Annotated in this window: 122 protein-coding genes and 1 riboswitch (2 of these 123 cut by a window edge); of the genes, 68 read left to right on the top strand and 54 right to left on the bottom strand. The window is 64.7% G+C overall.

Going from position 1 to position 108,777, the window contains the following annotated elements; genetic code table 11:
* From hmuQ to AC0L20_RS07490, 3 genes are all read right to left on the bottom strand, one after another.
* Positions 1 to 165, bottom strand: partial view of a heme-degrading protein HmuQ gene (hmuQ, locus tag AC0L20_RS07500; protein ID WP_473288023.1) — the 5' portion only. 159 nt of this gene lie to the left of the window's left edge; 165 of the gene's 324 nt are visible here — the first part of the coding sequence; it begins with the start codon at positions 163 to 165; the stop codon falls past the left edge of the window.
* Between the two features lie 78 nt (positions 166 to 243).
* Positions 244 to 1,461, bottom strand: coding sequence for a DUF1501 domain-containing protein (locus AC0L20_RS07495; protein WP_473288022.1), 1,218 nt, complete (start codon positions 1,459 to 1,461; stop codon positions 244 to 246).
* A 2-nt stretch (positions 1,462 to 1,463) separates the two neighbouring features.
* Positions 1,464 to 3,053 carry a DUF1800 domain-containing protein gene (locus AC0L20_RS07490; protein ID WP_473288021.1) on the bottom strand — a complete coding sequence of 530 codons (1,590 nt, stop codon included), beginning with the start codon at positions 3,051 to 3,053 and terminating at the stop codon, positions 1,464 to 1,466.
* A 114-nt stretch (positions 3,054 to 3,167) separates the two neighbouring features.
* On the opposite strand from AC0L20_RS07490, the gene AC0L20_RS07485 reads away from it, so the two are divergent.
* A complete protein-coding gene (locus tag AC0L20_RS07485; RefSeq protein WP_473288020.1) occupies positions 3,168 to 3,377 on the top strand; it encodes a cysteine-rich CWC family protein in 210 nt (69 codons plus the stop codon).
* Positions 3,378 to 3,442: 65 nt separating this feature from the next.
* Here the strand turns inward: AC0L20_RS07485 and AC0L20_RS07480 are convergent, their stop codons facing one another.
* The 3 genes from AC0L20_RS07480 to AC0L20_RS07470 all read right to left on the bottom strand — a co-directional run bounded on the left by AC0L20_RS07480 (position 3,443) and on the right by AC0L20_RS07470 (position 5,256).
* A complete protein-coding gene (locus AC0L20_RS07480; RefSeq protein ID WP_473288019.1) occupies positions 3,443 to 4,138 on the bottom strand; it encodes a glutathione S-transferase family protein in 696 nt (231 codons plus the stop codon).
* 111 nt (positions 4,139 to 4,249) lie between these two features.
* Positions 4,250 to 4,480 carry a hypothetical protein gene (locus AC0L20_RS07475; protein WP_456767774.1) on the bottom strand — a complete coding sequence of 77 codons (231 nt, stop codon included), beginning with the start codon at positions 4,478 to 4,480 and terminating at the stop codon, positions 4,250 to 4,252.
* The gene (locus tag AC0L20_RS07470; RefSeq protein ID WP_473262614.1) at positions 4,477 to 5,256 is read right to left on the bottom strand and encodes a TSUP family transporter; all 780 of its coding nucleotides are present in this window, start codon (positions 5,254 to 5,256) and stop codon (positions 4,477 to 4,479) included. The genes AC0L20_RS07475 and AC0L20_RS07470 overlap by 4 nt, the downstream gene beginning before the upstream one ends.
* A 312-nt stretch (positions 5,257 to 5,568) precedes the next feature.
* Here AC0L20_RS07470 and AC0L20_RS07465 point away from each other — a divergent pair, with 312 nt between their 5' ends.
* From AC0L20_RS07465 to uvrB, 7 genes are all read left to right on the top strand, one after another.
* Positions 5,569 to 6,486 carry a LysR substrate-binding domain-containing protein gene (locus AC0L20_RS07465; RefSeq protein WP_473288018.1) on the top strand — a complete coding sequence of 306 codons (918 nt, stop codon included), beginning with the start codon at positions 5,569 to 5,571 and terminating at the stop codon, positions 6,484 to 6,486.
* A 124-nt stretch (positions 6,487 to 6,610) separates the two neighbouring features.
* A complete protein-coding gene (locus AC0L20_RS07460) occupies positions 6,611 to 6,838 on the top strand; it encodes a hypothetical protein (RefSeq protein WP_007614796.1) in 228 nt (75 codons plus the stop codon).
* A gap of 56 nt (positions 6,839 to 6,894) precedes the next feature.
* Positions 6,895 to 7,125: a hypothetical protein gene (locus AC0L20_RS07455; RefSeq protein WP_473288017.1), complete on the top strand. Its 231-nt coding sequence runs from the start codon at positions 6,895 to 6,897 to the stop codon at positions 7,123 to 7,125.
* Positions 7,126 to 7,278: 153 nt separating this feature from the next.
* Positions 7,279 to 7,659, top strand: a complete 381-nt coding sequence (locus AC0L20_RS07450; protein WP_456767770.1) for a hypothetical protein — start codon at positions 7,279 to 7,281, stop codon at positions 7,657 to 7,659.
* A gap of 19 nt (positions 7,660 to 7,678) precedes the next feature.
* Complete coding sequence (locus tag AC0L20_RS07445; protein ID WP_473288016.1) at positions 7,679 to 8,098, top strand: hypothetical protein; 420 nt, start codon at positions 7,679 to 7,681, stop codon at positions 8,096 to 8,098.
* Between the two features lie 15 nt (positions 8,099 to 8,113).
* Positions 8,114 to 9,040 (top strand): DNA/RNA non-specific endonuclease, encoded by a 927-nt coding sequence (locus AC0L20_RS07440; protein WP_473288015.1) that lies wholly within the window; start codon positions 8,114 to 8,116, stop codon positions 9,038 to 9,040.
* 86 nt (positions 9,041 to 9,126) lie between these two features.
* Complete coding sequence (gene uvrB / locus AC0L20_RS07435; RefSeq protein ID WP_473288014.1) at positions 9,127 to 12,120, top strand: excinuclease ABC subunit UvrB; 2,994 nt, start codon at positions 9,127 to 9,129, stop codon at positions 12,118 to 12,120.
* 66 nt (positions 12,121 to 12,186) lie between these two features.
* Here uvrB and AC0L20_RS07430 read toward each other — a convergent pair whose 3' ends face one another.
* The 4 genes from AC0L20_RS07430 to AC0L20_RS07415 form a co-directional block, all read right to left on the bottom strand.
* Positions 12,187 to 12,552, bottom strand: a complete 366-nt coding sequence (locus tag AC0L20_RS07430) for a hypothetical protein (RefSeq protein ID WP_473288013.1) — start codon at positions 12,550 to 12,552, stop codon at positions 12,187 to 12,189.
* A 7-nt stretch (positions 12,553 to 12,559) separates the two neighbouring features.
* Positions 12,560 to 12,946, bottom strand: a complete 387-nt coding sequence (locus tag AC0L20_RS07425; RefSeq protein WP_473288012.1) for a hypothetical protein — start codon at positions 12,944 to 12,946, stop codon at positions 12,560 to 12,562.
* Between the two features lie 111 nt (positions 12,947 to 13,057).
* Positions 13,058 to 13,237, bottom strand: a complete 180-nt coding sequence (locus AC0L20_RS07420) for a hypothetical protein (RefSeq protein ID WP_473288011.1) — start codon at positions 13,235 to 13,237, stop codon at positions 13,058 to 13,060.
* 96 nt (positions 13,238 to 13,333) lie between these two features.
* Complete coding sequence (locus tag AC0L20_RS07415) at positions 13,334 to 13,576, bottom strand: hypothetical protein (RefSeq protein WP_027520351.1); 243 nt, start codon at positions 13,574 to 13,576, stop codon at positions 13,334 to 13,336.
* A 288-nt stretch (positions 13,577 to 13,864) separates the two neighbouring features.
* Between AC0L20_RS07415 and AC0L20_RS07410 the strand changes: the two genes are divergently transcribed.
* The 5 genes from AC0L20_RS07410 (at position 13,865) to AC0L20_RS07390 (ending at position 17,211) form a co-directional block, all read left to right on the top strand.
* Complete coding sequence (locus AC0L20_RS07410; protein ID WP_473288010.1) at positions 13,865 to 14,317, top strand: nuclear transport factor 2 family protein; 453 nt, start codon at positions 13,865 to 13,867, stop codon at positions 14,315 to 14,317.
* 218 nt (positions 14,318 to 14,535) lie between these two features.
* The gene (locus tag AC0L20_RS07405) at positions 14,536 to 14,976 is read left to right on the top strand and encodes a nuclear transport factor 2 family protein (RefSeq protein ID WP_247320748.1); all 441 of its coding nucleotides are present in this window, start codon (positions 14,536 to 14,538) and stop codon (positions 14,974 to 14,976) included.
* 213 nt (positions 14,977 to 15,189) lie between these two features.
* On the top strand, positions 15,190 to 16,107 hold the full coding sequence (locus tag AC0L20_RS07400) for a hypothetical protein (RefSeq protein ID WP_473288009.1): 918 nt from the start codon (positions 15,190 to 15,192) through the stop codon (positions 16,105 to 16,107).
* 244 nt (positions 16,108 to 16,351) lie between these two features.
* A complete protein-coding gene (locus tag AC0L20_RS07395) occupies positions 16,352 to 16,774 on the top strand; it encodes a hypothetical protein (protein WP_007614810.1) in 423 nt (140 codons plus the stop codon).
* A 299-nt stretch (positions 16,775 to 17,073) separates the two neighbouring features.
* On the top strand, positions 17,074 to 17,211 hold the full coding sequence (locus AC0L20_RS07390) for a hypothetical protein (RefSeq protein ID WP_007614812.1): 138 nt from the start codon (positions 17,074 to 17,076) through the stop codon (positions 17,209 to 17,211).
* Positions 17,212 to 17,252: 41 nt separating this feature from the next.
* Here the strand turns inward: AC0L20_RS07390 and AC0L20_RS07385 are convergent, their stop codons facing one another.
* From AC0L20_RS07385 to AC0L20_RS07375, 3 genes are all read right to left on the bottom strand, one after another.
* A complete protein-coding gene (locus tag AC0L20_RS07385) occupies positions 17,253 to 17,399 on the bottom strand; it encodes a hypothetical protein (RefSeq protein ID WP_007596790.1) in 147 nt (48 codons plus the stop codon).
* Positions 17,400 to 17,597: 198 nt separating this feature from the next.
* On the bottom strand, positions 17,598 to 18,080 hold the full coding sequence (locus AC0L20_RS07380) for a MaoC family dehydratase (RefSeq protein WP_473288008.1): 483 nt from the start codon (positions 18,078 to 18,080) through the stop codon (positions 17,598 to 17,600).
* A complete protein-coding gene (locus AC0L20_RS07375) occupies positions 18,080 to 18,532 on the bottom strand; it encodes a MaoC family dehydratase (protein WP_473288007.1) in 453 nt (150 codons plus the stop codon). The genes AC0L20_RS07380 and AC0L20_RS07375 overlap by 1 nt, the downstream gene beginning before the upstream one ends.
* Before the next feature lie 178 nt (positions 18,533 to 18,710).
* Here AC0L20_RS07375 and AC0L20_RS07370 point away from each other — a divergent pair, with 178 nt between their 5' ends.
* Positions 18,711 to 19,007 (top strand): DUF4282 domain-containing protein, encoded by a 297-nt coding sequence (locus AC0L20_RS07370; protein WP_007596805.1) that lies wholly within the window; start codon positions 18,711 to 18,713, stop codon positions 19,005 to 19,007.
* 120 nt (positions 19,008 to 19,127) lie between these two features.
* Here the strand turns inward: AC0L20_RS07370 and ychF are convergent, their stop codons facing one another.
* The 4 genes from ychF to AC0L20_RS07350 form a co-directional block, all read right to left on the bottom strand.
* On the bottom strand, positions 19,128 to 20,225 hold the full coding sequence (ychF, locus tag AC0L20_RS07365; RefSeq protein ID WP_473288006.1) for a redox-regulated ATPase YchF: 1,098 nt from the start codon (positions 20,223 to 20,225) through the stop codon (positions 19,128 to 19,130).
* Between the two features lie 5 nt (positions 20,226 to 20,230).
* Entirely contained in the window at positions 20,231 to 20,836 is a 606-nt protein-coding gene (pth, locus tag AC0L20_RS07360) for an aminoacyl-tRNA hydrolase (RefSeq protein WP_456767760.1), read from the bottom strand.
* 58 nt (positions 20,837 to 20,894) lie between these two features.
* Positions 20,895 to 21,614, bottom strand: coding sequence for a 50S ribosomal protein L25/general stress protein Ctc (locus AC0L20_RS07355; protein ID WP_027565369.1), 720 nt, complete (start codon positions 21,612 to 21,614; stop codon positions 20,895 to 20,897).
* A gap of 184 nt (positions 21,615 to 21,798) precedes the next feature.
* A complete protein-coding gene (locus AC0L20_RS07350) occupies positions 21,799 to 22,050 on the bottom strand; it encodes an accessory factor UbiK family protein (RefSeq protein WP_007596812.1) in 252 nt (83 codons plus the stop codon).
* Positions 22,051 to 22,219: 169 nt separating this feature from the next.
* Here AC0L20_RS07350 and AC0L20_RS07345 point away from each other — a divergent pair, with 169 nt between their 5' ends.
* From AC0L20_RS07345 to AC0L20_RS07310, 8 genes are all read left to right on the top strand, one after another.
* Positions 22,220 to 22,951: a dienelactone hydrolase family protein gene (locus AC0L20_RS07345; protein ID WP_027565370.1), complete on the top strand. Its 732-nt coding sequence runs from the start codon at positions 22,220 to 22,222 to the stop codon at positions 22,949 to 22,951.
* Positions 22,952 to 22,965: 14 nt separating this feature from the next.
* On the top strand, positions 22,966 to 23,811 hold the full coding sequence (gene lgt, locus AC0L20_RS07340) for a prolipoprotein diacylglyceryl transferase (RefSeq protein WP_473288005.1): 846 nt from the start codon (positions 22,966 to 22,968) through the stop codon (positions 23,809 to 23,811).
* A 21-nt stretch (positions 23,812 to 23,832) separates the two neighbouring features.
* Positions 23,833 to 24,951, top strand: a complete 1,119-nt coding sequence (locus AC0L20_RS07335; RefSeq protein WP_018453517.1) for a class I SAM-dependent methyltransferase — start codon at positions 23,833 to 23,835, stop codon at positions 24,949 to 24,951.
* Complete coding sequence (gene pgeF, locus AC0L20_RS07330) at positions 24,948 to 25,715, top strand: peptidoglycan editing factor PgeF (protein ID WP_456767757.1); 768 nt, start codon at positions 24,948 to 24,950, stop codon at positions 25,713 to 25,715. The genes AC0L20_RS07335 and pgeF overlap by 4 nt, the downstream gene beginning before the upstream one ends.
* Before the next feature lie 112 nt (positions 25,716 to 25,827).
* Complete coding sequence (locus AC0L20_RS07325; protein WP_473288004.1) at positions 25,828 to 26,454, top strand: hypothetical protein; 627 nt, start codon at positions 25,828 to 25,830, stop codon at positions 26,452 to 26,454.
* Between the two features lie 193 nt (positions 26,455 to 26,647).
* On the top strand, positions 26,648 to 27,601 hold the full coding sequence (locus tag AC0L20_RS07320; RefSeq protein ID WP_007596822.1) for a ribose-phosphate pyrophosphokinase: 954 nt from the start codon (positions 26,648 to 26,650) through the stop codon (positions 27,599 to 27,601).
* 308 nt (positions 27,602 to 27,909) lie between these two features.
* Positions 27,910 to 28,938: a putative zinc-binding metallopeptidase gene (locus tag AC0L20_RS07315; protein WP_473288003.1), complete on the top strand. Its 1,029-nt coding sequence runs from the start codon at positions 27,910 to 27,912 to the stop codon at positions 28,936 to 28,938.
* Complete coding sequence (locus AC0L20_RS07310) at positions 28,935 to 29,969, top strand: D-alanine--D-alanine ligase family protein (protein ID WP_473288002.1); 1,035 nt, start codon at positions 28,935 to 28,937, stop codon at positions 29,967 to 29,969. The genes AC0L20_RS07315 and AC0L20_RS07310 overlap by 4 nt, the downstream gene beginning before the upstream one ends.
* A 76-nt stretch (positions 29,970 to 30,045) precedes the next feature.
* Here AC0L20_RS07310 and AC0L20_RS07305 read toward each other — a convergent pair whose 3' ends face one another.
* A complete protein-coding gene (locus AC0L20_RS07305) occupies positions 30,046 to 30,624 on the bottom strand; it encodes a 6,7-dimethyl-8-ribityllumazine synthase (protein WP_473288001.1) in 579 nt (192 codons plus the stop codon).
* A gap of 76 nt (positions 30,625 to 30,700) precedes the next feature.
* A riboswitch (FMN riboswitch) is annotated at positions 30,701 to 30,872 on the bottom strand.
* Positions 30,873 to 31,259: 387 nt separating this feature from the next.
* On the opposite strand from AC0L20_RS07305, the gene AC0L20_RS07300 reads away from it, so the two are divergent.
* Both AC0L20_RS07300 and proC read left to right on the top strand, forming a co-directional pair.
* Complete coding sequence (locus tag AC0L20_RS07300; RefSeq protein ID WP_473288000.1) at positions 31,260 to 31,760, top strand: type III secretion system chaperone family protein; 501 nt, start codon at positions 31,260 to 31,262, stop codon at positions 31,758 to 31,760.
* Positions 31,761 to 31,950: 190 nt separating this feature from the next.
* Entirely contained in the window at positions 31,951 to 32,778 is an 828-nt protein-coding gene (proC, locus tag AC0L20_RS07295) for a pyrroline-5-carboxylate reductase (protein ID WP_473287999.1), read from the top strand.
* 96 nt (positions 32,779 to 32,874) lie between these two features.
* Here the strand turns inward: proC and AC0L20_RS07290 are convergent, their stop codons facing one another.
* The 5 genes from AC0L20_RS07290 to AC0L20_RS07270 all read right to left on the bottom strand — a co-directional run bounded on the left by AC0L20_RS07290 (position 32,875) and on the right by AC0L20_RS07270 (position 37,083).
* A complete protein-coding gene (locus AC0L20_RS07290; RefSeq protein ID WP_473287998.1) occupies positions 32,875 to 33,279 on the bottom strand; it encodes a thioesterase family protein in 405 nt (134 codons plus the stop codon).
* Between the two features lie 182 nt (positions 33,280 to 33,461).
* Positions 33,462 to 33,665 (bottom strand): tautomerase family protein, encoded by a 204-nt coding sequence (locus AC0L20_RS07285; protein ID WP_008144861.1) that lies wholly within the window; start codon positions 33,663 to 33,665, stop codon positions 33,462 to 33,464.
* Between the two features lie 119 nt (positions 33,666 to 33,784).
* Positions 33,785 to 35,305, bottom strand: a complete 1,521-nt coding sequence (gene hisS / locus AC0L20_RS07280) for a histidine--tRNA ligase (protein ID WP_473287997.1) — start codon at positions 35,303 to 35,305, stop codon at positions 33,785 to 33,787.
* 50 nt (positions 35,306 to 35,355) lie between these two features.
* Positions 35,356 to 35,880 (bottom strand): YegJ family protein, encoded by a 525-nt coding sequence (locus AC0L20_RS07275; protein ID WP_473287996.1) that lies wholly within the window; start codon positions 35,878 to 35,880, stop codon positions 35,356 to 35,358.
* 120 nt (positions 35,881 to 36,000) lie between these two features.
* The gene (locus AC0L20_RS07270; protein WP_247357969.1) at positions 36,001 to 37,083 is read right to left on the bottom strand and encodes a branched-chain amino acid aminotransferase; all 1,083 of its coding nucleotides are present in this window, start codon (positions 37,081 to 37,083) and stop codon (positions 36,001 to 36,003) included.
* 339 nt (positions 37,084 to 37,422) lie between these two features.
* Here AC0L20_RS07270 and AC0L20_RS07265 point away from each other — a divergent pair, with 339 nt between their 5' ends.
* From AC0L20_RS07265 to AC0L20_RS07255, 3 genes are read left to right on the top strand one after another with little or no spacing between them, the layout of a single operon-like run.
* Positions 37,423 to 37,962, top strand: coding sequence for a MarR family winged helix-turn-helix transcriptional regulator (locus AC0L20_RS07265; RefSeq protein ID WP_473287995.1), 540 nt, complete (start codon positions 37,423 to 37,425; stop codon positions 37,960 to 37,962).
* A complete protein-coding gene (locus AC0L20_RS07260; protein ID WP_035993624.1) occupies positions 37,959 to 38,690 on the top strand; it encodes a response regulator in 732 nt (243 codons plus the stop codon). Before AC0L20_RS07265 ends, AC0L20_RS07260 begins: the two co-directional genes overlap by 4 nt.
* A 17-nt stretch (positions 38,691 to 38,707) precedes the next feature.
* A complete protein-coding gene (locus tag AC0L20_RS07255; protein WP_473287994.1) occupies positions 38,708 to 40,096 on the top strand; it encodes an ATP-binding protein in 1,389 nt (462 codons plus the stop codon).
* 170 nt (positions 40,097 to 40,266) lie between these two features.
* On the opposite strand, the gene AC0L20_RS07250 is transcribed toward AC0L20_RS07255, so the two are convergent.
* The gene (locus tag AC0L20_RS07250; protein WP_473287993.1) at positions 40,267 to 40,797 is read right to left on the bottom strand and encodes a DUF3617 domain-containing protein; all 531 of its coding nucleotides are present in this window, start codon (positions 40,795 to 40,797) and stop codon (positions 40,267 to 40,269) included.
* A gap of 42 nt (positions 40,798 to 40,839) precedes the next feature.
* Positions 40,840 to 41,133, bottom strand: coding sequence for a hypothetical protein (locus tag AC0L20_RS07245; RefSeq protein WP_007614858.1), 294 nt, complete (start codon positions 41,131 to 41,133; stop codon positions 40,840 to 40,842).
* A gap of 182 nt (positions 41,134 to 41,315) precedes the next feature.
* On the opposite strand from AC0L20_RS07245, the gene AC0L20_RS07240 reads away from it, so the two are divergent.
* From AC0L20_RS07240 to AC0L20_RS07225, 4 genes are all read left to right on the top strand, one after another.
* Entirely contained in the window at positions 41,316 to 41,780 is a 465-nt protein-coding gene (locus AC0L20_RS07240; RefSeq protein ID WP_473287992.1) for a hypothetical protein, read from the top strand.
* A gap of 114 nt (positions 41,781 to 41,894) precedes the next feature.
* Positions 41,895 to 42,587 carry a ribonuclease T2 family protein gene (locus AC0L20_RS07235; RefSeq protein ID WP_473287991.1) on the top strand — a complete coding sequence of 231 codons (693 nt, stop codon included), beginning with the start codon at positions 41,895 to 41,897 and terminating at the stop codon, positions 42,585 to 42,587.
* Between the two features lie 52 nt (positions 42,588 to 42,639).
* The gene (locus AC0L20_RS07230; RefSeq protein ID WP_473287990.1) at positions 42,640 to 43,500 is read left to right on the top strand and encodes a 23S rRNA (adenine(2030)-N(6))-methyltransferase RlmJ; all 861 of its coding nucleotides are present in this window, start codon (positions 42,640 to 42,642) and stop codon (positions 43,498 to 43,500) included.
* Between the two features lie 249 nt (positions 43,501 to 43,749).
* Positions 43,750 to 43,965, top strand: a complete 216-nt coding sequence (locus tag AC0L20_RS07225) for a cold-shock protein (RefSeq protein WP_007614865.1) — start codon at positions 43,750 to 43,752, stop codon at positions 43,963 to 43,965.
* 86 nt (positions 43,966 to 44,051) lie between these two features.
* On the opposite strand, the gene AC0L20_RS07220 is transcribed toward AC0L20_RS07225, so the two are convergent.
* Complete coding sequence (locus AC0L20_RS07220; protein ID WP_473287989.1) at positions 44,052 to 44,675, bottom strand: outer membrane protein; 624 nt, start codon at positions 44,673 to 44,675, stop codon at positions 44,052 to 44,054.
* Positions 44,676 to 44,925: 250 nt separating this feature from the next.
* Between AC0L20_RS07220 and uvrC the strand changes: the two genes are divergently transcribed.
* From uvrC to AC0L20_RS07175, 9 genes are all read left to right on the top strand, one after another.
* Entirely contained in the window at positions 44,926 to 46,995 is a 2,070-nt protein-coding gene (uvrC, locus tag AC0L20_RS07215; protein WP_473287988.1) for an excinuclease ABC subunit UvrC, read from the top strand.
* A gap of 96 nt (positions 46,996 to 47,091) precedes the next feature.
* The gene (gene pgsA, locus AC0L20_RS07210) at positions 47,092 to 47,709 is read left to right on the top strand and encodes a CDP-diacylglycerol--glycerol-3-phosphate 3-phosphatidyltransferase (protein WP_027565390.1); all 618 of its coding nucleotides are present in this window, start codon (positions 47,092 to 47,094) and stop codon (positions 47,707 to 47,709) included.
* Positions 47,706 to 47,957, top strand: a complete 252-nt coding sequence (gene moaD / locus AC0L20_RS07205; RefSeq protein ID WP_007596861.1) for a molybdopterin converting factor subunit 1 — start codon at positions 47,706 to 47,708, stop codon at positions 47,955 to 47,957. The genes pgsA and moaD overlap by 4 nt, the downstream gene beginning before the upstream one ends.
* 3 nt (positions 47,958 to 47,960) lie before the next feature.
* Complete coding sequence (locus tag AC0L20_RS07200; protein ID WP_473287987.1) at positions 47,961 to 48,437, top strand: molybdenum cofactor biosynthesis protein MoaE; 477 nt, start codon at positions 47,961 to 47,963, stop codon at positions 48,435 to 48,437.
* On the top strand, positions 48,437 to 49,396 hold the full coding sequence (prmB, locus tag AC0L20_RS07195; RefSeq protein ID WP_473287986.1) for a 50S ribosomal protein L3 N(5)-glutamine methyltransferase: 960 nt from the start codon (positions 48,437 to 48,439) through the stop codon (positions 49,394 to 49,396). Before AC0L20_RS07200 ends, prmB begins: the two co-directional genes overlap by 1 nt.
* Before the next feature lie 90 nt (positions 49,397 to 49,486).
* On the top strand, positions 49,487 to 50,098 hold the full coding sequence (locus AC0L20_RS07190; RefSeq protein WP_473287985.1) for a phage holin family protein: 612 nt from the start codon (positions 49,487 to 49,489) through the stop codon (positions 50,096 to 50,098).
* Between the two features lie 2 nt (positions 50,099 to 50,100).
* Entirely contained in the window at positions 50,101 to 51,231 is a 1,131-nt protein-coding gene (locus tag AC0L20_RS07185; protein ID WP_473287984.1) for a YihY/virulence factor BrkB family protein, read from the top strand.
* Positions 51,232 to 51,373: 142 nt separating this feature from the next.
* Positions 51,374 to 52,852, top strand: a complete 1,479-nt coding sequence (locus AC0L20_RS07180; protein ID WP_473287983.1) for an EAL domain-containing protein — start codon at positions 51,374 to 51,376, stop codon at positions 52,850 to 52,852.
* Positions 52,853 to 52,867: 15 nt separating this feature from the next.
* Positions 52,868 to 53,722, top strand: a complete 855-nt coding sequence (locus AC0L20_RS07175) for a TIGR01459 family HAD-type hydrolase (RefSeq protein WP_018453486.1) — start codon at positions 52,868 to 52,870, stop codon at positions 53,720 to 53,722.
* A 121-nt stretch (positions 53,723 to 53,843) separates the two neighbouring features.
* Here AC0L20_RS07175 and AC0L20_RS07170 read toward each other — a convergent pair whose 3' ends face one another.
* Positions 53,844 to 54,239, bottom strand: coding sequence for a response regulator (locus tag AC0L20_RS07170; protein WP_007596883.1), 396 nt, complete (start codon positions 54,237 to 54,239; stop codon positions 53,844 to 53,846).
* A gap of 230 nt (positions 54,240 to 54,469) precedes the next feature.
* Between AC0L20_RS07170 and AC0L20_RS07165 the strand changes: the two genes are divergently transcribed.
* The 7 genes from AC0L20_RS07165 (at position 54,470) to arfB (ending at position 63,616) form a co-directional block, all read left to right on the top strand.
* A complete protein-coding gene (locus AC0L20_RS07165) occupies positions 54,470 to 55,441 on the top strand; it encodes a bifunctional riboflavin kinase/FAD synthetase (RefSeq protein ID WP_473287982.1) in 972 nt (323 codons plus the stop codon).
* Positions 55,442 to 55,643: 202 nt separating this feature from the next.
* Positions 55,644 to 58,652 carry an isoleucine--tRNA ligase gene (gene ileS, locus AC0L20_RS07160; protein WP_473287981.1) on the top strand — a complete coding sequence of 1,003 codons (3,009 nt, stop codon included), beginning with the start codon at positions 55,644 to 55,646 and terminating at the stop codon, positions 58,650 to 58,652.
* Positions 58,653 to 58,807: 155 nt separating this feature from the next.
* Positions 58,808 to 59,302, top strand: coding sequence for a signal peptidase II (lspA, locus tag AC0L20_RS07155; RefSeq protein WP_473287980.1), 495 nt, complete (start codon positions 58,808 to 58,810; stop codon positions 59,300 to 59,302).
* A 97-nt stretch (positions 59,303 to 59,399) separates the two neighbouring features.
* A complete protein-coding gene (locus AC0L20_RS07150) occupies positions 59,400 to 60,128 on the top strand; it encodes a hypothetical protein (RefSeq protein WP_456767733.1) in 729 nt (242 codons plus the stop codon).
* Positions 60,129 to 60,327: 199 nt separating this feature from the next.
* Positions 60,328 to 61,722: a M16 family metallopeptidase gene (locus AC0L20_RS07145; RefSeq protein WP_473287979.1), complete on the top strand. Its 1,395-nt coding sequence runs from the start codon at positions 60,328 to 60,330 to the stop codon at positions 61,720 to 61,722.
* The gene (locus AC0L20_RS07140) at positions 61,719 to 63,086 is read left to right on the top strand and encodes a M16 family metallopeptidase (RefSeq protein ID WP_473287978.1); all 1,368 of its coding nucleotides are present in this window, start codon (positions 61,719 to 61,721) and stop codon (positions 63,084 to 63,086) included. The genes AC0L20_RS07145 and AC0L20_RS07140 overlap by 4 nt, the downstream gene beginning before the upstream one ends.
* Positions 63,087 to 63,199: 113 nt before the next feature.
* Positions 63,200 to 63,616, top strand: coding sequence for an alternative ribosome rescue aminoacyl-tRNA hydrolase ArfB (arfB, locus tag AC0L20_RS07135; RefSeq protein WP_456767730.1), 417 nt, complete (start codon positions 63,200 to 63,202; stop codon positions 63,614 to 63,616).
* A 62-nt stretch (positions 63,617 to 63,678) separates the two neighbouring features.
* On the opposite strand, the gene AC0L20_RS07130 is transcribed toward arfB, so the two are convergent.
* On the bottom strand, positions 63,679 to 63,987 hold the full coding sequence (locus tag AC0L20_RS07130; protein ID WP_473287977.1) for a hypothetical protein: 309 nt from the start codon (positions 63,985 to 63,987) through the stop codon (positions 63,679 to 63,681).
* Between the two features lie 305 nt (positions 63,988 to 64,292).
* On the opposite strand from AC0L20_RS07130, the gene AC0L20_RS07125 reads away from it, so the two are divergent.
* From AC0L20_RS07125 to AC0L20_RS07110, 4 genes are read left to right on the top strand one after another with little or no spacing between them, the layout of a single operon-like run.
* Positions 64,293 to 64,676 carry a c-type cytochrome gene (locus AC0L20_RS07125; protein WP_473288200.1) on the top strand — a complete coding sequence of 128 codons (384 nt, stop codon included), beginning with the start codon at positions 64,293 to 64,295 and terminating at the stop codon, positions 64,674 to 64,676.
* On the top strand, positions 64,677 to 65,072 hold the full coding sequence (locus tag AC0L20_RS07120; protein WP_473287976.1) for a VOC family protein: 396 nt from the start codon (positions 64,677 to 64,679) through the stop codon (positions 65,070 to 65,072).
* A 43-nt stretch (positions 65,073 to 65,115) separates the two neighbouring features.
* Positions 65,116 to 65,664, top strand: coding sequence for a gluconate 2-dehydrogenase subunit 3 family protein (locus AC0L20_RS07115; RefSeq protein WP_473287975.1), 549 nt, complete (start codon positions 65,116 to 65,118; stop codon positions 65,662 to 65,664).
* 29 nt (positions 65,665 to 65,693) lie between these two features.
* Entirely contained in the window at positions 65,694 to 67,262 is a 1,569-nt protein-coding gene (locus AC0L20_RS07110; RefSeq protein ID WP_473287974.1) for a GMC family oxidoreductase, read from the top strand.
* 138 nt (positions 67,263 to 67,400) lie between these two features.
* Here AC0L20_RS07110 and AC0L20_RS07105 read toward each other — a convergent pair whose 3' ends face one another.
* On the bottom strand, positions 67,401 to 67,718 hold the full coding sequence (locus AC0L20_RS07105; RefSeq protein ID WP_027565409.1) for a ribbon-helix-helix domain-containing protein: 318 nt from the start codon (positions 67,716 to 67,718) through the stop codon (positions 67,401 to 67,403).
* Positions 67,719 to 67,981: 263 nt separating this feature from the next.
* Here AC0L20_RS07105 and mutL point away from each other — a divergent pair, with 263 nt between their 5' ends.
* A complete protein-coding gene (gene mutL / locus AC0L20_RS07100; protein ID WP_473287973.1) occupies positions 67,982 to 69,796 on the top strand; it encodes a DNA mismatch repair endonuclease MutL in 1,815 nt (604 codons plus the stop codon).
* Between the two features lie 9 nt (positions 69,797 to 69,805).
* On the opposite strand, the gene rsmD is transcribed toward mutL, so the two are convergent.
* On the bottom strand, positions 69,806 to 70,357 hold the full coding sequence (gene rsmD, locus AC0L20_RS07095; RefSeq protein ID WP_473287972.1) for a 16S rRNA (guanine(966)-N(2))-methyltransferase RsmD: 552 nt from the start codon (positions 70,355 to 70,357) through the stop codon (positions 69,806 to 69,808).
* A gap of 2 nt (positions 70,358 to 70,359) precedes the next feature.
* Entirely contained in the window at positions 70,360 to 72,453 is a 2,094-nt protein-coding gene (locus AC0L20_RS07090) for a pseudouridine synthase (protein WP_473287971.1), read from the bottom strand.
* 119 nt (positions 72,454 to 72,572) lie between these two features.
* Between AC0L20_RS07090 and AC0L20_RS07085 the strand changes: the two genes are divergently transcribed.
* A complete protein-coding gene (locus tag AC0L20_RS07085) occupies positions 72,573 to 73,031 on the top strand; it encodes a nucleoside deaminase (RefSeq protein WP_007596901.1) in 459 nt (152 codons plus the stop codon).
* Here the strand turns inward: AC0L20_RS07085 and AC0L20_RS07080 are convergent.
* Both AC0L20_RS07080 and purD read right to left on the bottom strand, forming a co-directional pair.
* The gene (locus AC0L20_RS07080) at positions 73,028 to 73,933 is read right to left on the bottom strand and encodes an alpha/beta fold hydrolase (RefSeq protein ID WP_473287970.1); all 906 of its coding nucleotides are present in this window, start codon (positions 73,931 to 73,933) and stop codon (positions 73,028 to 73,030) included. The two genes, AC0L20_RS07085 and AC0L20_RS07080, sit on opposite strands and share 4 nt — an antisense overlap.
* A gap of 170 nt (positions 73,934 to 74,103) precedes the next feature.
* Entirely contained in the window at positions 74,104 to 75,387 is a 1,284-nt protein-coding gene (gene purD / locus AC0L20_RS07075) for a phosphoribosylamine--glycine ligase (RefSeq protein WP_473287969.1), read from the bottom strand.
* 351 nt (positions 75,388 to 75,738) lie between these two features.
* Here purD and AC0L20_RS07070 point away from each other — a divergent pair, with 351 nt between their 5' ends.
* On the top strand, positions 75,739 to 76,779 hold the full coding sequence (locus tag AC0L20_RS07070) for a hypothetical protein (RefSeq protein ID WP_473287968.1): 1,041 nt from the start codon (positions 75,739 to 75,741) through the stop codon (positions 76,777 to 76,779).
* 111 nt (positions 76,780 to 76,890) lie between these two features.
* A complete protein-coding gene (locus AC0L20_RS07065) occupies positions 76,891 to 77,427 on the top strand; it encodes an REP-associated tyrosine transposase (protein WP_473287967.1) in 537 nt (178 codons plus the stop codon).
* A 381-nt stretch (positions 77,428 to 77,808) separates the two neighbouring features.
* On the opposite strand, the gene AC0L20_RS07060 is transcribed toward AC0L20_RS07065, so the two are convergent.
* The 5 genes from AC0L20_RS07060 to AC0L20_RS07040 all read right to left on the bottom strand — a co-directional run bounded on the left by AC0L20_RS07060 (position 77,809) and on the right by AC0L20_RS07040 (position 81,083).
* Complete coding sequence (locus AC0L20_RS07060) at positions 77,809 to 78,297, bottom strand: hypothetical protein (RefSeq protein ID WP_473287966.1); 489 nt, start codon at positions 78,295 to 78,297, stop codon at positions 77,809 to 77,811.
* A gap of 210 nt (positions 78,298 to 78,507) precedes the next feature.
* Positions 78,508 to 78,972, bottom strand: a complete 465-nt coding sequence (locus AC0L20_RS07055; protein WP_473287965.1) for an Imm50 family immunity protein — start codon at positions 78,970 to 78,972, stop codon at positions 78,508 to 78,510.
* Between the two features lie 105 nt (positions 78,973 to 79,077).
* Entirely contained in the window at positions 79,078 to 79,377 is a 300-nt protein-coding gene (locus AC0L20_RS07050; RefSeq protein ID WP_085350094.1) for a winged helix-turn-helix domain-containing protein, read from the bottom strand.
* Entirely contained in the window at positions 79,377 to 79,931 is a 555-nt protein-coding gene (locus tag AC0L20_RS07045; RefSeq protein ID WP_473287964.1) for a hypothetical protein, read from the bottom strand. The genes AC0L20_RS07050 and AC0L20_RS07045 overlap by 1 nt, the downstream gene beginning before the upstream one ends.
* A 141-nt stretch (positions 79,932 to 80,072) precedes the next feature.
* Positions 80,073 to 81,083, bottom strand: a complete 1,011-nt coding sequence (locus tag AC0L20_RS07040; RefSeq protein ID WP_473287963.1) for an alpha/beta hydrolase — start codon at positions 81,081 to 81,083, stop codon at positions 80,073 to 80,075.
* A gap of 116 nt (positions 81,084 to 81,199) precedes the next feature.
* Between AC0L20_RS07040 and xseA the strand changes: the two genes are divergently transcribed.
* Positions 81,200 to 82,840, top strand: coding sequence for an exodeoxyribonuclease VII large subunit (xseA, locus tag AC0L20_RS07035; RefSeq protein ID WP_473287962.1), 1,641 nt, complete (start codon positions 81,200 to 81,202; stop codon positions 82,838 to 82,840).
* 284 nt (positions 82,841 to 83,124) lie between these two features.
* Here xseA and AC0L20_RS07030 read toward each other — a convergent pair whose 3' ends face one another.
* Positions 83,125 to 83,313 carry a hypothetical protein gene (locus AC0L20_RS07030; protein WP_473287961.1) on the bottom strand — a complete coding sequence of 63 codons (189 nt, stop codon included), beginning with the start codon at positions 83,311 to 83,313 and terminating at the stop codon, positions 83,125 to 83,127.
* A 169-nt stretch (positions 83,314 to 83,482) separates the two neighbouring features.
* A complete protein-coding gene (locus AC0L20_RS07025) occupies positions 83,483 to 84,307 on the bottom strand; it encodes a dienelactone hydrolase family protein (RefSeq protein ID WP_473287960.1) in 825 nt (274 codons plus the stop codon).
* 174 nt (positions 84,308 to 84,481) lie between these two features.
* On the opposite strand from AC0L20_RS07025, the gene AC0L20_RS07020 reads away from it, so the two are divergent.
* Positions 84,482 to 84,709, top strand: a complete 228-nt coding sequence (locus AC0L20_RS07020; protein ID WP_473287959.1) for a DUF2093 domain-containing protein — start codon at positions 84,482 to 84,484, stop codon at positions 84,707 to 84,709.
* Positions 84,710 to 84,889: 180 nt separating this feature from the next.
* On the opposite strand, the gene lpxK is transcribed toward AC0L20_RS07020, so the two are convergent.
* Genes lpxK through AC0L20_RS06990 form a run of 6 tightly spaced genes read right to left on the bottom strand, consistent with a single transcriptional unit; the run spans position 84,890 to position 90,429 of the window.
* Entirely contained in the window at positions 84,890 to 85,906 is a 1,017-nt protein-coding gene (gene lpxK, locus AC0L20_RS07015; RefSeq protein WP_473287958.1) for a tetraacyldisaccharide 4'-kinase, read from the bottom strand.
* Entirely contained in the window at positions 85,899 to 87,245 is a 1,347-nt protein-coding gene (locus tag AC0L20_RS07010; protein ID WP_473287957.1) for a 3-deoxy-D-manno-octulosonic acid transferase, read from the bottom strand. The genes lpxK and AC0L20_RS07010 overlap by 8 nt, the downstream gene beginning before the upstream one ends.
* Positions 87,208 to 87,921: a lysophospholipid acyltransferase family protein gene (locus tag AC0L20_RS07005; protein WP_473287956.1), complete on the bottom strand. Its 714-nt coding sequence runs from the start codon at positions 87,919 to 87,921 to the stop codon at positions 87,208 to 87,210. The genes AC0L20_RS07010 and AC0L20_RS07005 overlap by 38 nt, the downstream gene beginning before the upstream one ends.
* Entirely contained in the window at positions 87,918 to 88,160 is a 243-nt protein-coding gene (locus AC0L20_RS07000; RefSeq protein WP_007596929.1) for a DUF4170 domain-containing protein, read from the bottom strand. Before AC0L20_RS07000 ends, AC0L20_RS07005 begins: the two co-directional genes overlap by 4 nt.
* A gap of 60 nt (positions 88,161 to 88,220) precedes the next feature.
* Entirely contained in the window at positions 88,221 to 89,039 is an 819-nt protein-coding gene (locus AC0L20_RS06995; protein WP_473287955.1) for an inositol monophosphatase family protein, read from the bottom strand.
* A complete protein-coding gene (locus AC0L20_RS06990) occupies positions 89,026 to 90,429 on the bottom strand; it encodes a TldD/PmbA family protein (RefSeq protein WP_027565429.1) in 1,404 nt (467 codons plus the stop codon). Before AC0L20_RS06990 ends, AC0L20_RS06995 begins: the two co-directional genes overlap by 14 nt.
* 264 nt (positions 90,430 to 90,693) lie before the next feature.
* Between AC0L20_RS06990 and AC0L20_RS06985 the strand changes: the two genes are divergently transcribed.
* Positions 90,694 to 91,212, top strand: a complete 519-nt coding sequence (locus AC0L20_RS06985; RefSeq protein ID WP_473287954.1) for a DUF6101 family protein — start codon at positions 90,694 to 90,696, stop codon at positions 91,210 to 91,212.
* Here the strand turns inward: AC0L20_RS06985 and ubiA are convergent.
* Positions 91,209 to 92,165, bottom strand: a complete 957-nt coding sequence (ubiA, locus tag AC0L20_RS06980) for a 4-hydroxybenzoate octaprenyltransferase (protein WP_473287953.1) — start codon at positions 92,163 to 92,165, stop codon at positions 91,209 to 91,211. The genes AC0L20_RS06985 and ubiA overlap by 4 nt on opposite strands.
* A 141-nt stretch (positions 92,166 to 92,306) precedes the next feature.
* Positions 92,307 to 92,966 (bottom strand): hypothetical protein, encoded by a 660-nt coding sequence (locus tag AC0L20_RS06975; RefSeq protein WP_007596938.1) that lies wholly within the window; start codon positions 92,964 to 92,966, stop codon positions 92,307 to 92,309.
* A gap of 211 nt (positions 92,967 to 93,177) precedes the next feature.
* Between AC0L20_RS06975 and AC0L20_RS06970 the strand changes: the two genes are divergently transcribed.
* On the top strand, positions 93,178 to 93,930 hold the full coding sequence (locus AC0L20_RS06970) for a 16S rRNA (uracil(1498)-N(3))-methyltransferase (RefSeq protein ID WP_473287952.1): 753 nt from the start codon (positions 93,178 to 93,180) through the stop codon (positions 93,928 to 93,930).
* 83 nt (positions 93,931 to 94,013) lie between these two features.
* Here AC0L20_RS06970 and AC0L20_RS06965 read toward each other — a convergent pair whose 3' ends face one another.
* The gene (locus AC0L20_RS06965; RefSeq protein WP_473287951.1) at positions 94,014 to 94,958 is read right to left on the bottom strand and encodes a helix-turn-helix domain-containing protein; all 945 of its coding nucleotides are present in this window, start codon (positions 94,956 to 94,958) and stop codon (positions 94,014 to 94,016) included.
* A 731-nt stretch (positions 94,959 to 95,689) separates the two neighbouring features.
* On the opposite strand from AC0L20_RS06965, the gene AC0L20_RS06960 reads away from it, so the two are divergent.
* The 5 genes from AC0L20_RS06960 to AC0L20_RS06940 all read left to right on the top strand — a co-directional run bounded on the left by AC0L20_RS06960 (position 95,690) and on the right by AC0L20_RS06940 (position 100,796).
* Entirely contained in the window at positions 95,690 to 96,841 is a 1,152-nt protein-coding gene (locus AC0L20_RS06960) for an ATP phosphoribosyltransferase regulatory subunit (RefSeq protein WP_473287950.1), read from the top strand.
* A 3-nt stretch (positions 96,842 to 96,844) separates the two neighbouring features.
* Positions 96,845 to 97,822 (top strand): ATP phosphoribosyltransferase, encoded by a 978-nt coding sequence (gene hisG, locus AC0L20_RS06955; RefSeq protein WP_473287949.1) that lies wholly within the window; start codon positions 96,845 to 96,847, stop codon positions 97,820 to 97,822.
* Positions 97,823 to 97,934: 112 nt separating this feature from the next.
* On the top strand, positions 97,935 to 98,996 hold the full coding sequence (locus AC0L20_RS06950) for a glycosyltransferase family 2 protein (RefSeq protein ID WP_473287948.1): 1,062 nt from the start codon (positions 97,935 to 97,937) through the stop codon (positions 98,994 to 98,996).
* A complete protein-coding gene (locus tag AC0L20_RS06945) occupies positions 98,993 to 99,838 on the top strand; it encodes a ChbG/HpnK family deacetylase (protein ID WP_473287947.1) in 846 nt (281 codons plus the stop codon). Before AC0L20_RS06950 ends, AC0L20_RS06945 begins: the two co-directional genes overlap by 4 nt.
* A 133-nt stretch (positions 99,839 to 99,971) precedes the next feature.
* Positions 99,972 to 100,796, top strand: a complete 825-nt coding sequence (locus AC0L20_RS06940; RefSeq protein WP_473287946.1) for a DUF2076 domain-containing protein — start codon at positions 99,972 to 99,974, stop codon at positions 100,794 to 100,796.
* Positions 100,797 to 100,868: 72 nt separating this feature from the next.
* Here AC0L20_RS06940 and AC0L20_RS06935 read toward each other — a convergent pair whose 3' ends face one another.
* The gene (locus AC0L20_RS06935; RefSeq protein WP_473287945.1) at positions 100,869 to 101,669 is read right to left on the bottom strand and encodes a L,D-transpeptidase; all 801 of its coding nucleotides are present in this window, start codon (positions 101,667 to 101,669) and stop codon (positions 100,869 to 100,871) included.
* Between the two features lie 314 nt (positions 101,670 to 101,983).
* Here AC0L20_RS06935 and AC0L20_RS06930 point away from each other — a divergent pair, with 314 nt between their 5' ends.
* Positions 101,984 to 102,763, top strand: a complete 780-nt coding sequence (locus AC0L20_RS06930) for a protein phosphatase CheZ (protein WP_007596952.1) — start codon at positions 101,984 to 101,986, stop codon at positions 102,761 to 102,763.
* A gap of 170 nt (positions 102,764 to 102,933) precedes the next feature.
* Here AC0L20_RS06930 and AC0L20_RS06925 read toward each other — a convergent pair whose 3' ends face one another.
* Entirely contained in the window at positions 102,934 to 103,455 is a 522-nt protein-coding gene (locus tag AC0L20_RS06925; protein ID WP_007596953.1) for a hypothetical protein, read from the bottom strand.
* A 313-nt stretch (positions 103,456 to 103,768) separates the two neighbouring features.
* On the opposite strand from AC0L20_RS06925, the gene AC0L20_RS06920 reads away from it, so the two are divergent.
* Both AC0L20_RS06920 and groL read left to right on the top strand, forming a co-directional pair.
* On the top strand, positions 103,769 to 104,065 hold the full coding sequence (locus AC0L20_RS06920; RefSeq protein ID WP_007596954.1) for a co-chaperone GroES: 297 nt from the start codon (positions 103,769 to 103,771) through the stop codon (positions 104,063 to 104,065).
* Positions 104,066 to 104,208: 143 nt separating this feature from the next.
* Positions 104,209 to 105,840, top strand: a complete 1,632-nt coding sequence (gene groL / locus AC0L20_RS06915) for a chaperonin GroEL (protein ID WP_027520435.1) — start codon at positions 104,209 to 104,211, stop codon at positions 105,838 to 105,840.
* On the opposite strand, the gene AC0L20_RS06910 is transcribed toward groL, so the two are convergent.
* Complete coding sequence (locus AC0L20_RS06910) at positions 105,837 to 106,016, bottom strand: hypothetical protein (RefSeq protein WP_473287944.1); 180 nt, start codon at positions 106,014 to 106,016, stop codon at positions 105,837 to 105,839. The genes groL and AC0L20_RS06910 overlap by 4 nt on opposite strands.
* A gap of 25 nt (positions 106,017 to 106,041) precedes the next feature.
* Here AC0L20_RS06910 and AC0L20_RS06905 point away from each other — a divergent pair, with 25 nt between their 5' ends.
* On the top strand, positions 106,042 to 107,253 hold the full coding sequence (locus AC0L20_RS06905) for a hypothetical protein (RefSeq protein WP_473287943.1): 1,212 nt from the start codon (positions 106,042 to 106,044) through the stop codon (positions 107,251 to 107,253).
* A 196-nt stretch (positions 107,254 to 107,449) separates the two neighbouring features.
* Here AC0L20_RS06905 and AC0L20_RS06900 read toward each other — a convergent pair whose 3' ends face one another.
* Positions 107,450 to 107,848 (bottom strand): META domain-containing protein, encoded by a 399-nt coding sequence (locus AC0L20_RS06900; protein ID WP_473287942.1) that lies wholly within the window; start codon positions 107,846 to 107,848, stop codon positions 107,450 to 107,452.
* Between the two features lie 138 nt (positions 107,849 to 107,986).
* Positions 107,987 to 108,777, bottom strand: partial view of an L-lactate permease gene (locus AC0L20_RS06895; RefSeq protein ID WP_473287941.1) — the final stretch only. Its footprint extends 874 nt past the window's final position; 791 of the gene's 1,665 nt are visible here — the last part of the coding sequence; its start codon lies beyond the right edge, outside the window; it ends in the stop codon at positions 107,987 to 107,989.

The raw sequence follows: 108,777 nt of genomic DNA, 5'->3' as shown, positions 1-108,777 counted from the left end.
GTGCGAGGCGTACAGCGTGTGGTCCTCAAGCTCGGGGCCGCGCAGCAGATGAAACTCGACGAAGCCCGGCACCTTGTCCAAATGAGTATCGCGCGAAAGCCAGACCTGCTCGAAGGCGGCTTCGGAGCCCTTGGCGACGCGAAAGCGATTCATGGCGATGTACATGGATGATGGTCTCCTGATGTTCGGCTGATCATGTCGTCATTCCGGGACGCGCCGCAAGGCGCCGGCCCGGAATCGCAGTCAGACAACCAGCCCCTTCATCGGACGTGCGCTTGCGCTGTCGGGAAACACCGTCTCGGCCAGCACGCGATCGGACAGGCCGAACTGGCCCTGCAGCACGCCCTTGATCACCGAGCGCAGGTCGGTGGTGGGTTTGAGATCGCGGGCCTCGAAGAGGTTGGCGGGCTTGAGGCCGGGCCAGTCGGCGATGACGCGGCCACCCTTCACCGCGCCGCCGGCGAGCAGCGCGATCGTTCCCGTGCCGTGATCGGTGCCGTCGGTGCCGTTGATGCGCGCGGTGCGGCCGAACTCGGTGGCGACCACGACGGCGGTGTCGCGCCAGCGTTCGCCGAGGCCGCTTTCGAATTCGGCGAGCGCACCGTCGAGCCCGCCAAGCAGGAACGCGAGACGACCGACCGGCCCGCCTTCATTGGCGTGCGTATCCCAGCCATCGAACGCGAGCGCCGCGATGCGGGGGCCGTCGTCGGACGCCATCAGTTTTGCGGCGCCGCGCGCGACCTGCCGCATCTGAGCGACCGCATTGCCCGCCTTCGGCTTCATGTCGTCGCCGCTCGCGGCCTTCTCCAGCTGAAGGCCTTGCGACAGCACGGCCGCCAGCGCGGGATCGCGGTGACGATAGAGCTCGACCAGACGCATCGCGGTGTCGTCATCGGCCTGCGGCAGCGCCACCGGCGCCCAGCCGACGGTCGGCGCGTTGCCGCGCAGCACCAGCGGCGTGGTCGGTCCGACGGCAAGAGCACTCGACACCCGCTCTCCGCGCGGCAGCGCCTCCAGCGCGCGGTTGAGCCAGCCGGACTGCACGCGACCGGGGCCGGCATAGCCGCTTTCGAGCACGTCCTGGCCGTCGAAATGCGAGCGGTCGCGATAGGGCGTCGCCACCGCGTGGATCACCGCGGCGTGCCTGTCGCGATACATGCGTGCGAACTCGGGCATCGCCGGATGCAGCGCAAAGAAATTATCGAGCATGATCGCCGGATGCGCGCCGTCCGCCGCGAGCGCGATCGCCCCGTGCAGGCCGGCATAATCGGGATCGCCGATCGGCGCGACGGTCGAAAGCCCATCAAGCGCGCCGCGCAGGATCACCACGATCAGCCGGGGATCGCGTCCGTCCGCCGCGCGGGCGAATTTCGGCAAATAGGCCCACGCTGCAAAAGAGGCACCGCCGAGCAGGAGGCCGCGGCGCGAGGTGAGGAGCCGGTTCTCGACGCAGTCGATCATCATCATCTCCTCTGCATTTCCGGCGACATCAACAGCAGCGCCAGCGCCTGCTGCCGCGACTCTGCCCGCTCGATGGTGCGCCGCGTTTCGATCGAGGCCGCATCTGCGGCGGCAAATTCCAACAAATCGAGCGGGTCGATGTTGGGCCCAAGCCGCGCGCCCATTTGCGCGGCAATGTCGAGCCGGAGCTTGATGCCTTCGGGCGCAGCCCAGGCGGCGCTGGTATCGGCGAAACCATTCGGTCCCGCCGGCGACCACAGCGGCTGGCCCAGCAGATTGAGGTTGTTGAGATAGGCGCCGGGATCCTCCGGCACGCGCGCGAGCAGCCGGCCGCTCGCGACCAGGAAATCATAGGGGCTCCGCATCTTCGTCAGCGGCGCCTTCCACGCCTCGTCGGAATCGACCAGTGCGGTTGCAAGCGCCTTGAGATCGCCGTCGGACTTGATGAAGACATCGCGCAATCGCGCCACCAGCGCCGGCGGCGGATCGTCGGCGACGAAATGGCGGACCAATTTGGTGGCGATGAAGTTCGCGGTCGAGGGATGGTGCGCGATGTCAGCGAGTGCCGCTTCGCCCTGCGCAAGGCCGCTCGGCTCGTAGCTCTTGCCGAGCAGCATTTGCGGCCCCGGCTGGTGCGCATTGACGTTGAACACGAACGAACCGGGCGCCCCCAGCTGTCCCTGCCGGCCGGCAAAGGTCCAGCCGGTGATGATGCGCGCGAGCGAGGTGACGTCGTCCTGCGTGTAGCCGCCGCCGACGCCGAGCGTATGCAGCTCCATGATCTCGCGCGCGAGATTTTCGTTCAGCCCGCGCTTGCGGTTCTGGCCGGCGCGCGAGTCCGGTCCGAGCGATTGCTGGTTGTCGAGGAAGAACAGCATCGCCGGATGCTGCTCCACCGCTTTCAGCATGTCGGCGAAACGCCCGAGCACATGCGGCCTGATCGCCTCGCGCTCGAACGCGCCGGCCCATATCCGCGCCAACTCGCCCTTGCTGGCGGAGATGCAGAAATGGTTGGACCAGAACACGACCAGACGTTCGGTGAAGCCGCATTCGACCAGGGTCGCGCGCTGCAACCGCGCCAGCGCTTCGGCGCGAAAGGTCTTTTGGATGACGTTGAGCGGCTGCGGGGCGGGTTTTGCGGCAGCCGGCGCGGCCGCGTTGGGCTGCATGCTGTCCGGCTTGGCCATATTGTCCGCCGGCTTATTGTCAGCTGGCTTGTTGTCAGCCTGCTTGGCCTCGGCCATCTGGCCTGCGATCTCGGTTGCCACGGCGTTCAGCGAGAGATTGCGGCGCGGTCCGGGCTTCTGATCGGCCGGCACTTGCGACGGCGCCTCGGTCGGCGCGCCGGCTTTGGCGGCGGCCTCGCGCGCCTGCTTGACCTGATCCTGATAGGCGAACACGGCCTGCCCGAGCTGCGGCGTGGATTGCAGGCCCGGCGCCTCCAGCAGCACAGCGTTGGGACGAGCTAGTTCCGCCTTCACAAAACCGCGAGGATCGGAGGCCGCGTTGATGAGATCGCCGGATGCGCCGCCGCGGGCGCCGAAGCCGAAGCGGTTGAGCGCGACGAGCGCGGCTTGCGAATCGCGGGCCATCGATGTGTCCTTCGCGCGTTGCCAACCGCTTTCCTGAGACGTGCGCGAGGCGTAATATACCGCAGCGGGAGATGAACCCGGCATGAAAATGACAGCACAGCTTTTGCGTAAATCATGACAAATCCGCAAGAACTTCCGGTGCAGGCACCGCGCCGCCTCGCCTGCTCCCGTTGCGGCGCCGAGTTCGGTTGCGACCTCTCGGGCACCTGCTGGTGCGCGGAAGAAACGGCGCGGCTACCGATGCCGGTCAAGGGCGAGGATTGCCTGTGCCGGGCGTGCTTGCGCGAGGCGGCGATGCGTAGCCCGGATGGAGCGCAAGCGTAATCCGGGTTCGTGCCACGCATTGCGACCTTCCCGGATTGCGCTGCGCTCCATCCGGGCTACCAAGCTTAGACCGCGTGCCCCGGCGATTTCCGCGCCATTCCATCAAACGCATCCAGCAGCTTTTCGCGCCAGGTGTAGACCGGGTCGTCCGCCTCGAGCAGCTTGAACGGGCTCGTCACGCGCGCCCACTGAAAACCGCCGAACACGATGTAATCGGCATAGTTCGGTGCAGCGCCGCCGATGAAGGGCTGCTTCTTCAGGGTCTGCCGCATCACCTCGATCGATTTGCGGAAGGCGACCACGCCGGCATCGCGGCTCGACATCACCTCTTCCAGACTCTTGCCGAAACGCGCCTCGCGCGACTGGCGGAAATAGGCGGCGTCGACCTCGGCCAGATTCTTCGGGATGTCGGCGATGATCAGCGGAAAGATGCCGCCGACGATGGCGATGTCACCCCAGGCATTGAGCATGCGCGCCATGGCGCGGCCGCCCTCGCCGCCGAACAGCGACGGACGGTCCGGAAACTTGTCTTCGAGATAGGACGCGATCGTCCAGGAATCGACCACCGGCTGGTCGTGATGCAGCAGCACCGGAACCTTCTCCGAGCCGTGCGGCGCGATCGCGCTCTTCTCGGTGAAGCGCCAGGGCAGCGTCTCCGCCGAAAGGCCCTTGTGCGCCAGCGCCATCCGCGTGCGCCAGCAGAACGGGCTGAACGGTCGCGAGGCGTCGGTGCCGACGAGTTCGAACAGTTTGAGCGACATGAAAGGGGTCTCCCGGTATTCCGTCATTGCGAGCGAAGCGACGCAGGACTGCCGCCGCGGAAACATTCTGGATTGCTTCGCTTGCGCTCGCAATGACGGATGTGGCGGGAGCTAGCGCCCGTTGGTGCGCAGCAGCCTCTCGCCGTCCTTTGTCACCGCGATGATCAGCCCCATTCCGGGGAGCGTCTCGCGCGCGACATAGCCGCGGTCGGCGGCGTCTTCCCAGATGGTGAGACGCGGGCACGAGGTCTTCCAGGTCGCGATCACCTCGGCATAGGCGCGCGGCTCGCGCGCAACCCATTCGACGAAGTCCAGCACCAGCGGGTCGGCAGTCTCGCTCATTGCAAACCTCCCTTGTCGAACGCAGCCAGCACGGGCGTGCGGACCAGCAGCCAGCTGCCATAGGCAATGTAGTAGCAGGCGATGGTGGTGATCAGCTTCATCGACCATGCCACGAATTGCTGGTCGGTCATGGCTTCCAGGATGCGCCGCGCCAGCGTGGTGCCGAGCATCGACGCTGCGATCGCGACGGCCGCGAGCACGGGATCGAGCGTCGCCGCCTGGTCGATCACGCCGCCGAAATAGATCAGCTTGATGAAATGGCTGACGAGCTGGCACATCGCCTTGGTCGCCACCTTCTCGCGCCGGCCGAAATCGCCGCCGAGGAAAAAGGTGTCGAGCAGCGGTCCCGACACGCCGGTCATCAGCATGAGGCCCATGCAGATCGTGCCATAGACGGTGCCTTGCCAGAGTCGATCGGGATCCGGCTTGATGTTGGCGGGCAGCAGCCGCGCCATGAACGGCGTGATGCCGAGCAGCAGCAGCGCGACCGGCTTGTCCGGCACGTAGCGGGTGAGCGACCACGCCGCGAGCGCGACGGCCGCGCCGACCATATAGTTCGCGACCGGCCGCCAGCGGATATGCGCGCGCCAGAGAAACGCGCGCCAGCCGTTGGAGGCCATCTGCGTGATCGCATGCAACACCATCGCAGTCGGCAGCGGCATCAGGGCCAACAGCACGCCGATCAGGATCAGCCCGCCCGCCATGCCGAACAGCCCCGACAGGAACGCGGTGCCAACCATCAGCAATCCAAGGGCAGCGATCATGATGGGCGTCACGTGACGTTCTCCGGTGGTGGCGTGTAAGGGACGCAACGGCGCTTCACTCCCTCGCCCCGCTTGCGGGGAGAGGGTGGGGTGAGGGGTGTCTCCGCAAGGGAGCCAGCAGTGGGACTCGCGGAGCGTCCCCCTCACCCGGAATCCAAGCTACGCTTGGATTCCGGCCTCTCCCCACAAGCGGGGAGAGGCGAAGGGCACCGCCTCCGCTTCGGCAAATCAGCCTAGATTACGCCGATATTTCTGCCCCGCTTGCCCCGCCTACGCAAATTGAGTTATCTTGGCCTGGCATCAGCTTTCCTGAGGGTCGGTCATTTGCGGCGCTTGCTGTTTCTCAACGGCATCAAGGCATTCGAGGCCGCGGCGCGGGCCGGCAGCTTTGCCGCGGCCGGACTCGAGCTGAGCGTGTCGGCGGCGGCGGTCAGCCGCATGGTGCACATCCTGGAGGAACGGCTCGGCCTCGCGCTGTTCGAGCGCAAGGCCAACAAGCTGCTGCTTACGCAGGCGGGCCGCGCCTATCAGAGCGGGCTGACCCCGATCTTCGATGCGCTCGCAAGCCTCACCGCCCAGGTGACGGCGCCCTCGAGCGTCCGCGTGCTCACCATCGGCATCGGCCACACCTTCGCGATGCGCTGGCTGATCCCGCGCCTGTCGGAGTTTCGCAACGAGGAGCCCGACATCGAGGTGCGCTTCACCACCGGCGGCGCGTCGGTGCCGTTCGGCGAGGACTGGAGCTGCGGCATCCAGCTCGGCACCGGCGACTGGCCCGGGCTGGTGGCCGAGCCGCTGTTCGCCGGCGATCTCACACCGGTCTGCGTGCCCCGCCTCGCGTCCTCGCTAAAGCGCCCGGCCGATCTCAGGGGACCGAGCCTGATCCGCGTCGCGCATTCGCCCGAGGACTGGCCGATTTGGCTCAAGGCCGCGAACCTCGCGCGCATCAACGCGCGGGGGCCGGAGTTCCAGTTCTACGGCCAGGCGCTTCAGGCTGCCGCCGACGGGCTCGGCATCGCCATGGGAATCCGGCCCTATATCGACGACGATCTCGCCGCCGGCCGGCTTGTGGCGCCATTCGATCTCTCGGTGCCCAAGGGCATGCGCTGGTACCTGCTCTATCGCAGCTTCCAGACCGAGCAGCGCGACTTTGCCGCGTTCCGCCGCTGGATCATGCGCGCGGCGTCGGAACCTGCCGCCCGTCCCGTCCGGCGGACCGGCCGCACCAGCGCGCGGACCTGACGCTGCGACCGGCCCTTCGGGCAAAAAAGGCCGCCGCTTGTGAACGGCTTCACATTCTGAAAGCCGCAAACGTGGTCCCCTGACCCTCCAACAAGGCGCTCGAACAAAACATTTGGGGACTGCAATGACGACCCTCTACGACGGCTTTGACATCGAATCCTTCGAAGCTGGCAAGGGGCTTTGGCACGCCCGTATCAGGCGTGCCGATTTCAGCCCGGTTGCCATCGACGGCGTGCTGTTTCCGGCCATGGAAGTCGGCTTCGCCTGGCCCGATCCCGATGCCGCGATTGCCCATGCCAAGCATCACATCGATCGCTTCCGCCGGCGGGCCGACGACAGCGACGACGAATAGGCGAGCGGGACTGCAGGCGACCAAGGAACGGCGCAGGGTCAAAGGGGAAACCGGTCATGTCAGTCATCGAATTCGAAGACACGTCGCGGCCGAAGATTTACACCCGCAACGTGCTGTCCAGCTGCCCGGAATGCGACGGCGATCTCGCCGTGCTCCGCGTGATCGGCGGCCGTGCCGGATGCGAGTATTGGGCCATGCGCTGCACCGATTGCGGCGGCATCCATCTCGACATCCTCGAGCCGCATCACGCAGCCGGGGACGATGAGGGGCCGTCGCCGGCGGCGTGAGCGCGGGTTCGTAAGGCTAGCGGCCGCAGTTCCTGACGCGGACGAATGCTGACGGAGTGAAGTGGCTCGATCTCCCGAGACGACGCTCGCTTGGACATCTCGGAGCTCCACCCCCGCCCTTGTGCACTACCTTTGATTGCATCCGGCCATACGATGTGGCAGAATGTTGACGGGAGCGCGGGGCTGATGACAGCAATTGGCAAGTTTCTGGCCTTTGGCCTGATCGCCTGGTTCGGCGCGATGCTGTTGCTCGTACTCATTCGTGTGCTGCGTGACGAAGTGGCGTCAAGCGGCCTGCTCGTCAGCGACATCTCCAAAGACGATAGCGTCAATCCCGAACGGGTGGTCGCAGCCGCCATCGTTCCCGCGGTGCTGGCCATCTATACGATTCACGCACTCAACACGGGGATCGTCACGATGCCAACCGGAGCATTGTCGATGCCGGATTTGTCGGAGGAGCTCGTGACGCTGCTGACCGGCGGGAACGGCCTCTATCTGGCCGGAAAAATCGCACGAAGGAGTGAACGAAGCTAGCTTTTCAGGAGGTTATTTCATGACCGCGCAATGGATTTCATGGTGGGGCTTTGTCGTTATTTCGATCATTCTGCTCGGGTTCGCCGCGCTTGTACTCTGGAAGTTGTTTAGCGACTCCGGAGCTCTCGCGGGATTGCTGTCCGAGCCGCAAACGCCCAATGACACCTCGCCGCCGAAGGCGAGCCTCTCCCGCTTCCAGTTCCTAATCTTCACATTCGTTATCGCTGGACTCTATCTGCTGCTGTCGATCGAGGCCGGAACGCTGATCGAAATTCCCGGCAATGTGCTGGCGCTGCTCGGCATCAGCGGCGGCACCTATGTCATATCGAAGACCGTGAGCTCGTCGGAGCGCAAGCAGGAGCAAACCGCGGAGGCCGCCGCAAGCAAACCGGCACGGGGCCGCAAGCCCACGACCACGCCGCCCGGCGCGAGTGGTTGAGTCCGGAGGCGAGCCATGTCGAAATTCTCGCGTCTGTGCTGGCTCATCTGCCTCGGACTGACCCTGTGTCAGCCGGTCCGGGCCGATGTTTGTGAAACAGCTCCGGCAAAGCCGGTGAACGATCCCGACAGTTGTCGTGCGCTCTGGGAAAAGATCGGCCTGCCGACCGGTGGCGACGATCTCGACGCCACCACCGTCTGTCACACCCGATACGTGCTCCTGCACAACAACGAGGCCAAGACGCCGTTCTGGGTGATCGAGGCGCTGAACAAGAAGCAGGTCAGCGGCACGTTCAAGCGTCCGGAGAGCAAGAAATTCAAGTCGGAGGAAGGCGTCTGCGATTCGGCGCAGGCCAAGGACGCAGACTATACCGGCAGCAAACTCGATCGCGGGCATCAAGCCGCCTCCGCCGACTTCAGCTTCAACGCCGACTGGATGGACGAGAGCTTCATTTTGTCGAATGCCGTTCCACAGCAGGGCCTCGGATTCAATCGGGGCATCTGGAAGGAGTTTGAACAGCTGGTACGCACCCTCACGAAGGATCGCGGCGAGCTCTACGTCATTACCGGGCCGGTCTATGCGGACGACGAGGACAGTCTTCCGGAGGTGACGAAGAGGAACAATGCCTGCAAGGTCGAGATCAAGTTCGAGGCGCCAAAAAAAACGGCCATCTGCGGCTCGAAGAAGAAGTGCGACGTCGGAGTCGCGGTTCCCATTGCGCTGTTCAAGATCCTCTATGATCCCGGCAGCAAGCGCGCGAACGCCTACGTTCTGCCAAATATCGATCATCGGAAGCTCGAGGATAAGGACGCGCTCGAATACCTCAAGGGCTTTCGAACCACGGTGAAGGTGGTCGAGCGCCTCACCGGATTCCAGTTTCTGCCGGATATTCCGGGGCGGCGGGCGCAGGTCGAGGAGTGCGTCGCGACAATGCTTCATTGAGGACCCACCGCTTCCGCCTTGCTGACATCTGTTGCCAAGCGGAGAGACCTCTTTCCTGAGGGCCGGACTCGTCCCATATTCGGGGCATGGCGAAGAAATCTGCATCCTCCGAAAAATCCGGAAAATCCCCCAAGACCAAGGCTCCGAACGCCAAGGCACCAAATTCCAAGGCGCCAAACTCCAAGGCGTCACGCCCGGACGTGCAGCCGATCGGGCCGGCGCTGGCCGAGCTGCTCAATCCCGCGATCAATCGCGGCGACGCCGGGCTCGGATCGGGCACCGGCCTGCAGCCGCCGCCGGATAATTCGCGCGACCGCCGCTCCGGAGGCGAGGCCGCGGCGCATCGCGCGCGCGCTTCGACGCCGAAGGAGTTTCCGCAGGACAATACGAGGCCGATGCCGCTGCGGCCCAATCCGCAGCCGCCCGGTGCCCGCGACGCGGGCTTCGACGAGGCGCCGCAGGCCAATTACGGAACCGCGGCCACGATCCCGACGCTCGATCCGGAACTGGCCCGTCAGCTCGGCCTTCCCACGGAAGAGGACGACGCCGAAGCCCTGGCGCGCCCGCCGCGCAGCAAGATGGAGGCGCTCGGCGTCAAGGCGACCGCCGACGCGCTGGAATCGCTGATCCGCGAGGGCCGGCCGGAGTTCCGCAAGGACGACGGCTCCACCAGGGTGTGGACCCCGCATCGGCCGCCGCGTCCGGAAAAGTCCGAAGGCGGCGTGCGCTTCGAGATCAAATCGCATTACGAGCCGCGCGGCGACCAGCCGACCGCGATCGCTGAGCTGGTCGAGGGCATCAACCGCAACGACCGCTCGCAGGTGCTGCTCGGCGTCACCGGCTCCGGCAAGACCTACACCATGGCCAAGGTGATCGAGGCGACGCAGCGCCCCGCCATCATCCTGGCGCCGAACAAGACGCTCGCCGCCCAGCTCTATGGCGAGTTCAAGAGCTTCTTCCCCGACAACGCGGTCGAGTATTTCGTCAGCTATTACGATTACTACCAGCCGGAAGCGTATGTCCCTCGCACCGACACCTACATAGAAAAGGACTCCTCGATCAACGAGCAGATCGACCGCATGCGCCACTCGGCGACGCGCGCGCTGCTCGAACGCGACGACGTCATCATCGTCGCCTCGGTGTCCTGCATCTACGGTATCGGCTCGGTCGAAACCTACACCGCGATGACCTTTGCCCTGAAGAAGGGCGAGCGCATCGACCAGCGCCAGCTGATCGCCGACCTCGTCGCGCTGCAATACAAGCGCACCCAGGCCGACTTTACCCGCGGCACTTTTCGCGTGCGCGGCGATGTCATCGACATCTTCCCGGCGCACTATGAAGACCGCGCCTGGCGCGTGAACCTGTTCGGCGACACCGTCGAGACCATCGAGGAGTTCGACCCGCTCACCGGCCACAAGCAGGACGAGCTCGAATTCATCAAGATCTACGCCAACTCGCACTATGTGACGCCGCGCCCGACGCTGGTGCAGGCGATCAAGTCGATCAAATCCGAATTGAAGATGCGGCTCGACCAGCTCCACGACCAGGGCCGCCTGCTGGAGGCGCAGCGGCTGGAGCAGCGCACCACCTTCGACCTCGAGATGATGGAGGCGACCGGAAGCTGCGCCGGCATCGAAAACTATTCGCGCTATCTCACCGGGCGCCTGCCCGGCGAGCCGCCGCCGACGCTGTTCGAATACGTGCCCGACAACGCGCTGGTGTTCGCCGACGAGAGCCACGTCACCGTTCCCCAGATCGGCGGCATGTTCCGCGGCGACTTCCGCCGCAAGGCGACGCTGGCCGAATATGGCTTCCGCCTGCCCTCCTGCATGGACAACCGCCCGCTGCGCTTCGAGGAATGGGACATGATGCGGCCGCAGACGGTCGCGGTCTCGGCCACGCCCAGCGCCTGGGAGATCAACGAGAGCGGCGGCGTGTTCGTCGAGCAGGTGATCCGGCCGACCGGGCTTATTGATCCTCCCGTCAACATCCGCCCGGCCCGCACCCAGGTCGACGATCTCGTCGGCGAGGTTCGCGCCACCGCCCAGGCCGGCTACCGCTCGCTGATCACGGTGCTGACCAAGCGCATGGCGGAGGATCTCACCGAATATCTGCACGAGCAGGGCATTCGCGTGCGCTACATGCACAGCGATATCGACACCATCGAACGCATCGAAATCATCCGCGATCTGCGCCTCGGCGCCTTCGACGCGCTGGTCGGCATCAATTTGCTGCGCGAAGGCCTCGACATTCCCGAATGCGCGCTGGTCGCGATCCTCGACGCCGACAAGGAAGGCTTCTTGCGCAGCGAGACCTCGCTGATCCAGACCATCGGCCGCGCCGCGCGCAACGTCGACGGCAAGGTGATCCTCTATGCCGACCAGATGACGGGCTCGATGGAGCGCGCCATCGCCGAGACCGACCGCCGTCGCGAGAAGCAGGTCGAGTACAACACGGCGCATGGCATCACGCCGGAGAGCATCAAGAAGTCGATCGGCGACATCATGAACAGCGTCTACGAGCGCGATCATGTGCTGGTCGAGATCGGCGGCCACGACATGACCGACGACGTCATCTCGATCGGCCACAATTTTGAGGCCGTGCTCGGCGATCTCGAAACGAGAATGCGCGAGGCCGCCGCCGATCTGAATTTCGAGGAAGCCGCGCGCTTGCGCGACGAGGTCAAGCGCCTGCGCGCCACCGAGCTCGCGGTGGTCGACGATCCCACCGTCAAGCAGCGCACGGTGCAGGGCAAGGCCGGCGCCTATGCGGGCGCGAAGAAATACGGCGATGCCGCCAATTTGCCGGTCAGCGCGATGAAGAAGAAGACCGTGAGCTCCGCGCTGAAGGCGAGCGGCGGCGGCAGCGGCTCGAAGGTGCACAAGCCGCATCTCGACGAGATGCACGGCCCGGAATCCCTGCCCTATCGCGGGGACCGCGCACTGCCGACAAAACCGTTCGGCGGTGAAAGCCGGATCATCCAGCCGACGGACTCAAGGCAGTCGGGGCCGGAGTTTGGGCCATCGCCGCGGTCGAGCGGAGGAGCGCCGGGGCATAGAGGTGGGTGGAAGAAGAGGTAGGGGCGCGGAGCGCCGCGCCGCTCATGGTTATTGATGGCGGCGTCCGAAAGTGATGAGAGCGCGAGCTCACCCCACGCTTGCCGCCAGCAACGACAGCAGCAGCACTGAGGCCACCAGCTGCATCGATGTCGCGGGCTTGGCGCGCCAGCGGGCGATCTTGTCGGAGAAGGACAGGCTGGCGTCGAAGAACAGCGGTTCGTAGGCGTTCTTTGCAAATCTCGGGAATGTCGATCCTGCCCAGATGGAGAGAAAGCTGTAGAAGATCGTCGCCATGGTGATGGTGAGCATGGGATTGCCGCCGTGATGGTTGGCCAGGAGCTTCACCATCAGCGACGCCGCGGCGAAGATCGGAAATCCCTGCAGGATCGCGGTGAGCGCAAAGCCTTCGAGCCAGTTGAGCGGGCCGGATTTCGACGCGGTGATGAAGGGCATGATGCGATCACCCCACGCTCGCCGTCACCACGGCCATCACCGACAGCAGCAGCACGATGGTCATCAGTTGCAGCGAGGCGACCGGCTGGGTGCGCCATGCAGTGATCTTGTCGGCGAGCGACAGATGGGCCTCGAAGAATTTTGGTTCGTAGACGGTCTTGAAGAAGGTCGGGAAGCTCGGCCCGAAGCTCACCGCAAGCAGCGCATGGGCGAGTGAGGCGATGGCGACGAAGATGGCGACGCCGGGATCGCCGACCAGGTCGTGATTGCCGACCAGCTTGAGCAGGAAGGCGGCGGCGGCGAAGGTCGGGAAGCTCTGCAGCGTCGCGGTCAGCGCGAGGCCTTCGAGCGCGTTGTGCAGGCTGGACTCTCTGACTCTGGCGATGGCGGCCATGGCACGTCTCCCTGATGACATGGGCAGGACGATAGCCACAGGGGAAGGCGCGCGATGTGAGCTGGCTCACGCCCGGCCGACAGCCCGGGACGTGAGGCAGCCGGGACCGGCTCAAAGCTGGCGAAAGAAAACGAGATAGATGGCGAGGCCGATCGTCGAGAATGACAGCAAGACGCCGACCCAATTGTACTTGACGCCCGCAGAACGGGAAGCCTTGCCCACGAAAGCGACGACGAGATACAGGAACAGGATTGCGAGGACTGAACCCCACAAGAACTTCCCGACATCCATCGTTCCCTCGCCTGATTCAACCCCAGCGTTCGCGAATGGATTTTACCATCGAAGCATGCCGGATAGAAGACGGCGGGAGCACAGTTTTCCGTGACGTTACAGCTTGCCCTGCCCGTTCACCTGGCTCTGCTGTTGCCGCTGTCTCTCCTGCTCTTGCTGCTCCTTGGCATGGTGGCGGCCGTAGAGGCAGCCGGCGGCAGCGCCGAGGACGCCGTGATGGCCAGCATAGTGGCCGGCGACACCGCCGACGACGGCGCCCTTGATGCAGCCCTTGGCGTTGGCGGCGGAGGTCGCGCCACAGATGAGAAGGACGGCGGCGATGGCGGCGAGGGATTTCATGGATCGATGTCTCCGAATGCGGTGTCGCGACCTCAACGGGCACGGGCCCGTCCCGGTTCCGCGTCCGCTGCCGCGCTCGCGCGCTCGCTTTCCGAGTCCATGCAGCCGAACGCCATGTGAATTCGTGCAGGCGCCCGGTCACTCAACCCTCAATTGCAGCCATGAACCTGGCATTGTGCTTGCGCGTCATATGATCTGCAATATCCCCTGTGGTTTTGCGGATTGCCGGTATCCGAGGCCGCGCGTTAGCTTTGCGCAAGCTCCACACGGCCAATGAGGACGGGCGGAATGACGGTCGAGAAGCTCAATCGCCAGCGCGTGCTGCATCTGCTCGACGCGATCTCGCGCAGCGATCTCGAGGCGGCGCTGTCGTGCTGCACCGACGACGTCGACTTCCTCACCCACGCGCCGATCGACGTGCTGCCCCACATGGGCCCCTGCCACGGCAAGAAGGAGCTCGGCGAATTCTGGCGCACCGTGCAGGAGCGATACGCCGAGATCCGCTACGAGGTGCCGCAGATCGTCGCCGAGGGCGACACGGTCGCGGCCTATCTGCGCGTGTTCTTCCGGAAGCGCAGCAACGACCGCATCATTCAGGTCGACATGGCCATTTTCTACACTTTCCGCCAGGGCCAGGTGGCGCAGATCCGCGAGATCATCGATTCCTACGATTTGGTGCAGCAGGTGCTGGAACGTGAGATCGGCCCGCTGATCGTGGGCGAGCGGGCGGACGGGGGCTAGCTCTCTCCAAATCGGCCCGGACCGGGAAAATACGGGGTTCTATTGTAAATCTCACACGCCGGGATCAATTGTGCATTGCGAAAACGTGAATTGCGTTTTGGCCGAATTGGCGTATTTTGTTCGTATACAAATGAGTTGAGCGACCCCGCGGCACCTATCCTGTGCGCTTGGGGTTGTTTTTCGTTTTTTTTCGCAAGCCAGCTTCAGGACTGCCCAAGATGACAGAGCACAGCCTCTGGCGTTTCTCGCGTGCGTTGCACCGCGCGATCAACGACCGGCATTTCGAGGACATCGAGGCCTTGATCGACGAGGACGTCGAGTGGGCGCTGTACGGCCCGATCGACATGTTTCCGTTCCTCGGCGCGCGCCAGGGCAAGGACGCCGTGCTCGATGTCATCCGCCAGCTCGCCGACAATTTCCAGGTCCGCCGCTTCGACCGCGAGAGCATCATGCTCGGCGTCGATTCCGCCGCTTCGATGCTGCGCTATTCGCTGACCGCGCTGGATTCCAACAAGCCGATCAGCTTGCGGGTGGCGCAGTTCGCCCAGTTCAAGGCGGGCAAGCTCACCAGCATGCGCGTGCTGATCGATACGTTCGATCTGGTCGAGCAGGCACTCGGCCGCGCCATTCATCTGCCGAAGATGACCGGCGTGGGCTGAACGGAATACCAACGGGCCCCGCAGTTCGGGACCGACGGCTGATGCTCCCCGCGACGCGTCCTGGCCTCCAGCCCCGCCGGATGCAATCGTGGAGCAGCTCGTCATCGGGCGCGCGCCTTTCGCGCGGCCCGTTGGTTCGCGTCTGTGGAACCGCCACAATTTCGCAACGATGGTTCCGCATCCTCGGCGGGAACTGGGCTGACGGGCAGGACGATGGAATTCGCGACAGGGTTTGGCTGGACCAGGCTGCCGATGCTGGCGGCCGCTTTCATCTTGGGATCGGTGCTGACGGTGTCTGCGCAGATCATTCCGCCCTTCTCCCCCGGCCCGGCCGCAGCCCCCGACGACGAGGCCGAGACGGCGGAAGCCCCCGACGTCAACGACCCTGACGTGCTGAGCGGCATCGACGTCGACAAGCTCGACTGGGGCCAGCTCGCGATCGACGCCGGCACGCTCAACGACATCATCGCCGCCAAGAAGCGCGCGCAGGCCGCCGCCAAGGACGGGCTGAACTGGGCGACGAACTCCAACGCCAACGGCTCCTCGGCGGTGACGGTGAAGCAGTCGGTATCCTCATTCTGGGACGCCCGCATCGGCGCCGACATGACGGTGACGAGCGAGCCGCGGACGATGTCGGAGCTGCTGGCGCAGAAAGCCACCAATGGCGGCAGCGTGCCTCAGTCGTCCGGCAGCGCCTGGGCGGCCGCGACCGCGCCGGGGGCAGGTGCGATCTGGGACAAGACCGCGGTCGAGGCCCGCGTCGATCCCGGCGCCGAGCAGAGCAAGCTCGGGGCGTCGCTGATCAAGTCGGTGCCGCTATCGGGCGACACGTCGCTGACGCTGCAGAACGGCTACAGCGTCAACCAGCAGGGCACCACGGCGCTCCCCGGCGTCGGCGGTCACATCACGCGCAATTACGAGACCGACCAATCGGCCAAGGTCACCCTCACCGATACCGGCACCAGCATCACCGCGGGCCAGTCGCTGTCGACCACTGACGACAAATGGCTGCGCAAGGTCGGCGCCGAGCAGAAACTGTTCGACAACGTCACCGTTTCCGGCTCGGTCGGCGAAACCTCGCAAGGGGCGATCAACAAGAGCCTGACGGCGGGTTTCAAGAAGAGCTGGTGAACGTGTTTTCGCCTCTCCCCGCTTGCGGGACGAGGGAATCGAGCACCGACCGGGCCGCGCATTCACTTCGGCGCGGCGGCCACGTTCAGACTCTCCTAACCATACGCCACGGCAAAGCCCCCGAATGGACCGCCCTTGCCGCACCTCGGCCAAGTTGCGGCCAAAATCCGACGCCCTAGTCCCAGACTGACGTCGTCGTGCGGGGGACACTCGCGCTGCGCTCAACGCGAACAGGGGAATAACGATGAACGCCATGCGTCCGGAAAAGACCGAAGGCACCGAGACCGAGACCATCGACACCAACCTCGCCGCAGTGACGGAAGTCGAAGCCGGCATCCGTGACTTCGTCCGCAACGACATCGCCTATCTGCGCCGTCCGGCAGCGACCGCCACGGACGCGCCGCCGCTCGACCCGAGCGCGGAGGCCACCGTTACCAACGTCAACTCGCTGATCCAGCGCGTCGCCGGCACCTCCCTCGCCGAGATCGAGAATTTGATCTCCGAGCTCGAGAGCCTGCGCGATCTGCTCCACGCCGAAGGCCAGCGCGTCCAGCGCGAGATCTCCGGCTACGCCCAGCTCAGCCAGGCCGCGATGAAGTCGACCCGCATGATCGCCGACAACGTCTCGCAGTGGAAGCGCGCCGCCGACGGCCTGCGCAACAGCTGAGCGCTGACATCACGCATCACCGGCCGCCGCGTTCCGAAAGGGGCGCGGCGGTTTTGATTCGTGGGATGTGTGCTCTCCCTCGCCCCGTTCTTACGGGGAGAGGGTTGGGGTGAGGGGCTGCTTCAGAAAATTCGGTGACAGATGGACTCGCGGAGAGTCCCCCTCACCCGGATCGCTGTGCGATCCGACCTCTCCCCGCAAGCGGGGCGAGGTGAAGGCCCTCGCCTTTGAACCCCCCACCGCCACTCCGCGACTAACGCCAAGCGCTCTTGCCATCGCGGCGGGCCCGGGGACATCTCATGGAAAGCATTCGGCCCGACACCACCGACCCGATACCGCTGCGGCCGGCGCCGAATCAGTTCGGCACCATCATGTTGCGTTTTGTCGGATTGCTGGCGGTTGCGATCGCGATCTTGGCGTTCGTCTATAGCCGCTGAGGGCGGAGGCCGCGTTGCGGCTCCGCGGAGTTAACGAAGTCTTACCGGGCGGCTTCCACGGTCGAGGCTTCCAGGGTGTAGGCACCATCGGCATAGCCCTTCACCACCATGCCGGCGACCAGCATCACGGCCAGCGTCGCGGTAGCAAAGATGAATCCGACCAGCTTGAGTGCGCCGCGGTCTGCCATGGTCCTCGTCCCCTGTACTCTGCCCAGTTCGTTCAAATAGACAGCGACAGGTTCATAATTGGTTAGCAACTCGATGGTTCCGCGAACTGCTTCGCGGGAAAACCATGTTGCGCAGGCTTATGGCAGCCACCCGGAATCGCGTCCATAGCGCGGGGGCAACACTCGCGCGCTGTTTTTGCCGTTCATCCTGGAACGAATCTAACCGCCGTTCGCACGCATCGGCACGAAAGCACTGGCGGTGATGGCGTAGACGTCCTCGCCCCGCTGGTTGGTGCCGGTGGTGCGCGCGGTCAGGATGCCCCAGCCCGGTCGCGAGGCGGAGCTGCGCTTGTCGATGACGACGTTGACGTAGGTGACGATGTCGCCGGCGAGCACCGGCCTGATCCAGCGCAAATCGCGAAAGCCCGGCGACGGGCCCCACACCGCGACCTCCTCGCCGCGCGAGACGGCTTCCCGCGCCAGACGCTGGCCGTCGGCGACAAGCAGGCTCATGCAGGCTGAGCCGACATGCCAGCCCGAGGCCGCGAGCCCGCCAAACAGCGAGTTCTTGCCCTCCTCCTCGTCGAGGTGAAAACGCTGCGGATCGAACTTTGCGGCGAATGTCTTGATCGACTCCGCCGTGAACGTATAGGCGCCGATCTCGCGGCGATGCCCAATCTCGATCTCCTCGAAAAACGGCATCAGACCGCCCCCTCGCGCCGCTTGATCAGGATCGGCGACGTCATCTCGCACAGCGCCTGCCCCGCCGCGTTACGCACGGTGCATTTGAACTTGACGATGCCGAGCTCCGGGCGGCTCTTCGAGGTGCGGGCCTCCACGACGTCGACGTCGAGCGTGAGGTCGTCGCCGGGTCTGAGCGGCGACAGCCAGCGCACTTCATCGACGCCGGGAGATCCCAGCGAAGCGGCGCGGGTAATGAAACCGTCGGCCATCATCCGCATCATCAGCGAACAGAGATGCCAGCCCGAGCCGGACAGGCCGCGCAGCATGCTTTTGCTGGCGGCCTCCTCGTCGAGGTGCATCGGCTGCGGATCGAACTCGGCGGCAAAGGCCACGATCTCGTCGCGCGTGACATGGCGCGGGCCGAATGTTCCGAACCGGCCGGGCGGGAAATCTTCGAAGGTCAGGGTCATCTTGGGAAAGGTTTGAGGGAATGACAGATTGTGGCCGCACTTTGCGGCAATCTCAACCCGCCGGCCCGCATGGCTCGTGCTACATTCGGCGCACCGGCATTGGTCTTGAGTCGGATTGATGAGGGGCCACGATCCATTTGCAAGGCCCGACAACATCTGAATTGCCCTGGGGAGAGCAATGTTTTCATTCAGCGACCTGTTTCAATGGGACCGCTTTATCACGCCGACGATCATCAAGACCTTCTACTGGCTGGTGATCGCGCTGATCTGCCTGTTCGGCCTCTCCGGCATCTTCTCCGGCCTCGCAATGATGGCGATCAGCCCGTTCGGCGGCTTCCTGATGCTGCTGTCCTCGATCGCGAGCGTCGTCGTCGGGATCGTGTTCTCGCGCATCATCGCGGAGCTGATCCTGATCATCTTCCGCATCAACGAGCATCTCGGCGCGATCAGGGATCAGGGCGGCGGGGTGCGGTGAGGCAAGCACCGGCGCCATAGGGTGGGTTGGCCGAAGGCGTAACCCACCAACTTCGTTCGGCAAACGAGGAAGCATGGTGGGTTACGCTGCGCTAACCCACGCTACGAACCTATCGAGATCCTACGTATTGAACCTGAAATGCATCACGTCGCCGTCGGCGACGACGTATTCCTTGCCTTCGAGGCGGAGCTTGCCGGCATCGCGGGCGCCGGCTTCGCCGCCGAGCCCGACGTAGTCCTCATACGCGATGGTCTCGGCGCGGATAAAACCCTTTTCGAAGTCGGTGTGGATCACACCGGCCGCGCCCGGCGCCTTGGTGCCGCGATAGATGGTCCAGGCGCGCGCTTCCTTCGGGCCCACCGTGAAATAGGTGATGAGGTCGAGCAGCGTGTATCCGGCGCGGATCAGGCGATCGAGGCCGGCCTCTTCGAGACCCAGCGTCTCCAGGAAGTCGGCACGTTCGTCACGCGAAATGGTGGCGATCTCGGATTCGATTTTTGCCGAGATGACGACGGCAATGGCGCCTTCCTTGGCAGCCTGGTCCTGCACCGCTTTCGAGAACGAATTGCCTGATGCAGCCGAGCCTTCCTCGACGTTGCAGACGTAGAGCACGGGCTTGGACGACAGCAGGCCCAGCATCCCGAAGGCGCGCTCCTCCTCCGCCTTGCGCTCGACGAGGCGCGCTGGCTTGCCCTCGCGCAGCAGCACCAGGGTGCGGTTGACGAGGTCGAGCTGCTCCTTGGCGTCCTTGTCGTTGCCCTTGGCCTTCTTGGACAGATTGTCGACGCGCTTCTCGAGGCTGTCGAGATCGGCGAGCATCAGCTCGGTCTCGATGGTCTCGATGTCGGCGAGCGGGGCGATCTTGCCCTCGACATGGGTGATGTCGGAATCCTCGAAGCAGCGCACGACATGCGCGATGGCGTCGACCTCGCGGATGTTGGCGAGGAACTGGTTGCCGAGGCCTTCACCCTTGGACGCGCCGCGCACGAGGCCGGCGATATCCACGAAGGTCAGCCGGGTCGGGATGATCTGGCCCGACTTGGCGATCGCTGCGAGCTTGTCGAGCCGCGGATCCGGCACCGCGACCTCGCCGACATTCGGCTCGATCGTGCAGAACGGATAGTTCGCCGCCTGCGCCGCGGCCGTCTCGGTCAGCGCGTTGAACAAGGTCGATTTGCCGACATTGGGCAATCCGACGATCCCGCATTTAAATCCCACGAGCGTTATTCCTTGCCGTTGTCGTCTTTGGTCAAAAATCCCTTCGCCTGCATGGCGAGATGCACCCTGTTGGCGAAGGTCGCGTCCGTGCCTTTGGCAACCAGTGCCGCGTGCTCGGCCACCGCGTCGCAGAGCGTCGCCACCCAGTCGTTGTCGGCTTTGGCGAAGTCCGACAGCACGTGGCCGTGCACCAATTCCTTGACGCCGGGATGACCGATGCCGAGCCGTACCCGGCGGTAGTCGTTGCCGATATGGGCGGAGATCGAACGCAGGCCGTTGTGGCCGGCGATACCGCCGCCGATCTTCACCCGCACCTTGCCCGGCGGCAGTTCGAGTTCGTCATGGAATACAGTGACGTCGCCCGGTGCGATCTTGAAGAAGCTTGCCGCTTCCTGAACGCTGCGGCCGGACTCATTCATGTAGGTCATCGGCTTGAGCAGGATCACGCGCTCGGTGCCGAGCGTGCCTTCCGAGGTCTCGCCCTGAAACCTGCGACGCCAAGGCGCGAAACCATGACGCCGTGCGATCTCATCGACGGCCATGAAGCCGACATTGTGCCGGTTACGTGCGAATTTCGGGCCGGGATTGCCGAGCCCAACAAACAGTCGCATGACGCGGCGCGCCCCTCGCTCGGCGCGCGGTCAGGGACCGCGCGCCAGCTTTGAGAGATTACTTCTTCTTGTCGCCGCCGGCGGGAGCCTTGGCAGCCGGGGCCTTGGCAGCCGCTGCCGGAGCAGCAGCACCCGCAGCAGGAGCGGCACCAGCCGCCGGAGCAGCAGCACCCGCAGCCGGAGCAGCAGCCGCGGCCTTCTGCTCTTCGGCGTAGCCGGACGGCGGCACGATGGTGACGAGGGTCGCGTCCTCGGCGGTCAGCGCCTTCACGCCGGCCGGCAGCTTGATGTCGGAGAGATGCAGCGAGTGGCCGATTTCGAGCGAACCGACGTCGGCCTCGATGAACTGCGGGATGTTCTCCACGCCGCACTCGAGCTCGATCGCATGCGCAACGATGTTCACGGCGCCGCCGCGCTTCACGCCGGGCGAACCTTCAGCCTTCACCACGTGCAAGGGAACGCTGATGCGGATGGTGGCGCCTTCGCCGAGCCGCATGAAGTCGACGTGGATCGGGAAATCCTTGACCGGATCGAGGTGGTAGTCGCGCGGAATCACGCGGTGCTTGTTGCCTTCGAGGTCGATGTCGACCAGCGTGGTCAGGAACCGGCCGGCGAGGATGCGCGAGCGCAGTTCGCGATCGTCAACCGAGATGGTCAGCGGGGGCTGGTTGTTGCCGTAGATCACTCCGGGCACTCTCCCGGCGCGACGCTCAGCCCGGGCGGCCCCCTTGCCGCTCTTCGGACGTGCGGTCGCCTTCAATTCCTTGACGGTCGCCATAACGTTAAGTCCTTGTTTTTGCAAAAGTTAATGGGCCGCAACGCGGCCCATGGCATACGCCGCAGCAAGCCTCCAGGGGTGCGGGGGCTGCGGACGTGGCGGGCTTTTACCCGGAAGACGCGGAAATGACAAGGAGAATGGGCTGCCGGGCGGAACCGGATCAGCCCGGACGGAGCCGGCGGAGCTACCCGCCGAGCTTGGCCTCCAGCGCGGCGATGCGCGCCTTCAGAGCCTCGTTCTCCTCACGTGCCAGGCGCGCCATGTCCTTGACCGCCTCGAACTCCTCGCGCTTCACCAGGTCCATGTCGCGAAGGAATTTTTCGGCCTGGGTGCGCATCACCGTGTCGAACTCGCGCTTGACGCCCTGCGCGGCACCGGCGGCGTCGTTCATCAGGCGGCCGATCTCGTCGAAAAACCGGTTGTTGGTCTGGGTCATATCGGTCTCCTGGCGGCTTTCGATGAACTCTGCGCGAACGCGCGGGAAGACAATGGCAATCCGTTTGGGCCGGTTCAAGTGCCGATCGGCGGTATCCTTGTCATGCCCCGGTTTCCTTGCAATCGTATTCAACGTCCCTGCATAAGAAGAATCACAAAAGGCGCTCGAGATGATCGACCAGCAGATCGCGATCCCCACCAAGGACGGTCACACCGCAACCTTCATCAGCCATCCCGAACGCGGCGGGCCGTTTCCGGTCATCCTGTTCTACATGGACGCGCCGGCGATCCGCGAAGAGCTGCGCGACATGGCGCGCCGGCTCGCGACATCGGGCTATTACGTGATGCTGCCGAACCTCTATTACCGCTCCGGGGTGATGGAGCTCGGCGCGCTGCCGGCCGATCCGAACGCCCCGGAACGCAAGCGCATGTTCGCGCTAATGGGATCGCTCACGATCCCCATGATCATGGACGACACGCGGGCGTTGCTCACCTATGCCGAGGGTCAGGCGGCCGCGAACACCAAACTGATTGGCACTGTCGGTTACTGCATGAGCGGCCGCTACGCCGTCAATGCCGCCACGCATTTCCCCGATCGCGTCAAGGCCGCCGCCTCGGTCTACGGCACGCAGCTCGCAACCGACCAGGACGATAGCCCCCATCTCGCGGCCGCCAAGACCAAAGCCGAACTCTACTTCGCCTGCGCCGAGACAGACATCTACGCACCGGCCGAGATCATCGAGAAGGTGAAGCAGGGCATGAGCGGCGCCAAAGCCGAAGTCGAGATCTATCCCGGCACCCATCACGGCTTCGCCTTCCCCAAGCGTCCGGTCTATCACCGCGACGCCGCCGAGCGGCATTGGGAGCGTCTGCTGGCGCTCTATCGCCGCAATCTCGTCTAGATATAGAAGACGCGATGCCCTTTCTGCTCATCGACTTTCCCGCCTTCAAGCCGATCGCGATCGAGATCGGTCCGTTCGCGATCCGCTGGTATGCGCTGGCCTATATCTGCGGCATCGTGTTCGGCTGGCTCTATGCGCGCTCGCTCCTGAAGAAGGAGCGGCTGTGGGGCGGTCCGGCGCCGATGTCGCTGCTGCAGATCGACGATTTCATCCTGTGGGTCACGCTCGGCATCATCCTCGGCGGCCGCACCGGCTATGTGCTGTTCTACAATCTGCCCTTCTTCATCGACCATCCCGCCGCGATCTTCAGGCTGTGGGAAGGCGGCATGTCCTTCCACGGCGGCTTCCTCGGCTGCGTCGTCGCGGTGATGTGGTTCGCCTATCGCAACCGCATCTCGATCCTGTCGCTCGGCGACATCACCACCGCCGTTGCTCCGGTCGGGCTGCTGCTCGGCCGCATCGCCAATTTCATCAACGGCGAGCTGTGGGGCCGCGCCACCGACCCGGAGCTGCCCTGGGCGATGATCTTCCCCAATGATCCCACCCAGCTGCCGCGCCATCCGAGCCAGCTCTACGAGGCCGGCATGGAGGGCATTTTGCTGTTCGCAGTGCTCGCGATCATGATCCGATTTGGTGCCCTGAAACGGCCCGGCATGATCCTCGGCGCCTTCATCCTGATCTATGGTCTGAGCCGGATCGCCGGCGAGCATTTCCGCGAACCGGACGTCCAGCTCGGCTTCCTCTGGGGCGGATTAACCATGGGCATGCTGTTGTCGATCCCGATGCTTATTGTGGGCGGCATACTTATTGTATTGGCAGTGAGGCGCGGTGCGCCGAAGCCCGCAGGGGCTATTCGTTAATTCCTTTTGAGAAGATAGACCGTGACCGACCAGCCGTTACTCGACGAGATCAAGGCGCTGATCAAATCCTCAGGCCCCATGCCGGTCTGGCGGTACATGGAACTGTGCCTGATGCATCCGCGCTATGGCTACTACGTCTCGCGCGATCCGTTGGGACGCGAAGGCGATTTCACCACCGCGCCCGAGGTCAGCCAGATGTTCGGCGAGCTGTTGGGCCTGTGGACCGCCTCGGTGTGGAAGCAGATGGGGTCGCCGCAATTCCTGCGGCTGATCGAGCTCGGCCCCGGCCGCGGCACCATGATGGCGGATGCGCTGCGCGCGCTCCGCGTGCTGCCGCCGCTCTACCAAGCGCTCCACATCCACATGGTCGAGGTCAATCCGGTCCTGCGCGAGCGGCAGAGTGCGACGCTGTCGGGCGTGCGCAACATCGCTTGGCACGACAGCATCGACGACGTGCCCGAGGGACCGAGCATCATCCTCGCCAACGAATATTTCGACGTGCTGCCGATCCACCAGATGGTCCGTCACGAGAACGGCTGGCACGAGCGCGTGATCGAGGTCGACGCCAACGGAAAACTTCAATTCGGCGCGGCTGCCGAGCCGACGCCGCGCTTCGAGGTGCTGCTGCCGCCTCTGGTACGCGCCGCGCCCGTCGGGGCCGTGTTCGAATGGCGGCCCGATGCCGAGATCATGAAGCTCGCCAGCCGCGTGCGCGACCAGGACGGCGCGGCGCTGATCATCGATTACGGCCATCTGCGCAGCGATGCCGGCGACACCTTCCAGGCGATCGCGCGCCACACCTTCACCGATCCCCTGAAGGCGCCTGGCCAGGCCGACGTCACGGCCCATGTCGACTTCCAGGCGCTCGCGCGCGGGGCGGAGGATGTGGGCGCCCGGGTGCACGGGCCGGTGACGCAGGGCGATTTCCTCAAACGCGTCGGCATCGAGACCCGGGCAGCCGCCTTGATGCAGAAGGCCGCGCCCGACGTTGCCACCGACATTTCGATCGCGCTCAAGCGCCTGACCGAAACTGGGCGCAGCGGCATGGGCTCGATGTTCAAGGTGCTCGGCATCTCCGAGCCGCGGCTGACGGGGCTTGCGGGACTCAGCGATCTCGAACGCGCCGGAGACGATTCATGACGCTTGCCTCCTCGCTGCTGTCCGCGGTGCCCGGCCTGCGCCACGCCTTCTTCACCCGCGAAGGCGGCGTCTCGGGCGGCATCTATTCCGCGCTGAACGGCGGGCTCGGCTCCAACGACGATCAGGCCCTTGTCGCGGAGAACCGCCGCCGCATGGCCGAGCATGTCGGCGTCGCGCCGGAACGCTTTCTCAGCCTGCACCAGATCCATTCGCCCGACGTGCTCGTGGCCGACGCTCCGTGGCCGAACGGGCCGCGGCCGAAGGGCGATGCGCTGGTGACGAAGGTGCCCGGCATCGCGCTCGGCGTCTCCACCGCCGATTGCGGGCCGGTGCTGTTCGTCGATCCCGACGCGGGCGTGATCGGGGGCGCCCATGCCGGCTGGAAGGGCGCGCTCACCGGCGTGCTGGAGCAGACCATTTCAGCGATGGAAAAACTCGGCGCCTCGCGAAGCCGCATCATCGCCGCGATCGGCCCGCTGATCCGTCAGGACAGTTATGAAGTCGGCAACGAGTTCGCGGCGCGCTTCATCGAGGCGGACGCAGACAACGCGATGTTCTTCATCCCGTCGGTGCGCGAAAGCCACGCGATGTTCGACCTCGCCGGCTTCATCCGCAAGCGTCTGGAAGCCGCGGGCATCCTGATGATCGACGATCTCGGTCTGGACACCTATGCCGACGAACGCTTCTTCAGCTACCGCCGCTCGGTGCATCGCAAGGAGCCGGATTACGGCCGCCACGTTCACGCGATCGCGCTCGAAGCGTGAACACAAAGGCAACCCGTGTCATTCCGGGGCGATGCCTGCGCGCGATGACAGTGGGCTGTGGCGCCCCCGCCCTAGACGTTAATGCGTTTTAACGATATCGCTGCCCTCCATAATGAGGGACGCGTCATTCATCTTGCGCCGCGCGGGTTCGCGCGTGCTGGCGGTCATGCTGCTGACGGCGGCGGCCGCGCTTGGCGGCTGTGCCGGTGGCGGTGGTGCCGCGAACTCCTATGCGATGGCGCCGAGCGCCGGCTCCGGGGCGACAGTCGCGTTCGAATCGATCGACGGGCCGCCGCCGCAAGTGTTCGACCGCATGGTCGGCGTGCTCGACACCGAATCCAAGCTACGCAGCCTGTCCGTGGTCTCGCGCGAGGGGACGGCTGCCTACCGCGTGCGCAGCTACCTCTCCGCCCAGATCGTGCGCGGCAAGACCGTGATCGCCTGGGTCTGGGACGTCTACGACGCCAACCAGCAGCGGGCGCTGCGCCTTTCCGGCGAGGAACCGACGGCGGCCAAGGGCGGCCGCGATGCTGCCCGGGATCCTTGGGGCGCTGCCGACGACCTCGTGCTGCGGAAGATCGCCCAGGCCGGATTCAGCGGTCTTTCCAACATGATCAACGGCACGCCGGATGCGCCGGGCTCGGCTCCCGGCTTGCGCGGGCCGGCCGTGGCGAGCGTGATCCCGGAGACTCCGGTGGCCGAGATGCCGGCCTCGGCGCTGGGCTATGCCGAGCGATAACCCCCGCGAAACCACGGTCCCAACTTCCGGCCAAACCGTTGGCCGGACTCGGGATTTCGCAGGGAAAACGTAGCGTCCCGGGTTGCCATTGCAGCCCCCGGCCTGATATTTCCTCGCCCGTCGTAACCGTGCTTCCAGTGGGTATTGTTTGATGTTGAACATCGTGTCCAGCAAAGCGCGGGAGGAAGCGTCCATGTCGGCCAAGAACGGCTCCATCAAGCTCGTCGCCGGCAACTCCAATCCGGCTCTCGCACAGGCCATCGCGCAGGGTCTCGACCTGCCGCTGACCAAGGCGGTGGTACGGCGCTTCGCCGACATGGAGATCTTCGTCGAGATCCAGGAGAACGTGCGCGGCTCGGATGCCTTCGTCATCCAGTCGACCTCGTTCCCGGCGAACGACCATTTGATGGAATTGCTGATCATCACCGACGCACTGCGCCGCTCCTCGGCGCGCCGCATCACCGCGGTGCTGCCCTATTTCGGCTACGCCCGGCAGGACCGCAAATCGGGTTCGCGCACGCCGATCTCGGCAAAACTCGTCGCCAATCTGATCACGCAGGCCGGCGTCGACCGCGTCATGACGCTCGACCTGCATGCCGGCCAGATCCAGGGCTTCTTCGACATCCCGACCGACAATCTCTACGCAGCGCCGCTGATGGTGCGCGACATCAAGGACAAGTTCGACCTCTCCAGGACGATGGTGATCTCGCCCGACGTCGGCGGCGTGGCGCGCGCACGCGGCCTCGCCAAGCGCATCAACACCCCGCTTGCGATCGTCGACAAGCGCCGCGAGAGGGCCGGTGAATCCGAGGTCATGAACGTGATCGGCGACGTCGCCGGCTACACTTGCATCCTGATCGACGACATCGTGGATTCCGGCGGCACGCTGGTGAACGCCGCCGACGCGCTGATCGCCAAGGGCGCCAAGGACGTCTACGCCTACATCACCCACGGCGTGCTGTCCGGCGGCGCGGCGGCCCGAATCACGAACTCCAGGCTGAAGGAGCTGGTGATCACCGATTCGATCCTGCCGACGGAGGCGGTGAGCAAGGCGCCGAACATCCGCACGCTTCCGATCGCCAGCCTGATCTCCGACGCGATCGCGCGCACCGCGGCGGAAGAGTCGGTGTCGAGCCTGTTCGACTGATTTTCTTGCCTCGCCCCGCTTGCGGGGAGAGGCCGGCATTCGAGCGAAGCTTGAATTCCGGGTGAGGGGGACTCTCCACGAGTCCAACTCTCACCGTCCCCGCGGAGACTCTCCCTCACCCCACCCTCTCAGCGCGAGCGAAGCTCGTCGCGGCCCCGCATCCGCCTTCGCCAAGGCTTCGGCGGACAAGAGCGGGGCGAGGGAGTGCGAGCGGTCTACGTCCCTTACGAGGCAGCCCCCGGGTTGTTGCCAACGACCGCCCATGACATCATCCGAATCCCGAGTCATCTCTGCCCTCTGGATGCCCGATGCCACGCCGGAAATTTGCCTGGGAGAAGCTGTCGGATGACGAGTTGCTCAAGCAACGCCTCTCCAGTCTGAGGGTTACGGTCGAAGGCACCTGGCTCGAGGATTGCGTCAGAACGCTGTACGAGGAGCTCGAGGAGCGCGGCATCCGGCTGCGGCCGCACACCTGGATGTCGAGCGAATGGTTCAGTCCGGGCGGCGTTCCCGGCATCGCCATTCCGTTCTATCTCGCTCATCCCCGCCTGATGAAGCTCGAGAAGAAGATGATGTTCGACGTCGAGGGCGGAACCTGGCGTGAATGCATGGCCATCCTCCGTCACGAAGCGGGCCACGCCATACAGCACGGCTACCAGTTGCAGCGCCGCCGGCGCTGGCAGCAGCTGTTCGGCCCGTCGTCGAAACATTATCCGCGCTATTACCGGCCCAATCCGGCCAGCCGGCGCTATGTCCAGCATCTGCGGCTCTGGTACGCGCAGAGCCATCCGGACGAGGATTTCGCCGAGACCTTTGCGGTGTGGCTGCGGCCCCGTTCGAACTGGCGGACACGATACGCCGGCTGGCCGGCGCTGAAGAAGCTCGAATATGTCGACGAACTGATGGGCGAGATCGCGGGCAAGCGACCGCCGATCGCGACGCGGGAGCGTGTCGATACGCTGGGTCGGCTGAGCCAGACGCTCGAAGAGCACTACAAGAAGAAGCAGGCGTTCTACGCCTTCACGCCCCCCAAGACCTACGACCGCGATCTCTCCCGGCTGTTTTCAGCCGATCCACGGCACCACCGCTCAAAGCCGGCTTCGACCCTGATCAGGCGCCACCGCTCCCAGATCAGGCAATTGGTCTCGCGATGGACCGGCGAGAATCAGCTTACGCTCGATGCCGTGCTTGACGAGATGATCTCTCGTTGTCGCGAGCTCGATCTGCGTGCCGTCGGCCCTGAACAGAAGCTCGTTCTCGACTTCATCGTCCTCGTGACCGCCAAGACGATGCACACGATGTTTGGCCCGTCTCGACGAAAATGGATCGCGCTATGAGACGTCTGCGCATTCTAGTGCTCATGCATCCGGACTTTGTGCCGCCGGACTCCAGCGACGGGCACACCGCGCAGGAAATCAACGCGTGGAAAACCGAATACGACGTGGTGAGTACCTTGCGCGCGGCGGGCCATGAGGTTCGCCCACTCGGCGCGCAGGAGGAAATCAAGCCGGTGCGCGAAGCGATCGAGGAGTTCAAGCCGCACGTGGTTTTCACGCTGTTGGAGGAATTCCACAACAACGTCGCCTTCGACCAGCACATCGCGAGTTATCTCGAACTGATGAAGGTCCCCTATACCGGGTGCAATCCGCGCGGCCTGACCCTGGCCCGCGGCAAGGATTTGTCCAAGACGCTGGTGCATCACCGCCGGATCGCCGCGCCCGCCTTTGCCGTCTTCCCGATGCGCCGCAAGGTGAAACGTCCGACACGTCTTGCGCTGCCGCTGATCGTCAAGAGCCTGAACATGGATGGCTCGTTCGGCATCTCGCAAGCCTCGATCGTCGACACCGACGAGAAGCTGGCGGAGCGAGTTGCCTTCATCCACGAGCGGGTCGAATCCGCCGCCATTGCCGAGCAGTTCATCGAAGGGCGAGAGCTTTACGTCGGCGTGCTCGGCAACAACCGCTTACGCGTTCTGCCGGTCTGGGAGTTGAAATTCGGCAGCATGGGCGGCCGCTCGTCACGGCACATCGCCACCGAGAAGGCCAAGCACGACACCGACTATCAGGAGAAGGTCGGCATCGTCGACGGGCCTGCGAAGGATCTGGCGCCGGAAGTGACCGCCAAGATCCAGCGGGCCGCGAAACGCATCTACCGGGTGCTTGGCCTCGACGGCTACGCGCGCATCGATTTTCGTCTCACCGCCGACGGCACGCCATATTTCATCGAAGCCAATCCAAATCCCGAGATCGCCAAGAGCCAGGAGTTCGCCACGGCCGCTCTACATGCCGGGCTCAAATATCCGGCTCTCCTGCAGCGCATCCTGGCCCTCGGGATCAGCCGCGCCAAGGCGGGCGTGTCACTGGGATGATGAGGCTGACGATCGCCCCTCATCCTTCGAGACGCGCTCCGCGCCGCTCGGGATGAGGGATCGTCGTTGCGCTGCGTTACACGATTCCCGCGGCGACCTGGCCGCGCAGGCGTTCGAGCCCGAGCAATGTCTCCGCACAGGCGGCCGCGACCTCGACGCCCTTGATCGCGAAATGCCTGCGGAAGAAATCGTAGTGCACCTCGGTCTCGTGGAATTGCTGCGGTGTCAGCACCGCGGAGAACACGGGCACCTCGGTACGCAGCTGCACGTCCATCAACGCCTTGATCACTGTGTCGGCGACGAACTCATGACGGTAGATGCCGCCGTCGACGACGAGGCCGGCTGCAACAATCGCGGTGTAGCGCCGCGTCTTGGCGAGGATCTGCGCATGCAGCGGGATCTCGAACGAGCCCGGCACCTCGAACACGTCAACATGATTGAGGTGACGTGCTTCGGCCTCCCTCACGAAGGCAATACGGGCCTCCTCGACCACGTCGCGGTGCCAGCAGGCCTGCACGAAGGCCACCCGCTGCGGTTTCGCGAAGCGCGGCTGGTCGGGCGCCGGATCTTGCGGAACCGGCGGTGGCGTTTGGGTTGGTTGGGAAATTTCGGATTTGGAAGTTTCGACTTGGGGGTCTTGCAACATCTGATTCATGGCTTTCCTCAGTTAAGGACCAGAATCAGGGCACACGGAACGACAAACAGCCGCATCCTGCGATGCGTCTGCCACCGACCGTTCTCTTTCATCCGGACTTTAACCGTCGGCTTCGGAGTTGCACCGAATCTGCTGACCCTTCCCTTCGGCAAATCCCTTTCGGGACAATTCGGGGGAAGGCGCTCGCGGGCTTAGGCCTTACGGCCCTTACCGCCGGTGGGGACTTTCACCCCGCCCTGAGAACATCGGCCGTCCGGAATGAACGGCCTGATCGAAATATGACGCCGGTTGGGGGCCGCGGCAAGCGGGTTCCGCATGGGAAAACCGCATGGTCCCATGCCGGGATGGCGGGCGGCCCTCGCGCGGCGGAATTAACGATTTGCGCGCGGTCCGGGAGTCCGATTCCGGTTTGTTCTTTTCGTTAATAATTGTGGCCGAGATGAGCTGTGGACGAACGAGTCCTGACTTGTGGACGGACTCGGCAGCCAGTTGCGCAGATTCCGCAAATCACATCAGTTGATCCGCGACAAGCCCGCGCTGATCCGAACGGATCGCCTTAGCAAGATTAAGGGAGCGCGCGCCGGACCAACCGCGTGCGTATCAAAGACAACAAAAAGGCAAGAGGTCGAGACGGCATGTCCCTGCTCGAAGGCACTATCGATTCCAAAAACCATCCGCTCGCAGTGGTCGAGGATATCGCTGCCAGCAACAACTGGCCGTTCGAACGCTCCGGCGAAGACGAGCTCACGATTGTCTCCAAGGGACAATGGACCGACTACCAGATCTCTTTCACCTGGATGGGCGAGATCGAAGCGCTGCATCTGGCCTGCGCTTTCGACATGAAGATTCCGGTTGCGCGGCGACCGGAGGTCCAGCGGCTCGTGGCCGCGGTCAACGAACAGTTGTGGGTCGGGCATTTCGACCTGTGGACCACCACCGGCATGATCATGCACCGGCAGGCCCTGGTGCTGCCGGGCGGGCTCATCGCTTCCACGGGGCAATGCGAAGCCATGCTCGCCGGCACCATCCACGCCTGCGAACGCTATTTCCCGGCGTTCCAGTTCGTGGTGTGGGCCGGCAAGTCCACGACGGAAGCCATGGACGCGGCGATGTTCGACACGGTGGGCGAGGCTTAGTTTCTTGTCGTCCCGGCCTAGTGCGCAATTGCGCACGGGGGCCGGGACCCATACCGCGTGATTTCGCTTGTGGCACGCTGCTTGTTGCCAACACCTCCATCCACTAAAACCAGTTGTGGTTATGGGTCCCGGCCCCCCCGTGCGCAATTGCGCACTAGGCCGGGACGACACTGAGTTTGTGGCAACGGCTATGACGAGCAACAGCACTCTCCAAAACATCACCGGCACCATCCTGCTCGCCGGCGCCGGCAAGATGGGCGGCGCGATGCTGACCGGCTGGCTTTCGGGCGGGCTCGATCCGCGCCGCGTCGCGGTGATTGATCCACACATCTCGGCCGAGATCACCGCACTTGCCGCCAAGGGGGTTGCGCTCAATCCTGATGTGACGACGGCAGGCCAGGTCGAGACGCTGATCGTCGCGGTGAAGCCGCAGATGTTCCGCGAGGCCGGCGCCAAGCTGAAGCCATTCGTCTCCGACAAGACCGCGGTGGTGTCGATCATGGCAGGAACCACGATCGCCTCGCTCGAGGAGGTCTGCGGCGGCGCGGTGGTGCGCGCGATGCCGAACACGCCGGCCGCAATCGGCCGCGGCATCACGGTGGCTGTCGCCGCGAACAATGTCAGCGCACAGCAACGCGCGGTGGCCGATGCGCTGCTACGCGCCACCGGCTCGGTCGAATGGGTCGACGATGAGAGCCTGATGGACGCGGTGACCGCGGTGTCCGGCTCGGGCCCGGCCTATGTGTTTCTGCTGGCCGAAGAGCTCGCGCGCGCCGGTGTCGAGGCGGGATTGCCCGAGGCGCTGGCGACGAAACTCGCGCGCCAAACCGTCGCCGGCTCGGGTGAACTTCTCCACCAGTCGGAGCTTGCCTCCGGCACGCTGCGTCAGAACGTCACCTCGCCCGGCGGCACCACGGCCGCGGCGCTCGGCGTGCTGATGGGCGAGCCCGGCCTGCGCGATCTGATGATCCGCGCGATCGCGGCGGCGACGCAGCGGTCGAAGGAATTGGCGAAGTAAGGAAGTGCCGTAGGGTGGGCAAAGCGAAGCGTGCCCACCAATTCGAATGCAACCGCGGAAAGATGGTGGGCACGGCGCTAGGCGCCTTTGCCCACCCTACGGTTTCGAGCCCGCGGCAAGCCGCTTGTTGAACATCTCGATATTGACGAGCCCGCGCGCGTGGCGGCCTTCGCCGAGTTTTCGCGTGCCCTCGAAGGCCTCGACCTCGAAGCGGATGACGCGGCGCTCGACTGCGAAAACCTTCGCGGTGGCCCGCACCGTCGCGCCGACAAGGGCTGCTGCAAGATGGCGGATATCAACCTCGGTGCCGACGGTGACCCAGCCGGGCTGAAGGACGCTGCGGATCGCATCGCCCGACGTCATCTCCATTTCCAGGATCATCATCGGCGTCGCATAGACCATCGGCATGCCGGGCACAAAATGCCCGACAGTGCGCTCCACCGGCACCACGAGCGTGCGCTCGGCGCTCATGCCGACCTTGATGTAGTCGCGTGCGTCCATGGGGCCTCCCCCCGTCGTCCTGGACAAGCGCAGCGAAGCGGAGCGCCGATCCAGGACCCATTACCCCGACTCAACATTGTCATGCGCGGTCTAAACCACGACCTGCTGCGACAACTGCCCCTTGGGGTAATGGGTCCTGGCTTTCGCCAGGACGACATTTGTGGTTGCCGAACCAGCGGCAGCTACTTCTTCGCAGCCGCCGCGCGCTCCACAAACGTCTTGCCGCCCTTCATCTTGTGGCGGAGCGGGGCCTCGTTGATCTGGATGACGACGGCGTCGGCATCGACGCCGAGATTCTTCACCAGCGCCTGGGTGATATCGCGCATCATGCCGGCCTTTTGTTCGTCGGTGCGGCCTTCGGCCATGCTGACAGTGATCTCAGGCATTTTTTCTCTCCCTTTGCTGTCGTCATGGCCGGGCTTGTCCCGGCCATCCACGTTCTCTCTTCCATCAAACAAGACGTGGATGCCCGGGACAAGCCCGGGCATGACGCCTGCCGGTATAGCTATCCCCACTTTACGTCATGGCGCGCCAACACCTCGCGCACTTTGGCGACGAGGTCGGCCTCGCTGCACGAGAACTGCGCCGGGCGGCTCTCGCGCCATTCCTGGTTGGAAGCGATCGCGGCCGCCGCCTTCGCGCCCTCGATCAGATCCTTGATCTGCACCTCGCCACGCGCTTTTTCATCCGAACCTTGGATGATGACGCAAGGCGCATTGCGGCGGTCGGCATATTTGAGCTGGTTGCCCATGTTCTTGGGATTGCCGAGATAGAGCTCGGCGCGGATGCCGGCGGTTCGCAACGATGCGACCATCTTCTGGTAGTCGGCGACGCGGTCGCGGTCGAACACGGTGACGACGACGGGGCCGAACTCGGGCCGCGTGTCGAGCTTGCCGAGCAGCGTCAACGCGGCCTGAAGCCTGGATACGCCGATCGAGAATCCGGTCGCCGGCACCGGCTCGCCGCGGAAGCGCGAGACGAGGCCGTCATAGCGGCCGCCACCGCCGACCGAGCCGAAACGGACCGGGCGGCCTTTTTCGTCCTTGATGTCGAGCAGCAGTTCGACCTCGTAGACGGGGCCGGTGTAATATTCGAGGCCGCGCACGACGGAGGGGTCGATACGGATGCGGTCTGCGCCGTAACCCGATGCCGTCACCAGTTTGGCGATCTCTTCCAGCTCGCTCACGCCGGCCTGACCGACTTCGCTCTTGGCGAGATAGGTTTCCGCCGCGGCGATCGCCTCTTTCCAATCGTCGCGGGGCTTGGTGATGGCGAGGACGACGTCGGCCTCCGGCGCGCTCAAATTGGCGCCCTTTGTGAAATCGCCCTTGCCTTCTTCGCCGCCATCCCATCTGCCGGGACCGAGCAGCTTGCGAACTTCCTCGGCGGGAAACTTGTCGAGCTTATCGATTGCGCGCAACACGGTCAGTCTGCGTGCTGCGTTTTCTTCGCCGCCGAGCCCGATGGCTTCCAGAACGCCGTCGAGCACTTTGCGATTGTTCACCTTCACGACATACGAGCCGCGCGCGATGCCCAGCGCTTCCATCGTGTCCGCGGCCATCATGCAGATCTCAGCGTCCGCCGCGGGCGTCGCCGAGCCAACCGTGTCCGCGTCGAACTGCATGAACTGGCGGAAGCGGCCGGGGCCGGGCTTCTCGTTGCGGAAGACGTAGCCGACCCGGTAGCTGCGGTAGGGCAACACAAGGCCGTCGGTCCCGTATCGCTCGCCGACATAGCGGGCGAGCGGCGCTGTCAGATCATAGCGCAAGCTGATCCACTGCTCGTCGTCGTCCTGGAACGAGAACACGCCCTCGTTCGGGCGATCCTGATCTGGCAGGAACTTGCCGAGCGCGTCGGTGTATTCCATCGCCGGCGTTTCCACCGGCTCGAACCCGTAGAGCTCGTAGACGGTGCGGATCTTTTCCACCATCTCGCGCGTCGCCCGGATTGCGGCGGGATCGCGATCCTCGAGCCCGCGCGGCAAGCGCGCCTTCAGTTTCTGCGGTTTTTTGGGTTTTTCGGCCATGCGCGGCATTTACCAGCCGACGCGCGAGGCGGCAACTGCCGGGTCGTCGCTTACGGCTGCTCCATTCGTGCCCGGAGCGCATCCGCATCCGCTTTCGGCAGCGACTTCAGCGTCGGCTTGATGGTTTCGCCGCCGACGATCTTGCCGTTGCGCATGAACATCCAGTCCGAGATGTCGGCTTCCGTGAATTCGACCTTGTCGCCTGCCCGCTTGCCGGGGAGATCGCGTGGCTCGTTGGCGAAGAGGCCGGAATAGGCCCCATTGGGTAGCTTCTTCACCTCGGCCATCCAGATGTGCTCACCGCCTTTGCGGGTCGAAAAGTGCACCTTCAGGGCATGCCCTGACTCGGACGGCTTCGGCGCCTCATAGGAGGCCCAGAATGTCGGCAGCGTGCCGCGGGCGCGCGCGATCGCGGTGTTCATCTCCGGATCGGTGGTGCGCACGTCGACGACGGGCGAACGGCCCTCAGCGGAGACATCCGGTTTGGGGCCGATGGTCAGAATGCCGAAGACGGTGGCGCCGGTGATTGCGGCGAGAACGACCCATTTCAGGGGCTGGGGAAGAGTGGATGTCATGTTCGCAATGTCCGGAAGACTCGATGTCCAGGTATTAGAGGTCTCGGACTTTGTCGCACTATCATCGTGTCGCGTTCATTGCGCCTCTCTCTCCCCGCGAGCGGAGAGAGAGGGCAAAAATCAAGACAGATTGCGGATCCAGTTGTGCGGATCATTGGTGCGGCCGTACTGGATGTCGACGAGCTGCTTGCGCAGGCCCATGGCGACGGGGCCGGCGGCCCCGCCCGAGATCTCGAAATCGCCGCTCACCGAGCGCACCGTGCCGATCGGCGAGATCACGGCGGCGGTGCCGCAGGCAAACGCCTCCTTGAGCTTGCCGCTCGCCGCATCCTTGCGCCATTGGTCGAGCGAGTACGGCTCCTCGCGCACGGTCTTGCCGGCGTCTTTGGCCAACGCGATGATGGAATCGCGGGTGATGCCGGGCAGGATCGTGCCGAGCGGCGGCGTCGAGAGCGAGCCGTCGTCGAACACGAAGAACACGTTCATGCCGCCGAGCTCTTCGATATAGCGGCGCTCGATGGCATCGAGAAAGACGACCTGATCGCAGCCGTGCTGGATCGCTTCGGCCTGCGCGCGCAGGCTTGCGGCATAGTTGCCGCCGCATTTGACGGCGCCGGTGCCGCCGACGGCAGCGCGCGTGTAGTTCTCGGACACCCAGATCGACACCGGGGCGGGGCCGCCCTTGAAGTAGGAGCCGACCGGCGAGGCGATCACCGCGAAGATGTATTCGGACGAGGGCTTGACGCCGAGGAAGGTCTCGCTCGCGATCATGAAGGGGCGCAGGTAAAGACTGCCCTCGCCGCCCGGCATCCAGGCGCGGTCGATGCGCACGATTTGCTCGACCGCCTCGATGAAGACGTCTTCGGGGAGCTGCGCCATCGCCATGCGGTCCGCCGAGTCCTTGAAGCGCCGTGCATTGGCGTCGGGGCGAAACAGGTTCACGCCGCCGTCGTCGCGCTTGTAGGCCTTGAGGCCTTCAAAAATTTCCTGGGCGTAGTGCAGGACGGCGCCGGCCGGATCGAGCTGGAAATTGGCGCGGGCCTCGACACGCGCCTCGTACCAGCCGCCCTTGGCCTGGTTGTAGCGGACCACCGCCATGTGGTCGGTGAAGACCCGCCCGAAACCGGGGTCGACCAGCTTTGCGACCCGATCCTTCTCGGGGGTCGGATTGGGTGCGGGCTGGATGTCGAATTTCATGCTCATGTCCTTGCCTCCCGCTGCCGGTGGCGGCGCCGTTGTGGCACCCACCTGCCCCGATTTGGGCCCGGCTGGCTCGATTGGTTTCTGGCCGGACCGCCGCCAGCCTTGTTACGGCCGGTTTCCGTGGCCAGCATGTCACCGAGGACATGCTTTTGCGGAAGACGGAAGTCCAGTATGTTTTGCCGAAATGCCGTTCGACAATCGCACGGTAGATCTGCTCCGGCCGTCTCCGCCTGTCCGGCCCACTGCGGCCGCCTTGCTTCGATGCCCACCCGACGCGAAACGATCTAAAATTTCGTACGGGCTGATCGTTTTGTAACATTGAACCCAAGATACGTCAATATGCCTGACATAAATTTCGCGACTCCTTCTCAAGACGCTGCCGGGCCGCGGCCGGCCGCAGACGACGGAGGCAATTTGCGCTGGGATATCATCGAACTGCTGTTCTTCGCCTATCGCGATTTCGTCGGCGATCCCGACCAGGAGCTGGAGGCGTTCGGCTTCGGCCGGGCCCATCACCGCGTCATGCACTTCGTCTATCGTTATCCCGGCCTCAAGGTCGCCGACCTCCTCGACGTCCTGCGCATCACCAAGCAATCGCTCGGCCGGGTGCTCAAGCAGCTCCTGGACGAAGGCTATATCGTGCAGAAGACCGGCGACAATGATCGCCGCCAACGCCTGCTGTTTGCGACACCGAAGGGCGAGGCGCTGGTGCAGAAGCTCGCCGGCCTCCAGACCACGCGCATCACCAAGGCACTCGCCGAGATGACGCCGCAGGATGCCGAGACCGTCAAGCGCTTCCTGCGCGCGATGATCGACCGCGACGATCCGGACAAGGTGCTGGAGACGATCTTTGCCACCGTCAATCAGGACAAGGAGTGACCGTGCCGCTCGCTGCCACGCTCGCACGCCCGCCGGCACGTCCCGCCGACGATGCCCCGCATCTCCTGCTGGTCGATGACGACCGCCGTATCCGCGACCTGCTCTCGCGCTTCCTTGCCGGCGAAGGCTATCGTGTCTCGACCGCCGCCAGCGCCAGCGACGCCCGTTCCAAGCTTCTGGGCCTGCACTTCGACCTCTTGATCCTGGACGTGATGATGCCCGGGGAGACCGGCTTCGATCTCGCCCGTTTCATCCGGACCTCGTCCTCGGTGCCGATCGTGATGCTGACGGCGCGGCACGAAGCCGAAGCGCGCATCGAGGGCCTGCAGATCGGCGCCGACGATTACGTCGCAAAGCCGTTCGAGCCGCGCGAGCTTGCGCTGCGCATCAACAACATCCTCAAGCGCGCCGCGCCGCCGCCACAGGCCGCTGCGGTGGAGAAGATCGCGTTTGGCCCGTACATCTATCACCTCGAGCGCGGCGAACTGCGCCAGGGCGAAGACGTCATTCACCTCACCGACCGCGAGCGCGAGATGCTGCGGATTCTGTCGGAGACACCGGGCGAGACCGTGCCGCGCAGCGCGCTGACCGGCAATGGCAGCGTCAACGAGCGCGCCGTCGACGTGCAGATCAACCGCCTGCGGCGCAAGATCGAGACCGATCCCGCCAATCCGCTATTCCTCCAGGCCGTGCGCGGCATCGGCTACCGGCTGGTAGCCTCGCCATAAAGAGTGAAGCGCCACCGATGAGCACGATCGATAGCGGCCTGACGCTTTTGAAGAGCGCCGCCGGCCGCGTCTCCGCCGCCAATGGCTGGATGGGCAACGCGTTCAAGGGCTGGATGCCGACCGGCCTCTACGCGCGTGCGCTGCTGATCATGATCGTGCCGATGGTGATCCTGCAATCGGTCGTCGCCTTCGTGTTCATGGAGCGGCACTGGAACACGGTGACACGGCGCCTGTCGGCCGCCGTGGTGCAGGACATCGCCGCGCTGATCGACGTCTACAAGGGCTATCCGCAGGACAAGGACCGCAACGAGATCCGCCGCATCGCGCAGCAGCGCCTGGGCCTCGTCGTCGATTTCCTCCCGGCTGGCGACATGCCGCCGCCGGGACCAAAGCCGTTCTTCTCGCTGCTCGACCAGACGCTGTCGGTGCAGCTCGGCCGCCAGATCGGGCGCTCCTTCTGGATCGACACGGTTGGCCGCTCCAACCTCGTCGAGATCCGGATCCAGCTCGACGACGCCGTGATGCGCGTGTTCGCGCAGCGCAGCGCCGCCTATGCCTCGAACTCGGAGATCTTCCTGTTCTGGATGGTCGGAACGTCCTCGATCCTGCTGATCGTCGCGGTGCTATTCCTGCGCAACCAGATCAAGCCGATCCTGCGACTTGCCGATGCCGCCGAAAGTTTTGGCAAGGGCCGGGAGGCGCCGAATTTCCGCCCGCGCGGCGCGCGCGAGGTGCGGCGCGCGTCGGTCGCCTTCCTCGAAATGAAATCGCGCATCGAGCGGACGATGGAGCAGCGCACCGCGATGCTCGCCGGCGTCAGCCACGATCTGCGCACGATCCTGACGCGGTTCAAGCTCGAGCTGGCGCTGATCGGCGACAGCCCCGAAATGGAGGGCATGCGCAAGGACGTCGACGAGATGTCGATGATGCTCGAGGACTACCTCGCGTTTGCCCGCGGCGATTCCGGCGAACAGTCGCAGCCGACCGACATGGCCCAGGCGCTCGAGGAGCTACGCAGCGACGCCGAACGCCACGGCCACATGGCGACCGTCGCGTTCAACGGACTGCCCGTGGTCACGGTGAAGCCGGCCTCGTTCAAGCGCTGCCTTGCCAACCTCGTCACCAACGCCGCCCGCTACGGCAAGAGCATCGCCATCACCGGCCAGCGCGATCACCGATATTTGACCGTGACGGTCGACGACGACGGGCCGGGCATTCCCGCGCACTTACGCGAAGAGGTGTTCAAGCCGTTCCTGCGGCTGGACAACGCCCGCAACCAGGACGAAGGCGGCACGGGTCTTGGGCTCGCGATCGCCCGCGACATCGCCCGTTCGCATGGCGGCGACATCACGCTTGGCGACAGTCCGATGGGCGGCCTAAGGGCGAGCGTGCGGATACCGGTGTAGGCGCCTCTTCACCTCGCCCCGCTTGCGGGGAGAGGTCGAATTCGATCGCTGATCGAATTCGGGTGAGGGGGTACAGGTCCCTCAACAATCGCACGTGTGGAGAGAGGCCCCTCACCCCAACCCTCTCCCCGTAAGAACAGGGCGAGGGAGCCGCACCGGCCGCGCGGCACCTATTTCGGCAACAGCGCCTTCAGCTTGTCCATGTCGCGCACGTTCATCTTGAAGCCGCCGGGCATCACGATGTCGCCGGGCTTCTGGTCCGGCTTGCAGGCCCCCAGCCATTTCGCTTCGAGCTGCATGGTCGTGTCGCGGCCTGCCGTGCCGGCGGCGCCGCCTTGCGCGTGCGACGACGTCTTCACCGTATAGGCCGAATTGAAATCACCTGATATCTCAGCATGCGAGGTCGTGCTGATGCCGGCGACATTGCATTCGGAATCGCTGACGTAACCGGTCGCGGTTTTCTTGATGTCCTGCTTGGCGCAGATCTGCTTGGCCATCGGGGAGACGTTGTTGTTCATTTCCTTGTCGACGGTCTCGTCGGTGCAGTGCTGCATGGTCATCTCGGGCACCGGCATGCCGGTCCTGACCATCTTCAATTCCCACAGCCCCGCCTTGCGCACCGGCAGGTCGTCAGCGCGGGCGCTGGCTGCCGACAAGACGAGGCAAAGGGCGGAGCCGAGCAAAGCGAGTTTGCGCGTCATGTCGGAAGCTCCCGGCTGCGATAGCGGCGTTGCGAAAGCGCCTCAGTAGAGCGTGCGGATCGGCTGGTCGGCGGCGCCATAGGGCACCCAGCGGCAGGAGAACGAGATGTAGCCGCCCTCATAGGCCTGCATCGCCAGGAATTTGGCGACCTTGCCATAGCGCGCACAATGATCGACCGCGACCTGCCGCGCATCGACCTGGGTTGCCATCGAATAGGCGATGATGCCGCCGGTGTCGTTGCCCTTGAACGGAGGCACCGGAAGGAGATCGGCGCGCGCCGACTGGCTCGCCAACATACCCAAGGCAAGTAGGCCCGCGGCCGCAATGATTCGCATTCCCGTCACTCCGATTGGTTGGCGGCAGTTTACGGTGCCGGCGCGGCGGAGGAAAGAACGGAAGCCCCCTCTAACGCAGCGTTGCGGTCAACTCGTCGGCAAGTGTTGCCGCGCTGCACTTGACCTCCCCCGGCCTTCGCGGCACCGTCCGACCCTCGCAGATCATGCTGTCTGGATTGCCCATGCGCGCCTCGACCTTCCTGAAATCGCTCCGCTTTGCCGCCGTGCTCGGCCTTCTGTTCGGGGCGCTGTCGCTCGGTGAGGCCAGGGCCGCCAATCCGCTGGAGCTGAATTTCTGGCTGAGCGGGCCGCGTTATGACGGCAACGTCTCCGAATGCGACAGGGCGCTGCCGACGATCGCCAGCCAGTTCTGGGAGAAAGAAAGCTCGTTCTGGAATTCCTCGTTGAAGATCACCGGCTTCGCCGCGGTTCACGAGACCGCGTTCCGGCCCTGGGCATCCGACAACATCCCGCGCCGCTATTGCACCGGCGAGGCCATGCTCACGGACGGCAGGATGCGCAAGGTGCACTTCTCGATCGTCGAGGACGGCGGCTTCGCCGGCTACGGCCAGGGCGTCGAATGGTGCGTGGTCGGGCTCGACCGCAACTGGGCCTACAACCCGGCCTGCCGCGCCGCCAAGCAATAATTGCTCTGATCCCGACCGATCAGGCGGCCGAACGACGGTCGCCCGAAATTTGTTCTTGAAATGTTCTTATCGCCTGCTAGGCTCGCCTGCACAGTCTAGTTGAGGGGCGTCGCCATGTTTCATTCCAGATTGCATTCGTTCTCCCGCCTGATGATCTCGCTGACGCTTGCAGCCGGGCTGGCTGTGCTGGCCGGTGGCGCAAAGGCCCAGGACAAGCGGCAGAACACGCCCGGCGAGTTCGATTTTTATGTGCTGTCGCTGTCGTGGTCGCCCTCCTTCTGCGAAGAGGCGGCGGAGCGCGGCGGCCGCTCGCAGATCCAGTGCAGCGGACGGCCCTACGCTTTCGTGGTGCATGGTCTGTGGCCGCAATATGAGAACGGTTTCCCGGAATATTGCCAGCGGCCGTCGCCGCGACTGAACCGCAGCATCGTTTCCTCCATGCTCGATCTGATGCCGGCGCCGGGGCTGATCTTCAACGAATGGGACAAGCACGGCACCTGCTCGGGGCTCGCCGACCGCAGCTATTTCGAGACGATCCGGAAGGCACGCGCCGCGATCAAGATTCCGGCCGAATATCTCGATTTGTCGCAGGCCAAGACCGTGGCGCCGGCGGAGGTGGAGGAAGCCTTCATCAAGGCCAATCCGGGCCTCAGCAATGCCGCGGTCTCGATCACCTGCAACCGGACGCGGCTATCGGAAGTCCGCATCTGTCTCAGCAAGGACCTGCAATTCCGCGCCTGCGAGGAGATCGACCGCCGCGCCTGCCGCCGCGACCAGGTGGCGATGCCGCCGATCCGAGGTGGCTAGCCCAGGCATCGTGCCTCTTTGCTCGAGCCGTCACGTGGCGTAGTGCTCTTGCATGAATTACCGCCACGCCTTCCATGCCGGCAGCTTCGCCGATGTCATCAAGCACATCGTGCTGGCGCGCATCATCACCTATCTCCAGGACAAGCCGGGTGCGTTCCGCGTCATCGACACCCATGCCGGCGCTGGCCTCTACGATCTCGAAAGCGACGAGGCGCGCCGCGGCGGCGAGTGGCTGACGGGTATTGCGCGGCTGATGCAGGCGCGGCTGTCGAACGACGCCATGGCGCTGACCAAGCCCTATCTCGACATCGTCCGCGCCTTCAATCCGAAGGGTGAGCTCAAGGCCTATCCGGGCTCGCCGCTGATCGCACGCGGCCTGCTGAGGCCGCAGGACCGCCTCTTGCTCTGCGAGATCGAGCCGAAGGCGCGCAAGGCGCTGATCGGCGTGCTGCGCCACGACGAACAGGCCCGCGTGGTCGATCTCGACGGCTGGATGGCGCTGCCGGCTTTCGTGCCGCCCAAGGAACGGCGCGGGCTCGTGCTGATCGACCCGCCGTTTGAGGCAAAGGACGAGTTCGAGAAGCTCGAAGAGGCCTTCTCGACGGCTTTCGCGAAATGGCCGACCGGTATCTATGTAATCTGGTATCCCGCCAAGAGCCGGCGCGCCACCGACGCGCTGGTGCAATCAGTGGCGCGGCTCGCAGCCGCAGCAAAACCGCCGGGAAAATGCCTGCGCCTCGAATTCAGCGTGGCGCCGCAGGCTGACGGCGCAACTCTCACCTCCACCGGGCTCTTGATCGTCAATCCCCCCTACACGCTGCAGGGCGAACTCAAGACGATCCTGCCCGAGCTGGAAATGCCGCTCGGCCAGGGGGGCGCTGCCAGATTCCGATTAGAGGTGCCGAGGCCGTAACACTCCGGCATCTTGGGAAAAATATGCAGGAGCGGTGGTCAATCTGCAGAGAACCGTATTATGCTGTTGCGGTGACTGGCTTTACGTTCCGCTTCCGCGAATGGTTGCGGCGGAGTGAAGGCCTAAGAAAGATCCAGTCGGACCGAATGGTCTGCCCAAGGATGGCCAGCTCCCGGGCTTCGTAAGGCCCGGTCATGTCGTGACGTGCGTCTGCGTCACGACGGAGGAGCAATGAGGGGGAGTTTCCCGATGGCCATGACGGGAACGGTCAAGTTTTTCAACGGTGAGCGCGGCTACGGATTCATCAAACCGGACGACGGGGGCCGCGACGTCTTCGTGCATATTACTGCTGTGGAGCGGGCCGGACTGAAGGACCTTGCCGAAGGACAGCGTATTACTTTCGAAGTCGAACCGGACAAGAAGGGCAAGGGGCCGAAGGCGGTCGATTTGGTCATCCTTCCCTAGCAAGTCCGACGCGAAACACCGGCGCAAAAAAAATCCCGGCCGCAAGCGGCCGGGAGGTTGTAGTCCGGTATTTTCTTCTTTGGGTATCAGAAGTGATAGTTCACGCCTGCGCGCACAACGCTGGCGCTATAGCCGTTTGACACGCCTGTAATCGCGAACTGACTCGTCGACAGATCGATGTAGAGATATTCGAGCTTGGCGCTCCAGTTCGGCGCGAAACCAACTTCCGCGCCGGCACCGATGGTCCAGCCGGCGCTGGTGTGCGACTCCGTCCAGCCGAACGTCTGCGCGCGCAGCTCGCCGAAGGCGAGGCCCGCCGTGCCGTAGAACAGCACGTTGCTGAGGGCATAGCCCGCGCGGCCGCGCAGGGTGCCGAACCACGGATTGGAGAACTTCCACGGCGCGAAGGTGTCGTCGGCACCGGCGGCCTGGATGTCACCTTCGACACCGAACACCCACGGGCCGGTCTGGAAATTGTAGCCGGCCTGAACGCCGCCGACGAAACCTGACGGCTTTGCGGGATTGTTGTTCACCGAACCCCATTCATAGCCGAGATTGGCACCGAGATACGGGCCGGCCCAGCTATAGGCGTTGAGCGGCTGATTGACCGTGTAGGGCGCACGCTGCCCGTAGTTGAGATCGGCGGCCTCTGCCGAAGCCGTCCAGCCGACTGCAGCCAACGCGGCTGCGCCCACAACGAGCCCCTTCATCACACACTCCAACGCAACTGCCGCCACCGGTGCGATGCCCGCGCCGCCGCGCGAGGCAAAACCGCATGGTTACGGAACCACCACTTTTTCGCGTAAGATTTATCGAGAGTTTTAAGTTAAAGGCCTGTTAAGCCGGGTTACCGCGCTGTTAACAGGCTTAAGCAAGCGTTACCGGGAACTGCGCCGCCATCCTGTGCGTGCCGCACGGCCGGAACTTCAAATCGGCACCCGCAACGCCTAAATTCGCACCATGGTTCACGATTCCACCGACAATCCGGACGACGCACGCGCGCGCAAACCCGTGCGCGGCAACGCGCCCGACGTCCCGCCCCAGCAGACGGAAGCGGCGCCGCCCGACCTCGATCCCGCCACAGCAAACGGGGACGACGAGGACGACGCACGGCTGCCGGACATCCTGGAAGAGAGCGGCACGGTCGGCGAAGAGCCGCTGGCGACCGGCCACGAGGCGATCGAACGCGCGGTCCGCCTCGCCCCCACCTCGCCGGGCGTCTACCGCATGCTCAATGCGAATGCCGACGTGCTCTATGTCGGCAAGGCCAAGAACGTCAAAAAGCGCCTGTCGAACTATGCGCGCCAGAGTGCGCCGCAGCCGGCGCGCATCCTGCGCATGATCGCCGCCACCGTGACCGTGGAAATCATCTCGACCCACACCGAGACCGAAGCGCTGCTGCTGGAGGCCAACCTCATCAAGCAGCTTCGGCCGCGCTTCAACGTGCAGCTGCGCGACGACAAGTCGTTTCCCTATATCCTGATCACGGGCGACCATTGGGCGCCGCAGATCCTGAAGCATCGCGGCGCGCAGACGCGGCCCGGTCGCTATTTCGGCCCGTTCGCCTCTGCCGGCGCCGTCAACCGCACCATCACCGCGCTTCAGCGCGCGTTCCTGATCCGCTCCTGCACGGATTCCTTCTTCGAGAGCCGCTCGCGGCCCTGCCTGCTCTACCAGATCCGCCGTTGCGCCGGCCCCTGCACCCGCGAGATCGACTTCCCCGGCTACACGACCCTGGTGCGCGAGGCGAGCGACTTCCTGTCCGGCAGAAGCCATGCGGTGAAACAGGAGCTTGCCGCCGAGATGGAGAAGGCCTCCGGTGAGCTCGAATTCGAGAGCGCCGCGCTCTACCGCGACCGCCTCGCTGCGTTGTCCGCGATCCAGTCGCAGCAGGGCATCAATCCGCGCACGGTGGAAGAAGCCGACGTGTTCGCCATCCACCAGGAGGGCGGCTTCTCATGTGTCGAGGTGTTCTTCTTCCGCACCGGGCAGAACTGGGGCAACCGCGCCTATTTCCCGCGCGCGGAGAAGACGTATACGCCGGAAGAGGTGCTCGGCTCCTTCCTGGCCCAGTTCTATGACGACAAGCCGCCGCCGAGGAACATCCTGCTCTCGCACGAGATCGAGGAGAGCGAGCTGCTCGCCAACGCGCTGTCGATCAAGGCCGGCCGCAAGGTCGAGGTGTCCACGCCGAAGCGCGGCGAGAAGAAGGAGCTCGTCACCCACGCGCTCACCAACGCGCGCGAGGCCCTGGGCCGCAAGCTCGCGGACACCGCGACGCAGAGCCGTCTGCTGGACGCCATGGCCACGACCCTGAACTTGACTCATGCGCCGAAGCGGATCGAGGTCTACGACAACAGCCACATCCAGGGCACCAACGCAGTCGGCGCCATGATCGTTGCCGGCCCGGACGGTTTTGTGAAAAATCAGTACCGCAAGTTCAACATCAAGTCGGAAGGGATCACGCCGGGCGACGACTTCGCCATGATGCGCGAAGTGCTGGAGCGCCGCTTCAAGCGCCTGATCAACCCGCCCGAAGAGGGCGCGGTCAAAACCAAGGACGACGACTTCCCGCAATGGCCCGATCTCGTGATCATCGACGGCGGCCGCGGCCAGCTCAACGCGGTCCGGGAAATCTTTGCAAACCTCGGCCTGACCCAGGTGGCGCTGATGTCGGTGGCCAAGGGGCCGGACCGGGATGCCGGCCGCGAGACCCTGTTCATGCCGGAGCGCGAGGCGATCAAGCTGGAGCCCCGCGACCCCGTGCTCTATTTCATCCAGCGGCTGCGGGATGAGGCGCACCGCTTCGTCATCGGTTCGCACCGCAAGCTGCGCAAGAAGGACATCCGCGAGGCCGGCTTGCAGGAGATTCCGGGCATCGGTCCGTCACGCAAACGTGCCTTGCTGCACCATTTCGGAACCCTGAAGGAGATCGAACGGGCTTCGATCACCGATCTCGGCAAGGTTCCGGGGGTGAGCGCCGAGAGCGCTCGCAGGATTTTCGAGTATTTCCATCCCCAGCCGGGGTGAATAAAGGGGGCCGCGGTCATATGGTCGTCGCATCCCGCACCCCATTTGGGGAGCGGAACGGTTGACCTTCAGGCTGCAGCGGTATTGGTAGGACGGATGAACATCGCCACGACACGAGGGACCACCAGCCGCGCGATGTCCCTCCCGAACATCCTGACCTACGGCCGGATCGCCGCGATCCCGGTCGTGGTCGGGTGCATCTACGCACAGTCGATCATGGACGGTCCGCTGTGGCTGCGCTGGGTCGCGGTCGCCATTTTCATCGCAGCTGCGGTCACCGACTACCTCGACGGCTATTACGCGCGAATCTGGAATCAGCAATCGGCGTTCGGCCGCATGCTCGATCCGATCGCCGACAAGCTTCTGGTCGCCTCGTGTCTGCTGATGCTGGCCGCCGACGGTATCATTCACGGCTGGTCTCTGTGGGCCGCCATCGTGATCCTGTGCCGCGAGATCCTGGTCTCGGGCCTGCGCGAATATCTTGCCGCGCTGCGCGTCAGCGTGCCCGTGACCAAGCTCGCGAAGTGGAAGACGACGGTTCAGCTCATCGCCATCGGCTTCCTGCTGGCTGGTCCCGCCGGCGATGAGGTGGTGCCCATGGTCTCGATGACCGGGCTGGCGCTGCTCTGGGCATCGGCGATCCTCACCATGTACACCGGCTACGACTATTTCGGCGCCGGCATCCATCACCTCATCAAGGAGGATGAGGGATGAAGGTGAAGTACTTCGCCTGGGTGCGCGAGCGCGTCGGCAAGGCCGAGGAGACGATCGAGCCGCCCGCGACCGTGCGCACGGTGGAAGAGCTGATCGCCTGGCTGTCCGGCCAAAGCGAAGCCTACGCCTACGCGTTCGAGAAGCCGAAGGTGATCCGCGCCGCGATCGACCATGCCCACGTCAAGTCGGACGCCGCGATCGCGGGCGCGCGCGAGATCGCGTTCTTCCCGCCGATGACCGGCGGCTAGGCCATGCCGGTCACCACCTGCCCCGTCACCATCCGTATCCAGCAAGACGATTTCGACATCGCGCGCGAGATCGCGGTGCTGACCGGGAACCGCACCGACATCGGTGCAGTCGTGAGCTTTTCCGGCATCTGCCGCGGCGACGAGGACAGCGCGAAGATCGCCGCGCTCTCGCTCGAGCATTATCCTGGTATGGCCGAGGAAGAGATCAGGCGCCATGCCGACGAGGCCACCTCGCGCTGGCCTCTCAACGGCGTCACGGTGATCCATCGCGTCGGCCGGTTCATGCCCGGCCAGAACATCGTGCTGGTGCTGACCGCCTCGCAGCACCGCCAGGCAGCGTTCCAGGCAGCCGAGTTCCTGATGGATTATCTCAAGACCAACGCGCCGTTCTGGAAGAAGGAAGAGAGCGCCACCGGCACTGGGTGGGTCGAGGCCCAGTCCCGCGACGATGAAGCCGCCGCACGCTGGACCCGATCCTGATGGCAACGACATCCAAAAAGACCGTGCGCGGCCGCGCCGCGCCAAAGCTCGCGAAAGTGGGGCGCGGCGAGCTTCTCACGCTGATCGATTTCGTCCGCTATGCGGTGAGCCGCTTCAATGAGGCCAAGCTCGCCTTTGCCCATGGCACACCCGATCCGGTCGCGGAAGCGGCCTTTTTGGTCTGTGAAGCCCTGCATCTGCATCCCGAGCAGTTCGAGATTTTTGCCAACGCGCGCGTCACGGCCGCCGAGGGCAGGACCATCATCGACCTCATCCATCAGCGCGTCACCACGCGCAAACCGGCCGCTTATCTCGTCAACAAGATCTACATGCGCGGCCTGCCGTTCTATGTCGACGAGCGCGTCATCGTTCCCCGCTCGTTCATCGGCGAGCTCCTGGAGTCGCATTTCGGCGGCGACGGCGAAGCCGGCTCGCTGATCGACGATCCCGGCGCGGTCGAACGCGTGCTCGATCTCTGCACGGGGTCGGGATGCCTCGCGATCCTCGCGGCGCATCATTTTCCGAATGCCACGATCGACGCCGTCGATATCTCCAAGGGCGCGATCGACGTCGCCAGACGGAATGTCGGCGAATACGGGCTCGATGACCGGATCAGCCTGCATCGCGGCGACCTGTTCGCCCCGCTCGGTGACGCCAAATACGACCTGATCATCACCAACCCGCCTTATGTCGACGCCGAAGGCATGGCGGCGCTGCCGCCGGAGTGCCGGGCCGAGCCGAAGCTCGCCTTTGACGGCGGCGCCGACGGTCTCGACGTGGTGCGCCGGATCCTGCGCGACGCGCCCGGCCATTTGACGCCGGATGGCGGGCTGATCTGCGAGATCGGCCGCGGCCGCGAATTGGTCGACGAGGCCTTTCCTGAACTACCGCTGCTCTGGCTCGACACCGAGGACTCCGAGGGCGAAGTGTTCTGGATCGCGGCAGCCGATCTCGGCTGATCGATCACGGCGGGCAGACCTCGTCGGAACAAGTCAAATACCGCCACGTTCATCCCCCGACGAATTTTCTCGCACTCGGAGGATCACCGCATGCTTGCGCCATCGGGCGAATTGCTGCGCGCCGGCGTCGCGCTCAAGCTCAACCATCTCAAGCGCGCCGCCCAGTCCTATGCCCGTGACAGGAGCAATCAGGCCACGGGGCGCATGACGTCTTACGCGACTGCGGCCGGACTGCTCGCCGTTGCGGGCTTGTTCATCGTCGCAGCCTTCTTTGTCGGTCTGATCGCCCTGTACCGCTGGGTTGCAATCCATTACGGGCAATTCTGGGGGTTCGGCGCCGCCGGCGGTGTCCTCCTGGTCCTGGCCGCCGCCTGCGCCGGCGTGGCCATGGCTCAGATGAAGCGCAAGACCAAGCCGATAGTGCCGCTCGCCAGCCGCCTGCGGGTGGCGATCGCCACCCCGCGCATCCCGCGCGGAACGGTGAAGGACGCGGTGAAGGAGGTCGCGACGACAATTCCCCTGGCGCCGCTCGCGCCGGGCGAACGAGGACATGAACGGGGACATGAACCAGGACATGGCGGCAGCACGTGGCCGGCTCGGTCCAACCGGCCCGTGCAACTCGGGCTGATGCTCGCAGCCGTTGGGCTGGTCGGGCTGACGGCCGCGCGCCGGCGGCGTCACGGCCACGGAGCGGAGACCTGAAAATGCCTCTGCGGCGCGCCGAGCAATTCGACAGCTGGCTGTTGGTGGCAGCCACGACCGTGTTCGTGCTCACCGCGGAACGGTATTTCCAGGAGTCTGGCCTGATCCGGCCGGGACCTCCGCAAGACCACCGCAACGGCGAGGCGAATTCGCCGGAAACGAGCCCGACGGGTGCAGCCTCGCAGCCTGGCCGCGGCCGCCGCGCGAAAAGCCCGTTCGCAATCCCGTGGGCAGGCTGGAAGGACATCCTCTGGCGCACCTATCAGCGCATCGACGAGGATCGCCTGCTCGCGACCGCCGGCGGCGTCGTCTTTTTCGGACTGCTCGCGATCTTTCCCGCCATCACGGCTCTGGTTTCATTCTATGGCCTGTTCGCCGATCCCTCGACGATCAGTTCCAACCTGCAATCGCTCGCGATGATGCTGCCCGAGGGCGCGTTCCAGATCGTCGAGGACCAGGTGGCGCGCGTCGTGTCGAACGGCGGCGCGACCCTTGGTTTCACTTTCCTGTTTGGACTCGTGCTCGCGATCTGGAGCGCCAATGCCGGCGTCAAAGCCATCTTCGACGCCCTCAACGTCGCCTATGAGGAGCGTGAAAAGCGCAGCTTCATCCGGCTGAATACGGTCTCGCTCGCCTTCACGGTCGGCGGCATCGTTGCCCTGCTGCTGATGGTGGGCGCCGTCGTCGCCTTCCCGCTCGCGCTCAACCACCTCGGCATGGCGCCCGAAAGCAAGCTGATCGTGGCGCTGGCGCGATGGCCGGTGCTGTTCGTCATTCTCCTTGCGGCGCTCGCCATCCTCTACCGCTTCGCGCCCAGCCGCGACGCCCCGCGCTGGCAATGGCTGAGCCCCGGCGCGGTAACGGCGGCGATCCTCTGGATCGCCGGCTCGGCGCTGCTGTCCTGGTATCTCTCGGAATTCGCCAACTACAACGCGACCTACGGTTCGCTCGGCGCTGCGATCGGCTTGATGATGTGGATGTGGATGTCCGCCATCGTCATCATGTTCGGCGCCGAGCTGAATTCGGAGATCGAGCGGCAGACCCTGCGTGACACGACCACCGGGGCGCCCAAGCCGCTTGGCACCCGCGAGGCCGTCTCGGCCGACACGGTCGGCGCTGCGGCGCCATCCTGACTCCGAGATCGGGCCGCTATCCCCTCGAATCAACAATGATGTTAAGCTCATGCCGCTTGGGGGAGCATGCGGCGTGACGGGTTCGAGACGCCACCCGTGTTTTCCCGGTCAGGCAGTCAGCTCTTGAGGCGTAACGCGCGGCATGATTCGGATTTCGACGATCTTCATCGCCATCTGCATGGTTCTGGTCGCCGCCTCGCTCGGGCTCGTGCTCTACGCGGTCGCCGGCATCAGCGGAACTGAATCTGCGATCGTGGCGCTGACGGCACTGACCTTCCTGATCCTCTACAATGCAGTGTCGATGCGGTTGCGCGACCGCAGCGACGTCGGCGGCCAGATCGCCGATCTTTCGCGCGGCACCGCCGACCTCGCCCGCCAGGTCGCCGAGTTCGGCCGCCGGCTTGCCACGATCGAAGCACGCATCGCCTCCTCCAATTCGGCCAACTCAGACCGGATTCAGTCGGTGGTCGGCGAGATCAACGAGCTCGGCGGATTGGTCAGGCAACTCGCCACCACCGTGTCGGCCCATGAGGATCTGATGGCTGGCAACGCGCCGGTGCCGGCCCCCGCGCCGGTCGCAAGGCAGGAGCCGGAGGCGCCGCTCGACCTGATGGCCCCGTTCGAAGAGGAGCGGCCGGCTGCCCCTCCCCCGGCACCCACGCCGCCGCCGTTGCGGCCGGCAGCACCGGCGATCCAGACCCAGACCGCCAATCCCGTTCAGACCGCCAACGGCCGCAACCAGACCCAATTGCTGGCGACGCTCCGCAACGCGATCGACGAGAACCGCATCGACATCTTTCTCCAGCCGATGGTGTCGCTACCCCAGCGCAAGGTTCGCTTCTACGAGGCGGTGACGCGCCTGCGCGACGAGCGTGACCAGCTGGTCGCGGCCGAGGAGTTCATCAGCATCGCGGAGGCCTCCGGCCTGATCGGGCGCATCGACAACATGGTGATGCTGCGCTGCGTGCAGGTGCTGCGACGCCTGATGGTACGCAACAAGGAGGTCGGCGTGTTCTGCAACGTCGCGGCTTCCACGCTCGGCAATTCCACGACGTTCGCGCAATACCTCGATTTCCTCGAAGCCAACCGGGCGCTGGCGCCGTCGCTGGTGCTGGAATTCAAGCAGTCGACCTTCCGCAATCTCGGTCCGGCCGAGACCGAGAATCTCGCCGCGCTCGCCCAGCGCGGCTTCCGTTTCTCGATCGACCATGTCACCGATTTGCGGATCGAACCGCGCGAGCTCGCCGATCGCGGCGTGCGCTTCATCAAGGTGCCGGCCTCGCTCCTGCTCGACCCCAGGCAGGCTTCGGCCTCGGACATCCACCCTTCCGACCTTTCCGACCTGCTCGGCCGCTTCGGCATCGATCTGATCGCCGAGCGGATTGAGGGCGAGCGCGCCGTGATCGACCTGCTCGACTATGACGTGCGGTTCGGCCAGGGGTTCCTGTTCGCGCCGCCCCGGCCATTGCGGCCGGAGGGGTCATCTGCTACCGCCGCGCCGAACCAGGCACAGGACACTCAGGGATCCAATGGCTCCGGCACACCCAGCTCAGGCGCGACGTCGGCTGCGTCTGCGCCACAGCGCGTCACCGGCAACGCCGCGCTCGCGCGCCGCATCTGATCGGCCGCACGCATCATGACCACGCTGCATTTCGCCGAAAGCCTGCGTGAACTCGTGGCGGGCGTGGACGTCGTGCTCAGCGACATCTGGGGCGTGGTCCATAACGGCCTCGAATCCTTCCCCGAAGCCTGCGAGGCGCTGCACACCTATCGCAGCCGCGGCGGTACGGTCATCCTGATCACCAACGCGCCGCGCCCGGCCGACTCCGTGCAGCGGCAATTGCGCAAGCTCGGCGTCGCCGACGAGACCTATGACGCGATCGTGTCTTCAGGCGACCTGACGCGGCTCTATGTCGCCGACCATCCCGGCCGCAAGATGTTCTGGCTCGGCCCCGAGCGCGACAACTCGATCTATCGCGGCCTCGATGCGGTGACCGCGCCGCTGGAGGAGGCGGATTACATCGTCTGCACCGGCCTCTATGACGACGAGACCGAAACGGCGGAAGACTATCGCGGCATGATGCTGAAGGCGCGCGAGCGCAAGCTGACGCTGGTTTGTGCCAACCCCGACATCGTGGTGGAACGCGGTGACCGACTGATTTATTGCGCCGGCGCGATCGCTGAGCTCTATCGCGAGCTCGGCGGCGAAGTGATCTTCTACGGCAAGCCGCACCGGCCGATTTACGAGCGCGCGATGGCGCTCGCCGGCGAACGCCAGGGCCACCAGATCGACCGCAAAAAGGTGCTCGCGATCGGCGATTCCGTCCGGACCGACCTCACCGGCGCGCGCGAGTTCGGCATCGATTGCCTGTTCGTGACCCGCGGCATCCATGCCGAGGAGTTCGAGGGTCTTGACCAGCTTGATCCGGCTTCAGTGCTGGAATTGTTCGGCCATCCGCCGAAGGCGCTGATGCGCGAACTGAAGTGGTAGCGTGGGTGATGGTGCTTCCCGGTTGATGTGAAGCATCTAATCCGGAACAACGAACCCGACGCAGAAAGCCCGGGACAATCGCCCGGGCCTTCCGAATTCAGTTGATGGCTTCGATCGCGCCTTACGCGCTTGCCATGTCCGGGAAGACCGCCTCGATCTTGGTCTTCAGCGTCGCCGCGTTGAACGGCTTGACGATGTAGTTGTTCACGCCGGCCTTCTTGGCCGCGATCACGTTCTCGGTCTTTGATTCGGCCGTGATCATGATGAAGGGCGTGGTGGCGAGGTTCGGATCCGCGCGCACTTCGCGCAGCAGGTCGTATCCCGTCATCGGCTCCATGTTCCAGTCGGAAATCACGAGCCCGTACTTCTTGCCGCGCATCTTGTTCAGCGCTGCCGAACCGTCGCTTGCATCATCGATATTCTCGAAGCCAAGCTGCTTCAGGAGGTTCCTGATGATACGGATCATGGTGCTGTAGTCGTCAACCACCAGAACCGACATCGACAAATCAACCGCCATCTCGACTCCCCCAACGCAAACCCAGGAAATATTACGATCGGACCTGCCGGGCCGGAGCCCCGCGGTTCCACGCTCCAAGGACTAGCACCAAGGCGTTAAACAGCGCGTTAACTGGGAGCGCCCCCGGTGGACTGAAATCGCCTTCGATGCGGCCGCCCCCTCCCGCTTGACTTCATCCGGCCCGTCGCGCCACGGTCCCGGCCGGTCCCGCCGGTTTGAGAATTCCCCTGATGGCTCCGCATTTTACCGTTATCCGCGACACCACGCCGGACTCCGCCATTGCAAGGGGTGCCGTGGTCGCCATGGGCAATTTCGACGGCGTTCATCTCGGTCATCGCGCCGTGATCGCCGCAGCCCTGGAAATGGGCAGGATCCATGGCCGCCCTGCGCTGGCATTGACCTTCGAGCCGCATCCGCGGCGGTTTTTCAGCCCCAACACCCCGCAATTCCGCCTGACGGACGAGCGTGCCAAGCTGCGGCTTCTGGCCGGCACCGGACTTGACGGCGCCGTGGTCATGACCTTCGACAAGTCCCGCGCCGGGACCAGCGCGCAAGACTTCATTCACCATGACCTGATCGGGCGCCTGGGCATCGGCGGGATCGCCGTCGGTTACGACTTCCATTTCGGCAAGGGTCGGGTCGGCTCGCCGAGCCTCCTGGTCAACGAGGCGCCCCGGCTCGGCATCGAGGTCGACGTGCAGCCGCATGTCGATATCGACGAGCGGCCGGTCTCGTCCAGCGCGATCCGGATCGCGCTCGCCGAAGGCCAACTCGACGAGGCCACGGCCATGCTCGGCGCGCCCTGGTTCATTACCGGCGAGGTCATCCACGGCGAGAAGCGCGGCCGCGACCTCGGTTATCCCACCGCCAACATCCGCTTGGATGCCAATTGCGGCCTCAAGCACGGCATCTATGCAGTGCGGGTCGGCCGCGGCGCGGAGCGGCTGGACGGGGTGGCAAGCTTCGGCCGCCGCCCGACGTTTGATAATGGTGCGCCGCTGCTGGAAATCTTCCTGTTCGACTTCAAGGGCGATCTTTACGGACAGACGCTCGACTGCGCCTTTATCGGCTTCATCCGCGAGGAGCTGAAATTCGACAGCCTGGAGGCCCTGATCCGCCAGATGGACGATGATTCCGCCCGCGCCCGCGCGATGCTCGCCGCCGCCCCGGACGCGTTTCCGAGGCTTGGCGGGATTGATTGAGGCCGGAAACCGGCCCGCCGAACCTTTTGCGCTTCCCCCGCCCCCCTGCTATGGAGAGGCCATGTTTGCGCGGCGCATCATAGGGATTAGCGGCCCGGCTTCCGCCTGAGCCTTCGGCTCGGCGCAAGACCGGGATGTTGTCGTTTCACCCGCGATTCCGCATCGCCATCCGTTCCCGCGCCTTTCCGAGCCAGTCAGCCTCATGTCCGACAAGCCACAAAAGTCCCAAAAATCCGAAGCCAAAGACTATTCGAAAACCCTGTTCCTGCCGCAGACCGAATTCCCGATGCGCGCCGGCCTGCCGCAGCGCGAGCCGGAGCTGCTGAAATACTGGAACGACATCGGCCTCTACGACAGACTGCGCCAGGAAGCCCAGGGCCGCGCCAAATTCGTGCTGCATGACGGCCCGCCCTACGCCAACGGCAACATCCATATCGGGCACGCGCTGAACAAGATCCTCAAGGACGTCGTGACCAAGAGCCAGCAGATGCTCGGCTTCGACTCCAACTATGTGCCTGGCTGGGACTGCCACGGCCTGCCGATCGAATGGAAGATCGAGGAAGAGAACTACCGCTCCAAGGGCAAGCAGAAGCCCGACTTCCGCGACTCCGCCGCGATGGTGGCGTTCCGGAAAGAGTGCCGCGCCTATGCGACACACTGGATCAACGTGCAGCGCGAGGAATTCAAGCGCCTCGGCATCATCGGCGACTGGGATCATCCCTATCAGACGATGAGCTATCCCGCCGAAGCGCAGATCGCCCGCGAGCTGATGAAGTTCGCCGCCAACGGCACGCTGTATCGCGGCTCCAAGCCGGTGATGTGGAGCGTGGTCGAGAAGACCGCGCTCGCCGAGGCCGAGGTCGAGTACGAGGACTACACCTCCGACATGGTCTGGGTAAAATTCCCGGTCACCTCGCCCGCGCATGGGGCGCTTGCTTCCGCCAGCGTCGTGATCTGGACCACCACACCCTGGACACTGCCCGGCAACCGCGCCATCTCGTTCTCACCGAAGATCGCCTACGGCCTCTACAAGGTCACGGATGCGGCCGCGGACAATTGGGCGAAGACCGGCGATCTCCTGATCCTGGCCGATGCGCTTGCAGCAGAGGTGTTCAAGCAGGCGCGCGTCACCGCCTATGAGAAGCTGCGCGACATTCCCGGCGATACGCTGGACGCCGTGGAGTGCGCCCATCCCTTGCGTGGCCTCGATGGCGGTTACGAGTTCATCGTGCCGCTGCTCGCAGGCGAGCATGTCACCGACGATACCGGCACCGGCTTCGTGCACACCGCGCCGAGCCACGGCCGCGAGGATTTCGACGTCTGGATGGCCAACACCCGCGAGCTCGATGAGCGCGGCATCTCGACCGCGATCCCCTACACTGTCGACGAGAACGGCGCCTATACCGCGCAGGCCCCCGGCTTCACCGGCAAGCGCGTGCTCAACGACAAGGGCGAGAAGGGCGATGCCAATGAGGCCGTGATCAAGGCGTTGGTCGAGGCCGGCAAGCTGCTCGCGCGGGGCCGCCTCAAGCACCAATATCCGCATTCCTGGCGCTCAAAGAAGCCGGTGATCTTCCGCAATACGCCGCAATGGTTCATCGCGATGGACAAGGACGTCAGCGAGAATGGCCACGCCAAGAAGGGCGATACGCTGCGGGCCCGCGCGCTGCATGCGATCTCGGTCACGCAATGGGTGCCGCCGTCGGGTGAGAACCGCATCAACGGCATGATCGCCAACCGCCCCGACTGGGTGATCTCGCGCCAGCGCGCCTGGGGCGTTCCGATCGCCGTGTTCGTGCGCGAGAAGAGCGACGGCTCGGCCGAGATCCTGCAGGACGAGATCGTCAACCAGCGCATCGCCGAGGCCTTCATGGAGGAAGGCGCCGACGCCTGGTACATGGACGGCGCCCGCGAGCGCTTCCTTGGATCGCGCGCGAAGGAAGACTGGAAGAAGATCGACGACATTTGCGACGTCTGGTTCGATTCCGGCTCCACGCACGCCTTCGTGCTCGAGGATCGCCAGAACTTCCCGCAGCTCGGCAATATCGTCCGCAAGGTCGACGGCGGCGACGACACCGTGATGTACCTGGAAGGCAGCGACCAGCATCGCGGCTGGTTTCACTCGTCGCTGCTGGAGAGCGCCGGCTCGCGCGGCCGCGCGCCCTACGACATCGTGCTCACCCACGGCTTCACGCTCGACGAGAACGGCCGCAAGATGTCGAAGTCGATCGGCAACACCGTGGAGCCTCAGAAGGTGATCAAAGATTCGGGCGCGGATATCCTGCGCCTGTGGGTCTGCGCCACCGACTATGCCGACGACCAGCGCATCGGCCCGGAGATCCTGAAGAACACCATCGAGACCTATCGCAAGCTGCGCAACACCGTACGCTGGATGCTGGGAACGCTGGATCACTACAAGCCGGCCGACGCAGTCGCGCCCGCCGAGATGCCTGAGCTCGAACGGCTGATGCTGCACGAGCTCGCGGTCCGCGCCGCCGTCGTCCGCAAGGCCTATCAGGAGTTCGACTACAAGACCGTGGTCGCGACCTTGTCCGCCTTCCTGAACAGTGAGCTCTCCGCGTTCTATTTCGACATCCGCAAGGACACGCTGTATTGCGATCCGCCGTCCTCGCCGACGCGCAAGGCGGCGCTGACCACGATCGACCTGTTGTGCAGCTCGATCCTGAAATGGCTGGCGCCTATCCTCAGCTTCACCGCGGAGGAGGCCTGGCGCATGTACAGGCCCGACGCCGAGCCCTCGGTGCACCTGACGCAGTTTCCCGACGACCTCGAAAGCCTGCGCGACGACAAGCTCGCCGCGAAGTGGGAAGCGATCCGCAACGTCCGCCGCGTCGTCACCGGTGCGCTGGAGCTCGAACGCGCCGCCAAGAACATCGGCTCGTCGCTGGAGGCATCACCGGTCATCTATGTCGCCGACCGCGACATGCTTGCGACGCTGTTCGACGCCGACCTCGCCGAGATCTGCATCACCTCGAACTACGAGGTGCGCGAGGGCGAGGCACCGGCTTCCGCATTCCGTCTCGATGCCGTTCCAGGTGTTGCAGTCGTGGTGGAAAAGGCGGTCGGTACCAAATGCGCCCGTTCCTGGAAGATTTCGCCGGCGGTGGGTGAAGACCCCGAATACCCCGACGTCACGCCGCGCGACGCCAAGGCGCTGCGCGAATGGAAGGCGCTGGGGGTCAGCGTTTAACTCTGCGTCGTCCCGGCGAAGGCCGGGACCCATAACCACGACCGCCGATTGCAGCGAAGGCTGATGACCACGAGTCCCTCAAACAACGACCGCCTCGGCGTATGGGTCCTGGCTTTCGCCAGGACGACGACGGAGCGTGTTGTGGCCGACCGCCCATGACCCCGCTCCGCGCCGGCATCCTCGCGGCCCTGCTCACGCTCGTGGCCGACCAAGCCTCAAAGCTCTGGCTGCTGAACGTGTTCGACCTCGCCCGTCGCGGCGCGGTCGAGGTGACCCCGTTCTTCGACCTGGTGCTGGCCTGGAACATCGGCATCAGCTTCGGCTGGCTCCAGAACGACGGCCAGGCGGCGCAAATGGCGCTGATGGCGGTCAAGGTCCTCGCCGTGGTTGCGCTGGCGATCTGGATGGCCCGCTCCCACACCCTGCTGGCAACCATCGCGCTCGGCCTGATCATTGGCGGCGCCGTCGGCAACGGCATCGACCGCCTGGCTTATGGCGCGGTGGTCGATTTCGCCCTGTTTCACATCAATATCGGCGGAAATACCTATAATTGGTACGTGTTCAATCTCGCGGACGTGGCCATCGTTGCTGGCGTGGCGGCGCTATTGTATGATTCCTTCCTGGGGGTACCCGCCGCAAAAGCGCCCTGATCCCGGCCGATACGGACCGGCAGGCGGAACCTTGCTTTTGCGAGGGATTATGCCGCGCGAGAGCGGCAAACTGCCACAATTTGGAACAGGTACAGTGATGCGCAGCTCGAAGACCAGCGGTTCGATGGTTGAAGACCCCCGGCAGGGGTTCTGGCGGGCGTTGAAATTGTCCGCTGTCGCGCTCGGCATCGGTCTCGTCATGTCGGCTGGCGCCGCCCGCGCCGGTGACGACGGTGAGGACGATGACGACATGACCTTCGAAGAGAAGCTCATCGACAATCTGATGTCCGGCATCGGCGCCAAGAGCATGGAGAAGAAGGGTATCGAGTACCGCGAGCGGTCGCCGCTGGTGGTGCCGCCCAAGCTTGACCTGCCGCCACCCGCCGGCGTTGAAGCCAAGAACGCACCAAACTGGCCGAAGGACCCTGACGAGAGACGCCGCAAGGAGGCGATCGCGCAGCGGAAGAAGGCCGTCAAGGCCACGGAAAGCTGGCAGGCCGGCCGGGCGTTGTCGCCCGCCGAGATGGAGGTCGGCAGGACAGCCGCACCCGAGCGCACGAGCAATGATCCTATTCAGCCGGGCACCAATGGCAATCCGTCGCTCAGCCCGGCCCAGCTCGGTTTCACCGGCGGCCTGTGGGGCATGATGTCGAACAACAAAGGCGAGGCGGCCAAGCAATTCACGACCGAGCCGCCGCGGCAGTCGCTGGTCGAGCCGCCGCCGGGCTACCAGACGCCGTCGCCGAGCTACGCCTATGGCGCCGGAGAGGACAAGACGAGGCGGACCTATTTCGACATCATGTCCGGCAAGGACAAGGAACAATAGCGCTCCTGTCCCTTTGCGACATCCCGACAGACGCGGTCCTGCGCCGGCGACTCGTGCACGCTGGACGCGGTCTTTGATTGCTGATCAGTAACTTGCGCCCGAGTCGAGTTCTCTGCTTCGTGACGCGAAGCGTTTGCCGCACGGTGTACCATGCCGTGCCTCCGAGCCGGACATCCGGGCTCGGCCTTTCATAAGGATCATGATGTCCTCTTACCGATCGGCTGCCCGCCTCCTTGCCGCGCTGCTTTCGACGAGTGTCCTGACGGCCGGCGCGTCCCTTGCTCAGACCACGGTGACATCGGCTCCGCCCGCCAGCCTCACGCTTGGCAATGGCATGCAGGTCGTGGTGATTCCCGATCATCGCACCCCCGTCGTCACGGAAATGATCTGGTACAAGGTCGGCTCGGCGGACGAGACGCCGGGCAAGTCCGGGCTCGCGCACTTCCTCGAGCACCTGATGTTCAAGGGCACATCGAAGCATCCGGTCGGCGAATTCTCCCAGACCGTGCTCCGCGTCGGCGGCAACGAGAACGCCTCGACCTCGGTCGACTACACCAACTACTACCAGCGCGTGCCGCGGGAACAGTTGCCGACCATGATGGAGTTCGAGGCCGACCGCATGACCGGCCTGATCCTCAAGGACGAGAACGTGTTGCCCGAGCGCGACGTCGTGCTCGAAGAATACAACATGCGCGTTGCCAACAATCCGGACGCGCGGCTGAACGAGCAGATCATGGCCGCGCTCTATCTCAACCATCCCTACGGCCGGCCGGTGATCGGCTGGCACCAGGAGATCGAGAAGCTCGACCGCGAGGATGCGCTCGCCTTCTACCGCCGCTTCTATGCGCCGAACAACGCGATCCTGGTGATCGCCGGCGACGTCGAGCCCGCCGACATCCGCCCGCTGGTCGAGCGCAATTTCGGCTCCATCCCGGCCCAACCCGCCATCCCGGCGCGCCGCGTCCGCCCGCAGGAGCCGGAGCCCGCGGCGCCGCGCACCGTGACCCTGGCCGATCCGCGCGTCGAGCAACCCGGCTTGCGACGCTATTACCTGGTGCCCTCGGCGACCACGGCTGCGGCCGGCGAAAGCGCGGCCCTCGACGTGCTGGCGCAGCTGATGGGCAGCGGCAGCAATTCCTATCTCTACCGTGCGCTCGTGGTCGACAAGCCGCTCGCGGTCTCCGCCAGCGCCAGCTATTCGAGCATCTCGCTCGACCCGACCCAGTTCGCGATCTCGGCTTCGCCCAAATCCGGGGTCAGCTTCGCCGAGGTCGAGCAGGTGGTCGACGGCGTCATTGCCGACGTCGCGCAGAATCCGATCCGCGCCGAGGATCTCGAGCGGGTCAAGACCCAGCTCATCGCCGAGGCGATCTACGCCCAGGACAACCAGGCGGTACTGGCGCGCTGGTATGGCGGCGCATTGACCACGGGCCTGTCGATCGAGGACATCCGGAGCTGGCCCGACCGCATCCGCGCCGTCACCGCCGAGCAGGTCCGCACCGTCGCGCAGAAATGGCTCGAGAAGAAGCGCTCGGTGACGGGCTATCTGATCAAGGACACCGGCGCCGCCAAGCGCGAGGAGAAGCGTTCGTGACCTATCCCTTCCTTCGACGCGTTGCGTTCTCCTTTGCCACCGGCGCGGCACTCGCGCTCGCTACCGTCTCGCCGTCGCAGGCGGCGGCAAAGATCCAGCATTTGACCTCGCCGGGCGGCATCGAGGCCTGGTTCGTGCAGGATGCGACCGTGCCGCTGATCGCCATGGAATATTCCTTTGCCGGCGGATCGGCCCAGGATCCCAAGGACAAGTCGGGCGTCGCCAATCTGGTCGGCGATCTCCTCGACGAAGGCTCTGGCGATCTCGATTCCAAGACCTTCCATGAGCGGCTCGACCGCCGCGCCATCGAGCTCTCCTTCTCCGCCACCCGCGACACGTTCCGCGGCAGCCTGCGCATGCTGCGCGACAACAAGGACGAGGCCTTCGACCTGCTGCGGAGCGCGCTGACCTCGCCGCATTTCGAAACGGCCGATGTCGAGCGCATCCGCTCGCAGGTGATCTCGGGCCTGCGCCGCGAGACCACCAACCCGACCTCGCTGGCGAGCCGCAAATTCCTGGAGGTCGCCTTCGGCGATCATCCTTATAGCCGTCAGTCCAACGGCAACCTCGACAGCGTTCCGACCATCACGGTTGCCGACATGAAGGATTATGTCGGCCGCGTGCTCGCCAAGGACACGCTGAAGATCGCAGTGGTTGGCGATGTCGATCCGGCCACGCTCGGCAAGCTGCTCGACCACACTTTTGGTGGCCTGCCCGCCAAGGCCAACCTCGTGCCGGTCCCCGACGTCGAGGCCGCCAAGCCGCCGCAACGCGCCTTCGTGACGCTCGACGTGCCCCAGACCGTGATCACCTTCGGCGGCCCCGGGGTGAAGCGCAGCGATCCGAACTTCATGGCGGCCTATGTCGTCAACCACATCCTCGGCGGCGGCGGGCTGTCCTCGCGGCTCTATCGCGAGGTGCGCGAGAAGCGCGGGCTGGCCTATTCGGTGTTCGAATCGCTGCTCTGGATGGAGCATTCGGCGGTCTTCATCGGCAATACCGGTACCCGCGCCGACCGTGCCGGCGATACCATCGACGCCATCGACAAGGAAGTGCGCCGGATCGCCGAGGAAGGCCCGACGCAGAAGGAGCTCGACGAGGCCAAGTCCTACCTCAAGGGCTCGCAGATGCTGGCGCTCGACACCTCCTCGAAGCTTGCGCAGGCGCTGCTGCAATATCAGCAGGACAAGCTGCCGATCGACTATATCGAGAAGCGCAACGCCGTCGTCGATGCGGTCACCATGGACGACGCCAAGGCGGCGGCAAAGCGCCTCTGGGGCCAAGGCCTCCTGACCGTCGTCGTCGGCCGCGCTCCGCAGGCCGCGGCGCAACCGGCAGCCGCACCGGCGACGAAGTCGAACTGACGTCTTCCGTAGGCTTCGTGAATGGCCGGGCTCGCCCGGCCATTTGCATTTCGGGGCGCCATTGCCGAACTTGGGCGTCCGGGATATGTCCGGGCATCACGAATGGTGCCACCATGCTGCGGATATCCCGCGATCTCGTCATCGACGAGGACGACATCGAGATCGGCTTTGTCCGCGCCTCCGGCCCGGGCGGGCAGAACGTCAACAAGGTCGCGACCTCGGCGCAATTGCGCTTCGACACCCGGAAGCTGACGCTTCCGGAGGATGCCGCGCTGCGCCTCGCCCGGCTCGCAGGGCAGCGCATGACCAAGGACGGCGTCATCGTGATCCAGGCCCAACGCTTCCGCACCCAGGAGCGCAACCGCCAGGACGCCATCGACCGCCTCACGGAGATGCTCGGCGAAGCCATGATCCGGCCGAAGCCGCGGCGCGCGACAAAGCCGACCTTTGGCTCCAAGCAGCGCCGGCTCGAGGGCAAGAAGCGCCGCAGCGACATCAAGTCGAAGCGTGGGCGCGATTTCGACGACTAGCAGACACAACGAAAGAACTCCGGCCGCAGGGCGACCGGAGTTCTGCCGTCTCACTCCATTGGCTAGTAGCGCTTGCCCGTGGCTGCACCGCCTGTCGCGGACTCGTCGGCGGTCCCTTTGTGTGCAGCACTGCCCGTGGTGCCAACCGTGCCCCGGGTGCCCTTCGTCGGCTTCATGCCCGCCGTCTCGCCCGCCGCGCCCGGCTGGGCGCTCATCTCCTCGTCGCCGCTGCCCATTGTGCTGCCTTGCATGGGTTTGCTTTGCACGGTGCCGCTAGGCCTCGCGCCAGACGACGTACCTTGCGCGAGAACCGGTGTCACAATGAGAGCCGAGACGGCGCATGCGATTGCGGAGGTCTTCACCAACTTCATCCATTTCTCCTGGATTTTCGCGATGATCGGTTCGGCGGCTTGATGCGCCGTCCGCCTGAGCCGAACCAGTCCATCGCGTTACGAGCTCGAACGGCGCGACCGCGATGCAACCCGTCTCGTGTGGTGATCGTTTAGGGATTTGACGGCGGTTTCGCGGAATTTTCCTCCGCATATACGGCAGCGCGGAACAACGCACTCGCGCGCATCTCCGCACGCAGCGAAACAGCCCGCTACTACCACCGCATGTTTTGCCACGCCTAGAATTTGCGCACGCTGAATTGACGTGGATGGGCGGGCTTTTGACGATGCGCGCGATCGTGCTGGGATTGTGCACCGCGATGGTGCTGGTGCAGGTGGCCGAGGCGCAGATGCCCTTGCCGGCTGCGAAGCCGCCGGATGGCGCAACACTGTTCAAGCAGCAATGCGCGGTGTGCCACACCACGAACCTGTCAGAACCGGTGCGGCAGGGCCCGCCGCTGGTCAGGATCGTCGGGCGGCCCGCCGGCAAGGTCGAAGGCTTTCACTATTCAGAGCCCCTCGCAAAAGCTGCTTTCGCCTGGGACGAGACGACGCTCGACGCCTGGCTGACCAATCCGCAAGCGGTGATTCCCGGCGTCGTCATGGTCTACCGGCAGGCGAAGCCGGAGACGCGCGCCGCCATCATCGCCTTTCTTAAGGAGCAGAACTGAATGGCAAAGCCGGTCCATTCCATGATCCGCGCACTCGACGAGGTGCGCTCGCTCGACTTTTACAGACGGGCCTTTGGCCTGGAAATCACCGACCGTTTGAAGTTCGCAGACTTTGCCCTGATCTATCTGCGTCATCCCTCCTCGCCCTTCGAGTTGGAGCTGACGGTCAATTTCGATCGCAAGGAGCCGTATGCGCTCGGCGACGGTTACGGACATCTCGCCGTGGTGGTGGAGGATCTCGATGCCGAACACGCCCGTTTCGAGCGCGAGAAGCTCGCACCGGGCCCGCTGCGCGACTTCAAGCACGACGGCAAAACGCTAGCGCGCTTCTTCTTCGTGAGTGATCCCGACGGCTACAAGATCGAGGTGATCCAGCGCGGCGGACGTTTCAACTGATCGACCACAAAATTCAAATCACGAAAATCGAAGGAGGAATGCCATGAGAGAAGTCGATCGTCGAAGCAAGCACAGCCGCCGCGTCTTTCTCAAGGGCGCCGCGACCGCCATGCCCATCGCGGCAGTCGCGGCCAGCGTCGCCGTCAGCGTCGAGGGCGCATGGGCCGACGAGACCAGTGCGCTTTCGCCCACAACGATGAAGACGCTGCTGAAGGTCGCGCGCGATATTTATCCGCACGATTTCCTCGGCGACAGCTACTACATCACCGCGATCAAGCCGTGGGACGGCAAGGCGGCGAAGGACGCGTCCGTCAAGTCGCTGATCAGCGACGGCATCACACGGCTCGATCAGAATGCGCGTGATCGCCACAAGGTGGCTTACGCCGAAGTGCCCTGGGAAGCCGACCGCGTGGTGCTCCTGAAAGAGATCGAGCAGAGCGAGTTCTTCCAGAAGGTGCGCGGCGACCTCATCGTCTCTCTCTACAACCAAAAAGAGGTCTGGCCGCGGTTCGGCTACGAGGGCTCCTCCGCCGAACACGGCGGCTACATCAACCGCGGCTTCGCCGACATCGACTGGCTGCCGAAGGCTTAAGGCTCACCCAACGGTTCAGGAGAACGCATATGGAAAAATTCGATCTGAACGACTCCAGCGTTGTGGTGATCGTCGGCTCCGGTGCCGGCGGCGGCACGCTGGGCAACGAGCTCGCACAGAAGGGCATCAAGGTCGTGATTCTCGAAGCAGGTCCCCGCATCGAGAATCAGGACTTCGTCAATGACGAGTGGGAGAGTTTCTCGCAGCTCGCCTGGACCGATGCGCGCACCACATCGGGATCATGGCGCGTCGCAAAAGACTTCTCGGGTCTTCCCGCCTGGATCGTCAAGGCGGTCGGCGGCTCGACCACACACTGGGCCGGCGCGTCGCTGCGGTTCGACGAGCACGAGTTCAAGGTGAAGAGCACCTACGGCAACATTCCCGGCGCCAACCTGCTGGACTGGCCGGTCACGCTCGCGGAGATGGAGCCGTGGTACGCCAAGGCCGAGAACAAGATGGGCGTGACCCGCACCAACGGCATTCCCGGACTTCCCGGCAACAATAACTTCAGAGTGATGGAGGCCGGCGCGAAGAAGCTCGGATACAAGACGGTGCACACCGGCAACATGGCGATCAACAGCCAGCCGCGCGACGGACGCGGCGCCTGTCAGCAGATCGGCTTCTGCTTCCAGGGCTGCAAGTCCGGCGCGAAATGGTCGACACTCTACACCGAGATACCCAAGGGCGAGGCGACCGGCAATCTCGAGGTTCGCCCCGCCAGCATGGCGGTCAAGATCGAGCACGATGCCGGCGGCAAAGTCACCGGCGTGGTTTACGCCGACGAGAGCGGTGCAATGCAGCGCCAGAAGGCGCGCATCGTTGCTGTCGCCGGCAATTCGATTGAAAGCCCACGGCTGCTGTTGAACAGCGCATCCACGATGTTCCCCGACGGCCTCGGCAACTCAAGCGGTCAGGTCGGCCGCAATTACATGCGCCACATGACCGGCAGCGTCTATGCCGTGTTCGAGAAGTCGGTGCACATGTATCGCGGCACCACCATGGCCGGCATCATCCGCGACGAGGCCGCCAACAATCCGAAGCGCGGCTTCGTCGGCGGCTACGAGATGGAGACGCTGTCGCTCGGACTGCCCTTCATGGCGGCGTTCCTCAACCCCGGCGCCTGGGGACGCCCGTTCACCGCCGCGCTCGACGGTTATCCCAGGATGGCCGGCATGTGGCTGGTCGGCGAGGACATGGCGCAGGAGACTAACCGCATCACGCTCGATCCGACCGTGAAGGACAAGTTCGGCCAGCCGGTCGCAAGCGTGCACTTCGACGATCATCCCAACGATCTCGCGATGCGCGCGCACGCCTACAAGCAGGGTGCGGCGGTCTACGACGCCGTCGGCGCCACCGTGAGCTATCCGACACCGCCCTATCCGAGCACCCACAATCTCGGCACTAACAGGATGAGCGAGAAGCCGCGAGACGGCGTGGTCAACAAGTTCGGCCAGAGCCACGACGTCAAGAACCTGTTCGTCTCCGACGGCAGCCAATTCACCAGCGGTGCTGCCTGCAATCCGACGCTGACCATCGTTTCGCTGGCGATCCGGCAGGCGGACTACATTGCAGGCGCGATGCAGAAGAGGGAGATCTGACGCCCGACGTCCATCGGCTCGGAATGGAGCACACCGTTCGCTCCCCGTCATTGCGAGCGACGCGAAGCAATCCAGAATCCCACCGCGGTGACGGTCTGGATTGCTTCGTCGCAAGAGCTCCTCGCAATGACGGTGGGGCTATTCAGCCGCATCAAGAATGGGTGCGACGGCGACCTTGAAATCCCGTACCGGCGCCAAGCTCCGGGAGCGATAGATCAGGCAGGAGCAGCGCAGCAACGAGGCAAAATTGTTGACCTCGCCGTGATGGTCGAGCACCTCGTTGTAGAGCGTTGTCAGGAACTTGCCGACGCTCATGTTCTCCTTGGCCGCGATCTCCTCCAGCGTGTCCCAGAACGCCATTTCCAGACGAATCGAGGTGCAATGCCCACCAATCCGTAAGGAGCGGGTCTGGGATTCGTAGTCGCGTTGGGGCTGATGCGCGAAGAGATGGCACATGGTGTCCTCCCGTCCTGTTGCCGTTTTTCGCGATGCTACACCGCAGCCCGGTAGCCCACAATCGGGACGGCAGCCGGAGATCGATCCATCCCGGTTGCGCGATTCTCTCGAACGTCCAATCCCGTCAATGCGATAGACAGCCCTTTTCCCCAGCCCGCCACGTTCCTGTTGCCCAACACATGCTTTTGACGCAACACGGCCTAGAATAGCGTTCTCCGCGAATCCAGATCGAAGCCCAAGATCGAAGCCGAAAATCGAGTTTCATGCCCGTCCGTCAATTACCCGAACAGGTCGTCAACCGCATCGCCGCCGGCGAGGTGGTCGAACGTCCTGCGAGCGTGGTCAAGGAACTGGTCGAGAACGCCATCGATGCCGGCGCGAGCAGGATCGACGTCTTTACCGATGGCGGCGGGCGCCGGCGGATCGGCATCACCGACGACGGCGGCGGCATGACCGCCAGGGACCTGTCACTGGCGGTCGAGCGTCACGCCACCTCCAAGCTCGACGACGAGGACTTGCTGCAGATCCGAACGCTCGGATTCCGCGGCGAGGCGCTGCCCTCGATCGGTTCTGTGGCGCGGCTTGCCATCACCACGCGGCACGCCGGCGAGCCGCACGCCTGGGCGCTCAATGTCGAGGGCGGCGATAAATCCGAGATCATGCCCGCGGCGCTGGCCCACGGCACGCGGGTCGAGGTCAATGACCTCTTCTACGCGACGCCGGCGCGGCTGAAGTTCTTGAAGACCGACCGGACCGAGGCGGAAGCCATCCGTGAGGTGGTGCGGCGCCTCGCGATGGCGCGGCCGGAAATCGCCTTCACGCTCGCGGGCGAAGAGCGCGCGCCGGTGACCTGGGCTGCGGCGCTGCCCGGCGTCGCCGGTCGCCTGACGCGTCTCGGCGACATCCTGGGGGCAGAGTTCCGCAACCATGCCATCGAGGTCCATGCCGAGCGCGAGGGCGTGGTGGTCGCCGGCTATGCCGCAGCACCTGCGCTGACCAAGGCCAACGCGCTCGGGCAATATCTCTTCGTCAACGGCCGCCCGGTACGCGACAAGCTGATCTTAGGGGCGGTGCGCGGGGCCTATGCCGACTATCTGCCGCGCGACCGTCATCCGGTGCTGGCGCTGTTCGTCACGCTCGATCCGCGCGAGGTCGACGCCAACGTGCATCCGGCCAAGACCGAGGTGCGGTTTCGCAACGCCGGCCTCGTCCGTGCGCTGATCGTGCACGGATTGAAGGAAGGGCTTGCACGGGAGGGCCGGCGTACGGCGGCCAACAGCGGCGAGAGCGCGCTGTCCTCGTTCCGGCCCGCCTTCACGCCGCCGCGCCCAGCGAGCTGGGACTGGCGCGCCTCGCCCTCGGCCCCGGTCGCGCCGATGCCGTCATTCGACGGTGCGGCCGCGCCCGCCTTCGCCGAGCGCGCGCAGGCAGCGTTCGACGTCGGTGCGCCCAGTGCGGACGTGCGGATCGAGAGCCAGCCCGTCGGCGACCTGGTCGACCGTCCGCTCGGCGCGGCACGCACCCAGATCCACGAGACCTATATCGTCTCGCAGACCCGCGACGGCCTGATCATCGTCGACCAGCACGCCGCGCATGAACGCATCGTCTATGAACGGCTGAAGGCCTCGCTGGCTACTAATGGCGTGCAGCGGCAGATCCTGCTGATCCCCGAGATCGTCGAGATGGATGAGGCCACGGTGGAGCGCCTGCTCGAGCGCAGCGAGGAACTGGGGTCGTTCGGCCTTGCGATCGAATCCTTCGGCCCCGGCGCGGTTGCGGTGCGCGAGACGCCGTCGCTGCTCGGCAAGACCAACGCAGGCGGGCTCTTGCGCGACCTTTCCGAGCACATGGCCGAGTGGGACGAGGCGCTGCCTCTGGAGCGCCGCTTGATGCACGTCGCCGCCACCATGGCCTGCCACGGCTCGGTGCGCGCCGGCCGAAGGCTGCGGCCGGAAGAGATGAACGCACTGCTCCGCGAGATGGAGGAGACCCCGAACTCCGGCCAGTGCAATCACGGCCGTCCGACCTATGTCGAGCTGAAGCTGTCGGATGTCGAGAAGCTGTTCGGGCGAAGGTAATGTTCGAAGTTACGGCTTCAAAAACACGAACTCCGTGTCGTCATAAGCGCGCCGCTCCAATTCCTCGAAGCCCTCCGGCGTGACGAATTGCGCAGCCTTTGCCTCTTCCACGACGAGCAGCGCGCCCGGCGTGAGCCAGCCGCCATCGCGCAAGCTCGCAAGCGCCTTCTCCGCAAACCCCTTGCCATAAGGCGGATCGAGAAACACCAGCGAGAACGGCTCGACCGGATGCGCAGGGCCGAGATCGGTCGCATCGCGGCGGTAGACTTTTGTCACGCCACCCAAGCCCAGCGTCTCGACATTGTTCCGCAGCAGGGCGCGCGCTTCCGCGCCGTTGTCGACGAACAGCGTGAACTTCGCGCCGCGTGACGACGCCTCGATCCCCAGCGCACCGGTGCCGGCAAAGAGATCGAGCACGCGCGCATCCGCAATCGGATCGTCATAGGCGTGCACGAGGATGTTGAACACGGACTCGCGCAGGCGGTCCGCCGTGGGGCGGATGTCGCGCGAGGACGGTGAGGCCAGATTGCGCCCCTTCAAGCGACCGCCGACGACGCGCAACGTCAGTCCTCCTTCGGCGCCAGATCGCGCTTGCCATGATAGCCGCGCTTGGGACGGCGCGGCGGGCCGTAGCCGCTCGCCTCAGCCTCGTTGCGCTCGCGCGCTTCCTCGCTGCCGGTGCGTTGCACCAGCACGCGGCGGCCCTTGCGGTCGTTGATCACGCCGCGCTTGGTCGCCGGCTTCTTTTCGCGCGGCGCGTCGTCTCCCTCATGCGAGGCAGATTTCTGCGGCACGTCGAACTGGGCGCCCGATTTCTCGATGATCTTTTCGCCGAGCTGGTCGCGCAGCACGCGGGACTTGATTTCCTCGACCTGGCCTTCGGGGACCTCGCCGAGCTGGAACGGGCCGTAGGACACCCGGATCAGCCGGTTCACCTCGAGTCCGAGATGCGCGCAGACGTTGCGCACTTCGCGGTTCTTGCCCTCGCGGATCGCGAAAACCAGCCAGACATTGGCGCCCTGGTCACGCTCCAGCGTGGCGTCGATCGGACCGTATTTGACGCCCTCGATCTCGATGCCGTTCTTCAGCTCGTCGAGCTGCGCCTGCGTGACGTCGCCATGGGCGCGGACACGGTAGCGGCGCAGCCAGCCGGTGTCCGGCAGCTCGAGCGTGCGCGCGAGCCCGCCATCATTGGTGAGCAGCAGCAGGCCCTCGGTGTTGAAGTCGAGCCGGCCGATCGAGATCAGCCGCGGCAGGCCTTCGGGCAGATTGTCGAACACGGTCGGACGCCCCTCGGGGTCGTCATGCGTCGTCATCAGGCCGCGCGGCTTGTGATAGAGGAACAGCCGCGTGCGCTCGCGTTCCGGCAACGGCTTGCCGTCGATGGTGACGACATCGTTCGAGGTGATGTCGAGCGCAGGCGAACTGATGACCCGGCCGTTGACGCTGACGCGGCCCTGCGTGACCATCTCCTCGGCGTCGCGGCGCGAGGCGAGGCCCGCACGCGACAGTACCTTGGCGATACGCTCGCCGGCCTTCTTCGGCTTGACCTCTTCCTCGCGGCGCGGCCGCCGCTCGGAATCACGATCGCGCTCGCGATAGGCGCCGCGACCACCGAAGGCGGGACGTTTCTCGAAGATCCTGCTCTCGTCCTCGTTTTCGCGACGTGGACGATCGCCAGAACGCGCTTCGCTGCGGGGATGCTCATGCCAGTCGGAACGGCCCTCGGAGCGCTCGCGTGGACGATCGAACTTGGGACGATCGAATTTGGGCCGCTCGCGGAACGGACGGTCACCCGATGGACGATCGTCGCGCGAACGCGAAAAGCGCGGACGGTCGTCGCCGCCGCCTTGCCGATCGTCGCGCTTCTGCCAGGGCTTGTCCTGACCGCGGTCGCTGCCGCCGAAATCCTTGCGCGGACCCTTGCTGAAGTCCTTGCGCGGCGGCCGGTCACCGCGCGGAGCCGCATCGCGCTTCTGCCAGGGTTTTGAATCGCTGCGATTGCGGTCCGGTGCGCCGCGCGAAAACTTCCGCTCGCCGTCGAACTTGCGTTCCGGACGGTCGCCACGCGGCGCGTAAGGTCGCTTGTCGCCAAACTTCGCGTCACCGGTTCGGCCGGCCGGACGGGAATCGTCGCGATCCCTGCGCGGCGGACGGTCATCACGCCCATAGGACGGACGATCACCGCGCGGCTTGAACGGCCGCTTCTCGCCATCGCGCGAGGGGCGATCGGAAAATGGGCGGTCGCCACGGGGCTTGAACGGGCGCTTCTCGCCGTCGCGCGACGGACGATCGGAAAACGGACGGTCCTCACGCGGCTTGAAGGGCCGATCGCCACGCGGCTTGAAGCTGCGCTCGCCACGATCCTCGCCGCGCGGCCGGTCTTCGCGCGGCCGGTCTTGGCGATTGAACTTCGGGCGATCGCTGAAGTCGCGGCGCGGGGGATCGCCCTCCTCGCGGCGGCGGAATGATGGACGGCTGTCGCGGTCGCCGCGGGGCGGGCGGGCGTCGCCTTTGTCCCCGGGAGGGCCGCGCTTGGCGAACTTCTTGTCGGGTCCGCGTGGCTTGCCGGAGCGGCCCTTGGCCGGACCTCCCTTGGCCGGGCCGCGATCACGACGGCCGCGGGAATCGTTGTCTTTGTCGCTGTCGCGAGGCATGAATAATCTCACTCAGGGGGTGGCCAGAAAGCATTGTGCGCGCTCGTCTCGAGCCGCATGCTCAGGCAAAATCGGTAAGCACTTCTGCTGAAGGCGCAGCTACTAGCAGGTTTCTCGCGATGATACGAGGCTTGAAAGCCCCCTCTTTCATGGATTTGGCGCTCAAAACGGCCGAAAACGCCGGAAAGGCGGGCGAAGTTCCGATCGGATGCGTCGTGGTCCGCAATTACGAGGTCATCGCCACCGCGGCGAACCGGACGCTGACCGACTACGACCCCACGGCTCATGCCGAGATCGTTGCGCTGCGCGAGGCGGCCAAAAAGATCGGCAGCGAGCGCCTGGTCGACTGCGACCTCTACGTGACGCTGGAGCCCTGCACCATGTGTGCGGGCGCGATCTCGTTTGCAAGGGTGAGGCGGCTGTATTACGGCGCCGCCGACCCCAAGGGCGGCGCGGTTGAATCAGGGGTGCGGTTCTTCACCTCGCCGACCTGCCATCACGTCCCGGATGTCTATTCCGGGGTCGGCGAAAGCGAGGCGGCGCGGCTGCTCAAGGACTTCTTTCGGGAGCGGCGCTAAGGCGCGGCAAAGAACTCACGCAGCGCCTTGGCGGTGATGTCGGGATTTTCCTCGGTGAGGAAGTGCCCCGAATCCACCGGCTGGCCTTCGACGTTGGTCGCCCATTGCTTCCAGATATCGAGCGGGGTGGCGGCGGCCTGCGCCACGCCGGCGTTGCCCCACAGCGCCAGCATCGGAATCGTGATCTTCTTGCCGGCCTCGAAATCGGCCTTGTCGAGATCGTAGTCGAAATAGGCGCCGGCGCGATAATCCTCGCACATCGCGTGCACCCGGGCGGGATCGCGGAACGGGGCGATGTAGTGTTCGAGCGCGCGCGCGTCGATGGCCTCGAGCGTCTTCGATTTGGTCTGGCTCGCCATCTTGAAGCGCAGGAAGAACTCGCCATTGCTCGCAATCAGCGTCTCCGGCAATGGCGCGGGCTGCGCCAGAAACGTCCAGTGATAGATCTTCAGCGCGTAGGCACGGTTCATCCGCTCCCAGTAATTATAGGTCGGCAGGATATCGAGCACCGCAAGCTTCGACAGCCGGCCGGGATGATCTAGCGCCAGCCGATAGGAGACGCGGCCGCCGCGGTCGTGGCCGGCGAGCGCGAAGTGCACGTGGCCGAGGCGCTCCATCGCCTCCACCATCGCTTTCGCCATTGCGCGCTTGCTGTAGGGCATGTGCAGCGCGTCGCTCTCGGGCATGTCGGACCAGCCATAGCCGGGCAGATCGGCGATGATCAGCGTGAAGGCATCGGCCAGCTGCGGCGCGACGCGGTGCCACATCACGTTGGTCTCGGAGAAGCCGTGCAGCAGCAGCAGCGGCGGGCCCTTGCCGCCGACGCGGGCGAAGATGCGGCCGAAGGAGGTGTTGATCCATTCCGAGGCGAAGCCGGGATAGAGGTCGGCGAGATCGGACATCTTGTGCATCCTTATCTGTCAGCGTGGGATCTGCTCGGTCTTGAGCATGCCCCAAAACAAAAAGTCGAAAAACAACCCCATGCACAGTAGCTAAGTCCAACAGCGGCCTACACAATTTCGGAGTGCCGACAGCGCGGCTGCACATTGCGCGCGGGTGCGAAAAAAGCCTGTCAGCTCTTGGACTTCTCGGCGTCCACCGCCTGCCAGCCGATGTCGCGGCGGCAAAAGCCTTCCGGCCAGTTGATGCGGTCGACGGCCTGATAGGCGCGCACCTGCGCCTCCGTCACGGTCTTGCCGAGCGCGCAGACATTGAGCACGCGGCCGCCATTGGCGAGGATGGCGCCGTCCTTCTCGACCGTGCCGGCGTGGAAGATCTCGGCGGTCTCGACCCTGGCGGCGTCCTCGAGCCCCTCGATCCGCGTGCCTTTCTGATAGTCGCCGGGATAGCCCTTCGCGGCCATCACCACCGTGAGCGCGGCCTCCGGATGCCAGCGGAGGTCAAAGTTCTTCAGCTGCCCGTCGCAGGCGGCGAGGAACGCCGGCACGATGTCCGACATCATCCTGAGCATCAGCACCTGGCACTCGGGATCGCCGAAGCGCACGTTGAACTCGAACAGTTTTGGCCCTTGCGTCGTCAGCATGATGCCGGCGTAGAGGATGCCGCGAAACGGCGTGCCGCGCTGCTTCATGCCTGATACCGTCGGCAGGATGATCTTGGCCATGATCGCGTCGTGGATCGCGGGCGTCACCAGCGGCGTCGGCGAATAGGCGCCCATGCCGCCGGTGTTCGGACCGACGTCATGATCGAACACGCGCTTGTGGTCCTGCGCGGACGCCAGCGGAATGGCGGTCTCGCCGTCGCACAGCGCGAAGAAACTGATCTCGCGGCCCGGCAAAAACTCCTCGATCACGACCTCGGCGCCGGCCTCGCCAAAGGTGCCGTCGAACATCATGGCGATGGCGTCCTCCGCCTCGCGCACCGACTTGGCGACGACGACGCCCTTGCCGGCAGCAAGACCGTCGGCCTTGACCACGATCGGCGCGCCCTGGCTCTGGACGTAGGCGCGCGCATCGGCGGCGTTGGTGAATCGCTTGTAGGCGCCGGTCGGAATGCCGAATTCGGTGCACAGCGCCTTGGTGAAGCCCTTCGAGCTTTCGAGCTGGGCGGGGATCCTGTCCGGCCCGAACGCCTTGATGCCGGCGGCGGTTAGGTCATCGACGATACCGGCCGCCAGCGGCGTCTCCGGGCCGACCACCACGAGCTCGACCGCATTCGTCTTGCAGAAGTCGATCACGGCGGCATGGTCGGCGACGTCCAGCGCCACGCATTCCGCCTCGCGCGCGATCCCGGCATTGCCCGGCGCGCACCAGAATTTGGTCACCAGGGGAGAGGCTGCGATCTTCCACGCCAGAGCATGTTCGCGGCCGCCGGAACCAAGCAGGAGAATGTGCATCGAGGGCTCAGAAAAAAGGGGGTTGCTGGGGGCGGAGGTCGCATGAATCGGGGCGGGGCTCAAGGGGTGTGGCCTCCGAACTCCCCGTCATTACGGGGCGGCGAAGCCGCTGTCCCTTTTCCTTGCGGGAGAGTAGAGCCCTCCAGATATTAGCTAGTTGCGGGTTTCAAGTCCCCTAGAAATCCCTACGTGTCATTCTGGAAGCCAAGGCTTACACGGTGCTCCAGGTAGCGGCTTGCTACCGTGATTTTGTTTGGTGCTCCTGTGAATAGCGGGTGGGCGGTAGCGATCTGCGGATTGCTGGCCTGTGTTGTGTCATCGTCCTGTGATCGCTGATTCTCAGGATGTCCTATGAGCGAAGTCAATGACCCCAGTCAGGTGCAGCAACTAAAAGCCGGAGACCGGCTTTGGGTATGGCTGGCGGAAGAGCCGTCAGCCCTCGAAATCGACCTAGCGGATGCTCTCACCGTTTTCCCAAAATTGGAAAATCCTGAAGACCCAGAAGATAACAATGGAGTCTTTCAAGTTAGAATATACTCATGGCGCGGCAGCCCAGACTTCACACAGGACTTTCTGAAAACGCATCTGCCTAATTCCGTCGAATTACCCTTCGAAAGAATGATCAAGTTCGTGAAAATCGACGAAAAAATAGAGTTCTCTATTCCAGTCGCTACACTATCTTTTTCGCACAGCGCAGAAGCTGGAGCAGTCCACGTCAGTCCTCTTAAATATTCCTTCTGGGATCAGACGTTGATGATATTGGCATCTCGCCAATCTAACCATGATCGCAAGGACTCGGCGCTGACTGGGTCGTTTGATTCACTCGGGCTTGTTTCGTTACTTTCAGGCCAAATTTTGCATGGCGGCTGTTTGTTGTCCTCATACTTCTGCATTACTCGGAAAAAATTTCTTAGCGGGACGCTAGGCGTCGTTACTCAGTCCTCTACGGACTGGGCACCGCTCCAATTTACGAGTGCCAATCAAGACGGACTCGATGCGCGAGATGATCGGACCCATGCCGCACTTTGGTTTGCCGGTTCAGCATTTTCGTCGAACGACAACGCGTCCAAAATCGTCTCGTATATCACCGCACTGGAAATATTGATGGGGAAGAATTTGCAAAACTATCTAAGCCCCCTTTATCGCGAAGATAAGGAGCTACAAAAGCTGGCATTGGAAAAGTTAACGGCCTTAAAGAGCCTTCGTGGTGACCTCGTGCATAAAGGTCGTCGCGTCATCCTCTCGGCAGAACTCGAAAGATACGCGCAAGCATTTATCCTCGATGCAATCCGTCACAACAACAATGTAGCCACAGACGTCTTTGCTGTGCAAAGCGTGGCCTTGGCTATTATGACTGCCTCCGCGCGAGCAGCCACGCCGGAATTCTCATAGAGATGATGATTTGGCGGGCCACCAGCCTCGCGATCAACCGATGCTCAAGCCCGTAGGGTGGGTTGAGCCCTTGCGAAACCCATCGGACTTGTTTCGTGGTAACGTCCCGCCATGACCTCGTACCGCCGCAACTTCGTTTCGGGTGGGTGTTTCTTCTTCACCGTCAACCTGGCGGAGCGGAAGCTAGCGTTGCTGACGGATCATATCGGGTTATTGCGCACGGCGTTTCGCGAAACGCACCGACGCCATCCATTCACGATCGATGCCATCGTGGTGCTGCCTGATCACCTTCACACGGTGTGGACATTACCGGAAGGTGATGCCGATTTTGCAATGCGCTGGCAGTTGATCAAATCCACCTTTTCGCGCGGTCTGGCGCGCAACGAGAGGATATCCCCAAGCCGCGCGGCCAAAGGTGAACGGGGCATCTGGCAACGCAGATATTGGGAGCACACCATTCGCGACGAAGCCGATTTCGCGCGGCATGTAGACTATGTTCATATCAATCCGGTCAAGCACGGGCTCGTCGACAGAGTCCGTGACTGGGCGCCCTCCTCGTTTCATCGCCACATAAAGCTCGGCAATTACCCGGTCGATCGGGCCGGCGATCAGTCGGATGACGTCCGCGATTTCGGAGAACGGAGATAGAGAAGCGATGGGTTTCGCAAGGGCTCAACCCATCCTACGAGCTGGCGACTTCCACTGGAGTAAAACGGCGTCACGGTGAGCGCTGGTATCGAGAGGGTTTTTCTCGCGCGAAGCGCCGGATAAGGCGTTTCCATCCAAACGCAAAAATATTTGCGGAGACACCCCTCACCCGAGTGTGCCCGTGTCTGCCAACGGAGATGCCCTCTCCCACAAGGGAGAACAGCAATTTGCACCGCGATCGCGACGCCCCGATAGGTCCGCAATGGGACATTCGCGCCGGTTTGGCGCTCCGATGCAAACTTCCGGTCTAGCCTCGTGAACCGACATGTAGCGGCACCACGTCAACGGAAGCGATGGGCCAACAGGCGACCCGTCGCCCCGTCACAGATTTTCCCGCATCCGTCGCTGGAGATTTGCGGCATTGGGCTGCTTTTTGGACCAATCGAAATTAAATTCGCCGTCGATCTTCACCCAATAGCTGCGGGTTGGCGCATCGGTCCCCTCAAGTGAGTTGAAGGTGCATACCGCCCTTTCTCGAATGATAGCGCCGATGAAGTCCTGGGCCTGGTAGTCGATGAGCGCGACATACTGCACCGGCGGCACCCGTGCGGCTTGGACCATCGATTTTCTGACTGATTCAGGCACGGCTCGCATCGGGTCGGTAAAAAACTCGTCGAACGTGAGTGTCCTCCTAGACTCGTCTACACCAATCCTTTGATAGGTGGAGGGCACCGCCAGCCGCTCCTGAACGGCTTTGTCGCAGGTCTGCACAAATTGAGAGGTGAGCGGCGGGTAGCCACGAATGTAGGCATAGCCAAGAACAATAGCACCAAAGATGGAGACAGCTGCAATAGCGAGCTTAACCTTCATTAATGGCTCTTACAGGTTTTTGCCAACTTGACTGCATGTTGGCCAACGAGCGCAGTTTGCATCATGCCAATCAACAGAACCCAAATCGAATAAAGATCAATTGGTATGCGGTCGTTACTAAGCACTAACGATTTCCGCTTTGGGTCACAAGCGGTCCTCCACCGGCTGCGGGCGGCAGGTCAGCTACGGGGCCAGGAGCAGACTTCAATCTTACTGAGCGTTGGGTTTGCCCGGCTCGAAGGTAATGGACACTGCGCGCGCCCGGATCAAGCCGCTGAGGCCATAGCAGGGCTCAAGCTCGATCTCGATGTCTTGCGGAAGCGGATCTAGGGCTAGGTAACCTCGGCGCTCCGACCGATCAGGTGCGCGGCGCAGAGCCAGCCCACCAATGACGTTTTGGATGCCGAAGCCGTCGAGTTGCAGGTCCATGACCTCGCTTAGCGTGAAGGTCACGATGGCGTGCCGGTCGAGTACGAAGTACCCATCCTGCCCAACTTCGCTTGTGTTTATCCATCCGTGCAGGCGCAGAATGCTCTGCGCTTTGCGGCGCAGGTGCAGACTGAGGATTTCGGCGTCGTGGAAGCTTGGCACCTGACCAAACCAACGCGTGAGGTCAGCACCGCCGGGCACTACGTCATAGATTGACGTTTCCAATTCGCTCGCCATGCCGATCATAGAACCATCAGTACTCGGTGTCTGCAACGGGTCACAAGCCATCGATCATGCCCGAGGTGGGAGACTTCCGCTTTGCATTAGTAAGCCGACGTTTATGAGTACGTCCTACCCCTGCCTCCCCGCAATGATCTCCTGCAACGTCGCGACATGCCGCGCAAACGCGCCGCGGCCCGCCGCCGTCGCGGTGACCGTGGTCTGCGGCTTCTTGCCGACGAACGCCTTCTCCACCGACACGTAGCCCGCCTTGGCCAGCGTCTCGATATGCGCGCCGAGATTGCCGTCGGTCGCGCCGGTGAGCTTCTTTAGCCGCGAAAATTCCAAACCAGCGGTGGCCGGCAGCGCGTTCAGCGCCGCCATGATCTTCAGCCGCAACGGCTGGTGGATGATGTCGTCGAGCTCGGCCATCAGATCCGCCGCATCCAGAGGCCGCCGAGGATCAGGCCTCCGCCATTGACGAAGGCCATCCAGAGCGGAAACGCCTCGCCGATGTAGAAGTAGCCGATCAGCGTCAACGCGGAGATGCCGAGACCGATCGCCATGAAGGCATAGCCGAACCAGAGACCCGCCAGCGAATAGAACAGCATGAAGTAGAGCGGCCAGAACGTGCCGAGCTGGCGCGGACCGAAATGACCGAGCACATTGGTGCAGAGATAACCGAAGGCGAAGAACAGCACGAACACCAGAAGCAGCCTGACGTTGAAGGCGGCGCCATGGGAGTGATGCGGCGGATTGAAGATGCGCAGCGCCACCAGACCGCCGGCGCCCAACGCGTCCGCGGCAACCCAGGCGTAGACCGCATAGACCGGCCAAAGCCAAGTCACGAGATTGGCCGCGAACACCAGGACGCCCCACCATACGGCGGCGTGGCTCGCCAGCTCATAGAGCTGCGATTGCTTCACGCGCTGGACGATGTCGTCGATATCGGCCAGCGCCGCGGAGGCCTCCTTGCTGTCGATCATGTCGTCCCTTTCGGTCCCTGGGCTATCTCGTAGGACGCTCGGTGACAGCTGAACAAGCGCCTCGTCCTTCGAGACGACCGCTTCCAGCGGTCTCCTCAGGATGAGGCTCAGCTGCGATTGCCTTGCCGTCAACGGGGCGCATCATGACTGCCCTGCCCCGCGCGTCGCGACGTCGTCGGCGATGACCGAGACCGCCTTCGGGTTCGTGACGATGCCCATGTGGTTGACGCCGTCGATGATCTTGACGTCGACCGACGGTTTGATGGCCTGCACGACTTCCGCATACTTGTCCGAGATCATCATCTCGTCCTCGGCGCCGCCGAAGATCGTGATCGGGCGGGTCGTGGCCGGAAAATCGGTGCGATAGCCGCGCGTCGCGAAATTGCGCGTCAGGCGATCGGAATAGGTCGAGACGAGGTACTTTGCGGAAGTCGCGGGCACGGCGAGCGCGAGCACCGGAAGCTGCGAACAGCAGTCGATGCCGAGCTTGCGCAGCGTGGCGAGCGCGAAGAAGCGCGGCAGATCGACATTGGCCCAGCCGCCGGCATGCGGCTTGTTGGTCGGCGCGTCATAGCCGAGATAAGGCGCGAGCAGCACGGTGCGCACGAACATGTCCTGCATGATCGGCGTCGCGGCGACGCGCAGCGAGAAGCCGGCGCCGGCGGAATGGCCGATCAAGGTGAGCGGCAGTTCCGGTGCGGTCTTGCGGATTTGAGCGACGAAGTCGACGAGGTCGTCCTCGAGCTGGCCGACATAGCCGATGTCGCCGCGCGTGCCGGAGCCGCCATGGCCGCGGATGTCGAGCGCCCAGGTCTCCACCCCGCGCGAGGCGATGGCATGGGTCAGGGCATGATTGACGGTGCCGCTGGAGCCGGACGAGCCGTGGATGAAGATCGCGCCTCGGCCCGTCGCAGCGCCGCTGGCAGCGTAGTGGCGGAAGCCGATCCAGGTGCCGTCGCGGGCCTGGAAGCGCTCGAGGGGCGGGAGGGTGGTCCAGTCGATTCCCTTGGCGGAGTCGGAGACCGACTTCATCTCCGGCGGCCGCTCCAGCGGCGTCGCGATCATCACGGCCAGGATCAGCGCCATGGCGCCGACCGCACACAGGGCCCATTTCAGTCCGCTCAAAACGCCGCGCAGCATTCGAATTGCCATGGTCCACTCCCCTCAAACGATCAACTATAGAGAACTCTATATTACAGAGTACTCTTTTGGTCAATCCCCGGATTGGCGCCGCGCTGCAAAAATCCTTAACGTCGGGTGACCCCAACATGCCGAATCGTTTGCCGATGCCGCCTGCGGAACCCCTGCTCAACACGCCCGAATTCACCGTCTCCGAGCTCTCGCAGTCCCTGAAGCGGACGGTGGAGGACACCTATGGCCATGTCCGGGTCCGCGGCGAGATCTCCGGCTTTCGCGGCGCGCACTCCTCCGGCCATTGCTATTTCGCGCTCAAGGACGAGAGCGCCAAGATCGAGGCGGTGATCTGGAAGGGCGTGCACGGAAGGATGCGCTTCAAGCCCCAGGAGGGGCTCGAGGTCATCGCCACCGGCAAGCTCACGACCTATCCGGGCTCCTCGAAATACCAGATCGTGATCGAGGCGCTGGAGCCGGCCGGCATCGGCGCGCTGATGGCGCTGATGGAGGAGCGCAAGAAGAAGCTCGCGGCCGAAGGCCTGTTCGACGAAGCGCGCAAGCAGCTGCTGCCCTGGCTGCCGGACGTGATCGGCGTGGTGACCTCGCCGACCGGCGCCGTGATCCGCGACATCCTGCATCGGCTGGAGGATCGTTTTCCCCGCCACGTGCTGGTGTGGCCGGTCAAGGTGCAGGGCGAAGGCTCGGCCGAGCAGGTCGCGGCTGCGATCCGCGGTTTCAACGCGCTGCCGGAGGGCGGCAAGATTCCGCGGCCCGACGTGCTGATCGTCGCGCGCGGCGGCGGCTCGCTGGAGGACCTCTGGTCGTTCAACGAGGAGATCGTGGTGCGCGCCGCGGCCGAGAGCATGATCCCGCTGATCTCGGCGGTGGGCCACGAGACCGACATCACGCTGATCGATTTCGTCGCCGACAAGCGCGCGCCGACGCCGACGGCGGCGGCCGAGATGGCCGTGCCGGTGCGCAGCGATCTGTTTGTCGAGGTCGGCGATCTCGGGCGACGCACCCGCGCCTATTGGCTGCGCAGCCAGGAGAGCCGCCGCAGCGAGCTGCGTGCCGCCGCGCGCGCGCTGCCGGCCGCCGGCGATCTGCTGGCGATCCCGCGGCAGCGGCTGGATTCGGCGGGTGCGTCCCTGCCCCGCTGCCTCAAGGCCAACACCCATGCGCATTTCCGCAGGTTCACCGCCGCAGGCGCCAAGCTGACGCTGCGGGTGCTGCATGGCCAGATCTCGCAGGCCGACCATCGCCTCACCGTGTGCGGCGAACGGCTCGGACTGTCCACGCGCTCGCTCTTGCGGCGGCGGCGCGACCGCTTTGCCGGGCTGGAGGTGCGCTTGCGCGCCTCAAAGCTCTCGAATGCGCAGGCGCAACGCAACGCGATTCACCGCCAGCGCGAGCGCACGCATCGCCTGGCCGAGCGCGCGGGCCGCGCGCTCGTGACGCTGTTGCAGCGGCTCGATGCCCGCGTCGAGAACAGCGGCAAGCTGCTCTCCGCATTGTCCTATCGCGGCGTGCTCGCGCGCGGCTTCGCGCTGGTGCGCGACGAGGCCGGCCATCCGCTGCATGCGGCGGACGCGATCGGGCCTGGTGCAAGGGTCGAAATCGAGTTTGCGGATGGCCGCGTGGGTGCGACCGCGGATGCGGATCGGCCTGCGGCTGCGGCGAAGCGCGCGCTGGCGCAAGCGAAGCCGGCGGCGCAAGAGGCCAAGCCCGCGCCGAAGCGCGTGGGCAAGCCGGTGGATCAAGGGAATTTGTTTTAGGCGGGAGGGTGGCGCTCCACCCTCGGTGTCGTCCCGGCGAAGGCCGGGACCCATACCGCGAGGTCTATCGGGCACGCGTGGTGTCAGTCCCGAACGACCAGTCTTCGCCAAACTACTCCCTGGGGTAATGGGTCCTGGCTTTCGCCAGGACGACGCTGGAAGAGGCTTGCGTGCAGCCCCAACCTCGTCATTGCGAGCTGTCGTAGCCCGCATGAGCGTAGCGACATGCGGGACCAGTGGCCCCGGATATCGCTACGCTCATCCGGGCTACAAGACTGCGCGTCTCAGCGGCAGGACAATCCCGCGTCGATCGTGGTCCAGAAACCGCAATGTTCGGGCACGAGTTGCGGCGCGCCGGCATGGGCTTCGAACAGATGGGCTTCGAACAGGAAGACCGCGACGGTGAAGACGATCAGGGCGGAGGAGAACAGGACGAGGCGGTTGCGCATGGGACTGCGTTTAATCGACATCATGGTCGAATGATGGCGTCGTCACGGGCTGAAACCCACGCGGCGCGCGATCCGTAGAGTCACGGTCGGCCACGCGTGTAGCCCGGATGGAGCGGAGCGTAATCCGGGGTTCGTGCCGCGTATTGAGATTCCCGGATTGCGCTTCGCTCCATCCGGGCTACGGCACTCCCATTTACCGCGCCAGCCACTCCGCGACTTCCTTCTGCGACTCCGCGCGCGCTTGCGCATCGGTGCCGAGGTGGCCGTGCTCGGGTGCGGCGGCATCAAGGCTGCCGGCGGCTGCGTGCAGCGGCGTGTTGGCACGGTCGAAATCGTGATAGGCGCCGGGATAGACCACGATGCGCGCGAGCGCGCTGCGGCCATGCGCACCATCGACCATCTGGCGGCAGGCCGGCGGCGACGAGACGTCGTCATTGCCGCCGATCAGCACCAGCGTCGGCACCCGTGTACTCCAGCCGAGGCCTGCGGAAATCCTGCAGTCTGGATAGAACGCGATCGCGGCGCGGAAATCCGGGCCCGTCTCGCGCGCGAGGCTTTGCGGACGCACGGCCCAGAGCAGCGCGCTGGCGCCATTGGCCCAGCCCATCAGGCTGACGCGGTCGCGCGCAACCCAACTCTGCCGCATCAACCAGGCGCGCGACGCCGCGATGTCGGTGACGCGTTCGCGCCGCGCCTTGACGTGCATCTCCTTGACGCGGCATTGCGGCCCGAGCTCGCGCGAGCCGTAGCTGTCAGGGAGCAGGACGGCGTTGCCGGATTTGAGCAGCCGCTCGGCCCAGTCGCGATAGCGCGGCAGGACGGAATCGGAATGGCCACCGAGCCCGCCGCAGCCGTGGAGCGCGATCACGGTCGGAAACGGCCCGGTCCCCTCGGGCTTGTAGAGCTGCGCATGCAGCACGCCGGACGAAAGCGGAATCTCGACCGGCTGCGGCGCCGGCGACGCGTGCGCGGCCGAGATCAGGAACGTCAGGAACAGGGCGGTGAACGGAAGGCGCATCGAACTTTGCCGTTGGATCCTTCGCTCAAGCACTATCATGCGGAAACGGCGCCAAAACATCACAAACCGGTGGGTTTACCGGGCGGACAAGCCACCCTATCTATGCTACATCCCGTCCAACACATCGTGCCCTCCATGTGACCCCGGAGCGGCCTTCCACGGAGACTTTCGACCGTGCTGAACAAGTTCGGCCCCTCGGGCCATGGCGAAGCGCAGGTGCAGTATCTCGACGGCGATTTCCGCGTAATCTCGCCGGGGACCTTCGTGCGCTGCGCGATCACCGATACGCGCATCCCGCTCGACGAGTTGAAATACTGGAGCGTGGACCTGCAGGAAGCCTACGCCACACCCGCCGCCGTGCTCGAGCGACATTACCCGGGCGCGCCCAAGCCGCAGGAGTGAGGCGGCGGGCGGTTGTTTCATTGAAGTCTCCTGATCGTGTGAGATCGATAGGAGTTTTGCGATGAATGTCGCGTGAATGGCGGTGCTGTAGGGTGGGCAAAGCGCAGCGTGCCCACCATCTCGACCGTCGAACCGGAAGCATTATTGGTGGGCACGCTTCGCTTTGCCCACCCTACGAGATCATCGCCTTGAAAATCGCCGCTCGCGCGCCTTGTAGAGATGATCGCTGATGAGTTGCCGGAGCGCGGCCGGGTCGTCGAATTCGAGCTGGACCGCGAACGGCACGATGCCTTCCGGCACACCCTCGCGGCCGTGCAGACGTGCGAGATCCTTTTCCGTCGTCACCAGTGTTTGCTGCTCGCGCCGCGCCTCTGTGGCGAGGGCTGCGATCTCGTCGTTTGAAAACACGTGATGATCGGCGAAGGCGCGCGTGCGCGCGAGCTCGATACCGGCGGCGCGCAAGCTGCGGAAGAACCGTTCGGGATCGCCGATGCCGGCGAACGCGAACACCGGCTTGCCCAATAATCTCGCGACCGACCCGGCGTTGGGTTTCAGCCGCGCGCGCAGCTCCGGCTTGTTGCGCCTGGCAAGCTCGGCGGCGACATCGTCAGCGGCGCGGCCGCCGCCGATCACGACCAGCGCGTCGGTGCGCGCGAGCTGCGCCTTCAGCGGCGCACGCAGCGGACCGGCCGGAAACACCTTGCCATTGCCGAGGCCGCGTTCGCTGTCGATCACGATCAGCGAGGTGTCCTTCAGGAGACGCGGGTTCTGGAAACCGTCGTCCATCAGGATCACGGTGGCGCCTTGCGACTTCGCCAGCACGACGCCGTCGAGACGGTCGCGCGCAACTGCAACAGGCACGTCGCGCGCCATCATCAGCGGCTCGTCGCCGATTTCGGAGGCGGTGTGACGCATCCGGTCGACCATCACCGGGCCCTTGAGGCTGCCGCCATAGCCGCGGCTGAGCACCACCGGCGTCTCGCCGAGCTCGCGCAGGAGCTTCGTCAGCGCCAGCACCATCGGCGTCTTGCCGGCGCCGCCGACATGATAGTTGCCGACGCAGATCACGGGGATGCCGGCGTCGACGCCCTCGCGCAGCATCCGCCGTTCGGTGATCGCGCCGTAGAGCGCACCCAGCGGCGCCAATGCGTAGGATTCGAGCGAACGTGGCCGGTACCAGAAGGCCGGCTCACGCATTGGCGGCCCCCATCTCAATCCGCAACTGCAGAAGATAAGGCTCGAGCGCGGTCATGGTGCGGTTGAGTGCGCCGCCGAGATCCTCGACCACGCCGGCGCCCGAGCGCTGGATCTTCCGGCGCAGGGCAGGATCGGCGAGCAGCTGGCCGAGTTGCTTGATCAGCAGCTCCTGGGTGTCGGCCTGGCGCGCGCCGCCGCTGTGATCGAGCGCCTCGTAGACGTCGGCGAAATTGAAGACGTGCGGACCATGGACGATGGCCGCGCCGAGCTTGATCGCTTCGATCGGATTCTGGCCGCCATGGAGGATCAGCGATCCGCCCATGAACACGATGTCCGAGAGGCGATAGAACAGGCCGAGCTCGCCCATGGTGTCGGCGATGTAAACGTCGGTGGTCGCTGTCGGCAGCTCGTCGCGCGAGCGCAGGGCCGGCTTGAGGCCGGACGCCGTGATCAGGCCCGTGATCGAGGAGCCGCGATCCGGATGGCGCGGCACGATCACGCTCAGGAGCTGCGGAAAGAAACCGCTGAGGCTGCGATGCGCCGCCACCAGCATCTCCTCCTCGCCCGGATGGGTCGAAGCCGCGACGATGATCGGACGCCCGCGCGTCATCGCCATCAGCCGTTCGAGCTTGGCGGGGTCGGCCGGGGGCGCGGGAACGTCGAGCTTGAGATTGCCGGTGGTGACGACGTCGCGGCCGCCGAGCGCCGCGAAGCGCTCGGCATCGGTCTTCGACTGCGCCAGGCAAATGTCGAACCGCGACAGCAGCGCCGAGATAGTGCCTTGCATGCGGCGCCAGCGCGGGAACGAACGCGGCGACATCCGCCCGTTAATCAGCACCATAGGCACGCGGCGCGCGGCGCCGGCCAGGATCAGGTTCGGCCACAGATCGGATTCGATGAACAGCGCCAGCGACGGCTTCCAATGGTCGAGGAAGCGCGCGACATAACGCGGAGAATCATACGGCACGTATTGATGGATCACGTCGGGCGGAAAGCGTTTTGCCACAATGGCAGCCGACGTGACCGTGCCCGAGGTGAGCAGAATGCGCAGGTTCAGATCGCGCAAGCGCTCGATCAGGGCCGCCGCGGCGAGGACCTCGCCGACGCTGGCGCCGTGAATCCAGACCAGCGGACCGTGCGGCCGCACGTCCCGGGACAGGCCCCGCCGTTCGCCGACGCGCGCGGGATCTTCCTTGCCCTGCTTCAGCCGCCGCTTGATCAGCACAGGCGCGAGCGGCACCAGGCCGCGCGCCAGGCGCCGGTACATCCGCAGCGTCAACGGCAGCGAGCCGGGCAGCGATTTAGGCATCTGCAGGTCCCGGCCGGCCGAGCTGCGCATAGGCTTGGCGGGTCGCCTCGTTCAAGGTCTCCTCCAGCTCGAGCCGCAGCGCTTCCATAGTGGCGGCGTCCGCATCCGGCGGAACGTGGATTTCCTTGATGCCGACCAGCGCGCCCCGCCCGAACGGAAGGTTGATGGTGGTGCGGTCCCAGTTCTTGAGCCGGACGAAGCGGCTGGTCGCCATCGCAAAAGGCATGATCGGCCGCCCCGATTCCCGTGCCAGCATGATGATGCCGAGCCCGGCCACGCGCGAGCGCTTGGGGACGTCGGCGGTCAGCGCGACATTACAACCGTCCTGGAGCGTCCGCACCATTTCCTTGAAGGCACCGACCCCGCCTTTGCGGTGAAACGCGCTGCCATGGTCGCCGGACCCGCGGATGGTGCCGATGCCGAGCCGCTCGGCGGCAATCGCGTTGAACTCGCCGTCGCGGTGACGGGAGATCAGGACCCTGGCCTTGTACCAGTCCTTGTTCTTGATGAAGGGGGTGAGGAAATGCTGGCCGTGCCAGAAGGCGAAGATCGCCGGGATCTGCGGCTCGACGCGGTCATAGACGTCAGGCGGATCGAACGTGAATTTGTTCGTCCGCCAGACCAGACGCAGATATTCGGCCGCCAGGATTCCGACGGCACGCTGGACGAAGCTGCTCCTCAGCGTATTGCGAAGCAGCTTTTTCAACGCGCCGGTTCTTGATTCGGGTCGAGCAGCCGGTGGAGATGGACGATGAAATAGCGCATCTGCGCGTTGTCGACCGTGCTCTGCGCCTTGGCGCGCCAGGCGGCGTGCGCGGTCGCATAGTTCGGATAGAGGCCGACGATCTCGACGTCGTCGAGGTTCTTGAAGGTGTTGTGCTCGAGATCGACGAGCTCGCCGCCGACGACGAGGTGGAGCAGTTGTTGCGGGGCACTATCTGGCATCGGTTCTGTTCCTAACGGGCTGCCCGGCAAAGCAGTGTTCGACAAGCACGAGAAAGCGCGTCACGGCAAGGGGCGGTTTCGAAAATGCGAGACAATGTTCGCATGACGATCGCGCCCCGCTGCCACCAGCACCCCATGCGTGACTTGCCGGCGGTTATAGAGGATGGGATCTCCGGAGAGATCGCTCATCCTACCATCGGCTTCCTGCACGATCAAATCCGCCGCGGCAAGGTCCCAATCATGACTGTTGCCGCCCGCAAAAGCCGCATCCAGCGCGCCATGGGAGACCCGGCACAGCCGCAGCGCGAGCGAACCGATTCGCGGATGCAGCTTGATCTCGCCCAGTGACGGCTTCAGGCGCTCGACCAGGGGCTTCGGACCCGCGACCCGCGAGAAGTCGAGCTCGGACCCAGCCGTCGCTCGCACCGGCACGTCGTTGAGGGTCGTGCCCTGGCCGCGGGCAGCGAAGAAGAACTCATCGCTGGTCGGCGCGAACACCGCGGCCAGCACCGGCGAGGCATCCTCGACCAGCGCGACGCTGACGCACCATTCGTCATGACCATTGAGGTAGTTGCGGGTGCCGTCGATGGGATCGACGATCCAGGTCAGCCGGCGCGACAGCCGCACCTCGTCGTCGGCGCTCTCCTCCGACAGCCAACCATAGTCGGGCGTCGCCGCGCGCAGGCGCGATTCCAGGAGATCGTTGACGGCAATGTCGGCTTCCGAGACCGGCGAGGACGCGCCCTTGGTCCACTTCTTCAGCTCGGTGCGGAACATCGACTGCGCGAGTGCCCCCGCCTCCCGCACCGTGTCTTGCAGCAGCGCCGCGTCGCGCGTCAGGATGGCTTCACCTGTTGCGTTCGCGTCAACGTCCGCCAAGCGTCAAACCCTCGATGCGCACCGTCGGCGCATTGACGCCGTAGCGGAACTCGAGATTGTTCGCCGGCTGCATCGACTTGAAGATCTCGAACAGATGGCCGGCGATCGTCACCTCGCTCACGGGATAGGTGAGTTCGCCGTTCTCGATCCAGAAGCCCGAGGCGCCGCGGCTGTAATCGCCGGTCACGCCGTTGACGCCCGAGCCGATCAAATCGGTGACGTAGAACCCCTGCTTGATGTCGGAGATCAGCTCGGCCGGGGTGGGCGTGCCGGGTTCAAGATGCAGATTATACGGCCCGGGCGACGGCGAGGAGGAGACGCCGCGATGGGCGTGGCCGGTGGTGGTGAGACCGAGCTCACGCGCGGTGGCGCAATCGAGCAGCCAGGTCGTCAGCACGCCTTCGTCGATCAGCGCGATCTTCTTCACGGCGACGCCTTCGGCGTCAAACGTCTGCGAGCGCAGGCCGCGTTTGCGCAGGGGATCGTCGATAATGCGGATGTTCTTGGCGAACAGCTGCTGGCCGAGCTTGTCCTTCAGGAAGCTGGTCTTGCGCGCGATCGAAGCACCATTGATGGCGCCGACGACGTGACCGACCAGCGAGCCCGCGACGCGCGGATCGAACACCACGGGCACCTTGCAGGTCTCGACCTTGCGCGGATTGGCGCGGGCCACGGTGCGCTCGCCCGCGGAACGGCCGACGATCTCGGGCGACAGCAGATCGGCACCGTGCGGCGCCGAGGTGAAATCGTAGTCGCGCTCCATGCCGGTGCCGTCGCCGACAATGGCGGTGGCGGAGATGCCCTGGCTGGACCGTAGATAAGAGCCGTGGAAGCCGGTGCTGGTGACGAGCACCATGCCGCCCATGCCGGCGGAGGCCGAGGCGCCGCCGGATTTGGTCACGCCCTTCACACCGAGCGCCGCAGCCTCGGCTTCGAGCGCGCGGCGCTCGAGTTCCGAGGTCGCAGGCACGTCAGGGTCGAGCAGATCGAGATCGGGGAAGTCGCGCGCGAGCAGTGCGGGATCGGCAAGGCCGACATATTTGTCGTCGGGCGCGACACGCGCCATCGCAACCGCTCGCTCGGCAAGCTTGGTCACGGCATCGCCGCTGGCGTCGTTGGTCGAGACCACCGCCTGGCGCCGGCCGACCAGCACGCGCAAGCCGACATCGTCGCCCTCGGAACGTTCGGATTCCTCGACCCGGCCGTCACGCACCTCGACGCCTTGCGAGACGCCACGTACGGCGACCGCATCGGCCGCATCTGCGCCGGCGCGCCTGGCAGCCTCCACCAGCCGCTGCGCGAGATCGGAGAGCGCAGACTGGTCGAACAGGTCGCGACCGGCTGTGGACGAATCCTTGGGCGAAAGCGTCGAGCTTGGTGAAGGGTTCACAAACGAAATCCTGTTGGGGCGGGCTGCGGGACCGGAACCCACAGATGTGCCCTGATCGCGCGGACTTCAAGCATTTTCAGCCCACCAAAAGCTCAGATTCGCAGCTTGCGCGCAACGTCTCGTCAATCATGCGTGCCAAGGTCTTGTCAATCATGAGCGGCGGTGAGGTTGGATTAACCAGCCTTTTTAAGCGGTTTCGGAAAGGCTCGCGCTAAGGTCCTCACATCGACCGGGAACATAATCCTGGCGGGGAGAACTAAAGCCGTGAGGCGTCAAACAGCAACAAGCGGGATCGCTCCCGCCGGGTCGAGCCGCTCCCTGCGGCTCGACCCCCTTTCCCTTCCGGTCCGCTTCGATGCGCATGATCCGCGCGCCGACGGATATGTCCGGCAGATCGAGCTTCATCGCGAACGTGTCGTGCTGCACCGTGCCGTCCACGGCATGCGGATGGCGATCAACGTCCGCGTCAGCGACTTCATCGGCGTCGCGCTGCGCGGCAACGACGAGGCCCAGACCCTCGTCCTGGTGCATCGCGATCCCTCGCTCTCCATTCCGCTGCTGGTCAGCGCCGATGGCGACGAACTCGTTGAGGCCCGGGCGATCTGGAGCGAGCTGTTCGCGCTTCCGCAGCTCGACGAAGGCGCACGCAAGCCCGCGCCGCGCCGCCGCCGCGCCAACGCGATCCGCCACCGCCGTCCGAAATTTCTGATGCGCCGCCGCACCGGTGTCGCACGCGAGTTGTCGGTGCATCGCGACGAGCGCGAGATCATCGCGCGGAGTTAGGCCGCTCGCAGCACCGCGTCGGCCAATAACCCCGCAAACAACAACAGTCCCGCATCGCGGTTCGAATAGAACAGGCGCTTGCAGAGATCGCCGTCGCTGATATTCAGCCGCGCGATCTGCGAGACCAGATGCACGGCGAAGGCCCCAAGTCCCAGCCAGGCCGGCCAGCGCGCATCGCCCGACGCCAGTGCCACGCCGATCAGCAGCACCGCCAGGCCGTAGAACAGGATCAGCGCCTGGTGCGTATGCGTGCCGAACAGGCGCGCGGTGGACTTGATGCCGATCAGCGCATCGTCCTCGGCGTCCTGATGCGCGTAGATCGTATCGTAGCCGATCACCCAGGAAATCGCGCCGGCATAGAGCACGAGCGCGGTGACGTCGATGCGCCCGAAGGTGACCGCAAATCCCATCAGGGCGCCCCAGGAGAACGCGAGCCCGAGCACGATCTGCGGCCACCAGGTGATGCGCTTCATGAACGGGTAGATCGCGACGATCAGCAATGAGGCAATGCCGGTCAGGATCGCGAAGCGGTTGAACTGCAGCAACACCACGAGCCCGATCAGCGCCTGCGCGACCATGAAGGCCAGCGCCTGCTTCGCGTTCACCTGGCCCGACGGCAGCGGCCGCGAGCGGGTGCGCTCGACCTTGTCGTCGAGGTCACGGTCGGTGATGTCGTTCCAGGTACAACCCGCCCCTCGCATGACGAAGGCGCCGATGAAGAACAGGACGATGGTGAGCGGCAGGCCGCGGACGTCATGGGCCATGCCGGCGGCGAGCGCCGCCGACCACCAGCACGGCATCAACAGGAGCCAGGAGCCGATCGGACGATCAAAGCGGGACAAGCGTAGATAAGGCCGCGCCCATTGCGGCGCACGCGTATCGACCCAGTTGCCGGTGGAATCGGCAACTCGGGCGGATGTGCTAGTGCCCAGTTTTCGAAGTTCGTATTCCATCGCGGCGTATTCCGGTACGAACTTCGAAAACTACAAAGGCACTAGCAAGAAATTATAATTCACGTGCCGCTTATCGATTTGAAGTTCCTATGAGGATCTCGCGGCGGGCACCGTAGGAACTTCAAATCGGCGGCACGTGTATCATCGCGTCAGGACGTTGCCGTTGAGTGTATCGAAGGTGCTGCCGCCCTTCTTGCCCGCATTGGCCTCGGGCGCCGAGCCCGAACCCAGCACTTCGCTCAGCGACGGACCGGCCGGACCGCGCGGCTGGTTCTGCATCTGCTGCGCGACGTTGCAGACCTTCGCCGTCATGGCCTCGGTGTTCTTGTGGCCGTCTTTCATCTGCGCGCCGACCTGCGCCGGAATCCCGCACTTCGAGGCGTTGGCCTCGATATACTTGATCATCTTGGTCTCAGCCTGGCTGAAATTGCGGATCAGCTTGCAGGCCTCGTCAGGCGGGGCGTGACGGTCGCTCGCGGCCTTGATCAGCTTGCCGCGCTTTTCGGCATCCTCGCGCAGAGGCATGAAAGCCTTCATGCAGTCCTCGCCGGGACCGGCTTGCGTCGGCGGGGCCGCGCTGAAGGCGCCGGCGCCACCGACGGGCGCGGCGCCGTTCACGGGGAAGGAGGATTGCGGCGCGCCGCCGACGGAGGCGACGGGCGCCGAGCCGTTCACGGGCGGAAACGCGGAACTCGTTGGGGCCTGGCCCGGCAGCGGCGCGGGGAAACCCTGCGCATAGGCACAAACGGCGCCCATCGTGACCATGGCGGCAGTGATCGGAACCATCAAATGACGGATCATCAAGGCAGTCTCTCCGGCAGGAGCTTGCGGGGTTCGGCGTCTTCCCAATTGAAGCGCAACCAGCGTGCTCGCGATTTTACGATTCCCGCCGGCGCTTAACAACCCGTTGAATAGGGCAGGAGCGCGGCGCGCCGACGCACCAATTTGGCAAAATTTACCCCCGAAACTACTGCTTTCGGCTAAGAACGGCGCCAAATCGGACCTTTGAACGATGCCCTCCTACGATTTCCGCGGCCCCCGCCTGTTCGTCGACGCCCCCCTGGCCCAGGACGGCAGGGTCGAGCTCGACCGCGACCAGAGCAATTATCTCGGCAATGTGCTGCGGCTTGCCGCCGGGGCCGAGGTTTTGGCGTTCAACGGCCGCGACGGCGAGTGGCAGGCCGCCATTGAAGGCCGCAAGCGGCCGGACGGCCTCGTCATCCTCCAGCAGACCCGGCCGCAGGACCGGCTGCCCGACCTCGCCTACGTCTTCGCCCCGCTCAAGCATGCCCGGCTCGACTACATGGTGCAGAAGGCCATCGAGATGGGGGCGGCCTCGCTTCAACCGGTGCTGACCCGATTCACCCAGGCCTCCCGCGTCAATACCGAGCGGATGCGCGCCAATGTCGTCGAAGCGGCCGAGCAATGCGGCATTCTCAGCATTGCCACGGTTGCCGAGCCGATGCCGCTGGAGCGCTTCCTCAGCCAGCGCGCCGCGGGCCGCCTGCTGATCTTCTGCGACGAGGCGGCGGAGCTCGAAAACCCCATTCAGAGCCTGCAAGGCGCACAGGGGGCGGACGGAATCGACGTGCTGATCGGCCCTGAAGGCGGCTTTGCCGATGAAGAGCGGGCGCTGCTGCTGCGGCAGCCGAAAATCCTGCGGCTGGCGCTGGGACCCCGGATCATGCGGGCCGACACAGCCGCAGTGGCCGCGCTGGCGCTGGTGCAGGCGGTGCTGGGCGATTGGGGTGGCGAACGCGGCTAAGGCAATAGTTGGTTGGCCTTCCGGCCGCCGATCATCTGAGCAGCCCAAGGCCAGCGAACCAGGTGGAGGGCGACCGCACCGTGCTATTCGCCTCGTAGCGATCGGTTCAGAGTCTCGGAAGGCAACTCTCCGAAAGCCTCTCTGTAGCTCGCTGCGAACTCGCTGAGATGCCAGAAACCATGCGCAAGCGCACAGGACTTCACACTCCGGCCCGCTCGGCCGGTGCGCAGTTGCTTGCGCACCGACCAGAGGCGCAAGACCCGGCTATAGCGATGTGGGCTCATGCCGCAGATGGCCCGTGTCGCACTCTGGAGAGTCCGGACCGACACGCCCGCCTGCTCCGCCAGTTCGGTCGTCTTGTGCCAGATCATCAGATCGCGCCGAATCAGTTTTTCCATATCAGCCACGATCCGCCGATAATGCTCGGTGATGGATGACACAGGTCCGGTTGCGACACTGGACCAGATCGCCGCATCCATCGTGCTGAGCAGCGACTGTTCGACAATCGTTTGCGAAGCCGGCTCGTTCAAGAAGTCTGGGTCATTTGCTGCGGTTTCAAGCGAGATCGAGATCAGACGGCGTAGCGAGGCAAGCACGTCCGGCGCCGGATTCAGCAAATGGCATCCATCGCCTAATTCAGGCAATGGCTCCCGCCCGGATGGACTGAAGTAGACCACTGCCAGCAGACGCCCCTCCGGCTCATGCACCAGGCAATCTGAATCACCTTTCAATACGAGGACAGAACCGCCCATCGATTGCCCGTTGATGCGGGCAGAGGTCACGTGATCCATCGGTACCGCCACTGCGGCAGCATTGGTGAACTGATAGCCTCGAATGATCCGGGGGAAGGTTTTTAACAGCGACAGGGTCAGGGTCGGCAAGGTGAGCCGGGCACGCATGATCGCTGTCACCCCGGCCGACAACGGCATGCTCGATGCGCCGGCGTATTTCTCGGTCTCGCCGAAATGATCGATGTCATACGAATTGAGCTCGAGCGCCGAGGACGGCTTGAGATCCTGGAACGACATCAAGCGATCCGCCGCTCTCTTTTGCATTCCCTCGCGAGCAGGGACTAGACGGCTTTGATCCATGTTCTGCTGCTTACCTGGCCTTCTTCTTGGAAACGGCGATTTTAGCGCCCCGCAAATCATCCGGCCCGCTGACGCCGGCGCGCCGCAGGTCGCGGAGCATTGAGATGGCATGAACGATCAGAAGGTTGAGCGGATCGAATTCGTCTTAGTGCCGGAAATGTCGCAGATCGAAAACAGCATATAGGCCAGCGTGTGTCGCGCGACCGGATACCATCGGTTGCGCTGCACATGAATCGGAAACCAACTCGCATTGTAAACGAAGGCTCTGCGAACGGATCGTCCCCCTACCCAAATTGAGTATGCGACCGGTGGAGCATTCTCAAACGGGCCGAGCAGCTCGCGGGTGAACTTGCGGTCGAGCCGGCCGAGCTTTCCGCCTCAGGCGACCCATTCATCTTGGTAGCGCCCCGAGACGTCCCTGCCCCCGAAATGAATGAAGGTCCCTATTCATCTGGGTCACGCAGCGGGATGTATAGGTATTATATTACCCGAATTGGGAGAGACGTAATTCAAGCTTCGCCTCCTGTGCTGAACTGCGCGTCGCTCCGACGCTGTTAAGCGATTGATCCTTTGGAGGTCGAAACCGCTTTCGGGCCATGCTAAGGCCTGCGGCAATTCGCTTCCCCTGCTTGCCCTGCCCGGTTCCACCGGGACAATGGACCCCTGAGATGACCGCGACTGCCACCTCACATGCTGCCGGCTCCGCCGCCTGGGCGGACACGCTGCTGCTGTCGTTCGCGCAGGCCGGCTATGTCAGGGCCGAGCCCGCCATCCTGCAGCCGGCCGAACCGTTCCTGGATCTTTCCGGCGAGGACATCCGCAAGAGCCTGTACCTGACCACGGACCTCTCCGGCGAGGAGCTGTGCCTGCGTCCGGACCTGACCATTCCGGTGGCCCGCGATTACCTCAGCTCTGGCCGTGCCGGCCAGCCGGCCGGATTCAGCTATCTCGGCCCGGTGTTCCGCTACCGCAATGGCCAGAGCAGCGAATTCCTGCAGGCCGGCATCGAATCGTTCGGCCGTCAGGACCGCGCTGCGGCGGATGCCGAGATGCTGGCGCTGGCGCTGGAGGCGACCGCCGCGTTCGGCGTCCGCGACGTCGAGATCCGCACCGGCGACGTGGCGCTGTTCAACGCGCTGCTCGACGCGCTCGACCTCTATCCGGTCTGGCGCCGCCGCCTGGTCAAGGATTTCAACCGCAAGATCAGCCTGGAGCAGGATCTGGAGCGGCTGGCAGCCGCAACCACCGCGACCCGCAGCGAATATGAGGGCGTGCTCGCGGCGCTCGCCGGCTCCGACCGCAAGGCGGCACTCGCTTTCGTCACCGATCTGATGTCGATCGCCGGCACCACCAATGTCGGCGGCCGCACCACCGCCGAGATTGCCGACCGCTTCCTCGAGCAGTCGACGCTGAAGGGCGGTGCGCTGCCGCGCGAGGCCATCGCCGTGCTCAAGCGTTTCCTGTCGATATCGGGTAACCCCGATGACGCCGTCGCTCAGCTGCGCGCGCTCACCCATGATGCGAAGCTCGACCTCAGTGCTGCGATCGACCAGTTCGAAAGCCGGGTCGGCTTCATGGCGGCGCGCGGCATCGATGTGAAGGGGACGCGGTTTTCGACCGCGTTCGGGCGCGGGCTCGACTACTACACCGGCTTCGAATTCGAGCTGCATCACCGCGGCAACGGCGCCGAGCCGCTGGTTGCCGGCGGCCGCTATGACGGGCTGATGACCCAGCTTGGATCGGCCGAGCCGATCCCCGCGGTCGGTTTCTCGGTTTGGGTGGATGCGCTGACCCGGATCGGCCGCAAGGTGGGAGCTTAAGTCATGAGCGCGCCATTCGTTCTGGCCGTTCCCTCCAAGGGCCGCCTGCAGGAAAACACCGAGGCCTTCTTCGCCCGCGCCGGGCTGAAGCTGTCGAAGGCGGGCGGCGCCCGCGACTATCGCGGCACGCTCACGGGCCTCGACAATGTCGAGGTCGCCTATCTCTCGGCGAGCGAGATCGCCTCGCAACTGTCCCGCGGCTCGGCGCATCTCGGCGTCACCGGAGAGGATCTGGTGCGCGAGACCATCGCGGACGCCGACAAGCGCGTCTCCCTGATCGAAGGCCTCGGCTTCGGCTATGCTGACGTCGTCGTCGCGGTGCCGCAGGCGTGGATCGACGTCCGCACCATGGCCGACCTCGACGACGTCACCACCGGCTTCCGCGAGCAGCATCACATGCGGATGCGGGTCGCGACCAAGTTCATCAATCTCACCCGCGCCTTCTTCCAGAGCCAGGGCATCACGGATTACCGCATCGTCGAAAGCACGGGCGCGACCGAAGGCGCGCCGGCCGCCGGCAGCGCCGAGTTGATCGTCGACATCACCACGACCGGCGCGACCCTCGCCGCCAACGGATTGCGGGTGCTCGACGACGGCGTGATCCTGCGCAGCCAGGCCAATCTGGTCGCCTCGAGAGACGCCGATTGGTCGCCGCAGGCGCGGGAGACCGCGCGCATCATCCTCGATCACATCGCGGCGCGGGCGCGGGCCAACAAATACCGCGAAGTCCGCACCCGCTTCCGCCAGTGCGACGCGGCCATGCTCACCGAGGCCCACGAGCGCTTCGGCGTCGAAGCCCCGTTCGGCGGACCGACCTCGTCGGGCATGCTCACGCTGCACTGCCCGCCGGGCCAGCTCTACGCACTCGCGAGCTTCCTGCGCACCCATGGCGCCGAGACCGTCTCGGTGGTTTCGCTGGATTACGTGTTCGACCGGGAGAACCCGCTGTTCGCCAGGCTCGAGGCGTTCCTGCGGCAGTGAGCCCAAAGTTTGTTGACCAATTCCGTTCAGCGTAGCGACAGCAAACGGCAGCTACCATATGCTGTCGAGATGACCTTGCAAGAAAACCTGATCGCCTCTGGAACCTTGATCGATGACGCTGGGCTCTGACGTTTCCGGCATGACGACCATCGCGGCAAGCACCGCCGCGAAGGGACTGTCGATTGTCGTCCCGCTCTACAACGAAGCGGCGGGCCTTGCCGCCCTGCACCAGCGCATCTGCGATCTCGCAAAGACCTTGCGTCAGCGTTATCGCTTGGCTTGCGAGGTCGTCTATGTCGACGACGGCAGCGCGGACGCGACGCTGTCGATCGCCCGCTCGCTGCCGGCCGACGCGGTCGACGTCCAGGTGGTGTCGCTGTCGCGCAATTTCGGCAAGGAGGCCGCGCTGATGGCCGGCCTCGACCATGCCCGGCTCGGCGCGGTGCTGTTCATGGACGGCGACGGCCAGCATCCGCCGTCGCTGGTCGAGCGACTGGTGCGGCACTGGATCGAGGACGGCTACGACGTCGTCTATACCGCCAAGGCGCATCGCGACAACGAGCCGTTCCTGCGGCGGCTCGCCGGGCGCGGCTTCTATGCGCTGATCAATTGGGGCGCGCGCCAGAAGATTCCCGAAGACGCCGGCGACTTCCGCCTGCTGTCGCCGCGCGCGGTCGCAGCACTGAGGCAGCTGCCGGAGCGCAACCGCTTCTTCAAGGGCCTCGCGAGCTGGATCGGCTTCCGCCAGATCCGCGTTGATTACGAACCGGCGCCGCGCACCCATGGCGTGACAACCTTCAGCGCCGCGCGTCTGCTTGGTCTTTCGATCGAAGGCGTCACCTCGTTCTCGGTGGCGCCGCTGCGCTTCGCCAGCCTGCTCGGCGTGATCCTCGCCGGCGGAGCGTTCCTGTTCGGCCTGTCGATCCTGTGGGAGGTCTTGACCACCGGCAAGCAGGTGCCCGGCTATCCCTCACTCGTGATCGGCCTGATGACGATCGGCGGCGTGCAGCTCATCATGATCGGCATCGTCGGCGAATATATCGGCAAGATCCTCTCCGAGCTGAAGGCGCGCCCGATCTACTTCGTCGCCGAGCACAGTGAAAAGCATTTCGAGACCGACAAGGCCCAGGACGCTTCAACCCTGGACGCCTCGAAGAGGACGGCGGCCGAATGAGCGCGGCCGCGACGCCGCGGCGGATCTGGCTCTGCGCCGACGATTACGGCATCAGCCCGGGCGTCAATCGCGCCATCCGCGACCTGATCGAACGCGGCCGTCTCAACGCCACCTCGGTGATGATGGTGGGACCTGCGGTCGAGCGCAGCGAGATCGAGGCGCTCCAGACGGCAGCGCGAGCGAGCCCGCGCTGCGCGATCGGATTGCACGTGACATTGTCGGCACCGTTCCGGCCGCTCACCATGCATTTCCGCCCGCTCGACGGCGACATGTTTCTCCCGTTTCCGAAGCTGCTGCGCGCGGGTCTTGCGCGAAGGCTCGACCGCGAATTCTTTCGCAACGAGGTCAAGGCGCAGCTGGCAGCCTTCGCAAAAGCGTTCGGGCGCGCGCCTGACTTCGTCGACGGCCATCAGCATGTGCAGCTCTACCCGCAGGTGCGCGACGGCTTTGTCGACGCCGTCGCCGAAGTCGCGCCAAAAGCCTGGGTGCGCCAGGGCGGCCGCGACCTGCCGCTGATGCAGCGGCTGGCTTCACCGAAAGCCATGGTGCTCGATATCCTCAGCGCGCAATTCCGCCGCCGTGCCGGCAGCGCGGGCCTCAGCTTCAATCCCGGCTTCGCCGGCGCCTATGATTTCACGCAAGCCGCCGATTTCGGCGAGCTGATGCGGCAATTCCTCGAAGGCCTGCCGGATGGCGGCCTCATCATGTGTCATCCCGGCTTCGTCGACGACATCCTCACCGGGCTCGACCCGATGACGGATGTCCGCGAACGCGAGCACGCCTATCTCGCCGGCGATGCCTTCGCGCGCCTGCTGACGGACAGCGGCGTCACGCTGGGGTGAAACCGACAGTTTGCGAGAAAGCCGCCCGCGGGGCAGCTTGTCGCATACCGAAATTTAATCCAGCCGGCACTGTTGGGGCCACAATGGAACCCTACATCTGCCTCGCGCTTGTTTTGCGCGAGGGAGACTGACCATGACGCCGCAGGAACGCCAGCTCGTCGACGAGCTTTTCGACCGGCTTTCGAAACTGGAAAATGCACCGCGCGATCCCGACGCGATCGCCGCAATCTCCGACGGCCTGCGCAAGGCGCCCGGCGCGATCTATGCGCTGGTGCAGACCACGCTGTTGCAGGACGAGGCGCTGAAGCGCGCCCACAACCGCATCCAGGAGCTGGAGGCGGCGCAGGCCCCCGAGCAGGCGCAATCCGGCGGTTTCCTGGACACCATGCGCGACACGCTGTTCGGCGGGGGTCCGTCGCGCGGCTCGGTTCCGAACGTGCCGCCGCGTGACTCGCGGCCGGTGTGGAACAGCGGCCAGGCGATGCAGCAGACCCAGCCCGGTTACGGCCAGCCGCCTTATGGGCAGGCTTACGGTCAAGGTCCAGGTCAGGGCTATGGCGCGCCGCCGGTCGGCGGTGGCGGCGGCTCGTTCCTCGGCACGGCGGCGGCAGCCGCGGCCGGCGTCGTCGGCGGCTCGCTGCTGCTCTCCAGCATCCGCGGCATGATGGGCGGATCGCATCAGCAGGCTTTCGGCGACACCAATGCCCTGGGCGACCGCAGCGCCGGTGGAGGTCCCTGGAGCGGCACCGATCAGTCCGGCGGCTCGCTCGCGCGCGATGCCGGCCTCGACGACATCGGCTCGAACCGCGGTGATGCCTCCCGGCAGGGCTTCGCCGACCACGCTTCGAACGACGACCAGAATTACAACGATCAGAACGACAATGACGGCGGCAATGTCGACCTCGCCGACGATAGCGATTTCGGCGGCGGAGATGATGGCGGCAGCGATTACGCCTGACGCTTTTTATCCTTGCTCCAAACGAGAACGGCCGCCGATGAGGCGGCCGTTCTGGTTCCGAGCGCTATGCGCCTACATCACGACGACCTTGGTGCCGACATTGACGCGACCGTAGAGATCGATGACGTCTTCGTTGCGCATGCGGATGCAGCCCGAGGAGACGTTGGTGCCGATGGTCCAGGGCTCGTTCGAACCGTGGATACGGTAAAGCGTCGAGCCGAGATACATCGCGCGCGCGCCGAGCGGATTTTCCGGGCCGCCTTCCATGTGCCGGGGCAGGTCGGGACGGCGCGCGATCATTTCCGCCGGCGGCGTCCAGGCCGGCCATTCGCGTTTCGCCGTGATCGACTTCACGCCGGACCAGGTGAAGCCGGGACGGCCGACGCCGATGCCGTAGCGCATCGCCCGGCCGTTGCCCTCGACGAGATAGAGGAACTTGTTCGGCGTATCGACCACGATCGTGCCGGCGCTTTCATTGCCGCTATAGTCAACGAGTTGTTTCTCGAATCTCGGGTCGAACTGACGCTGCCGCGGATCGACTGCCTCCTGCTGGAGACCTGCGCCCTGCATCTGCGGCTCGCCCATCGGCGGCAGGCGGCGCTGGTCATAATAACCTGGCTGCTGCTGATACATCGGCTGCTGCGGAGCGTAGGCCGGACCGCGACCGGGCCCGTCGCCGAACATGAACTCGATGAAGCCGCCGCCCATGTTCGAATTGGAGGCGACACGCACCGGCGCAGGCGGCACTTGCGGCTGATAGAGCACCGCGGGCGGATCGTTCGGCACGCTATTGTCGAAGGCGCTGGCGCTGTTGACGCCGGCAATGAAGGTGCAAGCGCTGCCAAGCAGCGCAACAGACATTTTCTTGAACATCGACGTACTCTGTACTGTTTCGTCTAGATCACATGCGTCGTGGCGAGGTGGTGGCTGATCCGCACCCGCGACGTGGTCAATAAAGAGCAAAAGCCGTTTTGTTTGGTAAACGGAAACGCCATTTCGATTCACCACGTCGTCGGCAGCGGTGCAATTTGGCGATCAGCGTTTATTTTCGATGAACGCTGCGCACGCATGGTTAATCGCCCGTTTGCAAGCCGTCGCGCACAACCGCGCGACAGTTCCGGCTGTGAACTTCGTGTTAAATCGCTTCTGCCTACAAAGACGCGTGAGTGAGGTGGGGGGAGTTCTTGATGGCTATTCACCGCAAACGTTTTCGTGTCGAGGAGGCTATTGTCGGCGAGATGCCCAGCCCCGAAATGATTGAGGAGGCTGCGCCGATGCATAGCGAGATCATGGCCGAGTTGCGTGCGATCCGTGCACAGATGGCGAAGGGCACCGTGCCCTTGTCCGGCAGCGCCGCCATGGCGGCGATCGACGCCTCCACCGCCCACGAGCTCTCCGAAGCCCGCACCATGCTCGATACTTACCGGGCGCAGATCGAGCAGTGCGAGAAGCTGAAGGTCGAGCTCGACCTCATCCACGACGCCATCGACCGCACCAAACGCGAGATCGCGACACTGCATGGCAAGAGCTTCGACGGCGGCGAAATGGCCAAGGTCAATGGCGAGCTCGGCGCGGTGGTCGGCGGCACCGAACAGGCGACCCAGCAGATCCTCGAAGCCGCCGAGTCGATCGACCAGGCGGCCAGCGCGATGGCCAAGGTGCAATCGGCCGATCAGCAGAAGCGGCTCGCCGACGATATCCAGGAACGCGTCATCTCGATTTTCGAAGCCTGCAACTTCCAGGACCTGACCGGCCAGCGCATCAGCAAGGTCATGAGCACGATGAAGTTCATCGAGCAGCATATCAATTCCATGATGGAGATCTGGGGCGGCGTCGACGCGATCAAGTCCCACGTCGTGCCGCAGGTCGACACCCGCAGCGATGACGACAAGCTTCTCAACGGCCCGAAGCTCGCCGGCGACGTCGGCCACGCCTCGCAGGACGACATCGACGCGCTGTTCGACTGAGCGGACGCGACACTACGGAAAAACAAAACGCCGGCGAGAGCCGGCGTTTTTTTTGTTTGGGACGTCATTGCGAGCGAAGCGTAGCAATCCAGACTGTGTCCGCGGAGGCAGCCTGGATTGCTTCGTCGCTTCGCTCCTCGCAATGACGAGTGGCTAGGCCGGCGCCCCGATCACGCCCTCGGCGCGCAGCGGACGTAGACCATGTTGCCGTAGCGGGTGGCGGCGTCCTTGTCGATGAAGCGGGTGATGAGGACGCGGCCGTCGAAGGAGACGATCTCGCGGTCCTGCTCGCCGGGCGTCGGACCCGCCGGCCCGATATAGTTCTTGCCGCTGGGCGAACCCTTCAGCCGCAGCTCCTGCGGTGTTGCCTGGTCCGCCAGATGCATGATCACGCCGCCGGAGGAGCCGGCGGTGATCACGTAAGGATTTTTGCATTGGGCCCGGGCGGCAGCCTCGGTGCGGGCGCGGTCGGCCGGGTTCTGGAACGAGGCGAGGCCCCAGCGGCCGACGATCTCGTCGGCGCGGATCGAGGCGGGCATTTCCGGACCGGTGCCGGGCTCGGCCTCGGGAGGCGGTGAGGAGGAAGAAAAGGACGGCAGGCTCATGCCGCCGCCGCAGGCGCCAAGCAGCAGCGCCAGGCAAGAAGCCGCCGCCAGATTGGCGACCGTGCGCGCGTGAGCTGAACTGATCATGGCATTCCCCCGGACAAAACCATGGCCGCACCCCTTCCGCAGCCAAGCGCAAAACCGCTGCCGGAGCAATGACGTCCTTTAATACGCCGGCGCCCCGAACAAGTTTCCAATGTCACCATCCTATATCCGTCTCACCAATCGCTTAACCACCTTTGCTTGACAGGATCGCGGCCAAGCCATATTCCCGGACGCACCATTAGCACTCTGAAAGATGGATTGCTAACGCGCGCCGATCGATCCTCGGGAAGGGTGGACGGAAGCGCCGCCCGCCCACTTTCACTCCTTCCGAAACGAGCCTCCAAAGGGAAACGTCATGACTAAATCCAAATTTCGTCCGCTGCATGACCGTGTCGTGGTCAAACGTATCGACGCCGAGTCAAAGACCAAGGGCGGCATCATCATTCCGGACACGGCCAAGGAAAAGCCGTCCCAGGGCGAAGTCGTCGCCGTCGGCCCCGGTGGCCGCGACGAGGCCGGCAAGCTGATCCCGATCGACCTCAAGGTCGGCGACCGTGTGCTGTTTGGCAAGTGGTCGGGCACCGAGGTCAAGATCGACAACGATGAGCTCCTGATCATGAAGGAGTCGGACATCATGGGCGTGATGGCCTAAGGCCAAACGCCTGAACGGCCGCTGAATGCATGCCCGGGTCACTCGATCCGGGCATGCATCATTCCGCCGGGTTCGATCGCGGACCCCGGAATGAGGCGGCCCAATAAACAAGACACATCACGAAACAAGAGGAATTGCAGACCATGGCTGCCAAAGACGTCAAGTTTTCCGGAGACGCGCGCGATCGCATGCTGCGCGGCGTCGACATTCTCGCCAACGCCGTCAAGGTGACGCTCGGCCCGAAGGGCCGCAACGTGCTCATCGAGAAGTCGTTCGGCGCGCCCCGCATCACCAAGGACGGCGTCACCGTCGCCAAGGAGATCGAGCTCGAGGACAAGTTCGAGAACATGGGCGCCCAGATGGTCCGTGAGGTCGCCTCCAAGACCAACGACCTCGCCGGCGACGGCACCACCACCGCGACCGTGCTGGCCCAGTCCATCGTGCGCGAAGGCGCCAAGTCGGTTGCCGCCGGCATGAATCCGATGGACCTCAAGCGCGGCATCGACATCGCGGTCGCGGCCGTCGTCAAGGACATCGAGAAGCGCGCCAAGCCGGTCGCCGCCTCCTCCGAGGTCGCCCAGGTCGGCACCATCTCGGCCAACGGCGATGCCGCCATCGGCAAGATGATCGCGCAGGCGATGCAGAAGGTCGGCAACGAGGGCGTCATCACCGTCGAGGAGAACAAGTCGCTCGACACCGAGGTGGACATCGTCGAGGGCATGAAGTTCGACCGCGGCTATCTGTCACCCTACTTCGTCACCAACCCCGAGAAGATGACCGCCGAGCTCGAGGACGCCTACATCCTCCTGCACGAGAAGAAGCTGTCCGGCCTGCAGGCCATGCTGCCGGTCTTGGAAGCCGTGGTGCAGTCGGGCAAGCCGCTCGTCATCATCGCCGAGGACGTCGAGGGCGAGGCGCTGGCCACCCTGGTCGTCAACCGCCTCCGTGGCGGCCTGAAGGTCGCCGCCGTCAAGGCGCCGGGCTTCGGCGACCGCCGCAAGGCCATGCTCGAGGACCTCGCGATCCTCACCGGCGGCCAGCTGATCTCCGAAGATCTCGGCATGAAGCTCGAGAACGTCACGGTGAAGATGCTTGGGCGCGCGGGCAAGGTGGTGATCGACAAGGAGAACACCACGATCGTCAAGGGCGCCGGCAAGAAGCCGGAGATCGAGGCCCGCGTCGGCCAGATCAAGGCCCAGATCGAGGAGACCACCTCGGATTACGACCGTGAGAAGCTCCAGGAGCGCCTCGCCAAGCTCGCAGGCGGCGTCGCGGTGATCCGCGTCGGCGGCGCCACCGAGATCGAGGTCAAGGAGAAGAAGGACCGCGTCGAAGACGCGCTCAACGCCACCCGCGCCGCGGTGCAGGAGGGTATCGTTCCCGGCGGCGGCGTCGCGCTGCTCCGCGCCAAGAAGGCGGTCGGCCGTCTCACCAACGCCAATGCCGACGTCCAGGCCGGCATCAACATCGTGCTGAAGGCGCTGGAAGCCCCGATCCGCCAGATCTCCGAGAACGCGGGCGTGGAAGGCTCGATCGTCGTCGGCAAGATCCTGGAGAACAAGTCCGAGACCTTCGGCTTCGACGCCCAGACCGAGGAGTATGTCGACATGGTCGAGAAGGGCATCATCGACCCTGCCAAGGTGGTGCGCACCGCGCTCCAGGACGCCGCCTCGATCGCCGGCCTGCTGGTGACCACCGAGGCCATGGTTGCCGAGTCGCCGAAGAAGGACGCCGCGCCCGGCATGCCGGCCGGTGGCGGCATGGGCGGCTTCTAAGGCCGATCCTCAGCCCACAGTGTTGCGAAGGCCGCCTCCGGGCGGCCTTCTTTTTTGGCAATCATGCCCCGTGCTTTCCAATTCAACCGGCGGCCAAAACCCACTACGGTGACGCCCGATTCGAATTGTTTGGGCATGATCTCAACGGAAGACCGCTTCACATTTTTCCGGATCATGCCCCATTGCCTGGGGATTTCGTCGATGCGCGCGCTTCTGGTTTGCCCGACGGTTTTGTTGGCGGCTCTGCTTGCAGTTTCGCCTGAGGTCGCATCCGCCCAGATGAAGCTGGCGCCGAAGGCCACGGCGCCGGGCGGCGTCGAGACGCGCTATTTCACCTCGATCGACGGGCTGATGGACGGCAATGCCGACGTGATCCTGAAGGAGACACGCCAGGGCAAGACCGTCACCGCAGCCGTGCTCGACGTCTGCTATCCCGTCGCGAAGAATTCCGACCGCAAGGACCGCTTCGTCGTCAATCTCCAGGTCGCGGGCCAGAACCTGACGGGTACGACGCAGAGCTTGGGTGCGAAGGCGCCGGTCACCGTCAAGCTGCTGCGCAAACAGGCGGGAGACACGTTCGAATTCCGCGGCCAGATCAGCATTGGCCAAGCCGTGACCGAGGTCACCTCGCCCGACAATTCCGATCTCAGCGAGAAGGAATTCCTCGACAACCAGACCTCCGACGACGGAATCACGCCGCAGCCGAAGGATTTCACCGACGTCTCGCCGGAAGCGATCGCGGTCAAGGTCAAGCTGGATGCCGCGACCGAGTTCCTGAAGAGCCTGAAGGGCCAGGACGTCGAGGTGACGCTGGCGAGCCTCACCGTCGGCTGCGACGCGCTGCGCGCGGGCGAGCAGACCATCAACATGTCGGTCGATCCGGAGCGCGCCGGCGCGCTGCTGGCAAAATTCAAGGCTACGCCCGGCGTCACCGCCGCGGGCTGGACCGCGGGCATGACCGAGATGGACCGCACCATCCGCATTGCCGCCGCCGACTGGCGCGAGGGCGACAAGATCAACCGCGACAAGCTCGCGGCCGCGGTGGCTGGCGTGCTGAGCAGGACGCTCGCGGCAAAGCCGGTCTCGCAAAGCTTCAACCCGGCGACCGGCAAGCTCAAGCTGGTGTTCAAGCGCCCGAACCAGGATTTTCCCGCGCTCGAGCTCACCGACACGATCGAGGTCGCGGGCCTTGTCTCGCCCGACAAGCCCGGCACGACCGACAAGCTCATGCTCTGGGTCGGGAGTCCCGCGACCACGACCACTGACGAGAGCAGCGGCGCCAAGCTCAATCTCTCGGACGAAGCGACCGCCGACGAGGAAGGCGATCAGCCCGACGACAACGGTTCGGTCGAGGCGCTCGCCAAGGAGCTGAAAGGCCAGCGCTGGGACGCCGACAAGTCGGTGTGGAAGTGATGTAGCCCGCACATCAACTCTCGGTCATCGCCCGGCTTGACCGGGCGATCCAGTACTCCGAGACGGTTTTGATGACTCGAGAAGCCGCGGCGTACTGGATTCCCCGCTTGACGCCTACGCTAAAGCTTCGGCGCCCCTGGACCTCAACCCCGGCGAAGCCTTGGCGTAGCCGGGTCGCGGGGAATGACAGCGGTGGCTAATTGCCGTTGACGCGAAAACGCAGCGGCTTGGGGCCGACGAGCGTCAGCACGTCGCCCTGGCGCTTCCAGGTCTCGACGCCGCCCAGCGCTGCAACGAGATCGTCGTCGGCCTGGGCCCGCGCCGGCGGGCAGGAGCGGTCCTGGATCTGGCCGGGAACGAAGATCACGGTGTTGCCGGCGACCGAGAACTGGCCCTTGCCGCCCTTGCACCAGAGCTCCAGCACGACCTCACCATTGTCGCCGATCTCGATGTTCGGAATCCGCTTCGAGCCCGGCTGCGGCAGCGCCTCCAGCGTCATCTCGGTGCCGAACGGAAAACCGTCCTCCGCACGCGCGAGCGTGGACATCGCGAGCATTGCAACTGCCGCACACACCATCTGCCTGAACGAAACCATGAGACCTCTCGAACGACCTGATTTGCGCCACCTTCTATAAGACGGCGGCGCCGTTGAGAAGGTTCGCCCATGCGCCACGCAAAAATCCCCGCGAGGACCAACCTCGCGGGGATTTGGCTTGAAGCCGCGCGTGGCCTGCTACTTCAGCACCATCGCCGTGAACGGCCAGACATAGGCCTGCAACGTCACGAACACGCCGACCAACGAAGCCAGCACGATCGAGTGCCAGAACACGAAGCGCAGGATCGTGCCTTCGTGCCCGTACCAATTCGTCGCGGTGGACGCGACCACGATCGACTGGGCGTCGATCATCTTGCCCATCACGCCGCCGGACGAGTTCGCCGCAGCCATCAGGATCGGCGACAGACCAAGCTGCTCGGAGGTGATCCTCTGAAGATTTCCGAACAGAACGTTGGAAGCGGTATCCGATCCCGTTAGCGCAACGCCCAACCAGCCGAGCAGCGTGCCGAAGAAGGGATAGAGCACGCCGGTTGCAGCAAAGGCGAGGCCGAGCGTCGCGTCGACGCCAGAGAGCCGCGTCAGCGTGCCGATCGCGAGCATCGCCGAGATCGTGATCAGCGAGATCGCGCACAGCCGGATGGTGCGGCCGTACTGGATCAAGAGCTTGCCGGGCCCGACGCCCATCAGGAAGCCCGAGATGATCGCCGCAATCAGCATGCCCGTGCCGGTGAACGAGAGATAGGTGAAGCCGAACACCGCGCTCTCTTTCGTCGGTCCTGGCGCGACCGGCGGCATCTTGTTGATCATCTGATGCAGCTCGGGAACGGGATAGTTCCAGGTGAAGATCGAGTTCGCCCAGGTCTTGAATCCACCATTGCCCCAGATCAGCATCACGATGCAGACGATGATCCACGGCAGCAGCGCGCTGAACAACTCGCTCTGCGTCAGCGGCGTCTTGTCCATCGGTT

The organism is Bradyrhizobium sp. Kon58 (genome assembly GCF_055807455.1).
The sequence above is the reverse complement of the archived record's forward strand: the minus strand, read 5'-3'. Positions and strand labels throughout refer to the sequence as shown.

Bases quoted from the DNA above. Each gene is read 5' to 3' on its own strand.
- AC0L20_RS07385 (WP_007596790.1), bottom strand. From the start codon at position 17,399: ATGGCAGACCGCGGCGCACTCAAGCTGGTCGGATTCATCTTTGCTACC.
- AC0L20_RS07110 (WP_473287974.1), top strand. From the start codon at position 65,694: ATGGAAAAATTCGATCTGAACGACTCCAGCGTTGTGGTGATCGTCGGC.
- AC0L20_RS07485 (WP_473288020.1), top strand. From the start codon at position 3,168: ATGACAAATCCGCAAGAACTTCCGGTGCAGGCACCGCGCCGCCTCGCC.
- AC0L20_RS07220 (WP_473287989.1), bottom strand. From the start codon at position 44,675: ATGAAGGGGCTCGTTGTGGGCGCAGCCGCGTTGGCTGCAGTCGGCTGG.
- AC0L20_RS06960 (WP_473287950.1), top strand. From the start codon at position 95,690: ATGACCGCGACTGCCACCTCACATGCTGCCGGCTCCGCCGCCTGGGCG.
- AC0L20_RS07090 (WP_473287971.1), bottom strand. From the start codon at position 72,453: ATGCCTCGCGACAGCGACAAAGACAACGATTCCCGCGGCCGTCGTGAT.
- AC0L20_RS06965 (WP_473287951.1), bottom strand. From the start codon at position 94,958: ATGTCGTTCCAGGATCTCAAGCCGTCCTCGGCGCTCGAGCTCAATTCG.
- AC0L20_RS07455 (WP_473288017.1), top strand. From the start codon at position 6,895: ATGTCAGTCATCGAATTCGAAGACACGTCGCGGCCGAAGATTTACACC.
- pgsA (WP_027565390.1), top strand. From the start codon at position 47,092: ATGAACATCGCCACGACACGAGGGACCACCAGCCGCGCGATGTCCCTC.
- AC0L20_RS07320 (WP_007596822.1), top strand. From the start codon at position 26,648: ATGTCGGCCAAGAACGGCTCCATCAAGCTCGTCGCCGGCAACTCCAAT.
- AC0L20_RS07315 (WP_473288003.1), top strand. From the start codon at position 27,910: ATGCCACGCCGGAAATTTGCCTGGGAGAAGCTGTCGGATGACGAGTTG.
- AC0L20_RS07405 (WP_247320748.1), top strand. From the start codon at position 14,536: ATGACAGAGCACAGCCTCTGGCGTTTCTCGCGTGCGTTGCACCGCGCG.
- AC0L20_RS07490 (WP_473288021.1), bottom strand. From the start codon at position 3,053: ATGGCCCGCGATTCGCAAGCCGCGCTCGTCGCGCTCAACCGCTTCGGC.
- AC0L20_RS06925 (WP_007596953.1), bottom strand. From the start codon at position 103,455: ATGATCAGTTCAGCTCACGCGCGCACGGTCGCCAATCTGGCGGCGGCT.
- AC0L20_RS07265 (WP_473287995.1), top strand. From the start codon at position 37,423: ATGCCTGACATAAATTTCGCGACTCCTTCTCAAGACGCTGCCGGGCCG.
- AC0L20_RS06905 (WP_473287943.1), top strand. From the start codon at position 106,042: ATGCGCGCGCTTCTGGTTTGCCCGACGGTTTTGTTGGCGGCTCTGCTT.
- AC0L20_RS07275 (WP_473287996.1), bottom strand. From the start codon at position 35,880: ATGACATCCACTCTTCCCCAGCCCCTGAAATGGGTCGTTCTCGCCGCA.
- AC0L20_RS07150 (WP_456767733.1), top strand. From the start codon at position 59,400: ATGCGCAGCTCGAAGACCAGCGGTTCGATGGTTGAAGACCCCCGGCAG.
- AC0L20_RS06930 (WP_007596952.1), top strand. From the start codon at position 101,984: ATGGCTATTCACCGCAAACGTTTTCGTGTCGAGGAGGCTATTGTCGGC.
- arfB (WP_456767730.1), top strand. From the start codon at position 63,200: ATGCTGCGGATATCCCGCGATCTCGTCATCGACGAGGACGACATCGAG.
- AC0L20_RS07285 (WP_008144861.1), bottom strand. From the start codon at position 33,665: ATGCCTGAGATCACTGTCAGCATGGCCGAAGGCCGCACCGACGAACAA.
- AC0L20_RS07180 (WP_473287983.1), top strand. From the start codon at position 51,374: ATGATTCGGATTTCGACGATCTTCATCGCCATCTGCATGGTTCTGGTC.
- AC0L20_RS07475 (WP_456767774.1), bottom strand. From the start codon at position 4,480: ATGAGCGAGACTGCCGACCCGCTGGTGCTGGACTTCGTCGAATGGGTT.
- AC0L20_RS07170 (WP_007596883.1), bottom strand. From the start codon at position 54,239: ATGGCGGTTGATTTGTCGATGTCGGTTCTGGTGGTTGACGACTACAGC.
- AC0L20_RS07450 (WP_456767770.1), top strand. From the start codon at position 7,279: ATGTGGCAGAATGTTGACGGGAGCGCGGGGCTGATGACAGCAATTGGC.
- AC0L20_RS07125 (WP_473288200.1), top strand. From the start codon at position 64,293: ATGCGCGCGATCGTGCTGGGATTGTGCACCGCGATGGTGCTGGTGCAG.
- AC0L20_RS07190 (WP_473287985.1), top strand. From the start codon at position 49,487: ATGCTTGCGCCATCGGGCGAATTGCTGCGCGCCGGCGTCGCGCTCAAG.
- AC0L20_RS07060 (WP_473287966.1), bottom strand. From the start codon at position 78,297: ATGAAGGTTAAGCTCGCTATTGCAGCTGTCTCCATCTTTGGTGCTATT.
- AC0L20_RS06920 (WP_007596954.1), top strand. From the start codon at position 103,769: ATGACTAAATCCAAATTTCGTCCGCTGCATGACCGTGTCGTGGTCAAA.
- xseA (WP_473287962.1), top strand. From the start codon at position 81,200: ATGCCGAATCGTTTGCCGATGCCGCCTGCGGAACCCCTGCTCAACACG.
- AC0L20_RS07325 (WP_473288004.1), top strand. From the start codon at position 25,828: ATGAGGGACGCGTCATTCATCTTGCGCCGCGCGGGTTCGCGCGTGCTG.
- mutL (WP_473287973.1), top strand. From the start codon at position 67,982: ATGCCCGTCCGTCAATTACCCGAACAGGTCGTCAACCGCATCGCCGCC.
- AC0L20_RS07440 (WP_473288015.1), top strand. From the start codon at position 8,114: ATGTCGAAATTCTCGCGTCTGTGCTGGCTCATCTGCCTCGGACTGACC.
- AC0L20_RS07345 (WP_027565370.1), top strand. From the start codon at position 22,220: ATGATCGACCAGCAGATCGCGATCCCCACCAAGGACGGTCACACCGCA.
- proC (WP_473287999.1), top strand. From the start codon at position 31,951: ATGACGAGCAACAGCACTCTCCAAAACATCACCGGCACCATCCTGCTC.
- AC0L20_RS07240 (WP_473287992.1), top strand. From the start codon at position 41,316: ATGCGCGCCTCGACCTTCCTGAAATCGCTCCGCTTTGCCGCCGTGCTC.
- AC0L20_RS07375 (WP_473288007.1), bottom strand. From the start codon at position 18,532: ATGACCCTGACCTTCGAAGATTTCCCGCCCGGCCGGTTCGGAACATTC.
- AC0L20_RS06910 (WP_473287944.1), bottom strand. From the start codon at position 106,016: ATGATCCGGAAAAATGTGAAGCGGTCTTCCGTTGAGATCATGCCCAAA.
- lgt (WP_473288005.1), top strand. From the start codon at position 22,966: ATGCCCTTTCTGCTCATCGACTTTCCCGCCTTCAAGCCGATCGCGATC.
- lspA (WP_473287980.1), top strand. From the start codon at position 58,808: ATGACCCCGCTCCGCGCCGGCATCCTCGCGGCCCTGCTCACGCTCGTG.
- AC0L20_RS06945 (WP_473287947.1), top strand. From the start codon at position 98,993: ATGAGCGCGGCCGCGACGCCGCGGCGGATCTGGCTCTGCGCCGACGAT.
- pth (WP_456767760.1), bottom strand. From the start codon at position 20,836: ATGCGACTGTTTGTTGGGCTCGGCAATCCCGGCCCGAAATTCGCACGT.
- AC0L20_RS07080 (WP_473287970.1), bottom strand. From the start codon at position 73,933: ATGTCCGATCTCGCCGACCTCTATCCCGGCTTCGCCTCGGAATGGATC.
- AC0L20_RS07010 (WP_473287957.1), bottom strand. From the start codon at position 87,245: ATGCGCAGCTCGGCCGGCCGGGACCTGCAGATGCCTAAATCGCTGCCC.
- AC0L20_RS07065 (WP_473287967.1), top strand. From the start codon at position 76,891: ATGACCTCGTACCGCCGCAACTTCGTTTCGGGTGGGTGTTTCTTCTTC.
- prmB (WP_473287986.1), top strand. From the start codon at position 48,437: ATGGCAACGACATCCAAAAAGACCGTGCGCGGCCGCGCCGCGCCAAAG.
- groL (WP_027520435.1), top strand. From the start codon at position 104,209: ATGGCTGCCAAAGACGTCAAGTTTTCCGGAGACGCGCGCGATCGCATG.
- AC0L20_RS07310 (WP_473288002.1), top strand. From the start codon at position 28,935: ATGAGACGTCTGCGCATTCTAGTGCTCATGCATCCGGACTTTGTGCCG.
- AC0L20_RS07200 (WP_473287987.1), top strand. From the start codon at position 47,961: ATGCCGGTCACCACCTGCCCCGTCACCATCCGTATCCAGCAAGACGAT.
- AC0L20_RS07445 (WP_473288016.1), top strand. From the start codon at position 7,679: ATGACCGCGCAATGGATTTCATGGTGGGGCTTTGTCGTTATTTCGATC.
- AC0L20_RS07395 (WP_007614810.1), top strand. From the start codon at position 16,352: ATGAACGCCATGCGTCCGGAAAAGACCGAAGGCACCGAGACCGAGACC.
- AC0L20_RS07165 (WP_473287982.1), top strand. From the start codon at position 54,470: ATGGCTCCGCATTTTACCGTTATCCGCGACACCACGCCGGACTCCGCC.
- AC0L20_RS07225 (WP_007614865.1), top strand. From the start codon at position 43,750: ATGGCCATGACGGGAACGGTCAAGTTTTTCAACGGTGAGCGCGGCTAC.
- AC0L20_RS07070 (WP_473287968.1), top strand. From the start codon at position 75,739: ATGAGCGAAGTCAATGACCCCAGTCAGGTGCAGCAACTAAAAGCCGGA.
- AC0L20_RS07230 (WP_473287990.1), top strand. From the start codon at position 42,640: ATGAATTACCGCCACGCCTTCCATGCCGGCAGCTTCGCCGATGTCATC.
- AC0L20_RS07050 (WP_085350094.1), bottom strand. From the start codon at position 79,377: ATGGCCGAGCTCGACGACATCATCCACCAGCCGTTGCGGCTGAAGATC.
- ileS (WP_473287981.1), top strand. From the start codon at position 55,644: ATGTCCGACAAGCCACAAAAGTCCCAAAAATCCGAAGCCAAAGACTAT.
- AC0L20_RS07305 (WP_473288001.1), bottom strand. From the start codon at position 30,624: ATGAATCAGATGTTGCAAGACCCCCAAGTCGAAACTTCCAAATCCGAA.
- AC0L20_RS07055 (WP_473287965.1), bottom strand. From the start codon at position 78,972: ATGATCGGCATGGCGAGCGAATTGGAAACGTCAATCTATGACGTAGTG.
- hisS (WP_473287997.1), bottom strand. From the start codon at position 35,305: ATGGCCGAAAAACCCAAAAAACCGCAGAAACTGAAGGCGCGCTTGCCG.
- AC0L20_RS07175 (WP_018453486.1), top strand. From the start codon at position 52,868: ATGACCACGCTGCATTTCGCCGAAAGCCTGCGTGAACTCGTGGCGGGC.
- AC0L20_RS07235 (WP_473287991.1), top strand. From the start codon at position 41,895: ATGTTTCATTCCAGATTGCATTCGTTCTCCCGCCTGATGATCTCGCTG.
- AC0L20_RS07370 (WP_007596805.1), top strand. From the start codon at position 18,711: ATGTTTTCATTCAGCGACCTGTTTCAATGGGACCGCTTTATCACGCCG.
- AC0L20_RS06970 (WP_473287952.1), top strand. From the start codon at position 93,178: ATGCCCTCCTACGATTTCCGCGGCCCCCGCCTGTTCGTCGACGCCCCC.
- AC0L20_RS07410 (WP_473288010.1), top strand. From the start codon at position 13,865: ATGACGGTCGAGAAGCTCAATCGCCAGCGCGTGCTGCATCTGCTCGAC.
- AC0L20_RS07415 (WP_027520351.1), bottom strand. From the start codon at position 13,576: ATGAAATCCCTCGCCGCCATCGCCGCCGTCCTTCTCATCTGTGGCGCG.
- AC0L20_RS07420 (WP_473288011.1), bottom strand. From the start codon at position 13,237: ATGGATGTCGGGAAGTTCTTGTGGGGTTCAGTCCTCGCAATCCTGTTC.
- AC0L20_RS07290 (WP_473287998.1), bottom strand. From the start codon at position 33,279: ATGGACGCACGCGACTACATCAAGGTCGGCATGAGCGCCGAGCGCACG.
- AC0L20_RS07300 (WP_473288000.1), top strand. From the start codon at position 31,260: ATGTCCCTGCTCGAAGGCACTATCGATTCCAAAAACCATCCGCTCGCA.
- AC0L20_RS07130 (WP_473287977.1), bottom strand. From the start codon at position 63,987: ATGAAGTTGGTGAAGACCTCCGCAATCGCATGCGCCGTCTCGGCTCTC.
- AC0L20_RS07245 (WP_007614858.1), bottom strand. From the start codon at position 41,133: ATGCGAATCATTGCGGCCGCGGGCCTACTTGCCTTGGGTATGTTGGCG.
- AC0L20_RS07025 (WP_473287960.1), bottom strand. From the start codon at position 84,307: ATGCGCCTTCCGTTCACCGCCCTGTTCCTGACGTTCCTGATCTCGGCC.
- uvrC (WP_473287988.1), top strand. From the start codon at position 44,926: ATGGTTCACGATTCCACCGACAATCCGGACGACGCACGCGCGCGCAAA.
- AC0L20_RS07355 (WP_027565369.1), bottom strand. From the start codon at position 21,614: ATGGCGACCGTCAAGGAATTGAAGGCGACCGCACGTCCGAAGAGCGGC.
- AC0L20_RS07480 (WP_473288019.1), bottom strand. From the start codon at position 4,138: ATGTCGCTCAAACTGTTCGAACTCGTCGGCACCGACGCCTCGCGACCG.
- purD (WP_473287969.1), bottom strand. From the start codon at position 75,387: ATGCACATTCTCCTGCTTGGTTCCGGCGGCCGCGAACATGCTCTGGCG.
- AC0L20_RS07030 (WP_473287961.1), bottom strand. From the start codon at position 83,313: ATGATGTCGATTAAACGCAGTCCCATGCGCAACCGCCTCGTCCTGTTC.
- AC0L20_RS06940 (WP_473287946.1), top strand. From the start codon at position 99,972: ATGACGCCGCAGGAACGCCAGCTCGTCGACGAGCTTTTCGACCGGCTT.
- AC0L20_RS07120 (WP_473287976.1), top strand. From the start codon at position 64,677: ATGGCAAAGCCGGTCCATTCCATGATCCGCGCACTCGACGAGGTGCGC.
- AC0L20_RS07000 (WP_007596929.1), bottom strand. From the start codon at position 88,160: ATGCCAGATAGTGCCCCGCAACAACTGCTCCACCTCGTCGTCGGCGGC.
- pgeF (WP_456767757.1), top strand. From the start codon at position 24,948: ATGACGCTTGCCTCCTCGCTGCTGTCCGCGGTGCCCGGCCTGCGCCAC.
- AC0L20_RS07350 (WP_007596812.1), bottom strand. From the start codon at position 22,050: ATGACCCAGACCAACAACCGGTTTTTCGACGAGATCGGCCGCCTGATG.
- hisG (WP_473287949.1), top strand. From the start codon at position 96,845: ATGAGCGCGCCATTCGTTCTGGCCGTTCCCTCCAAGGGCCGCCTGCAG.
- AC0L20_RS07460 (WP_007614796.1), top strand. From the start codon at position 6,611: ATGACGACCCTCTACGACGGCTTTGACATCGAATCCTTCGAAGCTGGC.
- lpxK (WP_473287958.1), bottom strand. From the start codon at position 85,906: ATGCGTGAGCCGGCCTTCTGGTACCGGCCACGTTCGCTCGAATCCTAC.
- AC0L20_RS06900 (WP_473287942.1), bottom strand. From the start codon at position 107,848: ATGGTTTCGTTCAGGCAGATGGTGTGTGCGGCAGTTGCAATGCTCGCG.
- AC0L20_RS07040 (WP_473287963.1), bottom strand. From the start codon at position 81,083: ATGGCAATTCGAATGCTGCGCGGCGTTTTGAGCGGACTGAAATGGGCC.
- AC0L20_RS07085 (WP_007596901.1), top strand. From the start codon at position 72,573: ATGATACGAGGCTTGAAAGCCCCCTCTTTCATGGATTTGGCGCTCAAA.
- AC0L20_RS07145 (WP_473287979.1), top strand. From the start codon at position 60,328: ATGATGTCCTCTTACCGATCGGCTGCCCGCCTCCTTGCCGCGCTGCTT.
- AC0L20_RS07425 (WP_473288012.1), bottom strand. From the start codon at position 12,946: ATGGCCGCCATCGCCAGAGTCAGAGAGTCCAGCCTGCACAACGCGCTC.
- AC0L20_RS07390 (WP_007614812.1), top strand. From the start codon at position 17,074: ATGGAAAGCATTCGGCCCGACACCACCGACCCGATACCGCTGCGGCCG.
- AC0L20_RS07400 (WP_473288009.1), top strand. From the start codon at position 15,190: ATGGAATTCGCGACAGGGTTTGGCTGGACCAGGCTGCCGATGCTGGCG.
- AC0L20_RS07185 (WP_473287984.1), top strand. From the start codon at position 50,101: ATGCCTCTGCGGCGCGCCGAGCAATTCGACAGCTGGCTGTTGGTGGCA.
- uvrB (WP_473288014.1), top strand. From the start codon at position 9,127: ATGGCGAAGAAATCTGCATCCTCCGAAAAATCCGGAAAATCCCCCAAG.
- AC0L20_RS07115 (WP_473287975.1), top strand. From the start codon at position 65,116: ATGAGAGAAGTCGATCGTCGAAGCAAGCACAGCCGCCGCGTCTTTCTC.
- AC0L20_RS07495 (WP_473288022.1), bottom strand. From the start codon at position 1,461: ATGATCGACTGCGTCGAGAACCGGCTCCTCACCTCGCGCCGCGGCCTC.
- AC0L20_RS07250 (WP_473287993.1), bottom strand. From the start codon at position 40,797: ATGACGCGCAAACTCGCTTTGCTCGGCTCCGCCCTTTGCCTCGTCTTG.
- AC0L20_RS07045 (WP_473287964.1), bottom strand. From the start codon at position 79,931: ATGATCGACAGCAAGGAGGCCTCCGCGGCGCTGGCCGATATCGACGAC.
- AC0L20_RS06935 (WP_473287945.1), bottom strand. From the start codon at position 101,669: ATGTTCAAGAAAATGTCTGTTGCGCTGCTTGGCAGCGCTTGCACCTTC.
- ubiA (WP_473287953.1), bottom strand. From the start codon at position 92,165: ATGGAATACGAACTTCGAAAACTGGGCACTAGCACATCCGCCCGAGTT.
- AC0L20_RS06975 (WP_007596938.1), bottom strand. From the start codon at position 92,966: ATGATCCGTCATTTGATGGTTCCGATCACTGCCGCCATGGTCACGATG.
- AC0L20_RS07255 (WP_473287994.1), top strand. From the start codon at position 38,708: ATGAGCACGATCGATAGCGGCCTGACGCTTTTGAAGAGCGCCGCCGGC.
- moaD (WP_007596861.1), top strand. From the start codon at position 47,706: ATGAAGGTGAAGTACTTCGCCTGGGTGCGCGAGCGCGTCGGCAAGGCC.
- AC0L20_RS07105 (WP_027565409.1), bottom strand. From the start codon at position 67,718: ATGTGCCATCTCTTCGCGCATCAGCCCCAACGCGACTACGAATCCCAG.
- AC0L20_RS07430 (WP_473288013.1), bottom strand. From the start codon at position 12,552: ATGCCCTTCATCACCGCGTCGAAATCCGGCCCGCTCAACTGGCTCGAA.
- AC0L20_RS07270 (WP_247357969.1), bottom strand. From the start codon at position 37,083: ATGAGCATGAAATTCGACATCCAGCCCGCACCCAATCCGACCCCCGAG.
- AC0L20_RS07380 (WP_473288008.1), bottom strand. From the start codon at position 18,080: ATGCCGTTTTTCGAGGAGATCGAGATTGGGCATCGCCGCGAGATCGGC.
- AC0L20_RS06950 (WP_473287948.1), top strand. From the start codon at position 97,935: ATGACGCTGGGCTCTGACGTTTCCGGCATGACGACCATCGCGGCAAGC.